Here is a 115,343-nt window from a genome sequence, read left to right as displayed (position 1 = left end):
ATGTAATCTTGCTGCTTCTCTGACTGTGATACAACGGGGCGTAAATGGATGAATCGGTCTAGGAGATGTGAAAGAACCCTTATACTTGTCTGTTCCGGCTCTTAAAGTATTGCAGACACCAGCAGGGTGCAGCTTATAAAAACGACTAATTTTTTCTCTCTCGCCTTGTTGAGTCTCCTGAAAACGTTGAATAGTTTCTGTTGAATGTTTTGTTCTTAAACTTGAAGAAAGTATTTGCAAATCATATTCACGTTTGTAAGAATAATCATCGTTTAGGCATCTGATCCCGCGAAGTATCCGAGCGTAGTTACTAGGCTTTCCGTATTCTGCTGTTACCCAATTTCTCGTTAGTAACTCAGGATATTTTTCTATTTCAGGTAAATCTCCAATTGCATCCCATACTGTAGGACTCAATGGAATGTCAGATATTTTTTTAGAATTTAAATTATTTGGTAATGCTTGTTTAGTAATCGGTTGAGGATATTTCGGTAACTCTAGATCCTCCCTTGCGCCTATGAGAAATAATCTCTCACGGGACTGTGGTACTCCGTAATGTGCAGCGTTGAGAATTTGATAACTTTCTTTTACCTTATAGCCGTAAGTTTTAAACTCGCTAATTAAGGTTTGGAGGATTTGTTTATGTTCGCCAACTGTGATCCCCCGCACATTTTCCATCACAAAAAATTTCGGTTTTAGCTCCAAAACCAGTCGATGAAAGTGAAACACCAAAGAGTTTCGTGGATCATCAATAGCCCGTTTACCAATTAGGGAAAATCCTTGACATGGTGAGCCACAAATTACCACATCAATTTCGCGATCGCCAATTTCAGACCGATTCCTAATTTCTTTCCCGGTTGTCTGTTCAACACTTTTACATAAAACTGAGCAAAAAGGGAAGTTGAACTCATGTGTTGCACAATGGATCGGGTCGATTTCCACGCACGCCAGCACATCAAAGCCAGCTTGCTCAAAGCCAAGAGTCATACCGCCCGCGCCAGCGAACAAATCAACTGCGATCGCTCTTTGTTTTTTCATCTCATAAGCCATGACGCCTCTAAAGGGATTAGGGACTGGGGATTGGGTATTGGGTATTGGGGATTAGAGATTGGGAATTGGGTATTGAGTATTGAGTATCGCGTATTAAATATACAAAATTTTCCCAGTCCCTAATCCCTAGTCCCCAGTCCCTGATAGCATTTGCAAAATTTCTTGAGCAGCGCGATCGCACACCCCAACTTCTCCTAAGCTTTGCCGCATTTCTTCATAATCTAGCAAAGTTTGCTGTCTGCGACGGGGATTGAGTAGCAGTTCCATCGCTGCTTGGATAATATTCTCTGGTGTGGCTTGCTCTTGTAAAAATTCTGGCACAATCGGCTTCATCACTACTAAATTGGGTGGTGATGCAAAGGTTATGGAACCTTTGAGAATGTTACGAGCTATCCAAGCAGTCAGGGAACTGAGGCGGTAAACTACAACTTGCGGCACATTTAACAGAGCCAGTTCCAAGTTGACAGTACCAGATTTACTAATAGCTAAATCAGCCGCCGCAAAAACTTCCTTTTGTCGACCCAATACAACTGTAGCCTGCAAACCATAACGCTCAACAGCCTCTTCAATTGGCTGTCTATAGACTTCCAGAGATAGGGGAATCCAAAAATGAACTTCAGGTAATTTAGCTTGAATAGTTTGGGCGGCTTGAAAAATAATTGGTAAAAGATATTTTAGTTCTTGGTGGCGAGAGGCGGGGAGGAGTGCGATCGCAATCTGTTCTGGTGCAATCCCCAATGTTGCACGAGCTGCTTGGCGACTGGGAGCGTCTTGCATTCCGTCAACCAATGGATGCCCTACCCAAATAACTTTTGCCCCTTGTTCGCGAAAGTAACTGGCTTCTTGTGGGAAGATTGCCAACAGCTTGTCTGTAAAACCAACAATCCTGTTAGTCCTACGGAAATTGACTGACCAAGCCCACTCTTGGGGAGCGATGTAATATACCACAGGCACATCTGGCAGATGCTGTTTCATGTAAGTCCCAATTTTTATATTCGGACTCATGTAATCGATCAGCACCACCAAGTCAGGTGGATTTTGCTTTAGGGAAGCGATCGCCTTACGTTGCACTTGGAGAGTCGGTAAAATATAAGGCAGCCCTTCTTGAATACCCATTGAGCCAATACTACTGGTATTTCCCAATAGAGTTGCCCCAGCCTCTACCATTTTTTCGCCGCCCAATGCCACAATCTCTAATTCCAACCCAATCGCCACAGCTTGACGCTTCAGCGCTGTAATTAGCAGCGACCCTTGTAAATCGCCAGATACTTCGCCAGTGCTGATAAATATCCGCATTTGATAATTGGTAATTAGTGAAAACTTAAAAGTGAGGTAGTGAATAGTTAGGAGTTAGGAGTTAAAAATTTAATTCATCAACTCATAACTCCTAACTTATAATTCACGATTCATCACTCACGCCTTTTTTCCCCTTACCGGGAATCAAGCCACGCCTTCCTGGCATCTGAGAAAGTAGCAGGAAGCGGCGCAGATGCTGCAATTCTTCGCTATCCCCTAACAGTTCCAGTTGTTCCAAGGCATCCTTAAAGGACAAATCAGAACGGTAGAGAATACGGAAGGCTTTTTTCAGCATTTGCAAATCTGCTGAGTCCATACCAGAGCGTTTAAGTCCGACAAGGTTGAGGGTTCGTACCCGCGCCGGATTTCCCTCAACTAGCATATATGGGGCCACATCCCGGTCAATACGTGCCATGCCTCCTACCATTGCCTGTCTACCAATATGTACAAATTGATGGACACCTAAAACCCCACTCAGCCTAGCGCGTGACTCTATATGGACATGACCTGCCAACGCCACAGAGTTAGCAATCACTACCTGGTCTTCAATCACGCAGTTATGAGCCACATGGACATAAGCCATCAGCAGGTTCCCATCACCTATTACCGTCGCTTCACCGGCACCAGTAGCACGGTTAATAGTAACGTACTCACGAATTAAGTTGTTATCACCAATTTTGACCCAGGTTGGTTCTCCCACAAACTTGAGATCCTGAGGTTCCATGCCGATGGCTGCACCTGTAAAAATCTGATTTTGCGCCCCAATTTCACAAGGCCCCTCTAGCACAGCATGAGCGCCGATTATTGTTTCAGGGCCCACTTTGACATGCGCTCCAATCACAGCATAGGCACCGACTTGCACTGTATGGTGGAGTTCCGATTTAGGATGAATTACAGCAGTTGGATGAATTAGCGTTTTCAAGGGTGAATCTCCAGAACTGTCTTGATAAGCCAGCGCCAGACGGGGTTTCTCAGGCAGCGTAGTTACTCTGGTTAAGAGAGTTGTACCTACTGCCGTCCCATCAAGGTGACTGGTAGAGCGTGAAGTATTTCAGTGAACGAAAGTGTCGGGCAAAGCAAGTTAAGTGTGTTTGTGAGTGCGTCTCGTAGAGAGGGCGTCGAAAATCAATAAATTATTCAGATGCTGTTGTGGATTTTTTTTAACTGTTATCCTTTTTCAGGATTCAGTAAGGGCACTTCACGGCTATGCCTATACCACGAAAGCAAACTTTTAGTTAACTAGAGAAAACATTAATTCCCCTTCACAAGCAAGTTGACCGTCAACTTCGGCACGACCTTGCATCTTACCGAAACGACGTTGTTTTACCCATAACAGTTCCAACGTCATTACTAGTTGATCCCCCGGTACGACCTGGCGGCGAAAGCGGACTTTATCGATACCAGCGAAGACGAACAGTCCGTCTTCTTCCGGAGACATTTGAGTCAGGACAATGCCCCCGACTTGCGCCATTGCTTCGACAATTAGCACCCCTGGCATCAGTGGACGTCCAGGGAAATGTCCTTGAAAATGGGGTTCATTGATAGTGACATTTTTAACCCCAACAGCTTTTTTACCTGGAACGTAGTCAATTATTTTATCTATAAGTAAAAATGGGTAGCGGTGGGGTAGCAATTTCTGAATTTCTTCAGATGTGAAACTTGTTTTAATCTCAGAACTGATTGTAGTCTCATTTTTAGCCTGTGGTTCGGTAGATGTGGTTGTATCGATGGTATTCACTTCAGTGAGGATTGACATTGACCGTGTAGTTGATTTTTCATCTGAAAGTTGAGTAGGCAGGCGTATATCCAAAGCTTAATAATCCTAGATTTTTGGCTTTAGTTCTACTCCAAAATCTAAAATCGTTCGACTGAGCTTTCGCGCAGCGTCTCGTAGAGAAGCCGAAGTCCTAAATCTAAAATTCTTTGAGCCAGTTGAATGTGTAAATTATGACTAGCTTTATACGCTAAGAAATGAGCACTAGGAAAAGTTCCTAGTAAACTTAAATCTCCTACTAAATCCAAGATTTTATGACGGACTGGCTCATTTGCAAATCTTAATGGTGGATTTAGCCAGCCTTCTGATCCACAAACAAGTGCATTATCCAAACTGCCACCTTTAATTAACCCTGTTTTTTGTAAGTGTTCAATTTGATGCAGTAACCCAAAAGTACGGGCAGGAGCAATTTCCGCAGCAAAGCTAGCAGAAGCTTTTCCTAGTTCAGCACTTAGTGACCAACTATGCCATTGATTACCAATGGCGGGCAGGTCAAAATCAATACCGTAACTAAAGCGGGTTTCTGGTGCTGGGAGGGCACATACAAAGGCATCCCCTTGATAGACCCATATTGGTTCTGTAATAGCCTTGGGAACTTGGTTGTTAACAGGTTGTGATACTAAGCCAACTTGGGCAATGTTGGCTGTCCACACACTTGCTGAACCATCCAAAAGTGGAACTTCTGGGCCATCAATTTCAATCCGGGCATTATCCACACCCATACCAGAAAGTGCTGCCAACAAATGCTCTACCGTGCGAACAGATACCTCACCCTTGCCCAACTGAGTTGAGAGAACAGTGTGACTAACTGCCGCAACTTGGGCTGGAATGATCGGCAAATCTGGTAAATCCACCCGCACAAAGTAGCGTCCACTTCCTGCCTCAGCTGGTAGTATCCGCACCTGGGTACTCACACCGCTATGCAGTCCCACCCCTGTTTGGATGATTTGGGCGGCTAGAGTGTGCTGTTGCATAGTCGAAAAGTCAATATATTTCTTTTAGTATTGTTCATCGTCTGTTTTGGTAAAATCCCTGATATTTCCCTAAAAATGTCATTAATCCCTTTATCGGAACAGTATTGAGGTAAATGTGAAAATTAGCAAGCTAATCCAAAAAAGTTATGAGTTAAGAGTGAGGAGTGAGGAATTAAAACTTATAACTCCTGGGCGCAAGACCTCGCGCCCCTTCTAACTCCTAACTGGTTAAAACCTTTCGCCAATACCGAAATTAATCCGGCTATCACCGTCATCGTTGATACCATAGTCAATCCGAATTGGCCCCAGTGGAGACTGGACGCGAACGCCAAGACCATAGCCGAAACCACTACCATTTTTGTTCAACACTTCAGCTGCCCTAGTATTAGTTCCCAGGTCACTGCCGACATCAAAAAATACTGCGCCGCTGACTACTGAAAAAACTGGGAACCGATACTCAACTGATGCTTGCACATAAGAGCGTCCACTAGCTAATGCTCCTTCTTCATAACCCCGGACGGAGTTGCTACCGCCAAGGGTAAAAGCTTCGTAGGGAGGCAAGTCACCGAAGATGGTTCCTGCTTGCAGGTTAAATGCTAAGGTTTGTGCCCCTTTGCTAAGGCTAATCAGCTTGATGGGTAAATATTGGCTGTAGCTACCCCGGAATCTGGTGAGGAAAATGCTGCCTAGTCCGATAGGAACCGACTGATCAACCCCGAAGCGGAGATAAGAACCGCTAGTGGGTTGCAGCGGGTTATTACGGAGATCGCGCTGTGCCCCCAGTTGCAGCAGTAATAAATCGTCTTGACCGCTGCTAGATAAAGTCAGTGGAATTTCATCACTGGTGCGGATGCCGTTATCATCATTAAATACCGCTCCTGTTTTTCTGAGATTGCCATCAGCATCACGGGCAGAAACTCGTTGATACTGTAAACCCGCTGAAGCAGTCCAGACGGAAGTTTTGTAAGGATTGGCAGACAGGGGACGGGTAAAAGTAACACCACCACCTATACGGAGAATGCGGGGGCGATCCTGAGAACCTGTATTAGTGGGATTATCTGGGTCAAACGTCCTAATATCTTCATCTTTGCCATCAAAAATCAATGAAATGGAACTTCGGCGAAAAATATTTGTTGTGTAAGAAGTCCGGTAGGGATCTCCCGCGATCCAGGGGTCTGTGAACCGTAGGTCAAACAGCAGTTCCCGTTCTCCCACCTGTACTTCTGCCCCCAGCTTTTGGTTTCTACCGTTCAGATTTTGCTGTTGATAGCTTACTGTTCCAAAAAGTCCGCTAGCAGAACTAATCCCTGCCCCAGCTGCAATAGAACCGCTGCTGCGTTCAGCTACATTCACTACTACATCCACCTTGCTGGGGTCACTACCAGGGTCAAGGGACACATTCACATCTTCAAACAGCCCTACTCCATACACGCGCTGTAGGTCTTTTTGCACTGTGTTGCGATTGAATACTTGTCCTGGCTTCAACTCCAATTCTCGTGTAATGATGTAATCCTGTGTGCGTCCCCGAATCGGTTGTCCTTTCTCGTCTGTCTCCTGACCATCTTTATTACGGAACCGGACTCTAATATTTTCTACTACCCCTTCTGCTATTTGCAACGTAACAACTCCGTTTTCAGAGACTTGGGGCGCTCCAATTACGTTGGCTAGCACGTAACCTTGGTCTTGATATCGCTTGTTTAACTGCTTAATGCCTTCTTGCAAGTCACGCAAGTTGAGGATTTTGCCATACTGCTCCCGAAATACTTCATCCACAGTATTAGCTGGTAGTACAGAAGCAACACCAGTGCCAGGATTAGCTTGCACTTCTACTTTGCTCAGAACGGGGTTAGGCTGCACAACAAAGCTCACCCGCACTCCCAAGGGGGTATCTTCTGGCGTTGCCTGGACGTTAGAGAAGAAGCCAGTACCAAAGATGGCGTTAATATCTTCTTGTAGTTGGCTGCGGGTTGTCGTTCGTCCTGGTTGGGTACGAATTACTTTGTAAACTTGGTCTTCTAGTTCTGGTGATAGTTGCCCAGCCTGTGATCTAATTAATACTTCTGATACCAGTACGCGGGGGTCATTGGCTTCTGGGGCTGTGTTGGGTTGAGTATTTCCCGGAGTTGCCGGCGGGTTAATATTCTGCGGACTGGGAATAGCACCTGGGGATGTGTTGGGTTGAGTATTTCCTGGAGTTGTTGGCGGGTTAATATTCTGCGGACTGGGAATAGCACCTGGGGCTGTGTTGGGTTGAGTATTTCCTGGAGTTGTCGGGGGGTTAATAATCTGCGGACTGGGAGTAGCGCCTGGGCGTGGGGCAGGTGTTCTTTGTTGACTAGCTGGGGGGGGAATGTCTGGAGTTGTGGGTAATAAAGGTTCCGTTGTCGGTGGATTGACATTTTCTGGGACTGGAGTGGTTTCAGGAGTTGGGGAAGGCGTTGGTTGTTGAATTTCTGGCGGTGGAATGTCTGGAGCGGGAGATGGCTGTTGAGTAGGGCTAGGATTGATGATTTGAGCGGTTTGTGCAGTTTTTGGCGTTGTGGAGGTTGGTATTATTACCTTTGATGTCGCGATCGCTGCTGGATTGGCAGGGTAAATTGCGACAATGCGGGATTGGAGACCCTCCCCCTCTATAACTCCTGTGGGATTAGGTCGAAATACTAGACTTTTACTAGAGTCACCCTGACCAGTATCCTTTTCTGGCTGCTGATTTTTTTCTAGTGTCAAAACTTCTCTTGTTTGTTTTGAACTGTTGGCGGTTTCTGCATTTGCACTCAATGAACCGCCCAAAGGGACTGCAATTGCTACTGCTGCCAGCAATATGGGAGATAAACGCATTTTACTTATTGATTCCTCTTCACGACCACACACACACCATCACAAGGCAATAATGCCCTCATGCCAAAGGTAAAACTCAAAACATAATTTTTTTCTTTTGCTTTTTTACTTTACAAGGCAAAAGGCAAAAGTCAAATTTCAGGAGGCAGGAGTAACCCACGTTTAAAAGCGTGGGATTGATCTTGGACGCTTTGGATCTCGCACCACCTGAGGTGAGAGACAATTCTTCTTTTTAAACTGGCTAATGACCCATGACTAAAGTTTTCATTCATAATTCTTTCCTTTTGTCTCCTGCTTTCTCTTATAATTTCTTCTTACCTTTTGGTTTTTACCTGTTTAACTTGTAGTTTCTACAGCTTTTAGCACTCTTTGTAAAACCTCTTGGTAGGCATCCTCTACATTTCCTAAGTCTCGGCGAAAGCGGTCTTTGTCCATTACTCGGCGGTTTGAGTCATTTTCTGCGGTATCCCACAAACGGCAGGTGTCGGGGCTAATTTCATCGGCCAAGAGCAACTGCTGTTGTGAGTCCAAACCAAACTCTAGTTTGAAGTCTACTAGAGTAATGCCGCACCGCTGCCAAAAGTTATTGAGAAATTTGTTGATGTGCAATGCTAGATGTGTTATTGCGTCTACTTGTTCCGCAGTAGCTAGTTCTAGCAGATACAGGCGATCGCGTGTCAATAAAGGATCTCCTAATTGGTCGTTTTTGTAATAAAACTCTACCAAAGGCTGTTTCAAAATTGCACCCACTGGTAACCCTGTTTGCTGACACAGACTCCCAGCAGCAATATTTCTGATAACTACTTCTAAGGGTAAAATCTTTACTGCTCTCACTAGCATCTGATTCGGGGCAGGGCTGTTGATAAAGTGAGTCTTTATACCATTTGCCTCCAACTGTTTAAAAAGCTGGCTGGAAATGCTACAATTAATTTTTCCTTTTCCTTGGATACTGCCACGCTTTTGGGCATTAAACGCCGTGGCGTCATCCTTAAAATCAGCCAACAAGACTTCGGGATCGTCCGTTGTATAAAGAATTTTTGCTTTGCCTTCGTATAACTTGGAATTAACAGACATGGTGGCAGGTAAAGTTCTAGGCGATGGACGATTTTTGTCGTTTCGGGCTTCACCATTTTATCTTTAGTTATTGACTATTAGTCATTGGCGATTATTGAGTGCCGACTACTGAGTGGTAAATCTCACTTCTTCACTCATAACTCGGAACTCAGAACTGTTTTGCCCAATGCCTCATTGGCCAGTTGCCAAACATTCAGAACTGAATCTCTAACTTTTAACAGACGACAATTAGCTTTATTATATAGTAGGTTTATCTAAGTGCTTTACTCAATAAATTAGTAATCATTTTTACAAAAAAATCTAGTAAGCACGTACATCTTTTAATACTTTGTAAGCCAGGGTTTCAACTGAAGTTAATTACAATCTGAACTTTATAAATTAAGATGAGATAAATTGATAACTCGGAGGGAAGTAAAATATACTCTTTAATCGTTTTAACAGGGAATTTTTTGTAATATTTAAGGTAAAAGTATTTCAAGCTTTATCTTCTAGCCTCAAAATCTGAATCAGCCAATTTCTGCATCACCAATTTGAAAAGGAGTTGGATGATTTGATTTCCCGCAGTCTGATAAAAGAAAGATTAGGGTAGCTAGTGATTCAGCTTTAGACATTTAAATAAAAAGGGAGTTAAATAATTTGGAGAAAAAAATAGTGAACAAAGATGATTTTCTCTACCCTCGTGGTCGCTACTACGGTCAGGTAAAGCCAGAAAACTTGGTTTTTAATGCGAATCTCCAGGAATTTGCCCAACGAGTAAGCTACATTTGCAACTTAGAAACAGGTGGAAAACTGCCTCCAGGTGCAGCTTACGAACAAATAAAGGATCTATGGAAACAGTTGAAACGCTCAAAAAAAGAGCTAAGAATTGGTGAAGACCCCTTTCAGGATGACCAGGGAGAGGTTCAAGATTGAAGGGGAGAGGCGGGGACGCTGGGACTGATAACTCATAACTCCTAAGTCTCTCACTCAAAACTACTTAGTAAGCATTGTCCAAATACCATCCCAGGACTATGACAAAATTTTTGTAATTAATGATACAGATGTTGTTAGTGTATATCAACAGATCAGTCTTTAGGTTGGATGCATTTGGTGGATTCAAAACAGGCGATCGCTTGTGAGAAGTGCGTGGTAAATAAGCAGTGCGTCCGGATATGATAGTTAAACAGAAACTCTTGAGTGTTGGCATCTAGAGGGGTGCTGCGATCGCCAATTAACTTGTAGATATTCACCGCCTAGTGTTTTCCTTTGACGCGAATTTTATCTAACTGGCGCACCCAAATGCGATCGCTGCAAAGTTTGTAAGTAAATTAACTTAAAGGAATATCACAATCATATTGCTTAGTTACCGCTTCCAAGGCTTCTCCACTCCCCTATGTCAGCTGTTCTGAAAATATCACCTTTTGGTAGTAATCTTGTAGCTGCCTGGTGGCAGATGGCCAACCCCAACTTTCTGCTTCCTGGCGAGCATTTTGACGGATGATGTCTCGTTGTTGTTTTTGTTCTAAGAGGCGAATAGTAGCAGCGATCGCTCCTTGAACATCTGCTGTTGGCTCGAAAAGATATCCATTTACCCCATCTGTCACAATATCAGGAATTCCCCCCGAACGGGCTGCTACCACCGGACAGCCAGCAGCCATCGCTTCTAGTAGTACTAACCCTAGTGTTTCTGTCCGGGAGGGAAAAATAAAGGCATCAGCGCTAGCAAAGGCAGAACCCAACTCTTGCCCCATGAGATACCCAACAAAATAAGTGTTTGTGCCAGCAAAGTGTTTTTGCAATGCTTGACGGTGGGGACCATCCCCAACTAATGCCAACCGCGCTTGGGGAATTGCCTCTAAAATAGGTTTGATGCGCTCAATTTCTTTTTCAGCGGAAAGCCGCCCAACATAAAGTAGCAATGGACTTTCTGGATGGTTTTGTGATAGACGCGATCGCATCTCTACACTAGCCAAATCAGGATGAAATAATTCTGTATCCACCCCACGCTGCCATAAATCTACCCGTTCAATACCGTGTGCTGTCAGTTCCTCCATCATTGCTGTTGAGGTACACAGATTCAAAGCTGCTTGATTATGAGCACCTTTGAGTAGTTCCCAAAGAAAACCTTCCAGCATCCCCAAGCCGTAATGCTGGAGATATTGGGGTAAATGCGTATGATAAGACGCCACTAAGGGGATTTTGAGGATTTTACTATAAAATATCCCAGATAAACCCAAAACTGCTGGATTCACGACATGAATAACATCTGGCTTAAACTCTTCTAAGACGTAACCAATGGCTGGGCGGGGTAATGCCATTTTCAATTCTGGATACAATGGCAGAGGAAAGCCAGTAACGCCGTAAACTTTAGCGCCTTTGTATTCAGTGATGCCTCCATCAGGGGCAATCACCAAAACTTGATTACCACTACGCTGTAAATGGTCAACGGTATGGCGCAGGCGCGTCACAATGCCGTCAACCTTGGGCAAGAAGGTTTCGGTGAATAGGGCAATTCTCATATAAAACTATTCAGTCCAGGCAGATAATCTCAGCTTTGCTTGCGTTTCGGTATCAAACACAGAATAGACCCTCTCCTGTGGTGTAATCAACTCTGTACAGTCAGATTTAATGTTTTGCCTCTGTTTTTGTACAAAGTCCGAGATATCCTCAATGTTGACAATCCAATCTTTGGCGTAAGCAGCTAGTACTTCACCACGTAACCCTAACTGAATAGCGCGTCGTTCTAATTTTGCCCCAGATGGATGATGGTCTGGGTCCCATTGTAGGCGAACTTGCGATCGCTTCAATGCTCTTTGCCATGCACTTTTATTGGGATAAAGTTCTGGAACGTAGCTAGAATGAACAGCCGTCGCTAAAATTTCTTCAATTGCCGAACGCTTAATCCAAATAGCTAACACTACCTCTTGCCCATTTTGTGTACCCCATCCGGAACGATACATCATCCAGAGGAAGTTAGGTTTTATCCAACTCATGCGCTCAAAACTGAACTTACCACCAAAATAACCATAGGTGGCGGCGAAGTCACCAATAGCTGGACGATAAGCTTGATAAACAACAATTGAATGGTCGTCATATTGTGCTAAGATATGACGACCATTTTTCGGCCAATTACTGACTTGAGTTAAATAAGGTTCTGTTATCAACCGCACGCAGAGTTTACCCTAATTTCTGTGCCAAGAGACTTTAGGTAGAATTTGTTTGTGATCAACTCGTTTCTGATACTTGATGGCAAAGTTTAACAGAGAATCGAGTAGAGAATCAGAAAGCAAGTGAGGCTCTAAACCTAAATCGAGCAATTTAGTGTTTTTAGCGTTGAAGTAATGTTCCTCTTTCTCGACTCTAGGATTATCTAAGTGATTGATTTCTACATTCAATCCCATAGCGTTACCAGCTTTTTTCACCATCAATGCCAAGTCGCTGACGCTGAATTGTTCAGTAAATTGGTTGAATACGCGGAATTCACCAGGTTGTGCAGGGTTAGCGATCGCTAATTCTACACATCGGACTGTATCCCGAATATCCAAAAATCCGCGAGTTTGCCCGCCTTTACCGTAAACCGTTAAGGGGTGTCCAATAGCTGCTTGAATGCAGAAGCGGTTCAGTGCAGTACCAAACACGCCATCGTAATCAAGCCGATTAATCAACAGTTCGTCCATCCCCGTTTCTTCGGTTAAGACGCCGTAAACTACACCCTGATTTAAATCTGTTGCCCGCAATCCCCAAATCCGGCAAGCAAAGTGGATGTTATGACTGTCATGGACTTTGCTTAAATGGTACATTGAACCAGGCTGCTTGGGATAAGGTAAGGTATCCTTGCGTCCATTGTGTTCAATAGTGATGTACCCTTCTTCTATGTCGATGTTGGGTGTACCATATTCACCCATCGTCCCCAGCTTCACTAAATGACAGTCTGGGAAATCTTCCCGCATGGCGTACAACAAGTTCAACGTACCAACTACGTTATTGACCTGGGTGAGAACTGCATGTTCGCGGTCAATCATCGAAAATGGAGCCGAACGCTGTTCTCCAAAATGTACTAAGGCGTTTGGCTGAAATTGATGTAATGCTTTGTTGAGAAATTCGTAGTTAGTAATATCGCCGATGAACAGGTCGATAGATTTGCCAGTCAAATCTTGCCAGTGCTGGAGGCGTTGCTGAATTAGTGCGATCGGAGTGAGAGTTTCGACACCCAGTTCATTATCCCAATGCCGCCGCACTAAACTATCTAAAATTCCAACTTCATAACCTCGATTGGAAAGGTAAAGAGCAGTTGCCCAACCGCAATATCCATCACCACCAATAACCAGGACTTTCATCTTCACCAGTTTTTACTTGCTGATAGCTAAATCTACCAGGTTTCTGTCCCCTCTCAATCATCATTCTGGCAAAGATGTCAATTTAGGTAGCAGGGGGAGAGGGGAATTCTCCTAACTCCTGTACAGACGCGATTAATCGCGTCTCTCCTAAGTCCTAACTCAAAACTTGGAAATCCGATATTGCTGGGCAATGTAATAAAACAAACGATAGTAATCTTGAAATTCTTGGCTCTTGCATCGTCCCTGCCAGTAGTATTTTACTTGACTCTGAGTTAGTGTCAGTGTCATCGAACCTACTCCCTTGTCAACTTCTACAACCAGCACCCCAGATATTCCTTGGGCAGTCTGAAAGTTGGGATTTATCTTTTTCACAGAATTTTGGTCTGTAACAATCGAATTTGGTAGCTGCTGACTTGCCCACCCCCGAATTTCCACTGTTTTGTTCTGGGGTGAAATAAATACAATTCCATCATCATTTTCTGGGGCTGCTAATGAAGTCCAGTTACTTGGATATGGAAATTCAAAGCCATAACGGGAGTTGCTATAAGTTTTCCATGTGATAGTTCCGGCGTTAAAATCGTTTGCAGTGCAACCCCAGAGGATTATGAACAGGGCAATGGCTTTGCTAACGCTGGAGGCAAACCGATAAATTCTTCGCCCCAAACTACAGGTTTTATTAGCAGTAGTCATTTATATTACGCATTTTGCCAAAATTATTGATTTTAGAGAAATACCACGGGCAAGTTAGAGCCACCATACTATACTGTTGCTTGATTAAATCTAGTTAACCCCAGATAACTGTTTCGTAAATAACTCAGTTTGGTAACGATGTCATTAGTACACTGTGGCGTCAGTTTGCCTACCTTTAACAAGGGGATTTTGCCCCTTGTTAAGCTGCAAGTCTTCTTAATTGAGATGGTAGATGGATTTACACGCCCGCTGTACTAGTTAAAACAGCATCTAAATCCTAAATGTAAACAAATGTAACAAAAATGCCGTTAAAACGCTTTGCCATCTTGACAACCAATAAAAGAACCGATAACTTGATATACATACCCGGGTAAGACCGTTAAAGAGTTATATGCAAACGCAAACTAAGCAAAAGGTCACTTTGTATTTATCGCCAGAGTTGCACAGAAAGTTGAAGATTCGTTCAGCAGTCGATTCAGAACCAATGTCAGAACTTGCGGAACGTGCCCTCGTTTTTTACCTGTCTAATTCAGAATTGGTTGATGAGGTAGAAGATTCTTCTTATGGGCGGACTCATAGAGTTTATTCATGCCCAACTTGTGATACCTCACTAGTCTTACGCGATGGGGAACTGGTAACTTTGGGCAATCAACCAGGAGTAGTTGGTCAAGAACATCTTTCTATTGATGAGATGGATAAAGATGAAACCCATCCCAAGAGTGAGGAAGAGTTAGTTCCTTGCTAGATAAATAGAAATTATGAATTATTTATTCATGATTCGGTTGTCTTTACCAGAAGCAATGTCTCTACTGTCTCTATAAGGTCTCAAGTAGGTCGATGTATGAAAGAAGAGCTCAATATCCTAATTCAAGCTCAATACCCTTTAATCTACCTTGTGACCTCCGAGGAAGAGCGGGCCGAGCAAGCAGTTTCCACAATCGCCCAGTTGTTAAAGCCCCAGCGCCGGGTATTTGTTTGGACAGTAACACACGGGATTGTAGAGTATGGTCAACCCCGGAATGTCACCCAACATAATACCGTGTCTCCAGAGGCCGCGATTGAATGGATAATCCGGCAGAAAGAAGCAAGTATATTTATTCTTAAAGATTTACATCCCTTTATTGATGCGCCTGCAACAAACAGATCGTTACGTGATGCGATCGCTAGCTTTAAAGGTACGCAAAAGAACATCATTTTGATGTCGCCGATGCAACAAGTACCTATAGAGTTAGAAAAAGAAGTTGTTGTTATCGACTTTACACTGCCAGATATGGCAGAGTTAAATAAAGTACTGACTCAGCATGTAGACCAAAATCGTGGTCGGCGGCTGACAACAGAGGCTAGAGAAAAGCTTCTCAGAGCAGCTTTAGGTCTAACTAAAGATGAAGCTGAGAAAGTCTACCGGAAGGCGCAGGTAACTACAGGGCGTTTGACGGAAGATGAAGTAGATATAGTTTTATCTGAGAAAAAGCAACTAATTCGGCGCAATGGAATCTTAGAATATATTGAAGAAGATGAAACCATTGATGCAGTAGGTGGCTTAGAAGAGTTAAAAAGATGGCTCAAGCAACGCTCTAACGCTTTTACAGAAAGAGCGAGAGAGTATGGTTTGCCTCAACCAAAGGGGATGTTAATTCTCGGAGTTCCCGGTTGTGGTAAGTCATTAATTGCCAAAACTACTTCCCGGCTGTGGGGTTTACCACTGTTGCGGTTGGATATGGGGCGAGTCTATGACGGCTCAATGGTAGGACGAAGTGAAGCAAACCTGCGGAACGCCCTGAAAACAGCAGAATCTATTTCCCCAGCGATTTTATTTATCGATGAATTGGATAAATCCTTTGCTGGTAGTGGAGGTTCCTCCGATTCTGATGGGGGGACTTCAAGTAGAATCTTCGGTTCTTTCCTCACATGGATGCAAGATAAGAAATCACCAGTGTTCGTGATGGCAACTGCCAACAGAGTAGAACGCTTACCTGGCGAGTTCTTGAGGAAAGGACGCTTTGATGAAATTTTCTTTGTCGATCTGCCAACACCGGAAGAACGGCAGCAGATTTTCAATATTCATCTGACCAAGCGCCGTGAAGACATCTCTCGATTTGATCTTGAGCAACTAGCTAAGATGTCTGATGGCTTTTCTGGGGCAGAAGTTGAGCAAGCGATCGTTGCGGCAATGTATGAAGCTTTTGCCCAAGATCGGGAGTTCACCCAATTAGATATTATTGCTGCACTGAAGGCAACATTGCCGCTGTCTCGAACGATGCAAGAACAAGTAACGGCTCTGAGAGATTGGGCCAGACAGCGCGCCCGCCCCGCAGCATCCTCCGTAGCTGAATATCAGCGAATGGAGTTTTAAAAGCTTTCCTCTGCCATCCCAGGGGGAAAGGCTAGCTCCCAATGCTAGCAGTTATAAAAAAAGCCGCATCCTGTTAAGCGCGGCTTCGCCCAAAACAAACCGTTGTCGTTTTTCTCAATCTTCTCATTGGAGGAAACCCCAAATGTCTCACTTTAGCACCCTGCGTACCAAAATCACCGATGCCGAAATCCTCAAGGCTTCCTTGCGCGACCTCGGTATCAGCGTAAAGACTGAAGCTGATGTCCGTGGTTATAACGGTCAGCGTGTCCGTTCTGACATCGTTGCTATGTTGGATGGCGAATATGACCTCGGCTGGTCTCGCAACAGCGATGGTTCCTTTGACCTAATCGCTGACCTGTGGGGAGTTGCTAAGAAGCACAACCAAACCGAGTTGATCAACTCCATCAACCAAAAGTATGCCGTTAACAAAACTTTGGCTGAAGTAAAACAACGCGGTCTGCAAAACGCCAATGTGAAATTGGTATTGCAATAACAATTTCTCTGCGCGTTCCCAAAGCTGCACGGGTTAACCATATAAATAGCGGTTAGCCCGCTTTTTTATCGGGACTGAGATGTATTTCTCAGTCCCGATTTTTGATGACTTTAGTCAATACTAATTTAAAATAAGTAAGCCTTATTAACTTTAGCTTTTAAATTTGATGCCTGAATTTCGCAATGATTTTCAATCAAGAGCTATTACAGAAAGAGCAGGCACATTTACTGACAATATGAAATTACCTATTCATAGATGGTTTAGGTATTCTGCTGGATTTTCAGCAACTTGGGTTGAGGGAGTAATCGCAGAACTGGAACCTAAAATTGTCCTCGATCCATTTGCAGGATCGGGTACTGTTTGTATTGCTGCTGATAAACTTGGTGTCAACTCCTACGGCATTGAAGCGCACCCTTTTGTTTATCGCCTTGCACAAGGGAAGCTCTCATGGGAGATACATGCTCATGAGTTTTTGGAAGCAATCACTGAGATTAAAAATCTTGCTACTAGTCTTCAGCCAAAGTTTCCAGACAAAATGCCAGTGTTACTAAGCAAATGCTACACCGAGGAGGTATTAATACATCTCTTCAAAATTAGGCAAGCCTATTTAGAGCTAGCTCCAACCCTATCTGAAGAGTTACAGTCTCTCACCTTTCTAGCAATCTCTGCTACTTTACGATTGTCAAGCTATGTAGGGACGGCGCAGTGGCAATATATTCTTCCAAACAAACGAAAAGTCAAGATTTCTAAACCACTTAATGCACTAGATACCCAAGTCGCTTTGATGCTAGAAGATATGCGTTGTATGCAGTGTATTAGAACAGCAAGCCAAGCTACCCTGCTTAAAGAAGATGCAAGGATTTTAGAAGGTATTCCCGATAAGTCAATAGATTTAGTAATAACCTCTCCACCATATGCAAACAACTATGACTATGCTGATGCCACGCGTCTGGAAATGACCTTTTGGGGTGAGGTTAACTCTTGGGGGGATTTACATGATACAGTTCGCAAGTTTCTGATTCGTTCAAGTTCGCAACATGTCTCAAAGGATCGATTGAAATTAGATGCTTTGATAGCTGATCCAATCCTTGAGCCAATTCGAGATGAGCTAATCACTGTTTGTAAACAGCTAGAAAAAGTCCGAGAGACTAAAGCTGGCAACAAGGCTTATCACACAATGATCGCCGCATACTTTATTGATATGGGATCTGTATTCCATGCCCTTCGTCGAGTTACAACATCTGATTGCAAGATTTGCTTTGTAGTTGGAGATTCGGCTCCATATGGGGTGTATGTTCCAGTTGAGCAGTGGTTTGGAAAATTAGCAGATGAGGCAGGGTTTTGCTTATGGTCTTTTGAGAAAATTAGACAACGTAACGTCAAATGGAAAAATAGAAAACATAATATTCCTTTACATGAAGGAAGGCTTTGGATAGAAAGTTAAATTATGGCACTGTCACCATCACACAAGTTTGGTCAGCAACTAGGCAAACTTCTTGAAGATATCGTACTTTACGATATTCTTAAACCTCGACTACAGCAATTTGCCCAAGTCAAAAATTACTATCTTGACTGGCAGCGATCGCGTCCAGCTAGAAGTGGTAAAAAGGTTACTTGGGAGGATAAGTATGGAAATAAGCATGATCTAGATTTTGTAATTGAAGTCGATGGCACGGATAATAAGCTTGGCAGACCTGTTGCATTTATTGAATCTGCGTGGCGTAGATATACAAAGCACTCAAAGAATAAAGCTCAGGAAATCCAAGGGGCGATATTACCAATTATTGAGCTTCATCATCTATCTGCACCCTTTTATGGGGTAGTATTAGCTGGAGATTTTACAAAGCCAGCCCTAGAACAACTAAAAAATAATGGCTTTGCAGTTATTTATATCCCCTATAAGGGTGTAGTATCAGCATTTAAAGTAATTGATTTTGATGTTGCTTTTGATGAAGATACTGCTGACGAAAGCTATACTACAGCATTTAAACAACTTGATAACCTTACTAGTTCAGATAAAGAAAAACTGCGACAGGCTTTGATGCGAGTTTCTCAAGAAGAAGTAGATAGGTTTATGGAAACGCTTAGAAATTGTCTTGAGCGTTACATTAGTAATATAGTTTTAATTCCGCTTTTCGGAAAGAGATACGAATTTGATAGTATTGATGATGCAATTAGTGGGCTAGATACACTTAATATTGATAGTCCAGTTGGAGAATTTGAAAAATTTGAAGTTATCGTTGATTATAATAATAGCGATACAATTCGAGCTACTTTTCAAAACAAGAATTTGTTGACAGACTTTTTAATAAAGTTGGAACATTAAGTGAAGGTTAGGGAGAGATTCTTAAGCAGTGTCTTAAATTAGATTATTCAGTTTTTGTTACCTTGAAACACATAATTACTAATTGCAAGTGAGAATAGAAACGAGTATTTACAAGAGCTATGAGTACTCAAATCATCATTACCCTGCCAGAAGATATTTACCAACGTGCAGAACGCTTTGCCCGGTTGGCAAATCGTGATGTTGCCAGCATTTTAGTAGATACCATTCAACTTTCAATTCCGCCTGTTAGTGGCGAGATTACCGACCTTGAGCCTGTCTCTGTCCTTTCTGATGAAGAAGTCCTGGTGCTGACCGAACTGCAAATGGAACCAGAACAGAATGCCCGGTTAAGCGAACTGCTTGTAGGCGTAGCCCGTCGTAGACATCGCCAGCAATCAGGTACTCTTAGTGAAGGCGATCGCTCAGAGTTACAAATCCTGATGCAGGTCTATCAAGAAGGACTTTTAAGAAAAGCCACTGCATTGAGCGAAGCTGTCAAACGTGGGTTGATTGAACCTTTAAGCTAGTGAGCCAGATTCCTGAACAAGTCCGGGCGCAGATACGGATACAGTCGAAGTAGCTTTGTCGTACTCCGCAGGAGTTGCAAGCTAGCAAGAGCGTCTGGTAGAGTTGTGCGGTCTACGCCAACGCATTTGTTATTTCGGCGAACTCATTTGTTATTTCGGCGAACGCATTTGTTATTTCGGCGAACGCATTTGTTATTTCGGCGAACGCATTTGTTATTTCGGCGAACTCATTTGTTATCTTGGCATCTCCATAACGCACCCTACGAAACAACTAGAAGAGTTGAAACATAGTGCTGTTCATGCTTATGTGTACACCGTAGCCTCTTAGGAGAGAGGAATGGAAGTGAGGTCAATGTATTGCATACAAACGAAAAGGCTAAAACATTAAACAATCCGGTTGACAATTGTCCACACTTCCCCATCTGAGCGGACATAGGGAACAGAGATTGTCTTAAACCCAGTGATGAAGGGTTTGTAATAAATTCGCCAATACATTGGACTCAGTTCATTGGCACAAGCCTTCAGCAAACGGACTTCTGTCGCCAGTTCCCCAGCTAGTTGATTAATGCGTTGAGCATGAACCTGTGCCACTTCTTTAGCTTCCTCTAGCTGCTGCTCTTGGATAAGTTGTTTTGATTCACCTTGCGATCGCACTAACTTACCTTGTTTTTGTTTTATCTGGACTTCCAAAGCTGCGATCGCCGCATCTATGCCTTGGAGTTCAACTGATAATTGGGCATTTTCCCTGGCTTGACGACGGTACGCTTCAACCATTGCCTGGGGTGAATCATTCTCGGCAGAGATTACATTATTAATAGTGAGTGCAGCACGTTCTTCTAGGAGAATCTGAATTTGAGAGTTAAGCGCCGCCATTTCAGCCTGAATTTGCTCCATAAATCGAGTTTTAAGTGCTGAGTAAAATAGTCATCTAATTTCTTAAAAGCTTTTTGCCCCTTGGGTATCGAGAGAAAGCGATCGCACCTCGGCTGTAATTCCTTCTTGTTGCCAAGCAGCTAACATCGCCGCCTCCACAGCCTCTGAGTGTAACTTATCCGTCAAAGCTAACAGTGTCGGCCCCGCACCACTAATCACCATACCATAAGCACCAGCACTAACAGCTGCGATGTTGAGAGCATCATAACCAGGAATCAAAGCTTTGCGATAGGGTTGATGCAACTTATCTTGCAAACCTGTCTTTAACCATTGTCCGTTACCAGTTTCCAAGCCGCGCAACAATAACCCCAAATGTGCCATATTGAAAATCGTATCAGCGCGACTTACCTCAGTTGGGAGAACGCCCCGCGCCTCTGAAGTGGAAAGTTCAAAATCAGGCATAGCCACAACTGGTACAACATCTTTATGCCAGGGAACATCACAAATTTCCCAACCTGCGCCACTGGTAGCAGCGAGACGACATCTTCCCAATAAAGCTGGAACTACATTATCAGGATGTCCTTCCATTGCGATCGCTAACTCCATCACCTGCGACTGACTCATCGGCGCACCCTCAAGTTGATTAGCAGCAACCAACCCACCAACAATTGCTGTCGCCGAACTACCCAAACCCCTCGCCAGTGGGACACCCAACTTAATCTCTATTTTCACAATCGGCGGTGTCTGTTCTATATGCTGATAGAACTTGACAAACGCTTGGTAGAGGAGATTACTCTCATCAGTTTGGACTCGTTCAGCTTCTGTACCAGTGACATGAATAGTTAGCCCACCTTCTTCTAAGCGAGTGAACTTGAACTCGTTGTACAGCTTTAAAGCTGCCCCGATGCAATCAAAACCAGGCCCCAAATTAGCAGTTGTGGCGGGAACGGTAACAGTGATGGCAGAAACAACAGACATTGGTAAAACTCACTAATCATCAACTAGCATCCCATGTATTGGTAGCACTTTGGGGCGAGTTTTTAATGTTCTTTAATCCAGCACTATCGCTAGCTGAAAAATTGTGTTTTTCGCCCCCATTTTCGAGAGAATTTTAAGCACTATTATTTATTGACAAATTGTTTATGACCTTAACTGTTATCGATGCTTTGAGACTGTGAATGCGTAAAACTTATTATTAGATTTAAACCCGCCTGGGATGCGGCTGTAGCCAGAACCCCAGTACACTGTACCATCAACCACTGCTGCACCTGCAACTACTGATCCCCCACTGTTAAAATTCCACAGAATCTTACCAGTCTTTGCATCTAATGCATACATATTATTCTTATCGGCTCCTGATGCCATCGAGCCAGCATATACCACTCCATTCGCTACTGTCATTGGAGCCATATCTCTTTCACCTGCTGGATCTGCTGTCTGCCAGATAATTTTGCCAGTGGCTGCATCAAGCGCACTCCATGACCCACCCTTAATAGTCTCACCTGAGGGCTTTAATGTGTACTCCTGAAATCCGTAGTTTGAAATCGCTACATAGATTTGTTGACCATCCGTAGCCGAACCCCACATTATTCCACCAACAGGACCACCAGGACCAACAATTCGGCTCCAGACGACTTTTCCAGTATCCCGGTCAAGCGCCCAAAAGACACCACTCTTCTGACCAGCACCAAGTAAATCGCGCGATTTTCCAACATCTTTAACAGTGAAAAGCATCGGTGCCTGACCGAAATCATAATCTGGTCCTTTGGGGTCAGGGCAATTGGAGATACCACCATAGTAGCAGGCAACAGTCCAGGTATCGTATCCCTGTAGTTTATTTGCCCACTTAATCTTGCCAGTATCGAGATCAAGTGCCACGATCGCGTCAATATAATTATTGGGATCGAGGCATTGCGACTCATCAGGAGCTTTCTGTGAAGAGAGTTTTGTAATGCAATTTCTTACGGTTCGAGGCACATTGTAGTTATTGCCTGTTGCAATATATACCGAATTTCGCTTTGGATCGATTGCTGGTGTGCTACCCCATACTGCTCCACCTGAGTAGCCATCCGATTGACCATAATTTTCTGGTACAGTGTAAGTTTTCCACAGAAGCTTTCCAGTATTCAAATCTACTGCCGTCATGCTTCCACGGAATGTACAGCATGGGTAGTTTGGCTGGCTTGCTGCTGTTTCTTCAGAAGAGGCAACTCCAACATACACACGATTGCCATAAATGCTCGGTGATTGGGTAATAATAGCAGAAGGATGCTTGTCAAGTTTTGTTTTCCAGATTAGCTTCCCAGTATCTTTGTTAATTGCTATCAGGAAAGCACCTTCCTGGCTACCAATAATCACTTTATTGCCCTTAACTGCTGGACTTGTGCGTGAGACAGCTTTTGGGATACTTGGATCATTAATATAGCTGGCAATGCTATTTGCCCAAATCTGTGTACCCGTCTGTGCATCAATCTTAAAAAAATTACCGCCCCAGTCTGGCATATATACAGTTTTATCTACAACTGCTGGTGTTGCAGAGAGTTCACCACCTGCACTAAAAACCCATTTGGGAGACAAGTGTGTTACGTTCTTTGGATTGAGGTATTTCTCACCTGCTTGAGAGCGAGTATTGTTTAAGTTTTGACCACCCAATCTCCACTGATTATCCGATATACACGGACTTTCTTTAGCACTACTGCTAATTGTTGGCATGACAAAGACTAATGCTACTGTAACAATTCCAAGCGCTTGTTTACAGGATGAATAAGTTTTAATCACAGTCACTAATATCCTCCACTACTAAAAAGAATTTGCTATTACTTGACCGCACTTTTAATTAAAAATCTCAGCTTACTGAAGGGTTTCACAAAGTAAGTAATTGGGCTTTAAACTAACGTCTCTCGTGAGCTTTAATCCGCTTTTTACGAATTTGATGACTATAGGGTGAAATGGTAATAATGTGATCGCTACTATTGTTCCGATAAACGACAAAACATCAATATTTTATGTAAATAGGGTATATCAATGACGCACAATAGGCAATACTCCTGAAGAAAGCGAAGGTATTATTAATCAAAAGCAGGCGCTTACTTGCAATCACGATGAAAAACTTATGCGACTGTTTCATTAGTTTTTCAAAAGTTACCTATGAATTTTATTCAGTAATAATTTCCCGAAATCTAGCAAAATAGCTTATTTAAATGGTTTTTTTGAGTGCTTTATTTTGCTTAGTCAACACAGCTGTATATTTATCACTATTTCCAGTCCAAGTAAACTTCTTTACCCAATCTTTAAGATGTAAACTTATATAAATCTAATACCTTTTCAAATGCTTATAAGCGAAATTTTATCCTTTGCACAAATGTATTTCGTTCGCTTATTTAAAAGTCTATATTTTATGAAATTTTGTTTTGTTCTTAACAAAAACGGAATTTCTTCTTGTAACAGAAATAATTTTGTGATATATGATTGTGCTGAAAACTACATAAGTTAATTTTATATGTAAGCTGAAGACATTTATTATCAAGCAATAATCAAGTTTATACAAGCTTTATATAATGCTGTTACCTGTGATAAATCTGACTTTGTCCGTTAAGTCTCAAAAAGCTTGCTCACAAAGGATTGAAGAGAAAGGTCAGTATATACGGTAAAGTAATTGAAATCGGGTGCTAGAGGTAACAAAGAACATTGGACTGGTGGGAGAAAAATTTTGAAATAATGAGCGCAAAGTTTTTCTCCCAAACAACCCAAGCTGTTAACAGTTAGCTGGGCTATAGAAGCGTAGACAATACCCTTTTCCACAAGTCTATTAGTCAAAAAGGTTACTTCAAAGTTCCTAAAACGGGCGCTACCTCTACCTCGGAAATTTGCGGAACTAAGAATCTATGAGCATAAATCTGGGGATTGCTTTGCGAGACTATGGCATAAGACTGGCGAAGATTAGCATTGACTGCGACAGTCTTCACGTCGTACATCTGCATCGCCATCTTGGGATAGAAACCAATACCAATAATCATCAGCAGAAAACAGGCAGCGATAAACACTTCACGCGGTCTAGCATCGTCGTAGACTGCTTCCTCTGGTACGAGACAGTCCGTACCAAAACAAACTGTTCCGTCATCCTCTTGATTTTCCAAGCCTGCATTATTAATGTCGCAGATCAGTGCTGCACTCTGACCATAAAATACCTCTCGCAGCATGGAAAGTAGATAGATAGGTGTGAGGATGACTCCAACTGCTGCTAGAAAAACCGTTACGGTGCAGAAAGTCGAACTGTAAACGTCACTGCTTGTTATACCAACAAATACCGAGAGTTCGCCAGCAAAGCCGCTCATACCGGGAAGTGCCAGAGATGCCATGGCGGAGATTGTAAACAGGGCAAAGACTTTGGGCATGGCTTGACCAATACCGCCCATATCTTTCATTACCATTGTATGGCTGCGATCGTAAGTAACACCTGCTAAGAAGAACAGTACTGATGCAATCAAACCATGTGAAATCATTTGCAACATCGCGCCGTTGATTCCCAAATCAGTGAAAGACGCAATCCCAAGCAATACAAATCCCATGTGGGAAATCGACGAATAAGCTAAACGCCGCTTCATATTCGTCTGAGCAAAGGAGTTCAATGCACCATAGATAATGTTGACAACACCGAGAATGGCTAGAATCGGTGCAAAGTAAATGTGTGCATCGGGAAGCAACTCAAGATTCAGGCGAATTAGTCCATATCCACCCATCTTCAGCAATACACCAGCCAAAATCATCGATACAGGAGAGGATGCTTCGCCGTGGGCATCAGGCAACCAAGTATGCATCGGAAAAACAGCAAGCTTGACACCAAATGCAATCAGTAACCCTGCATAAAGTAGCAGTTGTAAACCAAGAGGATATTCTTTCCTGGCGAGGGCGGTTATGTCAAATGTCATGTTACCGCCGCCATATAGCCCCATTGCCAGGGCTGCCACTAAAATAAATATAGAAGCCGCTGCGGTGTACAACAAAAATTTCGTAGCCGCATAACGACGCCTTTGCCCACCCCAAATACAGACTAGTAGGTAGACGGGAATCAGCTCTACTTCCCACATAATGAAAAATAGCAGCAAGTCTTTGGCAACGAACACCCCTACCTGTGCAGAATACAGCACCAGCATCAGAAAATAGAAGAGGCGAGGTCTGTGATTAACTTGCCAGGCCGAAAAAATTGAGAGTGTAGTGACAAATCCTGCCAGAAGCACAAGGGGAACTGAAAGTCCATCGACTGATACCGCCCAGTTCAAACCTAACTGAGGCATCCAGGCATAATTCTCCACAAGTTGAAAACTAGCACTACTGGCATCGTAATGCTTCCAAAATGCATAGCACATTAATGCAAAATCTGCAATCCCTACACCCAGTGCATACCACCGCACGCGCTTACCATCTTTATCAGGTAACACAGGGATGAGCAGGGAAGCAACAAGTGGCAGTAAGACAATTGCAGTAAGCCAGGGAAATTGATCCGCTATCATGTATGTATATAAAAATACTTATTTAGTCAATTATGTCATTCTACAAAACTTTGTAACAATTTCTTCATAAATATTTGTCCCAGTTAACTGCTTTGACCGAAAAACAATTGACTGGAGACTATGAAAGAAATATTTTTATTTGTTAAGTGTTGTTGTATACGCAGTTGATGATGGTTGCTTACTCACTCACGGTACTAATCCAGCCCGCAAAGCCCGGACAGCAGCCTGTGTACGGTCAGCAACACAGAGTTTATTTAGAATACCTCGAACATGAGTTTTTACAGTACCGACCGTTAGATAAAGCCTTTTAGCAATTTCTGCATTGTCACAGCCAGCGACAATCAACTCTAAAACATCCATCTCTCTATGAGTTAAAGGATAGGTGACTATACTTTTTTCAACATCTGGGTCAATACCTTCAATCAAAACTCTTTTTCCAGCTGCGCCTCTGTTGCCATCGGGGAAATCTTGACGTATTTGTTGTAGTACAAGGTCTGCGATCGCAGGATCGATCCATGAGCTACCTGCATAGGTTGTTCGTACAGCCTCTACTAGTTTCTCAGTTTCGATATCCTTCATGCAATAAGAATCTGCACCTGCTGCAAATGCTGCTAAAACTGCCTGTTCGCTATTCTGCATCGTTAAAATTAGCAGCTTTGTTGTATAATCTTCATTCTCAGCTTGATATTGCCTAAATGTGCGTGTTAGCTCAATTCCATCCATGTCAGGCAAGCCAATATCAATAGTAGCAACATCGGGCTTGAGAGTTTTCAGAAGCTTGATGCCCTCTGCTGCATTGGCTGCTTCACCAACAATGTTTAACTCTGGATCGGTTTGCAAAGCAGCCCGTAAGCCGATTCTCGTAAGGTTGTGATCTTCAATCACGAGGATCTTGATTTCACTCATAGTTGCTTAATTTTACTGTTATCTATCTAAAGTACAGATTAAAATAATCTCGTTCTTCTATTCGGGATTTTATACAAAAAGCAATGCGTTTGGTGTTATTCCCCTAAGTTCATCTACCATTAGACATAAATAACCTTATCTCGGAAGTTTTTCTAAAGCAAGAGTTTCGATATGGCAATATAATTTGAGCAAAAAATATTTTTATACATTTACTTGAGGATAAATGTTTTATGGTAAACAACTCCCTGAAAATCCCCTAGTTAACAAGCAAGAGTGGGTGACTACTAAATAGTTGCCCTTGCAGTGGCTAGGATGACGCACATAAAAGGGACTAAACTACCTCACCCTAGCATCCAGGCAGAGATATTGGTTGGATAATCGGACAGATAAGATACTTGTAAAAAAGTAATATTCTTTAATAAATACATTTTTTATTAAAGGGGCAGTGTAATTACGTATAATTCTCAGATATTTAATTTGGGAAACTTTAAAGGAAAATGTCAATCCTTAATAATCTCACCGCTGGTAAAGTAAGCTATTACTAGATTTGCTAGGGATAGCCAAGCACTTCTTTTTTTATTTAGCCATGTCTTTAACTAAAACTGTTAAAAAAGATAAAATTCTCGTTGTCGATGATGTTTTTGACAATTTACTGGTATTAGAAGCAGTCCTAGAAGATAAGGACTATGAGATTCACTTGGTAGAAGATAGCAAAATTGCTCTGACTATGGTTGAGGAGTCACCACCAGACATAATTCTGTTAGATGTGATGATGCCGGAGGTAGATGGCTATGAATTTACTCGACGTATCCGACAGAATCCGGCGTTGCCATTTATCCCAATTCTGCTGCTCACGGCTCACTATGAGTCTAGCGTTGTTGAAGGACTTGATGCTGGTGCAGATGACTTTATTCGTAAACCATTCGATCCTGATGAATTACATGCACGAGTGCGATCGCTCCTGCGCCTCAAACATAGTATCGACGAACGAGATCAGATGGCTAACCTGCGGACAGATTTTGTCTCGCGTTTTACTCACGATTTACGCATACCACTGGTAGCCTCCAACCGCGTATTAAAATTATTGCTGTCAGGCAGGTTTTGCGAAGTTTCGCCACAATTGCAAGAAATAATTGATACCATGATTGGCAGCAATCAAGACCTGCTGGAAATGGTAAATACCTTGTTAGAAGTTTATCGTCATGAGGCGGGCTGTAAAACCTTAAAAATTTCTCCCTGCAATATTCAGGAATTAGTTAGTGAAGTTACCCAAGAATTAACTCCCTTAGCCGAAGAAAAAGGATTAGTTGTAAATATTGATAGAGGTGATGCAAGCACCATCATGGGCGATCGCGTAGAACTGCGGCGAGTTTTGACAAATATCATCGGCAATGCCATCAAATTTACAGACAAAGGTTCTGTAGATATTCATAGCCATTTTACTCCAGCAGATGTGACTATTGATATCCAAGATACGGGGCCGGGAATTTCTAAACAAGACCAGGCAATATTATTTGAGCGATTTCGCCAAGGTAAACACCAGCGTTCTGGTAGTGGTTTGGGACTATATCTATCTCGCTGTATTATTGAAGCACATCAAGGCACAATCGATGTGACATCTGAACCAGGGCAGGGTAGTACATTCACTATCCGTCTACCTGTAGCTGGTGAAAACTAAGACACCAGCGATGTCTACGACGGGCTACGCCTACGCAATCTGTGTCAGCTAGTGAGGCGAGTTAGCGATCGCCTACAGTGGGCGGGTACGCCATCGCAACGAGAACACCGCAAGCATTGCGCCTGAAAAAGGTAGCCATTGCAACTAGTCAATTTCAGTTTCAGTAATCATAGTCTTCACCCATCCAATCTGGCTCAATCTCGCCAAAATCAACTGCATCAAGTTTTTTAATCTCAATTTCAACGTCATCCACTTCAACCTCTGCCCCAATTTTGTCCAAACTGCCTACAAATGAAACTAAAATATCTACGTCTAAATTAGTTTGAAGATTTGCACTACCACTTCCAAATGGAACTTCATCCTTATCTATAGAATCGTAAATATAAAACGAAAAGTTACATTCAATGTTGACATCAACGCATAATTTCGATTCAGCCACTAAGCTATCATCATCAAAATTAACTGGTCTAAATATTAAATTCGGAGACTCGAATAAGTTAAATTCAAATCCGTTCAAAGTTACTTCTGTTGAATCCTGTTCATACATATATGAGGAACTCACTTCTGGATAAATTTCAAGATCGCTCATTTGATATTCCAGAGCATTAGAGATAGCTTCTTTTACATTCTCTAGTTCACCTTTTTCATACTTTTCTGATAGATATTTGCAAATATCATCAGCATCTTGAAGCTGAAATAACCCTAAAGCTCCTGCAAAATCATCAATAGCAATCAGCCTGTCAGAGCCTTTAGAAAAACTTTTCCAATCGTTATCAGATGTGACAACAATAATCTTTGTTTGATTTTTATTTGCCCATGTCTCCAATGACATCAGAGCAATGGCATCAGGGAACTCATTTTTCTTTTTTCCTGTTTCCGAGAACGGAGGTCTTGCTTTGAAATATTTTTGTATTAAGTCGCCGACCATCACATAGTTTTGGGCTTCAACTATCTCTAGTGATGTCAACTTCGCAAATTGATTAAATCGCTCAAATACGATTTCCTGGGCTTCGCGCCCACCAAAAACTATTTTTTTTATCTCTTCAATATCCTGATCCTCAACCCGCCAATGATCTCTAGCTTGTTTCAAAGACTTTTCAATTTCCTTTTGTGCATCTCTCGCTTTTCCCATGAGATGCGATAACGTCTCTTCTTTTACTACCTCGGAGAGAATCAGCCTTGTTGAGCTATCTTGAAATTGTTCCAATTGCTTAAGTAATCCTGATTCCAACCTCAAGCCTTGAGCATCAAAAATTGACGTGTCTAAGGTAATAGCCCCAAACTCTCCTGCTCTAACAAAATTTTTAAGTTCATCTAGCTCCATATCTATAACTTATAAGTAATTCATGGAAAACATACCCTTGAACGTCAAGGAAGCTCTTTAGCTTATCTCTTTTACCAATCACCGTGCTGCATAACTATTTATTATACGTAAATTTTCCGTATAATCTTTTTCTGGATAAAGATATATTAAGCATTACAGGCAATTCCTGTCAGAATATACAAAAATTTTCTTGATACAAACTTATTTAGATACTACACAGAATTTTTCCGTATAATCATCCTTCACGGGAGGGTTATATAGAATTTTTCCGTATATCCCTTGGTGTTGTACAGAATTTTCCTCATAACATCCTCAAGGATGTGAAAACGACAATGATTTATACCCATGTTCTTAATCGAGATTGAAAGATTACAGGACTTTGAACGCAGTGGTACGCCAGCGAAGTTTAATATGGAGCAAGTAGTGGAATTATTTGCTCTTGCTAATGTCAACTTCATTATATTTTCTAATTGGTTTTCTTCTGCTTTTGGTAATAGGAATTGCGACTTATTTCCTGACTGCCCGCAAGTATCAATCCTCAGCCACAGTTGCCGATTCCTACGATCAATGGACTGCTGACGGCATCTTAGAGTTTTATTGGGGGGAACACATTCACCTCGGTCATTACGGTTCGCCGCCACGACAGAAGGATTTTTTGGCTGCTAAATCTGACTTTGTACATGAAATGGTTAAATGGGGTGGAATAGAAAAATTACCTCCTGGTACTACCGTTTTAGATGTTGGCTGTGGTATTGGGGGCAGCAGCCGGATTTTAGCGCGAGATTATGGGTTTGCTGTCACAGGGATTACGATTAGCCCTATTCAGGTGAAGCGTGCCCAGGAGTTAACGCCCCAAGAGGTAAACGCCCAGTTTGCGGTCGATGATGCGATGGCATTATCGTTTCCAGATGCCAGTTTTGATGTGGTCTGGTCAATCGAAGCAGGTCCCCACATGCCAGATAAAACCGTTTTTGCTAGAGAATTAATGCGGGTGCTAAAGCCAGGTGGAGTTTTGGTTGTAGCTGACTGGAATCAGAGGGATGACCGCCAAAAGCCGCTAAATTTCTGGGAGAAACCAGTGATGCGACAACTTCTAGATCAGTGGTCTCATCCAGCTTTTTCTAGCATTGAGGGATTCTCTGAGCTTTTAGCAGAAACTTCCTTAGTCGAGGGAGAGGTAATTACGGCAGACTGGACGCAAGAAACGCTTCCTTCTTGGTTAGATTCGCTTTGGCAAGGGGTAGTTCGACCGAGCGGATTTTTGCGTTATGGACTGTCTGGTTTCGTCAAGTCTGTGCGCGAGGTGCCGACGTTTTTGCTGATGCGTTTGGCGTTTGGTGCAGGGCTGTGTCGATTTGGAATGTTCCGCGCTGTACGGGCGAACGGGAATACAGAATTGATGGATAGAAACCTTGCTAAGGGAACTCCTTCAAGCTTGGTTGGGTAGGGATGCCTGCGGCAGGTTGCGCCTACGCATGATGACCAATTTTGAGTTTCCTATTTATTGGTCTTTCCTGCGGCGGCTACTGCTGCGACTGATGACCGGGCTGTGGAGATATAGCCTCAAGTTGTGGCTATATCTGGCAAGGAAGTAAGCAATGACACGGTAGCGTTAAACATTTAGCTTCTGATTTTGTAAAAGAAAACAAGATGCAGAATTTGAGAAAAAGACTGAACTAGTGCTGAACGCGGCTAAACCAACATTATTGCCGCTGTTTATTGAATTCGGGCAGTCGTTTATTGAATTCGGGCAGTCGTTTATTGAATTCGGGCAGTCGTTTATTGAATTCGGGCAGTCGTTTATTGAATTCGGGCAATCGTTTATTGAATTCGGGCAGTCGTTTATTGAATTCGGGCAATCGTTTATTGAATTCGGGCAGTCGTTTATTGAATTCGGGCAATCGTTTATTGAATTCGGGCAACCACCAAGAATTCACGGAAAATAATTTATTGCTAATTTCTCGCCCTCTCTAAAACCGAGAGCATCCCAAATGTGCAAAATGCCCTTAGAGGATGTTTTAAAAGTCCATAATGATGTATAAAATACTTTTTACCCCTCCCTAACCCTCCCCGATATATTGGGGAGGGAACCGGATCTTTCTTGTTTCCCCCCTTCATAAGGGGGGACTAAGGGGGGTAACAACGCAATTAAAATCACAGTTAACCACTTTTCAAACAACCTCTTAGATGTCTACGTAGAATTAATTTTCACTCCTATGTCTATTTATAATTGCGATCGCTATTTTTTCAGTAATGCTGAGTCAAGTAGAAAGTACTCGCTACTTATTGGAGTGAAGAATCCAGAGTACCGAGTAATTGACCCGATTTTTTAACTCAGCACTCTTTATTCATTTATGACTCAACACGAGCGCACTTTTGTGTTAATATGCAAAAGAATCTCGGTTCTAGTGGAGAACAGCCATTAGAGGAAACGGGGAAAGTCTGGTGTAAATCCGGCGCTGTCCCGCAACTGTAATCAAGGCCTGCCTTGTAAGTCAGAATGCCCGCCGAAGTTAACTTGTAAATTTTGTACATCTGCGAGGCACAGATAAGTATTATGAAGATTTCTACAACTACCAGACTTTACATTCTCATAGCCACACATATCAAGACGCTACAGGTTACAGCTTTCTATGAGATGGTCGGTGGTTAATTGTGGGTATAAATTGCGTAGGCGTAGCCCGTCCTAGACATCGTTGGCACTAATTATCTTTGGCGTAACTATTCACGAAAAAGATGGATACGCTTATTTAGCTAATGTTCATGCCGCATAAATTCAATTACCTTCCACATCACCCGCAAATTAGTAGAGAGGGGAAATTCCACATCTCTACAGCATGATATCTGCGGTTGAAACTTCTTTCTTGCGATCGCTCCCTTAATTAACAAACAACATACTTTATATGCAAAAAATTCCCGTCACAGTTATTACAGGATTTCTAGGCGCAGGCAAAACGACGTTAATTCGCCATTTACTGCAAAACAATGAAGGACGACGCATTGCTGTTTTGGTGAATGAATTTGGAGAAATCGGCATTGATGGCGAACTATTGCGTGATTGCCAAGTTTGTGACGATGAAGAAGACCCCAACAGTAATATTGTTGAACTCACCAACGGTTGTCTGTGCTGTACGGTGCAAGAAGAATTCCTCCCAGCAATGCAAGAATTACTGAAGCGACGCGCCAGCCTAGACTGTATGTTGATTGAAACCTCTGGACTAGCATTACCAAAACCATTGGTACAAGCATTTCGTTGGCCGGAGATTCGCACAGGCGCTACAGTTGACAGCGTAATTACTGTGGTGGACTGTGAAGCGTTGGCAACTAATCAATATGTAGGGGATTTAGCAGCTCTCTTAGCACAGCGACAAGCCGACTCTAGCATAGAACACGAAACACCGATTGAGGAACTATTTGAAGATCAGCTGGCTTGTGCTGATCTAGTATTGCTGACTAAGAGCGATCGCGTTGATTCCCAAACGCAAGTTAGAGTGCAGGATTGGCTAAAGCAGAACTTATCTCCTGGTGTAAAAGTTATTCCTTGCCAGGACGGTAAAATCAGTAGCAATTTGTTACTCGGTTTCAACGCTGCGGTAGAAGATAACTTAGATAGTCGTCCCAGTCACCACGACAACGAAGCCGAACACGAACATGATGAAGGGATTAATGCAGTGCAACTACTGCTAGACCAAGCATTTGAGCCTGCTGTCTTGGTTAAACGCTTGCAAACATTGGTACAACAGCAAGAAATTTATCGAATTAAGGGATTCGTAGCAGTTCCGAATAAAGCCATGCGTCTGGTATTACAGGGTGTTGGTAATCGATTTGACTACTTTTATGACCGGACTTGGCAACCCCAGGAACCCCGTCAAACGCGATTAGTGTTGATTGGACGGGAGCTTGAGCAGGTTCGCATTGAGTCAATTGTCTTGGGGGAGGAAATGAATGCGACCTTCTAATAGTGTTTGGCAAGGAAATTTTGGTTACTGGCAAAACAGCTTTATCCATAACAATATACTGGTAATCGGTTACACAGGATGGAAGGGATTTCAGTTATTTGGGCGGGGAGTGGTTATTTGTGATGTGAATACTCAAGTTACTCACCCGACAATTACAAGTTTTGATACAGTTCCCTTCACCCTCCAATTTCTGCCTTCTGATCTGATTATGTTTTACTTGCGATCGTTTCAAGATTGCGGAGCTATATCGCAATCAATCTGCTCATCCATGATTTCATCAATTTTCCCAGCGATCGCAACATACAATCCCCATCAAGATATTCTTCTGGTGCTAAAGGCTGAACCTCAGATTGAGGTTAATTTCTTACATCAACTAAAAATTACTCCACCCGATTGCTACGAACAAGTTTGCAACCGTTGGTCAGAATTTCAACCAAGCTTAATGCCCTAAAACTTACTTTATTTGCCAATGCTCAAACCTACTCGCTACCAAAATGTGGCGATCGCACTTCCACCGACTTTTCTATTAATACAAAAATAGTTACTTACGACGATAGTATTAGTCAAGGGGCGCTATTTGCTAGATATGAAATTAACTTTACGCCTGGTTTCACTGCCAACTTAGGTTTACGCCAAGATTTTAGCGTTTATTTAGGTTTCCTTGTTTTAAATCTGTTGCTTTATTGAAAGTGAATTAGTATTAAGAATTTGCTGAACTTGCCAGAGCGATCGCTATCAATCCTTGCTTCACCTGTAACTCTATCAACCCGTACAAGCGATATACTTCAGGACTTACGCAAAAATTGCTAAAAAGCTTAATTTATCGAACCGCCAAGACGCCAAGAGCGCCAAGAATTCGTAGAGTGTGCGTGAGTCCTATACTTCTTAAAAATTTGTTGCTTTTGCAGATAGCACGCTTCAAAATATGCTCCAATGCAGAGGTCGGTTCTGATGGGGAGCAGCCATTAGACGCAAGGGGGAAAGTCCGGTGTAAATCCGACGCTGTCCCGCAACTGTGAAGAGGCTTTAGTCTTTGAGTCAGGATGCCCGCCGATGGTTAACTTACTGTTCACACCATCTGCGAGGTACGGATGATGGCTATAGTTGCGCGGCTTTTTCGTAATAGAAAGCTGGTTTTTCGTATTGCTGTAAGCGCGAGTCAATTCTTATTAATTGTCACTTTTATCATTGCTTGTCATAGTACAGCAATCAACACATCTACAAATAATATCAATAATTGTATTCAAAAATACGAGCAAAATACTGATTACTTCCCAACTAAAATCAAAATTACTCATGCCACAGGCTTGGCAGTAGAATATCACAAACATTACAAAATAGTCACCATCAAAAATCCTTGGCAAAATGTTAAGACAGGTTTTCAATATGTTCTAGTTCAATGTGGAACTCCGACGCCACAAGGATTTAATCAAACACAGGTAATTACAGTACCAGTAAATTCTATAGTCTCTCTTTCTACTACTCATTTACCGCACTTAGCAAAGTTAGGAGTAGTTGATAAATTGATTGGCGTTAGTAATAGTAAGCAAGTAAATACTCCTGATGTGGTAGAAAGAATCAAAGCTGGGAAAGTATCACAAATAGGTAAGAATGACAATGTGGATATAGAGAAATTATTAGAATTAAATCCTGACTTGGTAACAACTTATGGTACTGGAAATTCCCAAACTGATAGCTATGCCAAACTCACAGAGGCAGGTTTGAAAGTGGCGATAAATGCCGAATATATGGAAGACACACCATTGGGAAGAAGTGAATGGTTGAAATTTACGGCTTTATTTTTTAATAAAGAAGAACAAGCAGAAAAAATATTCAATGAAATTGCTTATAAATATAAACAAATAGCTCAAAAAGCTAAATCTGCAAAGAATCGCCCGACTGTATTTGTTGGATTTAACTTTAAAGGAACTTGGTATATGCCTGGAGGCAAAAGTTACGTAGCAAAATATCTGGCTGACGCAGGAGCAAACTACCTGTGGAGTAATGATAAATCATCTGGTAGTTTACCTTTATCTTTTGAAGTCGTTTTGGAACGTGCAGCCAATGCTGACTACTGGTTGAATTTTAGCCAATCTTGGAATAATTTAAAAGATTTAGTTGCTGAAGATAATCGTTATGCTGATTTTAAGGCTGTGAAACAGGGAAATCTTTATAATAATAATGCCCGTGTCAATGAAAATGGGGGTAATGATTACTGGGAAGATGGTATTAGTAACCCAGATGTTGTTTTATCTGACTTACTTAAGATACTGCATTCAGATATATTACCTAATCATCAACTATTTTATTATCGTAAACTTATTTAATAATGTTAATTAAAAAAACTAAATTTACAATTACCTTATTAAGCCAAAAAGCTCTGACTCTAAAAAGTATTCTGTTCTCAAGTTTGCTAATAGGTTTAATATTTGCCTTTTTATTAGACTTAGCTTTAGGCTCAGTTGATATTCCTATTAATGAAGTAGTCAAAGTTTTGCTAGGACAAAAAATAGAAAAAGCGACATGGGCTAATATTATTCTCAAATTTCGTTTACCTAAAGCTTTAACTGCAACTTTATCCGGTGCAGCTTTAGGTGTGAGTGGCTTGCAAATGCAAACTTTATTTAGAAATCCCTTAGCAGGGCCTTTTGTATTAGGTATTAGTTCTGGTGCAAGTTTAGGTGTAGCGTTAGTTCTGCTGACAGCAAGTGCTACGACACCAACATTATTAGCAGATTTGGGAATAATTAGTGATTTTGGTTTAGTCATAGCTGCAAGTCTCGGTGCAGCATCAGTTTTAGGAATGATGTTAGTTGTTTCTCGCCGAGTGCAAGACACAATGACGCTACTGATTTTAGGTTTATTGTTTGGCTATGCTACGAGTGCAATTGTCAGTATACTGCTCCAATTTAGTTCAAAAGAACGTATTCAAAGTTATATTATGTGGACTTTTGGTAGTTTTGCTGGGGTGACTTGGAGACAGTTAGTTGTTTTAATTCCAGTTATACTTTTAAGTTTATTTTTAGCAGTATTGCAATCAAAATCTTTAAATGCACTTTTACTTGGTGAATCTTATGCACGTAGTCTAGGTTTAACGGTGCAAAAAACCAGATTTTCTATTATTACTAGTGCATCTATATTAGCAGGTGGAATTACCGCTTTTTGTGGCCCTATAGCATTTTTAGGTGTGGCAATTCCCCATCTGTGTCGTAGTCTGTTCAATACTTCCGATCATCGAATATTAATCCCTAGTGTAATAATCATGGGTGCAATATTAGCGCTAATTGCAGATTTGTTTTCCCAACTTTGGGTAAGTCAGATAGTTTTACCTTTAAATGCTGTCACCGCTTTAATTGGAACTCCTGTTGTCACTTGGGTAATTCTGCGGCGTAATTCCCAAAAATCTTTTCCCTCATGAATGATGCGATTTTAACAACTGACAACTTGACTATTGGTTACAAGACATCCCGAAAAACTGTTCGGTGTGTTGCATCGGATATCTCTGTATCTCTCTTAGCTGGAGAACTAGTTTGCTTACTTGGCCCCAACGGTGCAGGTAAATCTACATTACTGCGATCGCTTGCCGGAATGCAACCACCAATTGCAGGCGAAGTGCGACTCTTGGGAGATAATGTCTACAAATTAGCACCACAAGACTTAGCTAAACGTCTGAGTTTGGTACTGACTGAGAAAGTTGATGTGGGAATGCTATCAGCCTACACCTTGGTGAGTTTGGGGCGATATCCTTACACTGACTGGTGGGGAAATTTGACACCCCAAGATGAAGCTATAGTCAATTGGGCAATTAAATCTGTAGGAGCAGTACACTTAGCACAACGCCAAGTTAGCGAATTAAGTGATGGTGAACGTCAAAAAATTATGATTGCGCGTGCTTTGGCTCAATCACCTATTGTTATGTTACTTGATGAGCCAACAGCATTTCTCGATTTACCGCGACGGGTAGAAATTATGCAATTGTTGCGCCAGTTAGTACGGGAAACTAATCAAGCAATTCTCCTTTCTACCCATGATTTAGATTTAGCTTTGCGGATTGCAGATAAAGTTTGGCTATTATCAACTAATGGTCTTTTACACGTTGGGGCACCGGAAGATTTGGTATTGAATGGTGCATTTGCTGATACTTTCCATAGTGAAGGTGTAGAGTTTGATGTTGCTTCTGGTGAATTTCATCTCCATACATCCTACAAAGGAGAAATTAATTTAATAGGTGAGGGGATTGCGTCTGTGTGGACTATTCGTGCTTTAAAACGTGCAGGCTTCCAAGTTAATCAAAATAACAATAGCTTACCAATCTCAGTAAAAGTGATAACAAAATCTAAACAAGTTTTGTGGAAAATCACAAACAACCAGAGTGTATACACTCATGATTCGTTGTATGAAATGATTAAATTTTTGGATTGTTTATAGAAATGCTGTCCCATAAACGTTATCAAAATTTGTACTAGTGGATGGCTATAAAAGGAAGTAGCAAGAGTAGTAAATGCACAAATAAGTTTATGTTATAATGGTAATCATTGCAGTTGATTAGTTATTGCTTGCTAAAAAAGCGTTGCAATGTTTATATATTACTTTTAGACAAGTTTTAATTCTGTTTCGGAGTCTGTTCTAAAATGTAACCCAAATCATACCGGACTTGATTACCTAGAATCACCAGACTTCCACTTTCTCACGCGGGAATCTCTGGGCAGTGTGCTTTTGGCTAAGGGTGATTATAGAGAGTTTAAAAAAGTATCCCCATAATGGGCATTCTCTATTTGGCTTGCAGGCACTAGGCAAACATGAGGCCGTTCAAGTTGTCAAAGCCGAATTGGAAACAGCTTGGAAAGGTGATGATAAGGAGACATAGCCAAAATGTCATAAAAAAATTAAAAACCATCGTTTGCGTAACCGCGGCCATAGGAGAAGTTCAACCCTTAGCCTCTCACGCCACTTGCTCCCCAACTTTTGGACGATGCTCCTTCAAGTTGGGAGAAGACCGCAGTTGCTTTCATAGCTGGTTATCCAAAGAAGTACAAGCCGACATAGCCTTTATTTGTTGCCTGACTTTGCCTTTCATATTAAAATTTGGAAGTAATGCTTTATGGTTAATGCAGTCAAACGTTCAATTCGGATATTAAAGATGCGCCCCTCCATGTCTGATTTCCTTTATCACCCTACAGAATTTATCTTCTTGCATTTCCAAACCTTTTTTGCAATGGGCTGTACTTAGGGTAGGTGGGGGGAGGCGATCGCGTAGGTGCGATCGCATCACTGATTAACTATCTACTGGATGCAGAGAGCTGGCTCCTATGTCATCCTAGATTTAGGAGAGTTAATTCGGTGATGTCTTTGATTTTAGTATTGAAGGGCTTTTTCCTTTTAGTATTTACAGACTTCTCAGAGAAATTAAAATCTCTACACAGTGATGATTTTGGAGAGAATCGATGTCAATTTATGTAGGTAACCTCTCTTATGACGTTACACAAGAGGATTTAAGTGGTATTTTTGCAGAATATGGTACTGTAAAGCGGGTTCAAGTACCTACTGACCGTGAAACTGGTCGTCCACGAGGCTTTGCTTTTGTGGAAATGGGAACTGAAGCCGAAGAAACAGCTGCCATTGAAGCTCTAGACGGTGCTGAGTGGATGGGTCGTGACCTGAAAGTGAATAAGGCTAAACCTAAAGAAGACAGAGGTGATAGAGGTTCCTTTGGTGGTAACCGAGGAGGATACGGCGGTGGCGGTGGCGGACGCTCCCGCTACTAACCTTGGAAAAAAATTTACCAAGAGTCTTAAGGTCAGACAAAGAGTCTGTCTTTTTTTTGTACTGCTACTGCCTGCATAGCTATTGATGAAGTCAACTTAGTAGGAGAAATAATGACCCAAGTAATTGTAGGTGACAATGAACACATCGAGTCAGCCTTACGACGATTTAAGCGAGAAGTTTCCAAGGCTGGAATTTTTCCAGACATGAGAAAACATCGTCATTTTGAAACGCCCTTAGAAAAACGCAAGCGCAAAGAAGTTGCCAAACACAGGCAAAGTAAGAGAAGTTTTCGTAATTAAGGACTGACATACATATAAACGAATCCCCTCATAAAATCTATGAGGGTTTTCTTTTTGCCTATTTTAAAATCAGGAAACCTAAAGAAACGCTAAAATCAAGTCAGCCTTTGTATTGTAGCGGTTGTGTCCCACATCACTCAGAGTGCGGTTCACTGCATAAATCCTGATTGTCAACGTCCTTATCCTCAGCCTTGGGGAAACAAATTTTGTAACAGCTGTGGCGCACCGCTAGAGTTGTTAGACCGCTATGTTCCACTTCAGCCTTTAGGGTCGGGAGGATTTGCTCAAATTTACACGGTTTGGGATGAAAAAACTCAAACCGAAAAAGTGCTAAAAGTGTTGGTAGAAGATTCACCAAAGGCACTGGAATTATTTACCCAAGAGGCGGCAGTTTTATCTAGCTTGCAGCATCCAGGCGTCCCCAAAGTTGATGCCGATGGGTATTTTCACGTAAAATTGTTTAATCCCAAACCACACCAACTGCCTTGTTTGGTAATGGAAAAAATCAATGGGCGGACTTTAGAGGAGATATTAAAAAAGTTTCCCCAAGGGTGTCCAGAGGATTTGGTTTTAAACTGGTTCGCCCAAGCTGTACAGATTTTACAGGAATTACATAAACGTCAGATTATTCACCGCGATATCAAACCTTCTAATTTAATGTTGGATTCGCCATCTGTAACCCCGCTTCAAGAGCAAATAGAGGGCGATCGCGTGGTACTAATTGATTTTGGAGGAGCAAAACAGTTTAGCGCCTCTAAGCTACGTTCTCACTCTAGTTCCACCCGATTATTTTCTTCTGGCTACAGTCCACCAGAACAAGTGACTGGAGGTATTGTCGGGCCAAGTGCTGATTTTTATGCCCTCGGTCGAACGGTGATTGAACTATTAACAGGCAAATATCCGTTAGAGTTGGAAGATCAGCAAACAGGGAAATTGCGCTGGCGAACTGCGGTAAATGTCAACCCGCAACTAGCTTCTTTGCTTGATGAAATGGTGCAGGAGGATGTGCGATCGCGTCCAGCAAATGCAGCTATGATTCAAAGACGGTTGGCGAAGATTTCTCGACCATTACCGCCGTCAGGGTTATTTTTCCAACTACGGGATAACGTTAAGCAAGCCTCAACGCAAGCTTCCCAGAGATTTAGATTACTAACACAAGCTATTAAACAAGCTTTAGCTAACTTTAGCCAAGCTGTAACTAAAACCGTTATTTTTATTGCTCAGGCAATCATCAAAACTTTCCAAGCTTGTTTAGCGACGATTTGGGCGATGATCCTGACTAGTATCGGCGCTTGTTTTGGTGCGATCGCTGGTTTTATTTTGGCATATCGCACCAGCTTAGGTCGTCAGGTTGTGGAATTGATTTTGAGTCAGCTAAACCAATTAGTGCCAAATACTCAACCAGTCTTCGGGGCAGATATTTTGGTGTTCATCGCAGCAGGCTGGGGAACCGCATGGGGACTAACAGTATCTGGGTGTTTTGGTCAACGGCGGCGCTTTTTAGTGGCGTCGCTGATGGGCATGATTAGCTATGGCTTTGGCTGGTTGATTTTGCAATTAATCACACCAAAAGACAGCGGCGAGGGCTTAGTGGCAGTAATTTTAGTGGCAGTTTGCCTACTCACCTTGAGTTTAGGTCTTCGCAGCCATCACATAGTGTACGCTGTGTTCGCTGCCTTTGGCAGTGCGATCGCCTATGCAGTTTTGATTCTTTTGAAGTTAGCACCATCGATCTTCCAATTTTCTAGTCAACCAGCCTGGTCAGAGTTATACTTACCTCTGACTTTTTTTGGTTCTGTGGGCTTCTTGATCAGCTTCTGGTTAGGAGTGAGTTACTACCTAATTGTGCCTGGATTGCGCCTTTTAGGATGGCGGTGAAGAAGGCAGGGGCACAAGGGCAGGGGAGGATGAGGGAGATGAGGGAAATGAGGGAGAAATAATCAATACCCAATGCCCAATGCCCAATGCCCCATGCCCAATACCTAAAAACAAGATCCCCCTAGTCGCGTTTTTCATCGAGCTAGGGGGATCACATAAGTGGTAGTCTATAAAAGGTTCGGTATACTTGCTTACGATTCGATTCTATAATTTCTATTTCAGTTTGAGTAGTCTTACCATTAGAATTTATATTATTTTCACAGCTTCTTAATCAATGCTTCACCTCATGCCCAATACCTAAAAACAAGATCCCCCTAGTCGCATTTTTCATCGAGCTAGGGGGATCACATAAGTGGTAGTCTATAAAAGGTTCGGTATAGTTGCTTACGATTCGATTCTATAATCTATATTTCAGTTTGAGTAGTCTTACCATCAGAATTTATACTATTTTCACAGGTTCTTAATCAATGCTTCATCCCTGTTGTTCTTTTGGGAAGCATATTATTAAGTATGACAGTATGCAATGTGCGTAAATTGTCATTTTTGTAAATATCTGTAAAATATGAAACTTAAAATTGTTGCTACCGTCGTCCTGTTAGCTTGTTTTGGGTTTGCAGAGCAGGCCCTTGCCTTAAATCAGCTAGACTTGGATCAGTTGAAGGCAACAAGTGCCTGTCCCCGGTGTAATTTGAGTGGTGCTGACCTAACTCGACTGAATCTAACTGGAGCAAATTTGCGAGGGGCTGACTTGAGCAGCGCTACATTATCTCAAGTTAATCTCACGAATGCCGATCTCACCGGCGCAAATTTAGAAGGTGCGATTCTGAATTCGGCGAATCTCAGTGGTGCTTCCTTAACAGGAGCAAATTTGAAATCAGCATCCCTGGAAAATGCTGATCTGTCTTATGCCGGTTTGATCAGCGCCAATTTGGAAGCAGCAAACTTAAAAGATACCAAATTGCAGTTTACTAATTTTCGAGGAGCTAACTTTCGACTAACAACTCTAGCTAATGGTGTTGTCACCTCCGACAAGCCCTATGGCTGGTCGTTAGAGCGTCAAAATCCCAGAGAATGTAACGAGTTCCAACCCGAAAATACTCGAGGCACAACCTGCTACTCAAAATAACTAGCAATGGGGGATTGGGGAGCCACTGTGTTGTCCGGGTTCCCTGGCTTGTCCCTTGCGCGTCTCCCTTAGGAGAAGCAAGTGGCGTCATTAGATTAGGATAGGACTTACGCACACTCTACGAATTCTCGGCGCTCTTGGCGTCTTGGCGGTTCGATAAATTAAGCTTTTTGGCAATTTTTGCGTAAGTCCTATAGGAGTTAGGAATAGGACTTATGCAGAAGAGATCCGCCAACCCCCTTAAAAAGTTGGCTCTTTGGTTCCCTGCTTTTTAAGCTACTGTGTACACACAAGTTATCTGATTCCCAAAAAGTCCTTCAAAAGCTCACCTTGTCCTGACTTTAATCTCTCCTTACTAAGGAGAGGGATAGGTTTTGCGTAGCAAAAGCAGGTTGAGGTTTGATTGCACTATTCGATAAACCATAAATTGCATCGAGAGAGACTTGTGTGTACACAGTAGTCTTTTTAAGGGGGATCAAAGTTTCAGGTTTTCACTGTTTAAGTCATGAGTAATTATTCCTCCCCCCTGCCGCTTTGCTTCATCCTTCACTTATGGTTGTATGGCAAAAAGCATTTTGTTTGTTAACATTTCTTTATCATGGGAAAAAAGCCTATAGATTAATTAAATCGATGCTTACCCGTATTAAAGACTTAGCAGCAGAATTAGCGCCTCGCTTGATTGAAATTCGCCGCCACATCCACTCTCACCCAGAACTCAGCGGTCAGGAGTACCAAACAGCAGCCTATGTGGCTGGTGTTTTGTCTTCCAGTGGTCTGCATGTACAAGAGGGAGTTGGCAAAACGGGCGTCATTGGAGAACTGCAAGGCACTAGCCAAAATGACCGTTTATTGGCAATTCGTACCGATATGGACGCCTTGCCAATTCAAGAGGGCACCAATTTGGAATACGCCTCTGGCGCAGAGGGTATTATGCACGCTTGTGGTCATGATGTCCACACCACAGTCGGATTAGGAACAGCGATGGTGCTGTCTCAAGTTGCAGAGGAGTTGGGTGGTAAAGTGCGATTTTTATTTCAGCCAGCCGAGGAAATTGCTCAAGGGGCAAACTGGATGATGAAAGATGGCGCTATGGAAAACGTCTCGGCTGTATTAGGGGTTCATGTTTTCCCTTCTATACCCGCAGGATCTATTGGTGTGCGTTACGGAGCATTGACAGCCGCCTCTGATAATTTAGAGATTCTAATTATGGGAGAATCTGGGCACGGGGCGCGTCCCCATGAGGCAATTGATGCAATTTGGATTGCTTGCCAAGTGATTACTGCACTTCAACAAGCTATCAGCCGGACACAAAATGCCTTGCGTCCTGTAGTATTGAGCATAGGGAAGATTAATGGTGGCAAAGCGCCGAATGTAATTGCAGATAAAGTGCAATTATTAGGAACCGTGCGATCGCTCCATCCCGGAACTCGTGCCGAGCTCCCGAACTGGATTGAAAACATTGTATCTAATATCTGCCATACTTACGGGGCAAAGTATGAAGTCAATTATCACCAGGGTGTACCCAGCGTCCAAAATGATTACATCCTGACGCAATTGTTGCAATCAGCCGCCGAAGAAGCTTGGAGTAGCGATCGCGTCCAAGTTTTACTCGAACCCTCCCTTGGATCTGAAGATTTTTCTATGTATTTGGATCACGCCCCCGGTTCGATGTTTCGCTTGGGTGTAGGCTACAAAGAAAGAATCATTAACCACCCATTACACCATCCCCAATTTGAAGTCGATGAATCTGCTATTATTACCGGGGTTGTGACTATGGCCTATGCGGCTTATAAATACTGTCAGCAAAATCTTTAAACAAAAACTCCCAGCGCTGATCTGCTGGGAGTTTTTGTTTAACTAACTTTTTTTAACGGATATAGAAAGCTCGAAAGCATCCTACACATTCGCTTCATTAACAACACCTAGCTTTTGTTGAATTCTGGTCTTAGCAGCTTTGAATTCAGTAGCCAGTTGTTCACTTTGCTCAGTGCTCAAGTTGTTGCGAATGGCAGCAAACATTGTGCTTTCTTCTTGACGAATATGATCGCCAACAGCTTCCATAAGCTGTCTAACTTGATCTTTGAATTCAGATGAAGAAGGGCTGATAGCTTTAATTTGATCTAATACCCGCTTCATCTGGGCTTGTTCGTCATACAATTCTTGAGTGTTGTTTTCACCGTAGAAAGGACGTACTTTTGGATATACTACTTCCTCTTCAGCTTCAGAATGGGCAGTTAAATCCTTGTAAATTTGACCAAAGTATTCTTGGATCTTCTGTGGATTGTCGCTTTGCAGGAGTTCGGTAAATAGGGTATTTACCTTGCCATGATCGAGGCGGATAACATCTTGGATATTTATATCCTTTTTGTCGCTGCTTTGGGTAACAGCACTACCTACCACACCACTGACTGCGGCCAAAGCGTCTTGAACACGGGCCCAAATTCCTTGATCTGCATCTTGTCCAGTGAGTTCGCGGACACCGAGAATTTCTAAAATACCTTTGAGTTGCTCTTGGTGAGCGCGGTTCTCAAAATTAACGGTATTTAAAGGTGCGATCGCTAGCAAAACGTCAGCACCAACTTTTTGAGCAGCCTTGTGAATTATCAAGCCAGTGGTTACTAGTTGATGTTTCAGCAATTCATGTTGAGATACTTTGTCATACAGGCTTAACTCAGAACTTTTGAACAATTCTCTCGATTTTTCAATAAATTCTCTCACAATATTTCTTGGTTCAGCCTGAATGCCATACTGACCAATTATGGTTTCCAGAACGCCAAGATTTTTTTGATCATCATTGATAAAATTTCGGATGCGATCAGCAATTTCGGCATCAAGTCCTTCTTTCAAAAAGAGTTGCTCTTTTTCGATGACCAATTGTTGGAGTGCTTTCAGGTCTGCCAATTTCAGAGCAATAGCATTGCGTTTCGTATCATCTAAAGTAGCTACCATCAGTGTTCTCCTCGGCAGTGTTCATAATTCTTAACTGATATAACTTTGACATAGAGGTTAGGGATATTCCATCTTTCTTTTGAGCGATCGCTCTCACAACTATAGGTAGAAAAACAAGATTTTTAGTTACAAATTATGTGATTATACTTTCAGATAGATAATATTTAAATCTGTATTCTATCTCCAGGCGGATAACATTTTAATGTTAGTTTTATAAAATAATATATTTTAAATGGATAAGTATAATTAAGCATAAAATAAACCTATAGTTGCTAATAAGTGATTCATCTCTCAAAACAACAATTATCAGGACTAAAGTTTTTACTACAAACTTTAATTGATTTATACTTAGCTACTTAAATCTAAAAACTCAAATATTAATAATCTAAGATTTCTTTAAGAACGCTCTTTAAATCCACCTCAGTAGGGCGTTTTTCAAATTGTTCATGGCTATAAATCCACACAAGCTTGATTACACAATCAGTTGTATTGACTAAATACATTAATCTAATTTGTCCCGAAGCACCTTTGGATACCTTCAACTCTAGCTTGTGAAATGACCATCCTTCAGCTAATTCAATCTTTCTAGGTAAAGGTTCGTTACGAGAATTGATGGGATATTGATCCTCAATTAAATCTTCTAAAACTTCTGCAATATACTCGACAAAATCTGATCTGTAAGCTTTTGCAAGTTTTTTGAAAGAACGTCTGAAATTATCGGATTTTTCAATCGAGAAGGGAGTTGAGCCAGTCACGCACTTCTCCTTTACGAATACGAGTTGATGATTCCGAAGTACAAGCGTCCTTTAAAATTTCCTGCATTACAAATTGATAGGCAGGATGGTCACGCTCTATTTGGTCTAGTTTCTGATGTCCTAATGCTTTCAAGTCTTCAAGAAGAATTGGCTTAGTTGAGCTAGCTTCAGGTAGCAAACCTTTACGCGCCTTTTTCCAAGGAAACTCCAAGTGGGTCATACCACTAAGTTGATAAGCATGGTAGCCACCAAAATATTCCCATACTTCTTCTAGAAGTTGTCTGTTATCCTCAGGCATCTGTAACAGTAATTCTTGACTAGGAATAGGTAATTGTTTAGCTTCAAATTCACTGTAAAACCTGTAAGCCGGAGGACAAACAGGGCCATAGCGCCATGCTTGTATTTCTTCTTCAAATAATGGCTCATCATACATCGCCAAATGTAAGCTTTGCGCGTAATACAGAAGCTTTTGAACCTTCATATTGGTCATTTCTGCTTCTATACTGTCTTCGTAAGCTCTGACGATGAAGTAGCGAGCCACATTTAGACAATCAATCATAATCAGACTCGCAAATTAAGACTGGTTAACTATCTTAGCTATTTTTAACGGTCACTTACACTTACTATTTTAGTTGAAATCTCTAAAATAGTACATTTTTACTATTAAAAATTAATCTCCTAGTTCACTACCTCAACCTTTACGGTTAATTCTCCTGCTGTTTCGTCTACTTGTCTTCACCCTTTATTTCTAATTTGGTCGAGACAGCACAAAAAGGGTATGAAATTTAATCATTCGGAGGTTGGGTAGAACGTAGACAGCCAAAGGGTAGCTTCCCGTTCGCGTAGCGTCTCCGACAGGAGAAGGGTAGTGAAACCCAACATCAAGTTTCAATATTTCCAAAGCCCTTTTACGGTGACGTGTACTCAGGCGATCGCAATGCAGCCTTGACAAACCTCACCGCAATTGTGACGATTACGCTAGAATTGTTAAAGGTTCTTTACAGAGTTTTGCTAATGATACCTAATTCTGTTACAAAAGCCTAGCATTCAAATGTAAATCTCAAAACCCCCTCTAGAGTTCACCAAAAGTTTCTATGACGCTCCCAATTCGCAACGTCGCCATTATCGCCCACGTTGACCACGGTAAAACCACCCTGGTTGACGCACTCCTCAAACAATCCGGCATTTTCCGCGAAGGCGAAGACGTTCCGGATTGCGTTATGGACTCCAACGCCCTAGAACGGGAACGGGGTATTACTATCCTGTCCAAAAATACGGCGGTTCGCTACAAAGAAACACTAATTAATATTGTTGATACTCCTGGACACGCTGACTTTGGTGGCGAAGTCGAACGAGTACTCGGCATGGTTGACGGATGTCTTCTGATTGTCGATGCCAACGAAGGCCCCATGCCCCAAACACGCTTTGTCCTGAAAAAAGCTTTAGAAAAAGGGTTGCGCCCCATTGTTGTGATCAACAAAATCGACCGTGGTCAAGCTGACCCTCACATTGCTGTCGATAAAGTATTGGATCTGTTCTTGGAATTAGGGGCAGATGAAGACCAGTGTGATTTTACCTATCTGTTTGCCTCTGGTATGGCAGGTTTTGCTAAAGAAAGCTTGGAAGCAGAATCGGTAGATATGCAACCTCTTTTTAACGCAATTCTGCAACACGTTCCCTCACCAGTGGGCGACAGCAATAAGCCTCTGCAATTGCAAGTCACAACCCTAGATTATTCTGAATATCTGGGACGGATTGTTATTGGCAGAATTCACAACGGTACTATCCGCTCAGGACAACAAGCAGCTTTGGTAACAGAAGATGGCACCATTGTCAAGGGTAGAATTGCCAAGTTGATGGGCTTTGAAGGGTTGAAGCGCGTAGACCTGGAAGAAGCAACCGCAGGTTATATTGTCGCGGTGGCTGGTTTCGCTGATGCTTATATTGGGGAAACGATTACTGACCCCAATGAACCGCAAGCTTTACCACTAATCAAAGTGGATGAACCAACCTTGCAAATGACCTTCTGTGTGAATGATTCGCCCTTTGCTGGTCAAGAAGGCAAGTTGGTGACATCAAGACAAGTGCGCGATCGCCTATTCCGCGAACTTGAAACCAACGTGGCTTTGCGTGTTGAAGAAACCGATTCTCCCGATAAATTCCTCGTTTCCGGTCGTGGAGAACTCCACCTGGGTATCTTAATTGAAACCATGCGCCGGGAAGGCTTCGAGTTTCAGGTATCTCAGCCACAGGTTATTTACCGCGAAGTCAACGGCCAACCTTGCGAACCTTTTGAACTCTTGGTGTTAGACATTCCTATTGATGCTGTGGGTAGCTGTATTGAACGCCTGGGACAACGCAAAGGCGAAATGCAAGATATGCAACCAGGTAGTGGCGATCGCACCCAACTAGAGTTTGTCATTCCCGCCCGTGGATTGATTGGTTTCCGGGGTGAATTCATGCGGATGACTCGTGGCGAAGGCATCATGAACCATAGCTTCTTAGACTACCGTCAACTCAGTGGCGACATTGAAGCCCGTAACAAAGGCGTTTTAATCTCATTTGAAGAGGGTGTTTCTACCTTCTACGCCATGAGAAACGCTGAAGATAGAGGAGCATTCTTTATTACTCCTGGTACAAGGGTTTACAGAGGCATGATTGTGGGAGAACACAATCGTCCCCAAGATTTGGAACTGAATATCTGTAAGACCAAGCAGTTAACCAATCACCGCGCTGCTGGTAGCGATGAACTGGTTCAGTTGCAAGCACCGATAGACATGAGCTTAGAACGTGCTTTGGAATATATTGGCTCCGATGAATTGGTGGAAGTTACGCCCCAATCAATTCGTCTACGGAAGATGTCAAAGAAGTTGGCGAAACGCTAAGTCAAGTAATAACTTAATTAATTGAGAAAGCCCGCGGATGCGGGCTTTTTGATTTGTTAGTTACACCTACCTAATTAGGTTCGGATTCGGCTTACTATGAAAGATTAAGTGTTCAGATGTATCTTTGTAATATAATTTAACACCAGATTTTTGTGTAAATGGCGAAGGATGAACAATAATGGTCAGTTATAATAGTGCATTGAACATGGCACAAATCTCTCTAGATGTTAAAGTTGCAGAGCAACAAGTCGGTGAAGAAGAATTGCAACCTTTAACACAAGGATTTCAACTGCAATACACACATCCTCAGGGACAGCTTTATCAAGGTAATTCAATTGATTGGCTTGCATCGCTTGATAGTGAAAGCGTTGATTTAGTTTTTGCTGACCCACCTTATAACATTAAGAAAGCTGACTGGGACAACTTTGAGAACCAAGAGAAATATATTGAGTGGTCAATTCAATGGATTAGTGAAGCTTCACGTATACTAAAGTTAAGTGGCTCTTTTTATATTTGTGGTTTTTCCGAAATCTTGGCTGATTTAAAGCATCCAGCATCAAAATATTTCAAAAATTGTCGTTGGTTAATTTGGCACTATAAAAACAAGGCTAACTTAGGTAGTGATTGGGGACGTTCTCATGAAAGCATCATTCATTTTCGTAAATCTGATGCCGTTAAACTAAGTATTGACGATGTACGAATTCCTTATAGCGCGCATACATTAAAATATCCATCTCACCCGCAAGCAGAGACAAGCGCCTACGGAAAGGGAGCAATCAAGAAACATAATAATTGGACACCTAACCCAAAAGGTGCGAAGCCCAAAGACGTAATAGAGATTCCTACTACTTGTAACGGGATGGGTGAGACAACACCCCATCCAACTCAAAAGCCAGAAGAATTATTGAGAAAATTTGTTCTTGCATCATCTAAAGAAGGAGATTTGGTCATTGACCCATTTTCAGGTTCAGGAACAACTCTTGTGGTTGCAGAGCAGCTTAACCGCCGCTGGATGGGATGCGATTTAAATATTGAGTACAACTGTTGGGCAACTAGACGATTAGAAAATGTCCGTCGCATGACAAAGGAAGAATGGATAGCCTTTGATCGTAAAAATGCAGAACGAAGAGAGTCTATCCGATGAGTCTAGAGGATTTGGTAAATCACGTAGTAGACAAAGAACGTTTTCAGACTATTCAAAGCTATATTACCTTTTGTAGAAATTATCTACAATTTATAACGACGGGTTTACAAGCCAGAATTGTTTCACAAAATGAAAATCATTACCAGTTTTATCAATATCGGGATGATGGTTATTACAACATAACTCGCCCGATAAATACTCAGTTAATGTATAAGGCAGAAACATTTGATATTGCTTCTAATCAATTTTTACAAGCTCTTGAACAGTTGCGAGAGAGACAGTTACCTGATGACTCATTGAGGCAGGTTGTCATCTCTACCATCTATACAGTTCAGCAAGCTATTGGGGCAGTTCTCGACGCATTACCTTCTGGAAAGTCTAACCAAGCTCGTAAAGTGAATGGGGATCTTTTCGAGCGTCTAATTCGACTTTTGATTGCATCTCTAAACGTAGATTGCGTTTCTGGAACAGTACAAGTTCCGGTTAGAGACGAGAGCGGAGCAATATTATTTCATACTAGCTATCAGCATGACTTGTTGATTAGTCAAGACGACGATCTCAAGATAATTGGTTCGGTTAAAACTTCGAGTAAAGACCGTATTGATAAAATTTTTGTAGATAAGTTCTTATACAACAAGCTAACCAGCACTGCTTTGCCTCACATTGCAATTTTCTTAAACGATGTGCAGAGAAAAAAAGCAAAGCAGCAAAATCGTTATGGCATTAATGCAACGTTTTTGCCAGGACACTTCAAAGCTTACACCATCAAACTAAATCCACTCGATGGTGTATATTACTGCGATATTCGTCCGAATATGATTACGGATGGATTGCTTTCACAACACATCCAGACCATTGACAATTTATTTTATCGTGATATTTGGCAGTTACTCAGTAGTGATGGGCAGTCTTTGGAAGAAGTTGAAATTGAGGAAGGTGAGAACGAGGAAACCGAATAATAGTAAAGTTTATTGCGATCTAAAAATTAGATATCGATGAAAGCGCAGTTGAAAGGTTATAGGTTTGAACAACTTTTAGTTGTTGCACATACTGATAGAGAGGAAAAGATACGAATTATTAGCGCCAGAAAAGCTACTCGCCAAGAGAAGAGGTTTTATGAAGAAGGAAGTTGAAAACGAAATGGAAGATGAATTACGTCCTGAGTACGACTTCGCTCAAATGAAAGGGGGGGTTAGAGGTAAATATGTTGAGCGATATCGGACAAAAACCAACTTAGTGCTTTTAGATCCCGATGTTGCCCAAGCTTTTCCCAACGATGAAGCGGTGAATGACGCATTGAGGTTGTTAATTCAGGTCGCTCAACGTCAGCAGACCAACACAACAACATAATCGAGATCATTTCGGCTCGTAAAGCCAAACGCAAGGAAAGTGAATATTGTGAAAGCTGACCTGTTGAAAAACCACTTGTTCCAACGGCTGACCTGCTTTTACTTGTAACCAACCGAATTATGAAAAATATTGAGTTGACGCAAGGAAAAATTACAGTTTCAGAAAGCACGACTCTAGAAGAGTTCTTAAAACTTCCATACATTGAGGAGTCACCAGCTTGGGAATATATTAACAAAGAGGCAATTCAGAAACCAATGGGAGGGGCTAAACACAGTTTATTGCAAAAACGTTTAGTTGCAGTGATTGATGCGTTGGGTAGTAACTACGAAGCTTTTCCTGAATTGCGCTGTACCTGCGGTAATCGTTCAGTAGTTCCTGATGTGGTTGTTATTTCTACCAATCAACTACCACTGGATGAAAGTGGTGAGATTATTAGCAGTGGTATTAATTTTGCACCTGCTTGGGTAATAGAAATTCTCTCCCCGGCTCAAAGTCAAACTAAAGTAACTGGCAATATTTTACACTGTTTGAGAAATGGCAGTCAGCTAGGATGGTTGATTGATCCAAGTGAACACTGTATTTTAGTTTATCAGCCTAATTCTTTGCCACATTTGTTAGCAGGAAAAGATATATTACCAGTGTTAGAAGATTTAAATTTGACACTCTCTGTTGATGAAGTTTTTGCTTGGTTACAGCGGAAAAATTGACACTAATCACAATTCCAGAGTTTGCTAATCGTGTTGTCATGCCTTGCACTTATGACAAAACTCGTGAGGAAGCCATTGATAATGGCGAAGAAGTGATTAAAATGTACCTGGAAGCTTGGGAAGCAGAAGGCGAATCCATCCCTGAACTCAGCACGCTTCAAATTGCTTGACGCTTCATAAATATTACTATTATGGCTTTTTTGGCGAACCTTTGAGACACTGTGAATCTCGGGTGGTATTGGGTTAAAAAAGAAACATGAAAATCATCAAACCCATCACCAATTGGTTAGAAACCCGCGCTTGTGCCCCTGCATACGGCGGTTGGGTACTAGCAGCAACGGCTATTTGTTTTTTTGGAGCTGGTATCAATACGATGGCTGGTTGGCTGTACGCCATTAGCGGCATCAGTTTTGCCCTTTTGGGTGTAGCAGCCATCTTACCGCCGCGATCGCTCACAGGTTTATCCATCACCCGTCGTCCCATCCAACCTGTGTCAGCAGGCGATGATCTGACGGTGGAATTAGAAATCCGCAATCAGACGCAGCAGCCTGTAAGCTTATTGCAAGTCGAAGATATACTACCCTTCGTCTTAGGGAAACCAGTACAAAAAGCAATAGAAACAATTCCTAGCCAAGGCAGTTACCGTTGGGTATACTACCACCCTACCCAGCGTCGGGGCGTCTATCGTTGGCACACAGTCGAACTGGGTTCTGGTGCGCCTTTGGGATTGTTTTGGTGTCGCCGTCAACGTGATTGTGCTGCCACAGCGATCGTCTATCCCACAGTGTTACCCTTGGCTACCTGCCCCTTAGTGGATGAAATGGGGCAAGAAGAGAGCAAAAGGGGCGATCCTCGTGGTAGACCCTTGCAGACAGCGACAACAGGGCTGGTGCGATCGCTCCGTCCTTATCGCCTCGGAGATCCTACTCGTCTAATTCATTGGCGAACTAGCGCCCGCTATGGCGAATTAAGGGTGCGGGAGTTAGAAATGGTTACAGGTGGACAAGAGATAGTTATTGCCCTTGACAGCACTAGCAATTGGGAAGAAGAAAACTTTGAACAAGCAGTAATTGCCGCAGCATCACTGTATTTTTATGCACAGCAACAGCAATTAGAGGTGCAACTGTGGACAGCATCAACAAGTTTAATCAAAGGTGAGCGTTTTGTTTTAGAAACCTTAGCAGCAACCACAGCCTTAGAAGATGCCAGTTCAGTAGTTCCTAAAAGCTATCCCTTGATTTGGCTGACTCAAAACTCCCTGAGTCTTTCTACTCTTCCTCAAGGCAGTCGCTGGGTAATGTGGCCAAATATTTCCTCACCACCAGCACAAGAGGTAATCAATTGGGAACACCCTGGTATAGTTTTGCAAAGCGATGTCTCCGACGGGCTACGCCTACATTCTCTGCAACTCCAACTACAAAAAACATTACATTCATAAATCAATTCAAATTTTATAATTCCAAAAGACTGCTGACAAGTTAAGCTTCTGCGATTTCCTAGATTTTCTCTGATCCCAGCCCACCGGACATATCAGCCTTTGAGCAAAGCTAAAACAATTTGAGCAGGTAAGGTTGGGGAAAAACACCCAGTAATCCCCACATGAGGCTGAGGTACAATGCAAAGAAATATTTAAATTATGAGTCGCCGATCCACATGATCTCATCAGAAGCTAACACAAAATCCAGCGATAAAAGCCTAGAGGCAATGCGGCATTTTTCCGAACAATACGCCAAGCGGACTGGAACATACTTTTGTTCTGAACCTTCTGTTACCGCAGTTGTGATCGAGGGACTAGCCAAACATAAAGATGAACTGGGTGCGCCTTTATGTCCTTGTCGCCATTACGAAGATAAAGAGGCTGAGGTTCACGGCACATATTGGAACTGTCCCTGTGTACCAATGAGAGAACGCAAAGAGTGTCACTGCATGTTGTTCCTTACCCCTGACAACGAGTTTGCTGGAGAAAAACAAGAAATCTCTCTCGAAACAATTAAAGAAGTACGAGATAGCATGGGATGAGCCAAACCATCCCCCAAGAGTTTTGGCAAGGCGTAGAACAGTTCAATTCTGGTGAGTTCTACGCCTGTCATGACACTTTAGAAGCTTTGTGGATTGAAGCTGGCGAACCGGAAAGAACCTTTTATCAAGGCATTCTCCAAATTGCTGTAGCGCTGTATCATTTGGAGAATCGAAACTGGCGAGGTGCAGTTATTCTACTGGGAGAAGGTAGCAATCGCCTGCGGCGTTACCCATCTAGTTACAGCGGCGTTGATGTAGATGAGCTATTGAGTCAGAGCGCAGTATTGTTGACGACATTACAACAAATAGGTCCAGATAAGATTACAGCTGGTGATCTGGGTGAAAATCAAGTCTTATCTTTGCCTATAATTCTGCTAACTACTGATTAGACATCTGTTGAAATTAATTATGCGTTGCTCGAAATCCTTGGTAGGCACAATTCATGTAGACGCAAAGCGGCTTCCCGTAGGGTATTGTGCCTACGTCATTTTCACTCAAAGACCAATTACCTGAAACCTTGAGGTTGGGGGTAGCGTCACTATTTCAGCCAGTAGTTATCGTAAATCACTCCAGATTGGATATTTCATATCTGGATAAAGTACTTGGATAATTAGAATGCAAGCTGAAATCCTGAATCCCCAATTGCTATGATGCCCTGCTATCAATTGCCCATATCCCAGATGCGTCGCTTTGGATTAGCTTTAATGCTGCCAGTTACACTCTTGGGCGTCGCCTTCCCTAACCAATTGCAAACTGCTACTGCACAAACACCGAGAGAAAATCGCCCCCTCACTATCCGTGCTGATGTACAAGAATATGACGCCAAAAATCAAGTAATCACTGCTCGCGGTAACGTGCAAATGTCGTATCCGGCTCGCCAAATTCAAGCAACATCTGCCCAAGCACAGTATTTTAGTAAGGAACGCCGAATTGATTTCAGTGGCAATGTCTATATTTTGCAACAGGGCGGTAACAGTATCCGGGCGGAGAAGGTAACCTATTTAATTGATCAAGGGCGATTTGTTGCCTTACCCCAATCCAATCGTCAGGTAGAGTCCATCTACATGATCCAGGAATCAGATAATGATGGACAAACTGCAAAACCTGCTCCACAGACACCAGCATTCAAGCGTTCTAATTAGCATTTACTATCAAGAAAGGGCGCGAACAATGAAAATTGTTTTAGAGAATATTCATAAATCTTATGGCAAGCGAGTAATTGTCAATCGTGTCAATCTTTCTGTTGCTCAAGGCGAAATCGTTGGTTTACTAGGCCCCAATGGGGCTGGTAAAACCACCACCTTTTACATTGCCACAGGTTTAGAAAAACCCAATCAAGGAAAAGTTTGGCTAGGTAATGTGGACGTTACGGGAATGCCAATGCACAAAAGGGCGCGACTGGGTATTGGCTATCTAGCACAAGAACCAAGTGTTTTCCGCCAACTTTCGGTACAGGATAATATTCTGTTAGTGCTAGAGCAAACTAATGTGCCACGATGGGAGTGGACAAGACGACTCACAACTTTACTGCGAGAGTTTCGGTTGGAAAAATTAGCTAATAGCAAAGGAATTCAACTTTCTGGTGGTGAGCGACGGCGGACAGAATTAGCAAGGTCTTTAGCTGCTGGACAAGAAGGTCCAAAATTTTTGCTTTTGGATGAACCATTTGCTGGAGTTGATCCTATAGCAGTCTCAGAAATTCAGCAAATCGTCGCCCGACTGCGCGATCGCGGTATGGGAATCTTAATTACAGATCATAATGTCCGCGAAACCCTGGCGATCACCGATCGCGCCTACATCATGCGCGAGGGACAAATTCTCGCTTTTGGCGCTACTGACGAACTCTACGGCAATTCCCTTGTGCGGCAATATTATTTAGGGGATAATTTTCAAGTCTAAATTAACAATTATTTAGTTAATAATTTCAAAGGCTATTTTGATTTTTTATTCTGAGGTTGCTCCTGAACCTGGGAATTTTGCCCCAAGTCTGACCAAGCTTGATTTTGTGCAGTTTTCTAAAGAATTGGTATAAGCATGAATTTATTAGTTAACTTTAGCTATTTAAAATGAAATTTTGATCTTAAATACAGTAGATATACTTTACTTCACTAGAACTGCCAATATTTAAATATTTAATTTTGCTTATGATATCAAAGAAGTTCACGTCCTTCTACAAACTCTATTCGCTACTGCCTTTTACGATCATGGATCGCTATCTGGCCAGCGAATTGTTAGCGCCGTTTTTCTTTGGTGTCGGAGCTTTTTCATCACTTGGTGTCACTATTGATGCTGTATTTGATCTCATCAGAAAAATCGTAGAATCTGGGCTACCTATAGACATTGCAATTCAAGTTTTTTTGTTAAAATTTCCCAATTTTATCGTTTTAGCCTTCCCCATGTCTACGTTGCTGGCAACTTTGATGACCTACAGTCGTCTTTCTAGCGAGAGCGAACTAATTGCCCTGCGTGGTTGTGGGGTCAGCGTCTATCGCATAGTGCTAACTGCTGTGATGTTAAGTCTTGTGGTTACAGGAATGACATTTGTGTTTAACGAACAAATTGCACCAGCAGCAAATTACCAAGCGGCAATGACTCTGGATAAAGCCCTGAAATCAGACAAGCCAATTTTGAAACAGCAAAATATTTTCTATCCTGAATACCAGGATGCTGTCCAGCCAGATGGCTCTAAGAATCGGATATTGACACGCTTGTTTTACGCCGACCAGTTTGATGGTAAGCGGATGAAAGGTTTGACGATTATAGACCGCTCAACAAAAGGTCTGAATCAAATTGTGGTATCAGAATCTGCCCAGTGGAATGCTTCTCAAAATGTCTGGGATTTTTACAACGGCACGATCTATTTTGTTGCTGCCGATCGCTCCTATCGCAACATCGTTAGATTTGAGCACCAACAACTGCAACTACCGCGCACACCATTAAGTCTGGCAGAAAAAAGCCGCGATTACGGTGAGATGAATATTTCTGAAGCCCTAGATCAACTACAAGTGGAACTTCTCGGTGGCGATCGCCAAAAAATTCGTAAACTCGAAGTGCGGATTCAACAAAAAATCTCTTTGCCCTTTGTATGTGTAGTTTTTGGCTTGGTAGGTGCAGCTATGGGAAGCATACCCCAGCGAACTGGAAGAGGCACCAGCTTTGGGATTAGTGTTGTAGTTATATTTTCGTACTACTTAATTTTCTTTATTGGTGGTGCGATCGCGCAAGCAGGTGTCCTCTCTCCCTTTATGGGGGCTTGGTTGCCGAACTTTCTTTTTTTGGGAATAGGTTTATTTTTATTGATGCGAGTTGCCAAACGGTAAAGGAAGCGGGGAACAGGGGAGCCTCTTCCTGCCCCTTTGCCCCCTTCCCCTTCATCCCCACACCTCAATTACGGATGATAACTTCGACACTCGGGTGCATCTGGGTTTTCCTTGCAGTATTCTTCAAAAGAAACTTTGGCTGATACCATACCCTCAGATTTCTGATGAGCTGCTTCTGCTTGAAGTTCTTCTACCTCATCCCAAGCAGCTGCACAAGCTTTAGAATAAGCACCTTGTCCGGTGCAAATAGACCGAGCCTGCTCAATAGCTTTTTGAATTCTCTCCTCCAGCAGTAGGGCTTTTGGAGCTTCTACAAAGTCGCTTTTGGTCAAAATGTCGGTAATCGAGATGATACCCAACAGCTTGCTTTGAATCACAGGTGCTCGATGAATACCAGTATTAGCAAATAACCGCGCTACATATTCCACACCCAAATCAGGATTGACCACAATGCAGGGCTTGCTCATAATTTCGTAAACCCGCACTTGCTTTGGGTCTTTACCGTAGGCTGTTACCTTATAGACAATATCCGTTTCTGTGACAATGCCATAAGCATCATTGTCATAGCGACGATCCACAACCAGCGCCCGCAATCCTTTTTCCTTCATTACCCCTACCGCTTCAGCAACAGTCGCCGAACCGCGAATGGTAACTACATCTTTGGTCATAATATCTTCAGCTTTCATCATTGCTGTAGTCTCCTGGTTAATAGTACGGTGCAGCACAGTGCCCTCAGAGGCGTATCGAAGCATTGCAGCGCACAGTTTGCTAACTAGAAAGTAAAAAAGTTGAACTTTTGTCCCGCTACAACAATAAATTAGACTAGTTGTCAACTCCTGATGTTATCCAATGTGACCGATAGCCAAAAACTGAGCATGAATTACCATAACTTTCTAGAAAATCTGCCAAAGGACTCCAGCCGCTAAAAAGTAATTTTTGACTACTACATGTCTATTGGTAATGACTAATAACTGATGGAGAAGTTAGGATGAAATCACTATTCAAACTTAAGTTGAGATATTTTCTGTTGAGTCAAGCAAAAGCATTAAACAGCAACGCTTTCAACTTTCGTCAAGTTTTTCCGATTTCGAGTAAATTTCAATTACCAATCCCATGCCACATCGTCATTATCCTCCCGCCTACTTACGCTATCTCAAAGCCAGGTTATGGTATCTAGGGCGACCTGGTTTTTGGGGAACTGCAATTTTTTTATCTATAGTAGGGCTAGTAACCTGGGAATACTGGTCAAATCCAGATATTTTCGTTTATAAGCAAAAAAACCAAGTCGCTTCACAACAGCCTGCTGATTCCTCACTGTCAGCAGAAGACAGAGCTATTGCCGCAGATATTGATAACTTGCCAGTTTTGTTTAATGATTTTGACCAAGCAACTGCCTCATTGACGCCAAATATTCCTAATGAAAACACTGAGGAAAAAAAGAGCAAAAGCTTATTAGAAGATGTAATTAAAAAACAAAAGTCTGGTAGTGATACCAAATTAAATCCTGGTTTAGGTGTTAATGGCGACACCTCCCCAGCTGTGAAAAATCCCTTTGTTGTCCAAACAGAAAATTTATTACGGACTGGGACGGTTGATAGTAATAACCAGTTTCTAGGTCTGAAGACCTTAAATACAGCGTCTGAACCAACAGAGGGGGAACAAACATCCTCTAGCCTGGATATTGGATTCACTAATCAAACCAAAAAAAATCAAAATCCTGTCTCCCTCAGCCCTCTGCAAGCAGCACTCAACCAATCAACAAACCAGAAATCGTCTAGCTTCAATGGGATCACTGCAACTCAGACAAATCCCTTGGGTCGAGTCTCTGACTCAGGAACAACGTTAATGCCACCAATCAACAGCTTACCCAGTCAGAATTCTCTGCCAAGTAGTGGGTTAACTCCTGGGAACGGCTACACGTCAACGGGTACGAACTTACCACAAAATCCCTACGGGAATTTAAATAACGGTCAGGTATTGCCTAGTAGTGGGTTAAATACTGGTACAGGTTATCCGTCAACGGGTACGAACTTACCGCAAAATCCCTATAATAATTTAAATAGTGGTCAGGTAGTGCCTAATGTATCACCAGTGACGCCCCCAGTCACCTCTGCCACACCAAGCAATATTTCACCTTACTCTAGGCAGATTCCGAGTCAAGGCGTTGTCACCCCAACAAACCCTGTGGGATATGGGAATTATGGCTTGCAGCAGCCAACGCAACTACCACAGTCTAATTATGGGAGTTATGGCTTGCAGCAGCCGACGCAACTACCACAGTCTAATTATGTGTTGCAGCAACCAACACAGTCTAATTCCTTATATCTTCGCCAGATTCGAGATAAGTATAGAAGTCCTGGTCAAAACTGATTTTAAACACGTCGCTTAACTGAATTTTATTCAGTTAAGGAGATTGTGGGCTATCTGGAATAACTGGAATTTCTGGTGTTTCGGGTTGTCGCTGTTGTCGTTGCAAATATTTACTCAGTACATAAGCTATATCCCCACGGGTAACAGGTTTTAATGGGGAAATATTTCCTTGAGCATCTGTGTTAAGAAATCCCTCACTAGCCACTGTTGCGATCGCTTTTCTAGCCCAAGCTGGGATAGACTTTTCATCTGGATGTGAAGCCAGAATCTCATTAACAGCGTCATCAGGAAATTGAAATACACCATAAGCTTGGGCGAAAATAGCAAGAGCTTCTGCCCTTGTCACCTTTTGATTAGGGAAAAATTCATTGCCCCGATAGCCTTTCATAATGTCAGTTTTTAAGACTGTCTGTATATCATTAAATGCCCAATGAGAAGCAGGAACATCTGGAATAGCTAAATTTTCTTTGCTAACAGCTTGTCTTTTATTTAGCCCAAATGCTTTTACCATAATTGACGCTAATTCGGCCCTACTCACTAACCTTTCTGGATAAAACTTGCCATCGGAAAAGTTTGTCATCCATTTGACAGCAGTTACCTGTTGAATGGAATCAGATGGGATTCCAGAAGTAGTTTCTGGCACTTGAGCTTGAGCAATTGCTGGTAAGTTTTGTAGTAGGCCCACTAAAGATAGAGTAATTGAAAGCTGACGCATTATAATAACCACTTTTAGCTGCTAAATGAATTTAAAAAACTACGTTATTGAGCTTAAGGCGAGATTTGGTATACCTAATAACCTGTAACTTAATTAGTGACGAATTTAAATTGGGCAATGTTGCTCCCGCTAGGTAGGGTGTAGCTATAAATTTTAAAAATTAGGACTGTGTCCAGAATCCCAGCACTTCCCATCATGCCAGACTCTACTAGTGTGTTCACATTCTGATTTATCCTCAATCCAAGGAATTGAAGTAGGGTAATACGAGGTAGATATGGGACTAAGTGAAGACAATGCAAAAGAAAATATAGTGTAGCTACAAGCCGATAGAATAATTAGAAATCCGATGAGAAACAAGACATTGGCTGGAGTCCAGAAAGGATATAAACCTTTTTCAAAGCGTAAACGCGCTTTAGAGCGACGTTCTGAACCTGCTAATAACACCAGATAAAACCTTAATCCGGGAATTGGCAGTGAAACTCTTATGTCTAAAGCATGACGGGTTCGACTACGAGAGACAAAACCCCTTTTTATAGCTTCTAATTGCTCTACCGTGAAGGTATTTGCTACTTCCGGGGTAATCTCAGCGAAAAGTTGCTCAAAAGTAGAAGCAGTGTACTGTGGCTTATTCATAATTTTCGTATATTAATATACACTATTATTACATTGGTTATCTCCTTTGTCCCGGACACTATAATGTTTGATTTTTTGGAAGTCCCTAATCAAGGAAGTAGAAATTAGCAAAAACTTGTTTTTTACCTTTCATCTTTTGACGTTATCTGCCCACTACTATGGACTATAGTCAGTTTTTCAGGAGTTTTGGGAATGACAACAACAGATCCCGTAAAGTTGATGAAGCAAGAAGTTGGCAAAGCCGCCGCCGCCCTGGTAAAATCTGGTTCCATCGTTGGGTTGGGTACGGGGTCAACTACAGCGTATACGATTCAGTTTTTGGGCGATCGCCTCAAGTCTGGTGAACTCAAAGATATCATTGGTATACCTACCTCGTTTCAGTCAGAAGTGCTGGCGAAGCAGTATGGTGTTCCTCTCGCCACCTTGGACGCTATCGACCACATCGACATTGCCATTGATGGTGCAGATGAAGTTGATCCGCAGAAGAATTTGATTAAAGGCGGTGGTGCAGCACATACCCGCGAAAAAGTCGTAGACTACCTGGCAGAACAGTTCATCGTCGTGGTAGATAGTGGTAAGTTAGTAGACCGCTTGGGTTCTAGTTTCGCTGTGCCTGTGGAAGTGATTCCAATGGCAATTACTCCTGTTACCAATGCCATCAAAAAACTCGGTGGTAAACCAGAACTCCGCATGGGTGTAAAAAAAGCTGGCCCAGTGATCACTGACCAAGGGAACTTTGTTTTAGATGTTAGATTTGACTCTATTGAAGATCCAGCCAGCCTAGAAAAGACATTGAATAACATTCCCGGCGTTTTGGAAAATGGTATCTTCGTTAACTGTGTCGATTTAGTTTTGATTGGTGAAGTCAAAGATGGTCAGCCATTAGTGCGGCAATTGTAAGAGTTCTTGATTTTGGATTTTAGAAACATCTAAAATCCAGAATCAAGCAATAGATATCTCCAGAAATTAATTATGCCTTATCCAAAACTCTTATAGAGACGTAGCAGTGCTATGGCTGTTTTTCACTACAGGCTAGAACTGAGTGCTAGACGATGACGTTAGTACCGACTACCAGATTTGTAGCCGTGAAATTATTCAAAGTCGCCAAGGTTCCATCGAAATAATTGTTAACTTTTGTAGCAGTACCCGATTGCACAAACTTTAGGTAGCCATCACTGATGGGATTGCTGCCAGTGTAGCCCTCACCCTTAAGCACGTTAGTAAGAATTAACTTATCCTCACTCTGATTAAAGTCAATAATCGTATTATCAGTGCTATCGGTTTGAAAGATAAACTGGTCATTACCACTACCGCCGTAAAGGATATCATTATACTCACTAGCACCAGAATAATCACCAACATCATCATTACCAACAAGGAGGATATCATTACCAGCGCCACCACTGAGGTTATTCTTACCTTTACCGCCAATTAAAATGTCATCACCAGCACTACCAACCAAGGTATCGTTACCCGTACCACCGCGTAGCAGGTCGTTGCCACTCAAGCCATTGATGTAGTCATCACCCTCCTGACCATTAATCACATCAGCTGAGTTGTCAAAGCCATTGACATTGTTATTTAGGTCATTGAGAAAGGTGACTGTGTTTTTGTTGAAGATGCTGGTTTGAGTGGAGTTGGCATCGAAGACATCAAAGCTGTCACGAATGCTATTTTGCCCATCAAACAGGATATTGCCCAGCGTTGATAGGTTGTCTAGGTTTTCCAGAGGAAAGTTTTGCAGGATAACTTTGTTATTAGCCACCCCATCAAAGGTGACTTCCAGATTGTTACCATTCTGGGTGAGTCGCAGATTTTTGGCAGTTAATCCAGTCCCTTGGAATTTTAAGGTATCCAATTCGCTAGCGATCGCTGCCGAGGGATTTGAGCCTTTACCTAACCCACCAAAATCGGTGATGGTATCTACACCGTCACCTAAGTTGTAAACAAATTTATCCTTGCCGCCACCATCAGTTAGGAAATCGTTGCCTTGATTCCCTGTGATCGTATCATTCCCGCCTTGACCGTTAATGATGTCACCATAGTTCTTGCCCACTAAATTATCAGCGCCATTGGTTCCATTCAGCCCGTTAAACTCTAATGCACCAATATCAACTGTACCTTTAGATATTCTGTCAAATCCAGTGCCACGTTGGTCGGTGGTGATCCCTGCTGGAATCAGAGCATTTTTGCCTGCGTTAATTGCGGGACTATCGGCAAGTAAAGCATTAGTAAAGATTCCACCACCGTTATTTTGCAGAGGGGTGAGTTTGGGGTTAATGGGGTTAGTGCTGGTGCCAACGAGAGTACTGGTGGTAAAGCCTGTGCTACCAGTGCGATCGCCAATTAGATTGTTGCCAGCGTCAGTGAAGCTGCCGAAAACGTCAGGGGTGAAGATAAAGGATTCAGAATTTAAGTTGGGTGCTATATCAAAATTGCCTGCAATGACAGTGTTCCCAACAATAACAGTCCCATCAGAGTTATTGAAAACGCCCCCACCGTCGCCTATATCCGCCCTAAAGCCTTGTGATGTGTTATCTGTAATGGTGTCGTTGGCAAGGCTGAGAGTGCCGCTATTATAAATGCCACCGCCGTCGTAGTATGCACTATTGGTAGAGACAGTGCTTCCCGTCAGGCTAAAAGTACCTGAGTTAGAGATGCCACCGCCGTCTGAGGCACTATTATTAGAGATAGTGCTGCGAGTGATATCAACGCTGCCTAAGTTATAAATGCCACCACCAAAGGATGGAGGGTCAGAATTGTCAACTCCCCGATTAAGACCCCTAGCAAACGCACTATTATTAGAGACAGTGCTTCCTGTTATACTGAGCTTGCCTATGTTAAATATACCGCCACCATAGGCAGGGATAAAATCTAGGTCTACATTATTATTAGAGACAGTACTTCCTGTCAGGCTGAGGTTGCCTTTGTTAAAGATGCCTCCGCCTAACAACGACCCACTATTGCCAGAGACAGTGCTTCCCGTCAGGCTGAGAGTGCCTCTGTTAAATATACCACCTACCACCCCGTTATTGTCTGAGACAGTGCTTCTTGTCAGGTTAAGGCTGGCATTACTATTGACCAAAATACTGCCCAAGAGGTCATTAGCATTGGCAATCTTCAAGCCATCAATGCTTGCATCTGTGCCTGCACCCGATATCTCCAACACGCCTGAGACATTATTCCCGCTAATGGTGAGGTTAGATGCCCCAGTCCCCAAAATAGTTAGATCATTGGTAATCGTCAATTTCCCAGAGGTGAGGGTGATGATATCCGGGGTGGCATCGGTGAACACACCCGCAAAGGTAATCGTATCTGCCCCAAGAGTAGCATTAGCATTGAGGATAGCCTGCCGCAACGATCCTGCTCCGGAATCGTTAGTATTAGTCACTACTGTGTCAGTATTAACAGGTGGCTTAGTTGTGGGGGGCTGGACTTCATAAGCACCAATATCAATAACACCGTTGAATATTCGGTTAAATCCAGTACCGCGTTGGTCAGTGGTAATTCCAGTCGTCACTAAAGAATTCTTGCCAGCATTAATAGCGGGACTACCCGCAAGTAAGGCATGAGTTAAGGTTGCACCACCGTTATTTTGCAGCAGTCCGAGTTTAGGATTAATGGGGTTAGTACTTGTGCCGACGAGGGTGCTAGTGGTAAAGGCAGTGCTACCAGTATTATTGCCAATCAGGTTATTGCCGGAGTCAATCAGTTCACCACGCACGTCGGGGTTTATATCACCAGAGGTGGAGTTGTCGAAATTGCCTGCGATGATGGTGTTACTAACTTTGACGTTGCTATTACTAATATACTCAGCACTATTAAAAATACCTCCACCATTACCAGTACCATTACCATCTGAGTCAGCTGTGTTGTGATTAATTGTGGTGCTGATTATGGTGAGTTCGTTGTTTCCCACGTAAGCATTGCCATTGTATATGGCACCGCCATCTTCTAACGCTGTATTGCCAGAGATGGTGCTATTAGTTAAAGTAGCTGAACCGGAAAAATAACTATTATCATCTCCGTTAAAAATGCCACCACCGAATTTTGCACTATTACCAGAGACAGTGCTATTGGTCAGCCTGAGAGTACCGCCTTGATTATAGATGCCACCACCGGAGTCTGCGGTATTCCCAGAGACACTGCTATTGGTTAGGCTGAGAATACCGATACTACTACTAAAATTGTCATTAAAAATGCCGCCTCCCGCAGTATTGCCATTATAAATCTTGCTTCCCCCGGTATTGCTATAAACACTGCTGTTAGTTAGGCTGAGAGCACCACCATTATAGATACCGCCCTGTGTATTGCTAAAGACGCTGGTGTTAGTTAGACGGAAGATACCATTGTTAGAAATACCACTTTCTGCTGTATTACCAGATACACTGGTGTTAGCTAGGCTAAGGATGGAATTTTTATTAACCTTAATACTGCCGCTAGCGATCGCCAAGCCATCAATGATGGCATCTGTCGCTAATCCCGATATCTCGAATATTGTAGAGGCATTCTTGCTACTCACAGTCAGCTTCGATGCCCCAGTCCCCAAGATAGTCACATCATCGGTAATCGTCAGTTGTCCAGAGGTGAGGGTAATCACATCTGGGGTAGTATCACTGAATACACCCCCAAAAGTAATCGTATCATCCCCAGGAGTGGCATTGGCTAATTTAATTGCCTCTCTGAGGGTAGTAATACCGTTGTTCGCATTCCCATCATCCGTGTCTCCGGTATTATTCACTGTGAACGTTGCCAGTACTCCTGCGTAAGCTTCTCGCGTCGTTTCTGCAAACGCAAGATTTACTTCCATATCAGCAGTACGAATTTCTAACTCCCAGTTCCCACCCAATGCTGCATTGCCAATCAGCTTCCCGGAAGCGGCAATATTCGCTCCTGTGAGTTGGTGCAGTTTTTCGACAAATTCTGCCCCCGCATCACCAAAAGCCACTTTGCAACCATAGATGAGTAAGTTCCAGCGGTTATCGCTTTTGGCAGAGGCTGAAAATATTTTCTGCCATTGTTGCAGTTGCTGGCTGTATTCCTCGAGGGTATCAAGTCCTAAATGCGTGTTCCCCAATTGTAAACAACCTGGGGCACCGTGGCACACAAGATGAATATCAGTCAAATTCTCGCCAGTGTAACTACCCAAAATTTCCGTAATTTGCTCAACACCGTTCTGTGTCGAGTCAAGCAGGAACACTTGGGTATTATCAAGCACGCCATTGACTAAACCGCTATAGTCTTCAACGGCCATGTCGATAAAAACTATACTATGGGTATTGGAGGTGGAAGTTGCGGAATTTACTTGCAAGTCTGAGGTATGTAACGTAGCCATTTTATTACTTTGAGCTTAGGTGATGAGGGAAACTCAAACCGACTTCAGCCTTGTAATTACAGGGTTTTCACACAACTACCGAGAACTCAAAAAACTATACTACTAATTATTTTCCCTTTCGTTGCTATTATCTAGCAAGTTGCCACTTTTGTAAAGCAATCAAACTATGTAATTTTACTAAGCCCAACTCATATTTAGCGTGGGCATCAAAAATCAGGTTTTATACTGGTTCAACCTGAAAACCTCAATTTTCCAACCATAAACCCGGTTTATCAAGTTTTATTGGGAATTGTACCAGATATGCAATTGATGAATTTGGATTTGAATATATAGCTTTTCTAAAAATGAATTTTATAAATTGACAAATTTATTACACAATATTGAATATATACATTTGAATAATCAAACCAAAAAAACTATTGTGACATTTTCGCAGATATTAACTTTTTAAGAGTCTTAGTCATGCAAAATACTAAAGAAGTATAAATAATAGCATGGAAAAAAGTGTTATTAATGCCAGTCTTTCTACTCAGAACCTAACCTTTCGTCCAGGTGATACTCCTGTCTCATTTGAGGTAACTGTCAATAATGACAGCGATCGCTTTGTCAATTTTCAGATAGAAGTTACCGCAGCAGGAGAAACCCGGAACACAGGATATCTCTGGTATCGACTCGAACCAGAGGTGGCAGCAGCGAAGCCACCAGGCAGTAGTACAATATTCCAAGTCTTCATATTCAATACACCCATTCCGGGATTTGTCGGTACTGTCAACCTGATGGTGAAGATTTTTTCACCGCAATTAGCACAGCAGTCCAGACTTGTACTGAGGCTGAAAATCGAGCGAGACAACAGACCAACACATTTAAGTGTGGAATTGCCTGTGCGGGAGTTCCAAGTTTATCCCCGAAATTCTCTAGATATACCAGTACGGGTGCGGAACTTGGGGCAACAACCTACCGATGTGGTACTACGTTTTACAGGCGTTGATCCTTCTTGGCTAACAGGCAGTGCAGAACGCCGATTATTCTTAGAAGCAGGTGGTTTAGCAGAAGCGACATTCCAATGCCTTCCTCCTTCTGTAGTGCAAGCGCCCAGTCAAAATTACCCTTTTACTATTGAAGCTGTTAGCAATAATGGTTATCCAACTAGTGCTGAAGGTAATGTTGAAGTCTTGCCTGTGGGTTTTATAGACTTTAGTATTACACAAAAACACCTGAAAATTCCTAGTAAATCGGCATGGTTGCCTGACTGGAAGTCGGATACAGCTTCCTTTGAATTACTATTTAAAAACGCTAGCAACCTCAACCAGGAAATTAATGTCCAAGTGCAGGGTAGAGACTGGCGAAAATGTAGTTTCAAAAAGCTTCCCGAAATTGCCAATCTCCATCTAGGAGAGACAAGTAAAGTCATCCTTGATGTTAAAACAAAACGCCCTTGGGTAGGAATCGGCAAAACTTTGTTGCTGGAGGCTAAATCTGAGTTATCCGACCAACGTTTAGGGAGTACAGACCCGGCCACGCAGACATTAGAAGTGGAGACTCTGCCAATTATACCTTTATGGCTACAGCTGGCTGCGATCGCATTATTAGCCGCACTCCTAGCATGGATACTGCAACCAAGAGATGTAATGCATACACGTTCTGTGAATTCAGTGCGTTTTAGTGGCATTGGTTTATCTGTGGTCAGTGGCTCAGATGATTGCACCTTAAGACTTTGGAGAATCGGTGCTGATAGGTTAGACCCCGACGACAGAGTAACATATGCTGGGGGGCCTGTTGCTTGTGATAAAGCGCAACAACCCAAAGGTTTAATGGCGATTACTGACGACGCTGTAGAAGTCTTACGCTTCATGCCGTTACAAAATGATCGTGTTGCTGTTGGTTTAGATAATGGTGTAATTGAATTAAGAGATGTCCCCTCAGGTGCAAAGATCAGTGAACTTCAAGACCTTAAAGATCCAAAGGCAAAAGGCGATCGCGTCTTTGACCTAGCTTTCACTTCAAACTCACTTAACTTATTCAGTGGTTATGGCAGCGGTAAAGTTAGATTATGGTCAAGATCAGCGTCTAACACCGATTTTCTGCCAGAACCGCGAGAAGTTATCGACGTACAAAGTACATTGAAACTATCAGGTTTCCAAGTCCGGGCATTAAATCTCAGCCCAGATGCAAAAACTCTAGTAATTGCCGGAAACTTTAAGCGTTTCATCTTGTGGCAATGGAATCGAACTCAATCTGATAAACAATTCCCAGGTTTATCAGTCCAAAATCTAGAAAAACTAGATCCATTAGTTGGGCGTGAAGACTATATTTGGGGATTGGCTTTTGTTCCTAACTCAGCAGAAAAAATCTTAGCAACCTCCGATTCTGCGGGATTCATTACGATTTGGAATTTAAATCAGTGCCAAACTATCAAAAATCAAAATCCGCAGGAAAAAGTTAATGAACTCAATTGTTCGCCACTAGACCGCTGGTCAGCATCAAAAACATCTGTGCGTAGTTTGGCATTTAGTGATGATGGTAGTCTGTTAGTAAGTGGTGGCGATGATGGACAAGTAGTGGTCTGGTACTTAACCCCCGAACATAAGCTCGACAAAACAAAGGCAGCAAAAGGTAAACCAATTTACCAAAGCTCTAAAAAAATCAATAGTATCGACTTGAAAAGTAATCAAGGAACCATGATTGTGAGTGGTAGTGAAGATTTTCAGGTCAAACTACACCGCATCAAATAAGGGAGTCGATGACATGCAAGCTAAATTCAATCCACTGGAAGTTATTATCAACCCACCTGGAATTCAATTTGGGATGCCAGGAGATACCATTCAACTGTATGTTGTTGTAATCAATCAGGGAGACCAGAGTGCCGTTATTGATTTATATTTTGTTTTTGATGAAGTATTTCAAAATTTAACCGGTTGGTCTAGTTCTCCTAGAGAAAGTTTAGCATTAGCTCCCCAACAGAATAGTGACGAAATAACATTTGAATTTCAAATCCCCGCAAATGCTCTCCCAGGAACCTATGACTATACACTAGTTGTAGATTCTCCTCTACATTATCCACAAGATACTCCCATAACCTTCCCAAACCAAATTAAAGTTTTACTAAAAGAACAGACCGCAATTCGGGTGAATGACCCGACATTTTCCATTAGCCCTAACACCAACCCCAACAAGCCACTAATTTTCAATCCTAGTCAGCCTCTGCAAGTGGAGGTGATAGTTGACAATCGCTCTTATCTCGTAGACAGGTTCCGCTTGAGTTGCCCAGATTTAGATAATGACTGGTTCACACTCAATTATCCTGCAACTGGACTTGAGGGGCCAGGGTTGGTGTCTGATGTGAGTGCATTAGAACTCAACCCTGGTACTCAGGGTCAAATATTGTTGAAATTTCATCCACCTGGAGATACCCTTGCGGGAAGCTATTCTCCAACAATCCGCTTGTATTCGGAAAGCTCTCCAGACTTAGTACTGCTAGATTTGGTATACATCCAAATTCCGACAAATTATCACCTAGATATAGAACTTAATACCATCTTGGGACAAGTTAGCCGTAGTCTTGGCAAGTACGAATTATCACTAGCAAACCAGGGCAATATTGTTCGCGAACTAATATTAATTTTAAAAAGTCGAGACGAAGAAGAACTATATACTTACAAATTTGATCCGACTGAAGTAAGATTATTACCCAATAGAACTACTACCGCCAATTTGACGGTTAAACCCAGACCTTGGTGGCGAAGGCCGTGGTTTGGCACAGGGCTAGTGGTCAACTTTCAACTAGATATCAAAGATGAACAAAATTTACCCTTACCTAACACATTGCCTCAAGGAAGTTTGGTATGGAAACCTCGTCCTTTGTGGCAATTTTTTCTACTACTTTTGGCAATTTTGGGTTTAATAGGAGGGATAGGATTTATCATTTGGCGAATTTTAAATCCTGATCCTTTGAGATTAGAAAATTTTAGTGCCAATAACCCTCAAATTACTGAAGAGGAAGATGAGGTAGCTTTAAAGTGGGACATTCACAATTATCAACAGTTGCAAAAGTTGGTTCTGACGACTAAAGGTTCACAACCTATTCAGCCTATTACCTATGACTTTAGCAATGGTATTCCTGAAACACTAGGCAAAGGAAGTGCTAATGAAATACCTCCTTGTCAGGTGCAAGAAAAACAACAGCTAATTTGTAGCAACGTTAAAACTGGAGTGAAAACAAAAGGAAATTACACTTTTGATTTACAAGCCTTTTATCGTAATGGTATACAATTATTCTCTCCAAAAAACCAAGTAGTAAGCCAAACAACACAAGTAGAAATAGCTGAAAAACAAATTGCTGAGGTAGTTGGTTTCCAAGCAGACAAACCACTATATACAAAAGGTCAAAATATTCTTTTCAGTTGGACAATTGCCCGTCCATTATTGTTAGCACAAATTCAAATTGCTGGCAGTGCAGATGATGGTACATCCTATGGTCAACAAATTGCTTATAAATTTAATCAAGGCAAGATTGCCGACCCTAAAGTTCAAAAACTATGTATACAACAAAATCAACAACTGCGATGTACAAATATTCCTCTACCAGCAAATAAAGCTGGGAACTTTGCGTTTCAAATCAAAGCTTTTTCTAACAATGGAAGTCAAAAAAATAGTTTAAAAAATACTGATTCAAAAATTGAAATATTACCAAAACCATTTAAGATTATCTCTTTTACAATCAACGGTAGTGAGCAACCAAATCTGGTTCTTAAAGAAGGAGAATTTACTACTCTAAGTTGGAGAGTAGAAGGAGAAAATATTCAGGTTAAACTTCTGCCGTACGGCAATGACGTTAAACCAGTTGACTCAATAAAGCTTCCAGTCAATCAAGCCTTCCCGCCTCAAATCGCACTGCAAGTTAATGACATATCTGGCAAGCAACAACCCCAGCAAAAAGGATTTGCAATCACAGTCATCAAAAAAGTGGTGCCCACTCCTACGCCTATACCTAGCATTAACCCAATTCCATCTACTTTGCCACGCAACAATAGCCCGTTTAAGACTCCCTTCCCTCAGAGGTAACTTTTTGGGCGATGTGAAAAGCAGAGATATATGAAAGTTGAAGACTGCCTCCAAAATCATCTTCTATGCGATGCCTCAATCCCGAAAATAAAGACTCTTTGTTGTGTGGATCTAATTTTATATATGGCGAGTAAGTATTCAAAAGTGTTAAATATTCATCGACAGTGTAGGTTACTTCTGATATAACTTGTCCGGATCTCAAGTCTTTGAATTGCCCCGAATCAATGACCATATTTCCTAATTGTTTCAAGATATAATTTTGTGTTTCTTGGTCTTCATATCGGTCAAGAGATGGAGTATGTAGTTGATAGACTTGCGATAAACTTTGATACACTTCGTAGCTGGGTTGAAGTTCCTTGTTCCATAATAAAATCAGGTAGCCATTTTCTTGTAGGGCGTTTGCAACTTTTGGATATCCAACTTCTGGTGATATCCAATGAAAAGAAGTTGCTGCTAAGACGGCATCAAATTCAAATGGCTTGAGTTTCCACTCTTCAAAGGATGTGTTCTGAATCTCTACATTGGAATACGGTTGACAATTATGTTGAGCTAACTGGAAAAAATCTGGGTTTGGTTCTAAGCAAATCATTGAGCAACCCAATTGAGCGATCGCTACTGTTGCAGTTCCAGGACCACATCCTACTTCCAGAATTTTTGAGTCTGTGGAGAGTTGAGCAACTCTCACAACTTGCTGAATCAAATCCTGAGGATAGCGGGGTCTTACCTTGTTGTAAGCTTCTGCTGCTGGAGAATACCAGTTTTTGCGCTGTTCCAGGTCTGTATTGGAGTAGCTGATTATTGTTTTTTTTAGGTCTTTCATAATCTATTCAATTTTGATCGTGCAAAGAGCGTACTAGCTCAATTCTTATTTTTCTGAAAAGCTCGGCGTCTGCGCCCATTTTCCAACAGGGGTTTTCGCAACGGTACTACCTCAGCTTCACTACTTTCGCGTGCTACCCGAATCAGCAACCCAGTAGCTATTAAGCTGGCAATCATGGAATTACCACCATAACTAAACATGGGCAAAGGTAAGCCAGTAGTTGGTAAAGAACCTGTAGCAACACCGATGTGGAGCAATGACTGTCCTACCATCAAAATCGTCACGCCGATCGCTACCAATCGATGCACTATATTTTTAGCCTTCAGCGCGACAATTAATCCGAGAGTGGCGAATGTAGCTAAAAGTACCAACAACACCATACTGCCCACAAAGCCAAACTCTTCGGCAAACACCGCAAAAATAAAATCGGTATCCTGAATTGGTAAATAAAACAGCTTTTGTTGGGAAAGCCCAAATCCGGCTCCCCAAGTTTTACCAGAACCTACGGCTAGTAGACTTTGCACCAACTGGTAGCCATCTCCTGTAGCATCCGCCCACGGATTCAGGAATGACATCACCCGCTTACGCTGGTACTCTTTAATACTAATACTGAGAATTGCCAACATCACTCCACCAATTGCTGTTCCTCCCAGGTACTTATAAGGTAACCCAGCAGCTAGAGCAATTAACCAAATAGTCATGCCGCAAAGTGCTGTTGTACTTAAGTTAGGCTGGGCAAGAATTCCTAAAAGTACCAGACCGAAAATACCCAACCAAGCCAAACGAACCCGCCAACTGATTCGTTCCCACTGACCAAAAAGCCGCGCACTTTGCAGCACCAAAAAGGGTTTAATTAATTCTGAAGGTTGAATCGGAATTGGCCCGATCGCAATCCAACGCGCTGCGTCAAAAGCCTTCCTTCCCAATCCTGGGATCAGTGTGACGAAAATTAACGCCAAAAACAGCAACAAAAACCAATGGCATAGTCCCAAAATTTTCTGCAACGGGAAATTAACAATAATATTGAATCCGATTAAAGAAACTAACACCCAAAGCAGTTGACGCTTAAAGTAGTACAGCCCGTCATGATGACGGGCGTCAGCTACAGGATAGGATGCTGAAAATAGCATGATCAAGCCGACGAACAGCCAAATCAACGTTAACCAGCGCAACAACCGCGCTTCTAATGCCCAGTTCGAGACTGAACTATCAAAAATTGGAATCAGGCGGCGTAGATTCACGATCAGTACGGGTAAAAAGTTAGGATTTAGCAATAAAACTCATAAATCATAACTTATAACTCATAAGTAGGCTTTAGAACCATAAATTTTAGAGTTGTTAACTTCAATACATCGCTCGATCAATTAGCAACTGTTAATCTAATTCCTAGTCGCCTTGACTGCGGTGGTTCTAGCGATCGCTAATTGATACAAAGGATATTTTTCTCAGAGCAGTACCAAATTTGACAATACAATACTTTTTTTTTGCTTTCCTTGATTTGACTTTTGACAAACCGAAAAATTTTTAAGTTATCACGCATCCAGAAAGTTTCTCATAAAAAGCCTAGATAAAGTTTCAGTAATATTACGGTAGTGGCTTAACTTTGCTAGGGCTATGGTTAATTGAGCTTATTTTAAAAGCTTGCGTAAATATGACGAATAACAGCAAAGCCTTCACAAACACAATTGTGCGTAAATCTACTCGTCCAGCATTAGTAGGTGAGTTTCACATTCATATAGATGCTCAGACGCTTTCAACTCCTTTTGAAAAATTTCTGATTGAGACTCAGAACTTTTGGAATTCCGACTTCTCAGGTCATCCCGAAGGACTGGCTCATCGTCCTCCAAAAAAACACTTGACAATAAAAACTAAATATGGATCAGAAGTAAAAAAAAAGTTTGCTAGTATTCTCCGCTACTTAGAGGATAATTCTGAAGCTATAGAAGGGTACATTGAGGCGGAATATATTCCCGTTGACGTAGAAATTGAGGAAAAATCTTTCAATCCAGAAATCGAAATTCCTTTTAAGCTTAAGTTGGCATCTTTAGCACCTGGAACATTTCGTCAAGATGAGCTGCACATTACTTTATCGCGGGAGCAGTCAGACACAAGATTAATTAATTCCTTGCGAGATATGGGATTCTACTCAGTCTATATGGAAAAATTATTTGGGGAAGTAGAAATCTTTACTGCCCAAGGAACACGCAAAATAATTCGTCAGCTTTTGCCAGAGGTTATTACATATCTAAGAGCAGTGGGGGGTGCCGTACAGTGCAGCGTTAAAGAAGAAAGAATTATTCGTTGGTGGATGAGTTCACCAGAACTTCTACTGCCTTCTGTTATCAACACTGTTGAGAGTTAATTAGCTCTGTTTCATTACTGTAGTGGTAGTAAGTAATATTTAGAGTAGCTTTTATAAAATGCCAGCTAATCTAAAACCTTTGCTGCAATAAACTTTTAGACTCTTCCCAAGGGCTTGATAGAACACCTAACCGTAGTACCGCTACGTAGAATTCAAAATTAATAAAGCTTACCAAATAAAGTTTTCACTCATTTTAAATGGTAGGTTTATTTGTGCCCTGCTGTACGGGTTAGAGTAAAAGAATGAAGGCTACTTCCTTTGATTTATATAACTGTAGCAGAATTCTTTACTCTAAAAGCTAGAATCTTGTGAAGAGTCAACCCAATCTCATCTGTCGATTTATCCCATTACAAACTCGTTCAAACAGGATATCAGACATCCTGCGTCGTTTGAGTTTGAGAAATAAAATTATTGGCGGCTATGCTGTAGCTCTGAGCATTGCTGTAGGAGGAACGATCGCTGGATTGACCCTTGGCAATTATTACCAGCAACAAGCGAGTACTAGTCAAGACAGTGCTAATCAACAAGGTGATCTGTTGGGTGACTTGCAAGTAGCCATGCTTCGGACTCTACCTACTAGAGAGTTTGTACCTTTACTCAAAAAGCCGAAAGAGTTTGAGCAACACAAGTCGGAATTGTCTGAGCGAGCAGAAAAAATTAAGCAGCTGATCAACGAACTCCAGCGATCACCACAAACTACAGCTACAAAAAACTTGGATCGTTTGTTGTCCAAAGATTATCAGGCTGCGGAAAAATTCTACCAACAGCTTGAAGTCGTGCTCAACCAGATAAAGCCGCAGATGTTACAACCACAATCAAGTAGTGCAGCTAAGAAACTAATTACAGACTTTACAGGTGGCCCCGAATTTGGTGCAATTGTTAGCTCTGCTTACGATCTCACAACTTTTATTAAAAGCGCTGGAGAGCAAGAGAAAAAAGCAAAGGACGCCTTGATACAAGCAGAGAACTTACGAAACCAGATTATTGCTATCGGTATGGTACTCTCAGTCTTGTTCGCTGCTGTCTTAGGCTTCTCTACCAGTCGAGCGATCGCCCGCCCGATAGAAGCTGTGACTCAGGTTGCTCAACTTGTTAGTTCTTCATCAGATTTTACTTTGCGAGTTCCGGTCACCACATCAGATGAAATCGGTCTATTGTCAATATCCTTCAACAACCTTATCCAAACGATCGCAACTTACATTCAAAAACTTTCACAAAAGAATCAGAAACTAGAGCAAGCAGAAGAGGCGTTACGAATAGTTCATGATCAGCTAGAAACTCGTGTCAGAGAACGAACAGCAGAACTAGCGAAAATAAATCAGGAATTGCTAATTGAAGTTACAGAGCGTAAGCGAGCAGAATCACAACTGCTACATTTGGCATTTCACGATGCATTAACGGGGTTGCCAAACCGCGCTTTCTTTATGAATAGCCTCAAAAATGCGATCGATTATTCAAAACGGCATTCAGATTATTTATTTGCCGTACTGTTTCTAGACTTAGATCGCTTCAAATTTATCAACGACAGCTTGGGACACACATTTGGTGACCAAGTACTGCTGACTATTGCTCAAAGGCTAAAGGAATGCTTGCGCTCTATAGATGTAGCTGCAAGGGTGGGAGGAGACGAGTTCACAATCCTGTTGGGAGGAATTCAGGATGTTAACCACGTAGTACGCATGACTGAACAGATACAAGAAAAACTGGCAATTCCCGTAGTTTTAGATGGGCAAGAAGTGTTTACCACAGTCAGTATTGGTATTGCCTTGAGCATCACAGATTATAACCAACCAGAAGACCTTCTGCGTAACGCTGACATTGCAATGTACCGAGCTAAGGCACAAGACAAGGTGCGCTACCAGATGTTTAATACTGATATGCATATTCAGGCAATGGCACACTTGCAGTTGGAGACGGCTCTGCGACGAGCTATTGAACGTCAGGAGTTTCGGATTCATTATCAACCAATTGTGTCACTCACTACTGGGAGGATAACTGGTTTTGAAGCACTGGTGCGGTGGCAGCATCCAGTACGGGGTATTATTTTTCCAGAAGATTTCCTGCCAACTGCTCAAGAAACTGGGCTGAGTATTTTAATTGATGAGTGGGTGATGCGTGAAGCATGCCGCCAGACACAGCAGTGGCAAGACCGATTCCCTCCAAAATCAGGGAATTCGGGTGAGCAAGCCTTGACCATTAGCGTCAATCTTTGTAGTTCTTGGTTCAGTCAACAAAAGCCACTGCTGCACATCAATCAAGTCTTACAGGAGACTAGTTTAGATATACAGAGTTTGAAATTGGAGATCACAGAAAGTGTAATTATGGAAAACGGCGAGAATGTCACTACCACGTTAAATCTACTAAGAAATTTAGGAATTAAGTTGGCAATTGATGACTTTGGTACAGGCTATTCTTCATTAGGTCGCCTTCACCACTTTCCGATTCATGAGTTAAAGATTGACCGCTCCTTCGTTAGTGGAAGGAGTGTTGGTGAAGGAAATTTAGATATTGTTGAGACAATTGTCACCCTGTCTAAAAAAATAGGTGTAACTGTCACAGCAGAAGGCTTGGAAACGGCAGAACAATTAGCACTCCTGAGAGCAATGAAATGTGAATATGGTCAGGGAAATTTTTTCTCCAAGCCCTTGGACAGTTCAACAGCAGAAGCTTTAATCGTGGCTAATCGTCAGTGGTGATTATGGCAATTTTTTACCATAACTCAATGACTTAATCCGATTAACTGCTTGGCTTTTAGGAGATATGATGATACAAGGATTGTTAGCAGAATCACCAGTGAGCGATCGCATTTTCTAACTTTCAAAAATCTAAGCAACAAAAAAGAGGTCTTTTTCGACCTCTTACCAATTTCCTAAAATAACCTTCTATTTATAGAATTACGACAAGCCAGTATTGGCACCTTGCTTACCAGTTGCAAGTTCCACCTTGATTATTTTGCCACCTGCTTTTTGGATGCGTTGCTGTTCGCGGAACCAGTTCTCATAGGGAACTAGCTTAGTGAAGTAAGTATTTTGTAGTTCGCGTTGGGTACGAATTCGGGTTTGGCTGGGAACTAGAGCAGTAATTTTAAACAAACGAGACATGTTTTGAAAATCTCCTGTATACTTTGTGAAAACTTTTTTTATCTCAAAATCTTGAGTGCAAATCTTTTAATAATCAAAGGCTGGAAATCAAACATCAATACTAGACCAGCAACACTCATCACTGATAATTTACCAAGATAAGCAATATAACGTTCTAGCACTCACAGTTGATTTCCAGACCTTAATAGAGCCGCACCTAAATTCTTAAGCGCAAACTAGTTCTTAGCTTAACCCAGAAGAGATATAGTCTAAGTAAACACCCATTTCCTTACCAGCATCAGAACCAACCAAGCTAGCGGTTACTTCCTTGATTGCTTGGATAGCTTGCACGGTAGCACCAACGGGAACTCCTAAAGAGTTGTAGGTTTCCTTCAAGCCATTTAATACACGCTCATCCAAAATGGAAGGATCGCCAGCTAACATTGCGTAGGTGGCATAGCGGAGGTAGTAATCCAAATCACGGATGCAAGCAGCATAGCGGCGGGTAGTGTACATGTTGCCGCCGGGACGGGTGATGTCAGAGTATAGCAAAGATTTTGCTACAGCTTCTTTGACGATCGCAGCAGCGTTGGCGCTGATGGTGCTAGCAGCACGTACCCGCAGTTCGCCAGTAGCGAAGTAGCCTTTTAGCTTTTGTAAAGCAGAAGCGTCTAGGTATTTACCTTGAACGTCTGCGGAGTTAATTACAGCAGTAATTGCGTCTTGAGCCATGTTGTTAATTCCTTATTTCCAACCGTATTGCAATACTTCTGTTTCGGTAGGGAAACAGCATCACCTTATAGCAGGGCGCCAACTAAGTAGTCGAAGTAGGTACCAGCTTCAGCAGCGTCATCACCAGACAGCAATGTAGCAGAGACATTCTTCAGCCCACGGATACCTTCAGCAACACCATCAATCGGAGTTCCCAATGACTTATACAGTTCACGGGCGCCGATAACACCAATTTCTTCAATCGGGGTAACATCACCAGCAACGATACCGTAGGTAACGAGGCGGAGGTAGTAATCTAGGTCACGTAGGCAAGTAGCAGTCAATTCTTGACCGTAAGCGTTTCCACCAGGAGACACAACGTCAGGACGCTTTTGGAACAGTTGATCGCCAGCTTGCTTAACCAGTCGTTCGCGATTTTCTGTCAAAACTTGAGCAATCCGCACACGGCGCTCACCACTTGCAACAAAGGATTTGATCCGATCCAATTCGCCAGGGCTGAGATAGCGGGCTTCTGCATCAGCATTCACGATAGCTTTCGTGACGATACTCATTAATGGATTCCTCCAATACGAATGAAACTAGGATTTGATTAAACTGCTACGACTTTAATTTGGTTCACTGAGTTTATTTTCTAGTTCTTTTAGATACAACAGTTTAATAACTGCTATAGCTAATGAATTAGGAGTTTTCTTGAGTCAACACAAGTACACAAGCTTTTAAACTCAGTTACCTTCCGCAAAACATTTTCCGGCATTCTGTTGAGCATTTATGACTGCTCTTAACACTTTGTAATATTGCTTTTCAGAATTCCCTATTTTAGCTGTAATTTGAGAGCAATATTACGAAAGGTTACGAAGGGATATTGGGTATTGGGCATTGAGAAGAAAATTAACTCCTCAGTCACCAATCCCCAATCCCTATTTCCTATTCAGCCGCCTGTACACTGCCGAGGTAGTTACCTGCTGGCAGAGATGGGAAGCGGTTGTAAGGCACAACATCTTCACCGAAGTAGCGGCTATATTCTGGGCTTTCGACTATTGCTTCTACAGCAGCCGACAAACCACTATCAGCTAGCAGCTTGTTATACTGGCTAATTTCTTCCTGAGTTGTGGGTGTACGCCCCAACAGGTGACGGAAGAGGAACTCAATTACCTTGGCATGAGGATAAGGTATGTGGAAGCGCTGGCGATAAATTTGGGAACTGGCTAGTTCACGCACAAACTCCCGGACGGAAATTTCACCATTCTGGAGTTTGCCCTCTAGATCAGTACGGCGGAAATTATCAGGCACTTCACCGCTAACATCCAACACTTGACAGTAAATGGCGTTGATTGCCTGTTGTCTTTCGGTTTGGTTAGTGCTCTGTGCCAGACGGTAAATGCGTGCATGTTTACGCACACCTAGCTCCACGGATTGTCCGTTACCATCGTTGTAGGAACGACCTAGTTCAGCAAATGAGGGCTGACTCTGGTTTATACCATTTGTTTGCGCTGATATATCTGCGATCGCCTGTGCCAAAAGCGGTGTATCGCTCGCTCCAACGCGGGCTTGCGCTGGTTTAAAGCTAGGCACAACTACGTCATCGTTTTGCTTAGTAAGCTGGTTGTACAGCTTCTCTGTATTCGGGAAGTTTGCCGCAGGTAAGGTTGGGAAGCGACGGTAAGGTACCGTATCTTCACCAAACACCTGGTTATATTCCACACTATCTACCAAAGCACCGATAAAAGCACGAATACCTTGAGTAGCCAAAATCTGGTTATACTTGCGGATTTCTGCTTGGTCTAATGGCGCACGTCCCAGGAAGTGTTTGGTTCCCAACTCAATCACTTTGGTGTTGGGGTAGGGTGTGTAGAACTCTTTCAGGTAGAGGTTAGAGTAACCCAAACCTTCAATAAATTCCTTCACGCTGATTTCGCCGTTCCCCAGCTTGCTTTCCCATTTTGTAAATTCGTTTTTGGCGATGTAAGGTGCAATATCCCGCTCAAAAATTTGACGATAGGCAGCGCTGATCAAAGTTTTTACCGCAACTTTATCACTGGTATTGGCCACCAGCTTGAAGATTTTGGTTTGTTCGCGTTGCTTGCTGACACCTTGGTTAATGCGGAACTGAATGTCTGGCTCTGATCGATTTTCTGTGACTGTACCCAGTGTCACAAAGCTCGGCGTTACTTCCTTCTGAACTTTCGCCGCAACATCTTCACGAATACTACCAACGCGCAATTGTCGCCCTGATACACCACCAGGAGTCAGATACCGTTCGTAAGGAATTGTATCTTCACCAAATGCTTCGCTGTATTCTACGCTGTTAATAATGGCATCAACTACCGCGTAAAAGCCTTGTTTAGCGGCGATGTCAAAGTACTTGTTGATTTCTTGACGACCATAAGTCGGACGACCCAACAAGCGGCGGTGAATATACTCGATCGCTTTACAAACATATAGCGATGACCAGTACAGATTACGGAATACATCCGACTTAGCCAGAGCACGGATAAACTCCCGCACGGATATGTCGCCGTTTTCCAGCTTGATTTCCAATACCTTCGGGCGCTGACCTTCGTAAAGATCGCGACCGAAAACTTGCAAGTAAGCAGCTTTAATCACTGCTTGCGTCGAGCTTTCAGAGAATCTGACACTAGAACCTTTGGCAGCTTTTCTACTAATAGTACCAGGCAGTTGATCTAATTTGAACACCTTGGGACCAAGGGTTCCAGGAGCTTCGCCCCGCACTTTGGGATTACTATTTTGGTTATTAATCCCTGCTCCTTGGTGAATTAGGATACGCTTGGTATCCTTGCCAAAGGGAGCCGGACTGGTGCTGGGGTTGCGAGTTTCTTTCGGGAAAATCGCCCCAAACTGAATTTCCAAGGGGTCATTCCCAGAACCGTAAGGATGTTGATCTGGTAGCGGTTGTTCGTAAGCAGCAAATGTGGTAATGAACTGAGGTATTTTGCGGAAAGGCGCACTGTAGTTAAACAGGTCTTGCTGCAGGCCCCAGTTGCGACATTCTTGTGCTTCTTGACCCAGACCCCGGAGATAGGGTACTGTTTCTTCGCCAAAATAGTCGCCGTATTCAGCAGAATCTACTAAGGCATCTACCAAGGCTGGCAGACCACCATTAGAAATAATGGAGAAGTATTTTTGTACTTCTTCGCGGCTACTTGGGCCCCGTCCCAGAATGTGACGGAAAGCTAGTTCGATGACTCGGCTGTTAATAAAAGGCTGGTAAAACTGTTTTTGGTAAAGGGGAGATTTAGCTAGACGACGGACAAACCCCTTCATGGAGATGTCGCCATTTTTTACCTTGGATTCTAGGTCAGATATGGACAAGCTATAAGCACGGGTAATATCGCGCTCAAAGATTTGCCGATATGCAGCCTTAATTACCTCATTTTTTTCGCTACTTGATAACCCAGTCTTCATCACAAACTTGGGACGCCGTTCTGCCGCATTAAAGTAAATTTGCGGTAGTTCCAACCCTTGCTGGTCGCTAGAGGGGCGTTGGCGCAGTTTATTTGAAGGTGTGGCTGCTTTGAATTCTGTTAGCAAAACATCCATGTACTGAGACACAATCTCTGTAGCCTCAGCATCATTGCGGAAAAAGGAAAGTGACCCGGCTTTGATTTCCTGCAAAGCTACTAGCGTTGCTTCACCAGAGCAGGCATTTTCAATTATTTCTCGCAAACCTCGTGTGTTCACCGCTATGATGTTGGGGTCTCCAGCAACGATCGCATAAGTAGCGTAGCGCAAGAACCAGGATAAATCCCGCAAGCTCTTGGCCATGTTGCTCGGACCATAACGGGCAATGTTAATTGGTCTGAAACCTGGAGGTGTTGGGCCACTGGGGGATGAGTTAAAGATTGATCGTAAATTTTCTAGGAACCCACCACGACTTTCAACGTAGGTTACAGTTCCCAGTTGCATCCCTTGTTGAACATTAGCACCAGCACTAACAGGTACTATTTCCACTTCTCTGGGCTTTTCTAAAAAAGCCATTGGCGAACCACCGACAAAAATCCGGTTGGCAGCTCGAGATACGATAATCTCGGCATTTTCCGTGAGCCTCTGGGAAATTTCTAGACGCTTTGCACCAGATGCAAAATAGCTTGCCAGTTCATTTAATTCACCACTTCCCAAAAAGCGGTCTTGCTGCTCGGCTTGGGTAATTGTCGCTACAGCTAGGGTTTGATATAGTTGCGGACGCGCAACTGAGCTTCCACCACTCGCCTTAACACTCATCGGATTTGTAAAACTCCCATCATAATCGTTTATGTGTTAAGTCTGGGTCGCTTTGAGGCTTGACACATTGCTGTGTCTATGCTAGATGAGCTTGAGAGTACTGCCTGCAAAACTGCCAGTAAATTAACCCAGTTAGCTTTTAGATTAGAACGTTTTGCGTTCTCAAGGCTGGTTTATTAAGAAGTGTGTAGAACCTCTATCTTGAATGTATCCAATCTCAACAATGGAAACTCTTGTTTGCCTGAGATAAAATCTAAGTTTTGTAACTCAAGTACTAGGGTAAGCACGGTCTACCGATGCCGAAAACTTCGATTTTGATAGTTTGTGGCAGTGTCCACCCGACAATTATCGCAATTTGGGCAAAATCTCAGTTGAAATAAAATTCCCTTCAGTAACATTAGTGGACAGTAGTGATTAGTCGATGTTAAGTTATTTTTGCTACTAGTGACTGAATATTAAGAAATAATGCCACCCTGGAAATAATTCTCAAATTGTCGTGGTTTAAGCATTAGCTATCAGCATTCTTTAACCGGAAAATACTATGCACAAAAGTTCTAAATTTAACTATTTATTCAATGCTACTCTGTCTGCGATCGCAGTTATTTTAGCTATCACTCCTGCAAATGCGCTCCCAGAACAAAATATTAGCACCGTTGTTAAATGGGCAAAAACTCGATCACAACTACCAACTTTGAGATACAACAGCGAAGCCCACGGTTATGAGGGTACAAAGGGAAATTTATACTTTTATGCTGATGTTACAAAGCAAAATGGGAGAGTGACCAAAGAAGGAATAACCGTTAGTGGTGACGATCGCCTCAAATTCACCACAAAAAATGTCAAAGCGGTGAAACTCTTACAAAATATTTATAATTACAACATCGCCAATGACTTCCAGAAGTCTGGGTATGTCACCAAAGTTGGTCGTGACCAGTTTTATCGTGGGCAAAAGTTTGCTTACATCACTGCTGAGGTGCAGGGTGGGTCATCATTTCAGATAATTCCCTTGAGAAATCTGCCAGAATTTATAAATAATGCCAAATATTGCCAAACTAATCAATGTGACCTTTGATTAAATGTGTTACCTGGAATTTACATAAGCATTATCAGTAAACAAAGGCACACAATCACTTACGTTGTAGGCGGCGGACAGTTCAACATCTGGCTCAAAACCTCTTTCAATCAACTCTTTACCCGAACTGCATTTTTTCAAGTATCCCAGTAAATCCTGCTGGAAAGCTTGAAATGTTGCCACAGCCACTTCGGCTTCTGGTGATAAACTACCATGAAAATAATTGAGAATTGCCCCAGCACCAATTAAATCTTCAAATGCAGGGCGGAGGCTATCATCTTCTTTCCACCTTTCACCGGCAGGAATCACAGCGATTTTATCACCATACTTTTGAGCAAACTGCGCTACAGCTTGGCAATTTCGCAAGCAACCAGCCAAAGTTGGTGTATTCCCTGTATGTAAAGTCAGAAAAGAACCATTAGGTGAGGGTAAAACTAGTCTAGTTCCAGCAGGAATCTGAGCTACCGATTTTGGCGAGAGAGAATATCCTGTTGTAGTCCAACGTTGTCTATGACTTGCTAACTCTGCTCGCACTGATTTGGCATAATCTATAACAGATTCATCTTTCATTGCGTAGGGAAAAATTATCGCGCCGTTGTTGGTGGCAATTTCCACGCAGGTAGAAAAAGAAAGAACGTCAACTATTACAATTACATCACTGATAGGAGCGAGTTGAGCAACTCCTTGGGGGCCCCATTCACAGCGTAAATCAAACTCTGATTGGTTGTAAATCATTGGAGCGATCGCTACAGTTCCAAAGACAATAGGGTAACGCACTAAATCCGGAAAAATATTGCTGTACTTTCCGCTAACGCACCATAAAAATACTTTGAGGAATAAATTCCTTACTACGCAATAATGTCAGCAGTTATAATTAAAATAACGATTAAATGGGAAAAATATGATGAATTTAACTATCCAAACTTATCCTAAAAATACAGCATCTAAGTTAAATTATGATGTCTTAATTGAAACCGAACCAGATGGCACAGTGAAAGCAACATTGTTAGGTTTACCAGACTATCAATGTTTTGGTGAGAATCAAGAAGAAGCTTTATATAATCTCATTAAGCTTTTTGAGGAACGAAACCCTAAAATATTTACTTTAGAAGGAATTTACCCTCCTAAAATCGAATCTCCTTTAATGGAAGCTGCGGAAATGTTCAACTCTGAGGGTAACGCTTGGGATGTACTAGAGGCATTAACAGGAACAGTTGAAGCACCAAGTGATTGGTCAATTCAACATAATCACTATTTGTATGGAATGCCCTAAAAATAACGATGACATAATAAAATGAATCAAGAAAGGTTGTTTTTAAATACAGTATTTATTCAGGCTATGCTCAACAAGAATGACCAATACCATCATCAATGTCTATTTGTTGATAACTAAAAACTTGAAATAAATATTATTAGCCTCCCAGTATTCTTTAGCTGAATTTAAAATATCCACTGCTATTTGGTACTGTGCCGGTTCAGCTTACGAATCAGAACAAAAAGCAAAGCAAAAAGCAACAGAAAAACACCTAATGGAAGCACAAACCACGCACTTCCCTTCATACTACCTACAATAACAAAAAAAACTCCGTCACCTAACCAGACTAACAAGAAAAATACCTCTATAGAAGTAAATAATGAAGTAGTGGTAGGTTTTATCGGTGGTTGGGTTATTACAGGTTGAGTATGAGGTGTAGAAGCTGCTGGTTGAGGAATGTTAAATTGAGTTGGCTTAGTTGACGATGAAGTAGCTGTATTGCTTGATGATGCAAGTTGCCAAATATTGATAGTTTTGTCATCACTCCCACTGGCAAGAATTTTGCCATCTGGACTGAAAGCTACAGAATTAACATAGGAGGAATGCCCCTTAAGGGTGTAGATTTCTCTTGCCGTGCTTACATCCCATAGTTTGATAGTCTTGTCATGACTCCCACTGGCAAGGGTTTTGCCATCTGGACTGAAAGCTACGGAATAAACATAGTTGAAATGCCCTTGGAGGGTATGGATTTGCGCTCCTGTTGTCACATCCCACAGTTTGATAGTCTTGTCATGACTTCCACTGGCAAGGGTTTTACCATCTGGGCTGAAGGCAACCGAACGAACCCAGTCAGAATGCGCCTGAAAAGTGCGGATTTGAACTCCTGTTGTGACATCCCACAATTTGATAGTTGTGTCATCACTCCCACTGGCAAGGGTTTTGCCATCTGGACTGAAAGCTACGGAATGAACATTAAAGGAATGCCCTTGGAGAGCGCGGATTTGCCCTCCTGTTGTCACATTCCACAGTTTGATACTCTTACTACTACTAGCAAGAGTTTTGCCATCTGGACTGAAAGCTACGGAATGAACATTAAAGGAATGCCCTTGGAGAGTGCGTATTTGCCCTTCTGTTGTCACATCCCACAGTTTGATAGTCTTGTCATCACTACCACTAGCAAGAGTTTTGCCATCTGGATTGAAAGATACGCAATTAACATAAGAGGAGTGCCCCTGAAGGGTGTAAATTTCTCTTGTGCCTAAATTCCACAATTTAATAGTCTTGTCATGACTCCCGCTAACAATGCTTCTATTATCTGGGCTGTATCCTACGGAATAAACATAATTGGAATGCCCTTGGAGGGTATGGATTTGCTCTCCTATTGCAACATTTTCTATAATTTTATCTGTGGCAAAAGCTTTAGGTAGTGAAGGTAGTGATGTTGATTCAGCAAAATCAGCTTGTTTTGGTCTAGCAAACCCAGGAAATATATCAACACCAAGTTTTGTAGAACGATCGCACCAATAACACTTACCATAAGTTCGGCTGTAGTAGTGGCTGTCTACCTTTCCACAGATAATTAACTCATTAACAGCAAGTCTGAGCGCCTTTACCCAATCCCCAGCAGTTGGGCGCAAGTTAGAATTTTTATAACCATCGTTAAAGCATCTGAGAAAACATCGCTGAACCTCTGGGTGAATAATCTCAAGAGGAATTGTCCTTTCTACAGGTTGAATCAAACTGTTTGGTGCATACAGCCATAAACCCTGACGGATAAGTTCATTAGTTTCTGGAGTTTCCCCCGCACCTATCCACTTTCCTGCAAAAGGACTTTCACCACCAAACAACAACTGATAGATAATCACTGCTAACCGGAAGCGATCGTGTATTTCCGTTTGATCAATGCTATCAAAATCTTTGCCAATCAGTTCCGGTGGTGTAAAGCCATCTGAACCAACTGAACAACGATAAACCTTATTATTTTTCGGATTCCGAACTTGAAAAGAGTCAGTATCAATAATTGAAGGTAAGGCGCGATCGTTTACAAGAATATTTTGCGGCTTGATGTCACCTAAAACATAGCCAGAAATGTGAATTGCTTCAATAATTGAGGCGATATTCAGTGCCGTTGTGTGGAGAAAACGCCAATCAACTTCAAGCTTCAAAGCCTTTCTTTGCTTAGGGTTGTATACATTAATAAGTTCTTTTCCTTCCTTAATTTCTGGTATCAAAAAGCCCACGCAATTAGCCTGAGTATCTTTCAGTACCGACTTAGGCCAAGCAAAAGAAATATGATTGAGATGAGAGTTTGGCTCTTTGGGACGGTGCGCTATCATCACCGCCAACTTTTGCACACGTTCAGGAGTTGGCGAGTGATAAATTTTTGCTAAGTAACCATTGTGATTAGTTCGCAAAACCTTACCTTCACCACTATTAGCTATTGGTTCACCCAGCAGAGTAATCGATTTTCCCGTACTGGCACAGGTGAGAACTGTCATCGAATTTTACTCTCTATCAAACAAGCACAAAAGTAAGGTTTTATCATCGTCAGTGCGAGAATTTAGCCGTTCAGAGTTAAGAAATTCTATCAGATATTTATCCTCCTTTGGATTAACACTTTCATGCAAGTATTCCTCCAAAGGTTTAAAGAAAGGTAAGAAAGGTTTCCAGTCGCTCAAGCGAATTGCTACTTTTTCCAGTCCATCAGTGGAAGCACAAATAAACTCTTGTTTTTTGGGAATGACCTTTACCCGCATGTCTTTTAGTGCATTTGTTGAGGTAATAAAAGTTGTTTCATTAGCAAACTCACCTTTATCTGGCTGAAACAACAGTTCATATTCTGACTCTTGGGAACGCCTTACAATAAATCCATCCCCAATTTGCATTGCTGCAACCCAGTCAGGAGTTGCCACGAAAACCAACAATGTACAAGCTAAATCATTGACAGAATAATCTCTTTTGGCTGCTTGCTTGCCTAACTCAACAATTACCTTTTTTACAGTTTTAGTAAATAATTTATCGGCTTCCGTTTGCGAAAATTCTTGAGAAATATTTTGCCAACAGCGTTTGCGCTTCTGAAGATATTCACTAATTCTTCCCAGATATTTGATTACCGTTTCTACCGCCAACTTAGAACCAACATCAGAATATTTAGCACTACCAGCACCATCAGCAACAGCGCCTACAATCACATCATCAAAGATGCAATATTTTCCATAATCTTGACAAACTATCCCCTGTTTTTGATGACTCGTTCCAATCGCAGAACGTGCAACAGCTTTCCACTTCACAAAATTTCCTCTAACTAGTAATTTGACCCCATCCCATAGCTGGTAAAGCTACAGCTTGCCCCACTTTGCCACTAGAAACCCGTTTCATCGAAGCAGAAAGCCAGACAAACATCTCACGAAAATCTAAGCCATTTAGCGTAACTGGTGGACGTTCAGGTGGAGAAATTTGTTTGAGGATATTCATATCAGCACCCTTTACACCAACCGCAAAAAATGAAAGTCGGCTTTGTGCTTCTGCTTCTCTCAATCTTTGCGCGGCTGATTGCCAGGAGTCAGTTGGCGCGCCGTCTGTAATCAAAAACACCCAAGGGCGATAATAAAGAATACCGTTGTCTTTATAAGTCTGTTTCCGGCTCTCTAGAAAATCCAAGGCATACTCAATCGCCGCACCCATTGGGGTAACACCATCTACTTCCAATGTAGGCGGTGTAAATTGGTCAATCGTCACAAAGTCTTGTATTAGTTTAACTATAGGGCCAAATGTAATCATGGCCACTTCTACACTCAGCGATGCTTGGGAATCTTTTAGTACATCTGCTTTGAAAGCAGCAAGTCCTCGATTTAACTCTTGGATAGGCTGACCTGACATAGAGCCAGAAGTATCGAGTAACAGAATTACAGGGCAACGATTTTCTGGATTTTCAACGAATTCAGGCATTCCTACAGCCATTGAATACTCCTGATTAAGTAAATTATTATACAAAAATACAATTAAATTTTATTAGCTAATAAATACTTAAACACTAGTGTTTTTACTGAAACAACTTTCCTGCTTAAAATATATGGGCTGATGGCGATCATAATTAACTGTATACCTGAAGGACATTGTTTTATGGAAGGAATAAATTACTCTCAAATTATTGAAGATATTCTAAATAACCATTCGGCAAATGACATAGCTAATGACACAGACCTTCATTTGTTGTTTGATGCAGAACGCCATCATTATCAAGTCTTAAATATTGGCTGAAAAGAACAACGGAGAATTTATGGAGTTATCATTCATGTTGATATAAAAAACAAAAAAAATTGGATATAAAGAGATAGTACAGAAATCGGTATTGCGAATGAATTAATTGCTCCTGGAGTACCTAAAGAAGATATTGTATTAGGATTTAATGCTACTTATAAACACGAATTTACTGACTTTGCTGTTGGATAAATAGCAGTAAATAAGCAATAGTAATCTTTGCTCTAATCAGCCACTATCCGCTAAACTCAGAAATGCTGCGTTATTCCTCATCATGTCCGATTCCCAAACTGTCAGTGCTGCTGTTGCCAAACTCTACAATACCTACCCTTTTCCGCCGGAAGCCCTATTGGATGAACCACCTCCAGGCTACAACTGGCGCTGGAATTGGCTAGCCGCTCATAACTTCTGCACGGGTCAAAAACCCCAAAAGCAAGATATTCGCATTTTAGATGCAGGTTGCGGTACAGGGGTGAGTACGGAGTACCTGGTTCACCTCAATCCCCAGGCTTCTGTTGTGGGAATTGACCTCAGTACAGGCGCTTTGGCTGTAGCAAAAGAACGTTGTCAGCGTTCAGGGGCTACCCGTGTTGAATTTCATCACCTCAGTTTGTTTGATGTGGAACAGTTACCGGGTGAGTTTGATTTAATTAACTGCGTTGGCGTTTTGCATCATACGCTTGATCCAATTCGCGGTATTCAAGCTTTGGCGAAAAAGTTAGCCCCAGGCGGCTTAATGCACATTTTTGTGTATGGGGAGTTGGGGCGCTGGGAAATTCAACTCATGCAAAAAGCGATCGCCCTTCTTCAAGGTGACAAAAAAGGCGACTATCGTGATGGTGTCCAAGTCGGGCGACAAATATTTTCTTCTTTACCAGAAACTAACCGAATTGTCAAATCCGAAAAGCAGCGTTGGTCATTAGAAAACCACAAGGATGAACACTTTGCCGATATGTACGTTCACCCCCAGGAAATTGACTATAACATTCAGACGCTATTTGAATTAATAGATGCTTCGGGATTGGAGTTTATTGGTTTCTCGAATCCGAGTTTCTGGGATTTAGAGAGACTTTTGGGCAAAGCACCAGAGTTAGTAGAACGAGCAAAAGAATTGAGCGATCGCCAGCTTTATCGTCTGATAGAATTATTAGATCCAGAAGTAACTCATTACGAGTTTTTCCTGGGTCGTCCTCCTTCAATTAAGTCGGAGTGGTCAGACGATAACGCCCTATTGGCAGCTATTCCCGAACTTAATCCTTGTATTGAAGGATTTCCCAGTCAATGTTTTTTTAATTACGATTACCAGATTGTTAATTTATCTGTAGCAGAGTTTGAATTTATGCAAAAATGTGATGCTAATTCTACAGTTGCAGAGATTTTGGCAGGTGTGCAACTGGAATTAGATCAGCTAAGAAAACTTCTTCAGCAGCAGCTGATTTTATTGACACCTGCTTAATCGCACTCCAATTCGATACTGGGTTAACATAAACAATTTATACTCATGGTGATGAGCGATCGCCCATCACCACTTTTGGCAAATTAATGTAGATTAGGAAAGTGCCCAACAAACGGGGTATTGTACATCCCAAAAGTTTGAGTTTTTTGGAATTCAGCAGTGGTGCAATGATTTAATGACAAGCCGCTACTCTACGATTTCTGATTTGCGGTAGGCTCATACACTCCTCAAGCACCAGTTGATTTTATTGATACCGACTTAATTCAAACACCAAGATGCTATGTAACGACATTGGAGAAGAATTATTCACTCAAAAAAGCTGAAATTGTCAGAAATTTTGAATTTTCAGGTAGCGATTATTGATTATTTAGCCCCACAGTCCCTCACCTCATCAGCCGCTCTCTCACTTTTGGGAGCGTGATTTTACTGACTGTCTAACGTTGCCAAGAAGTTAATTGTTTTTTCCTAAAGTATTGTTACCGGATCGTGATATGATTCATCTGACTGAATGTGCAGTCATAATGTTTAGCTGTACTGGTTTCAAGTCTCGTGAGCTTGTCAGACGAATCAATTGCGCCCACTCCGACAACGCAACAAGATGCTAAAACTGTTTCTGAAGATACAGAATCAGATAACTCCATGCAAGAGTTCTATCAACTCTTCCAGCGGTTGTTGGTAATCACGCTTGTCTTGACGGGGGTTATTTTTATCTCTGTGTGGATCTTTTATTCCTTGAACATTGCTCTTAATTATTTAATTGGGGCGTGTACAGGTGTGGTTTACTTAAAAATGCTGGCTAGAGACGTTGAGCAGCTTGGTAGTGAAAAAACCAGTTTGAGCAAAACTCGTTTTGCTCTATTTATGGGAGTGATCGTCGTGGCAACTCAATGGCGTGAGCTACAGATTCTGCCCATATTTTTGGGATTTTTAACTTACAAAGCCACGCTCCTGGTTTATATGGTGCAAATTGCGTTCATTCCTGATTCTTGAAAAGTCAGGCTCACAAAGATAGTAATCCCATCCTCGCTCGTTGGGGAAAATGCTTGAAGAATGCAAATGCTTAGTGTCTTAAACGCCTTTAGTTCTTTTCCCCTCGCCGCATTAGAAGTAGGTCATCATTTCTATTGGCAATTGGGCAATCTTAAAATTCATGGGCAAGTTTTTCTTACCTCATGGTTTGTGATTAGCATTTTAGTAGTGGCTTCTATTGCTGCTACTCGCAACGCACAAAGAATTCCCAAGGGCATCCAAAATTTGATGGAATACGCCCTAGAATTTATCCGGGATTTGGCAAAAAACCAACTTGGTGAGAAAGAGTACCGCCCTTGGGTGCCATTTATTGGCACATTGTTCTTGTTTATTTTCGTATCGAACTGGTCAGGTGCGCTAATTCCCTGGAAGCTGATCAAGCTACCTTCAGGCGAATTGGCAGCTCCTACCAATGACATCAATACGACTGTTGCATTGGCACTGCTAACCTCCTTAGCGTACTTTTACGCAGGTTTTAGCAAACGGGGTTTGGGCTACTTTAAGAAGTATATAGAGCCAACACCTATTCTATTGCCGATCGCAATTCTCGAAGATTTCACCAAGCCCCTCTCCCTAAGCTTCCGTCTATTTGGTAATATTTTGGCGGATGAACTGGTAGTTGCGGTATTGGTGCTGCTAGTTCCTCTATTTGTACCTCTGCCTGTAATGGCCTTAGGTTTATTTACCAGTGCTATTCAAGCCCTGGTTTTTGCCACCCTAGCCGGAGCATACATTCATGAGGCCATGGAGGGACATGGTGGGGAAGAACATGAGGAGCATTAAACTTCTCAGTTGATAGCACAGTTCCAAGAGCATTTTCGCTCAAAACATCGCAAAGCGCGATCTGAAGAACTCGGTGCAGCGTGAAAAACACGTCTCTAATCGTTAACGTAATGTCTGTTAGTTTTGTAATCAAAGCAAGGAAAATCAACATGGATCCATTAGTGCAGGCTGCTTCAGTTCTCGCTGCTGCTTTAGCGATTGGTTTAGCTGCAATTGGCCCTGGTATTGGTCAAGGAAATGCTGCTGGACAAGCAGTAGAAGGTATTGCCCGTCAACCTGAAGCAGAAGGAAAAATTCGCGGTACTCTGCTATTAACCTTGGCATTCATGGAATCCTTGACTATCTATGGTCTAGTGATTGCCCTGGTATTGCTGTTTGCTAATCCCTTCAGCTAATACCTTAAAGTTTTTGTGAGTGTGGAGTCGTGAGTGATCACGCCTCTACAATCGAAATATTTTGGGTATCTTAATAGTTCTAATGTTCAATTAACTACTGATTTTGGATTTTGGATTTTGGATTATCAAGAGTTTTCGGTACATGCCCCTGAGCTATGCCTGCTCTAAAATCTAAAAGACGCTTCTACGTCGCTAACCCTACGCTATCGTCAATCTAAAGTCCAAAATTACTTGACCCTTGTTGGCTATGGGTTTCTAAAATATGAAAGGTTGGATGATGTTGCTAGCCATGAAAACTGCTACTCCAGCCAAAGAGGAGAGAAATGTTTGATTTCGATGCTACCTTGCCCTTCATGGCATTGCAATTCCTGCTATTGGCAGCCTTGTTGAATGCAATTTTTTATAAGCCACTGACCAAGGTATTAGACGATCGCGATAATTATATCCGAACGAATACCCTTGAGGCGCGGGAGAGCTTGGCTAAAGCCGAGCGCTTGGCTACTGAATATGAGCAGCAACTCGCAGAAGCTCGCAAACAATCGCAAGCTACCCTAGAAGCAGCTCAACTTGAAGCTAAGAAAATTACTTCCGAGAAAATAGCTGAGGCCCAAAAGGAAGCTCAGTCTCAACGAGAACAAGCTGCTGTTGAAATAGAACAACAAAAGCAGGAAGCTTTTCGCACCTTAGAGCAACAAGTTGATGCTCTCAGCAGGCAGATTCTAGAAAAACTATTGGGGCCAACTCCAGTTAGATAAGCTAACAAGACTGGTTCTGTAAAAGCATACGCGCAACTGGTCCCTAGTCCAGAGCGCTTAATTAAGTGTCAAAAAAAGGCACTTTTTCCCCTTCGGAGGAAAGATACTTAATTTCCTTACGGGGAAAAGATACTGGAATTTCCCTACGGGAAAATACAACGTATTAGCAAGCAAGCAGCGCACTTGTAAATGGGTATCATGGGGACATTGTTATTACTTGCCGCAGAAGCGAACGCTGTTCACTCTGAATTGGCAGAAGGCGCAGCAGAAGGTGGTTTCGGTCTAAACCTAGACATTTTTGAAACCAATCTGATCAATCTAGCGATTCTAGTTGGCATATTATTCTACTTCGGACGTAAAGTTTTAAGCAATATCCTGAACGAGCGACAATCCAATATTGCCACCGCAATTCAGGAAGCAGAAGGGCGCTTAAAAGAGGCAAAGACTGCTCTTTCCCAAGCGCAAGAACAGTTGAAACAATCTCAGGCAGAGGCACAACGCATCCGCCAATCTGCCACAGAAAACGCCCAAAAGGCGAAAGAAGACTTGTTGGCGAAGGCAGTGCAAGACGTAGAACGCTTGAAACAAACAGCAGCAGCAGATTTAAACACTGAAACCGAGCGAGCGATCGCTCAACTGCGGCAACGGGTAGCTACTCTAGCATTGCAAAAAGTCGAATCGCAACTCAAAGGCGGGATTGCCGACGATGCTCAACAAGGTTTAATTGACCGCAGCATCGCACAACTCGGAGGCAATGTATGACAAGCAAAGTAGCAACAACTGAAGTAGCCCAGCCCTACGCACAGGCACTTTTGTCAATAGCGCAATCGAAAAATTTGACAGAAGAGTTCGGGGAAGATGCGCGGACTTTCCTGGGTTTGCTCAGGGCAGACAAACAGCTACAAAACTTTTTCAGCAACCCGTTTATTCAGTCTGAGAACAAAAAAGCTCTGATAAAACAAATATTCGGTGAAGGCGCTAACCCCTACTTACGCAATTTTTTGCTAATCTTAGTAGACAAACGCCGCATTGCATTCTTGGAATCGATTTTTGAACAGTATCTGGCGCTGTTGCGGCAGCTGAATAAAACCGTATTAGCGGAAGTAATTTCAGCCATTCCCCTCACAGAAGCTCAACAGCAGGCAATTACAGAAAAAGTGATTGCTATAACTAATGCTCGCCAGGTAGAAATAGAAACCAAGGTAGACAGTGAGTTAATTGGTGGTGTAATCATTAAAGTAGGTTCGCAGGTAATTGATGCCAGTATCCGGGGTCAGTTGCGCCGCCTTTCATTACGCTTAACTAATAGCTAGAAAGTTAGAAGTAGAGACGCGATTAATCGCGCCTCTACAGGGGTTAGGAGTTAGGAGTTAAGTAAACAGTAATTTATTTTGACTTTTAACTTTTAACCTTTGCTTTTTTAACTCATCACTCCTAACTATTGAATTTTTCCGTCTCGAAAGCAAAAAAGATAGACACATGAGCATATCAATTAGACCTGACGAAATTAGCAGCATAATCCAACAACAAATCGAGCAATACGATCAAGAGGTCAAAGTTGCTAACGTTGGTACTGTCCTACAAGTTGGTGACGGTATTGCCCGGATCTATGGTCTCGAAAAGGCTATGGCGGGGGAACTCTTAGAATTTGAAGACGGTACAATTGGCATCGCCCAGAACTTGGAAGAAGACAATGTGGGCGCGGTGCTTATGGGTGAAGGGATAGAAATTCAAGAAGGTAGCTCTGTAACTGCGACTGGTAGAATTGCCCAGGTGCCTGTAGGAGAAGCCTTGATTGGACGAGTTGTAGACGCCTTGGGTCGTCCCATTGATGGAAAGGGAGACATCAAATCCTCAGAAAGCCGTTTGATTGAATCTCCAGCACCTGGTATCATTGAGCGTCGGTCTGTACACGAACCCATGCAAACGGGGATTACAGCTATTGACTCAATGATTCCCATCGGTCGTGGTCAGCGCGAATTGATTATTGGTGACCGCCAAACTGGTAAAACTGCGATCGCAATCGACACCATCATCAACCAGAAAGAAGAAGATGTAGTTTGTGTCTACGTTGCGATCGGTCAAAAGGCTTCCACAGTCGCTAACGTGGTGCAGACATTGCAAGAAAAAGGCGCGATGGATTACACCGTTGTCGTCGCCGCTAGCGCCAGTGAACCAGCAACCCTACAATACCTAGCTCCTTACACAGGCGCAACTATTGCTGAGTACTTCATGTACAAGGGTAAAGCTACCCTTGTTATTTACGATGACCTCTCCAAGCAAGCCCAAGCTTATCGCCAAATGTCCCTGTTGCTACGTCGTCCACCCGGACGCGAAGCTTACCCTGGAGATGTATTCTACATCCACTCCCGCTTGTTAGAAAGAGCAGCAAAGCTGAGTGACGAATTAGGTAAAGGCAGTATGACCGCCCTACCAATCATCGAAACCCAAGCTGGTGACGTTTCAGCATACATCCCCACCAACGTAATTTCTATTACCGATGGTCAGATATTCCTGTCTTCTGACTTGTTTAACGCTGGTATCCGTCCGGCTGTAAACCCTGGTATTTCAGTATCCCGTGTGGGATCTGCGGCTCAAACCAAGGCAATGAAGAAAGTTGCCGGTAAAATTAAATTGGAATTAGCCCAATTTGACGATTTGCAAGCCTTCGCGCAATTTGCTTCTGACTTAGATAAAACCACTCAAGACCAGTTGGCACGGGGTCAACGGTTGCGCGAACTCCTCAAGCAGCCACAAAATTCGCCACTTTCAGTATATGAACAAGTGGCAATTTTGTATGCAGGTATTAATGGTTACTTGGATGACGTTCCTGTAGATAAAGTCACCACCTTTACCCAAGGTCTGCGGGAGTACTTAAAGACTGGTAAACCGCAGTATGTGCAAGGAGTACAAGGCTCTAAAGCACTAGGTGATGCAGAAGAAGTTGCCTTAAAGGAAGCACTCACCGAATACAAGAAGACCTTCAAAGCTACAGCGTAATTAAAGTTAGGAGTGAAGAGTTAAAAGTTAAAAGTTAATGAAACACTCCTAACTCCTAATTCCTAACTCCTAACTCAAGAATATGGCCAATCTAAAAGCAATACGCGATCGCATTCAGTCGGTCAAAAACACCAAAAAAATCACAGAAGCCATGCGCCTGGTAGCTGCGGCTAGAGTGCGTCGGGCGCAAGAACAAGTGCTAGCGACTCGCCCCTTTGCCGATCGCTTGGCACAAGTATTGTATGGTTTGCAAAGCCGTCTCCGATTTGAAGAAGCAAACCTGCCACTGCTGAAAAAACGGGAAGTTAAGTCAGTCGGGCTGTTGGTAATTTCAGGCGATCGCGGTCTATGCGGCGGCTACAATAATAACGTTATCCGTCGTGCAGAAAACCGCGCCAAAGAAATTAAGGCAGAAGGTTTAGACTATCAATTTGTGCTCGTCGGACGCAAAGCTACACAGTACTTTCAACGCCGCAATCAGCCCATTGATGCTACTTACAGCGGCTTAGAGCAAATACCCACTGCTGCGGAAGCCAATCAGATTGCCGATCAACTACTTTCCTTATTTCTATCGGAAAAAGTAGACCGCATCGAATTAATTTATACCAGATTCCTTTCCTTGGTTAGCTCCCGTCCCGTGGTGCAAACCCTACTTCCGTTGGATACTCAAGGCTTAGAAGCAGCCGATGACGAAATCTTCCGCTTGACAACCCGTGGCGGTAAATTTGAAGTAGAACGGGAGAAAGTGACTAACCAAGTCCGCGCGTTGGCTCCTGACATGATTTTCGAGCAAGATCCAGTGCAGATTCTCGATTCTCTGTTGCCCCTCTATCTAAGTAACCAGCTATTGCGAGCGCTGCAAGAATCGGCGGCTAGTGAACTAGCAGCGCGGATGACAGCCATGAGTAATGCCAGCGAGAATGCGGGTGAACTGATTAACACCCTCACCCTGTCTTACAACAAAGCTCGACAAGCTGCAATTACCCAGGAACTCCTTGAAGTTGTTGGTGGTGCTGAAGCACTAACTTAGGAAAATATTTATTGTCGCTCATGGCAAATAGCCAATTGCTAATGATTTTAAAATTAGCGATTGGCTATTTTGAGTAATCGGAGGCATATATCCTGACTTTGATAGTTACGAATTACAAATCACGTATTATAATTAAAGTATGAAGCGCATGGGTCCGTCACGGTTTCGACAGGTTGGCGAACGCTGCTCTGTGATTCAGGTCGAGAGTGAGTCTCCTCTCGGAAATCAAAGGCTCAAACAAAAAGTAAATGCGAATAACATCGTTAACTTTGCTCGTAAGCCTGCTCTAGTAGCAGCCTAAACACCTCTTATAGGTTCGAGCGTCTTTAGTTTGACTCCGTTAAGGACTGAAGACCAAACCCCAACGGATGCTCTAGCAAGCGTTCTCTGGTTGGCTTGCTGGCTAAGATTAAATCAGAGCATCCTACGTTCGGGATAATGAACGATTCCCGCCTTGAGGGTCAGAAAGGCTAAACCTGTGAATGAGCGGGGAGTCAATACCCAATTTGGACAGCAGTTCGACTCTGCTCGGATCCACTAATAATAAATAACAAGTCCACCAAACACTTTAATGTTTAGGTGGATTTTGTTTTATCAGTTATTTTTATTGAGATAATTATTCCAGGACTATTCCGTTCTAGACATCAACCACCCAGAACTAAAATCCGTTTTAACGGACTATAACCTCTTCTCAGTCGTCTTTAGACAAATACGCTTGGGTTAAAGCCAAAATACCTAAACCTGCGTAGGTTGGAGAGCCATTGCGCCCTTCTCCCAAGGGGAGACGCCAAGGGCAATGCGGTTTCCCGACTTCAAGCAAGTGGCCTTTGAAGAACAAAACCCAACATTTTTCATGGTTTATTGGGTTTCACTACCTGTCTGAAGCCGCCTCCTTTGTCTACGTTCAACCCAACCTACAAATATCCTTAACCTAAGCGTATGGGTCTAAAGACTACTTTCACTATTAGACTGGTGAATTCATTCTGAGGCGGGCTAAATGAAAATGAAATAGTCCTGCTAATTATTCTGTTCCTGGGGTTGTTTGCGTGCGCTTCCAAACCTCTTTCCCCTTTTTTTAAGTACTCGTCGTAATCGGTCTGCACTCAAGCTTACTTGACGCTCAGATGCCAGTTTTTTTGCCAGTTGTTTAGAGTTATAAGTCTGTGGCTCTTGAGCTAAACAATTTTCTAGATAAACCAAGTCTGATTCTGAATATCGGGGCTTTCCTCCTCGACCAGGAGCATCCCACAGACCTGCTAAACCCATCTTTTCCCAGCGATGAAGAGTTTGACGTACTGTTGAAGTCGCCCAGTTCAAGCCTTTAGCGATTTGCTCATTTTTTAAGCCGCGAGTATTTAGCAGTAAAACTTGAGCACGATCCTTCGTACGTTGAGGAACATCTTTGGCTTTTCTCAACTCTTCTAAAGTCAGCTTTTCTTCGTCAGTTAGAAAGATTTTTAATCGGCATCCCATAAACGATAACCTTTCACATAGTCAATTTTTGGCATTGTATATGTCTATTTACACCTCTATCTTTACTTCGCCATGTATTTAATGATACATTTATAAACTTAATGCTAAGTATTAAGTATACCGAAGTTTAGCCTTATAGCTGTTAGGGGTGAAGTAGTAGCTTGAGAACATTATTAAAGCTTGTAATTTATCATCGGTAATGAATTTTCGTAAAAACTTATGCAGAGAAAAAACGACGCCCTTAGCTTGTATGGGCATATAGATTAAATAGCCAGGCGCTGTAGCTTATGGCTAAGATGAAAATAATTTTTTGGCGTTGTCTTGATTACTGCCTAAGGTCGATAATAAAAAACTGTATCATTAAAATTATTATATTGTTCGTATTGTTACGGTCATTCATCGAAACTTTAAAAATGATTTTTACACTAGTTTATACTTGAATGAGCAGAAAAAGATATACAGGCTCAGTTCTTTTTATTCAGATTGTCTCAGAAACTTTGCCTTCATTATCTCTAAAAAGACATCTGTTTTTTCGACTTTACAGAAACTTTATATTTTACGTAACAATATTTTTGTCTGAACCAAAAATATATTCAATACCCATTGCGAAAAATAATCTTAACAGCTTACTTGATGCGTATTGAAAAGGTGTAAAAAATTTATCTTACCTTTCCTACTTTTCCTACCTTTCCTACCTTTCCGACTTTTCCAACTTTTCCAACTTGATTATAAGAGAGGCGTCAAAAAATTAACTTTTTTTATTTGACATCTAAATCTATTCTATTAAGACATCAATTTTGCGATCGCCTACTATTTTGCACCACAATTACAGAGTCTCTTTGTAATTATGGTATATCCTTAGCACTCATCCGTTATTCTCAAAAGAAAAGGTTAGCATAATAATCCTGGATGTGTGATATTTTTTTAAATTTGAATTTTTTAAGTTTTTCTGATCCAAGAATATGATGATTATGATATTTTTGAATTAGGAGAAATTTAGATAAGCTAGCAAAATTAAATACTCAGTGAATTAGCAGGAATAAATTAATATCTAGTAGATTTTTGGAGTAATATTTTTTGCAAAAAAACAGCAATAATTGATACAAGTCCAAGTTTAAAAAAACTGATATTTATTACAACTTAAACAAAAAATAATAGAGACAATGGGGGCAGAAGAAAAACCTGTTAATTTGCGCTCGGAGACGAATAATGGTAGCGATCGCACAGAATATTCAACATCGCCTAACTATACAAACTGTAGAAATTGCCCCTAATACAACGGCGATTCGCTCTCTTGATTGGGATCGCGATCGCTTCGATATCGAATTTGGACTGCAAAACGGTACAACCTACAATTCATATTTAATTAGGGGTGAACAAACAGTTTTGATTGATACTTCTCACCAGAAGTTTCGTGATCTGTATTTAGAGACTCTAAAAGGTCTTGTCAACCCCAAAACAATTGATTACATAATTGTCAGCCACACAGAGCCAGACCATAGCGGCTTAGTAGAAGATGTCCTCCAGTTAGCTCCTAGAGCTACCGTTTTAGCCTCAAAAGTTGCGCTTCAGTTTTTGGAAGGGTTAGTCCACGATCCTTTTAGTAAGCGGGTTGTGAAAACTGGCGATCGCGTAGATATCGGCAAAGGACACGAAATCGAATTCGTGAGTGCGCCTAACTTGCACTGGCCGGATACAATCTTTAGCTTTGACCGCAAAACCCAAACCCTTTACACCTGTGATGCTTTTGGGATGCACTTTTGTGACGATCGCACCTTCGATGAAGATTTAGAAGCGATCGAAGCTGATTTTAGATTTTACTACGACTGCTTGATGGGCCCTAACGCTCGTTCTTTGGTGAATGCCATGAAGCGGATGGGTGAACTAGGGAAGATTAATATTATCGCCAACGGTCACGGCCCATTACTATACCACCACCTAGATGTTTTAACCGGGTGCTACGAAAATTGGAGCCAAAAACAAGCTAAAGCAGAAACAACAGTTGGCATGTTTTTTGTCTCAGATTATGGGTATAGTGAGCGCCTTGGTCATGCAATTTCTGAGGGTATACTGAAAACTGGGGTTGGAGTAGAAGTACTGGATCTAAGTACTGCCCAGAGCCAAGAAATCCAGGAACTAGCCGGAAGAGCAGCTAGCATCATTATTGGTATGCCCCCGACTACAAGCGCCGCCGCTCAAGCTAGTATTAGTTCATTGCTAGCTGTCGCCAAGAACAAGCAAATGGTTGGACTGTTTGAATGTTACGGTGGGGATGATGAACCCATTGATACACTCCGCAGAAAATTTCTCGACTCTGGCATCAAAGAAGCCTTCCCAGCCATTCGGATTAGAGAGGTTCCTAGCGCATCAACATTCCAGTTGTGTGAAGAAGCGGGTAAAGACTTGGGACAATTGTTGGTGCGCGATCGCAATATCAAGCACATCAAGTCCCTCGACGTTGACATGGAAAAGGCGCTGGGTCGAATTAGTAGTGGACTATATATAGTCACCACGAAAAAAGAAAATGTGTCAAGTGCAATGCTGGCATCCTGGGTAACGCAAGCGAGTTTGCAACCCTTAGGATTCACAATTGCCATTGCTAAAGACCGCGCCATTGATTCCTTAATGCAAGTAGGCGATCGCTTCGTCCTCAACGTTTTGGAAGAAGGCAATTATCAAGAATTGAAAAAGCATTTTCTCAAGCGCTTGCATCCTGGTGCTGATCGCTTTGCTGGGGTGAAAACTCAAACCGCGAAAAACGGCTCCCCGATTCTAACTGATGCTCTGGCATACATGGAATGTGAAATACAGACCAGCATGGAATGCAGCGACCACTGGATTTTATACTGCACCGTCCAAGAAGGTCGTGTTTCCAAAAACGATGGACTGACAGCTGTTCGCCATCGCAAAGTAGGTAATTACTACTAAGGATTGGGCATGGGGTATGGGTCATTTCTCCTTATTCCCAATGCCCAATACGACTCTTGGAGAGCCTGCGCCCTAAGCGTAGCTATACCGCAGGCTTTACGACGCCGCTCAGTACAAGTGCCCAATTCCCCAACTTTACCCAACAGCTATGACCAATTCCAAGCCACGCGACGTACAAGTTCTACCAATTGCTACAAATACTAAGGCGATCAGAGCACGTAGTTGGTCACGTCTGCGGTTTGAAATTGAATACGCACTTGAAAGAGGTACTACTTCCAATTGCTATTTAATTGAAGCTGATAAAACCGCACTTATTGATCCGCCCCCAGAAAGCTTTACCGAAATTTATTTAGAGACATTGCGGCAGACTTTAGATTTGCAACGTTTGGATTATATAATCCTGGGTCATTTTAATCCTAACCGAGTTGCAACCCTGAAAGCAATTCTACAACTGGCACCACAGGTAACTTTTGTCTGTTCTCTTCCCGGTGCGAACAATTTGCGTGCTGCTTTCCTAGACCACGATTTGAAAGTCTTGGTGATGCGGGGGAAAGAAACTCTGGATTTGGGCAAGGGTCATGTTTTAAAATTCTTCCCCATTCCTAGTCCACGTTGGCCAGAAGGACTTTGTACTTACGACCAGCAAACCCAAATTCTCTACACAGATAAGTTATTTGCAACTCATCTTTGTGGTGATGAACTATTTGATGATAACTGGGAAGCGCTCAAAGAAGACCAGCGTTATTACTTTAACTGCCTGATGGCTCCCCAAGCTCCTAATGTGCAAGCAGCTTTGGAGAAAATATCAGATTTGCAGGTGAGAATGTATGCTGTGGGTCACGGACCTTTGGTACGCACCGGCTTAATCGAGCTTACCAAAGCTTATGGAGAGTGGAGCCGTGCTCACAACGATCGCGAGATTTCCGTTGCCCTACTTTATGCTTCAGCTTACGGGAATACGGCGACTTTAGCACAGGCGATCGCTCTGGGACTGACTAAAGGTGGAGTCGCAGTCAAATCGATTAACTGTGAATTTGCTACCCCTGATGAAGTTCGCATCAACTTAGCACAGTCAGACGGTTTTATTATCGGTTCTCCTACCATTGGTGGTCATGCGCCAACTCCTATTCATACTGCTTTAGGGATTGTGCTATCGAGTGGTGACAATAGCAAACTCGCTGGGGTCTTTGGTTCCTATGGCTGGAGTGGCGAAGCATTTGACTTAATTGAAGGTAAACTCCGGGATGCTGGATATCGCTTTGGCTTTGACACCCTGAAGGTCAAGTTTAAACCTGATGATGTCACTCTCAAGTTCTGTGAAGAATTAGGCACAGACTTTGCCCAAGCACTGAAAAAGGCTAAAAAGGTACGCGTACCACAACAAGCCGCTACTCCAATGGAACAGGCTGTCGGTCGGATCGTTGGTTCTGTTTGCGTGGTTACAGCGAAACTTGGAGAAGTGTCTACCGCAATGTTAGGCGCTTGGGTTTCTCAAGCTACCTTCAACCCACCTGGACTAACTGTTGCGATCGCCAAAGACCGAGCGATCGAATCTTTGATGTATCCAGGTGGTAAGTTTGCCTTAAATATTCTACCTGAAGGCAATCATCAAGACTACATGAAACATTTCCGTAAATCTTTCGCGCCTGGAGAAGATAGATTTTCCAACTTTAGTACAGCAGTTGCAGATAACGGTTGTACCATCCTTACTGATGCATCAGCATATTTGGAATGCTCAGTCAATCAACGTCTGGAATGTGGCGATCATTGGGTTGTGTATGCAACTGTGGATGAAGGTAAATTACTCAAGCCTGATGCTGTTACTGCCATCAATCATCGGAAAACAGGCACTCATTATTAGATAATGAGATAATTTAACTTAACGAAACCGCCTTAGCTTGAATATAGCCAAGGCGTTTTATGACAAAAATTCTCTTTTTTATTGTGGGATAGGCAAGATGCCCATCCCAGTTTTTTTGTAGATATGTAGAGTCCGCCCAAGTAAATTTTAGTTATAGCAACAGCCAAGGTGGTTAGGACATTAACAGATGATAAAACTTAGACACAAAAAGGCTTTTCACCCAGTCCCCAGTCCCCAGTCCCCAGTCCCCAGTCCCTTGCTATATCTACGAGGTTATCATCTTTAGACAGATGTTCGAGATTTTTAAGTTTTATATTATACACAACATACTTTGAGATTACAAAATTATCTATTGTTTTAAAAGGACTCCGACAATACTCTAATGAAGAACCACCAGCTAGAAAGTGTCTCAAGTGCGATCGCTTAGTGCAGCTGATCAAACGTACAGACTTTTTAGGCAGTTCCATCAGCAATGGAGGGGACATCAACGGTGGCGGCTTCGAGTCTACGCTCCTAGCAACGTTATCTATATAGGACTTACGCACACTCTACGAATTCTCGGCGCTCTTGGCGTCTTGGCGGTTCGATAAATTAAGCTTTTTGGCAATTTTTGCGTAAGTCCTACTATAGCATGAATTTCGTGAAATCGTATGACTCTTCATGGGATGTGGAATTAGAAAAATGGTACGTGCAATTTCAGTATTAAAGCGGAAATAACATAAATTCACTTGCTGAAATTCCGCAATTGCCACCAAGACAATTGTAGAAACGCAGTGTAGCCTTTAACTAGAAAAACAGTATTAAGGAGTTGCTAGACAAAATGCCAACTAGTAGTTTGCCAAACCAAAATTGCTGGGTTTGGACTGGGGAAAGGGGAAAGGTAAAAGGAAAAGGGGCTAAAAACCTTTTCCCTTTTCCTTTTACCCTTTAAAAAGCCAAGTTCCATTGGCAAACTACTAGTACCACTAAACTTTTATAATATTTCGTTGTTCTTATGACTCCAAAACACACCAAAATTAAATTTCCCCTTTGGCAGTATCTGAACCAGCCTTTATTTAGTCACGATTCTAAATTAGTATTGAATCCCCATCGCTTTGCATTCATCTGGCGTCTTCGACTTCTAGAACGCTGCTGGACTAAAGAATGTGATGCCAAAGGGCCTCAACAGCATTAGCTACCTGAAAAGCCGTAAACTAAGCCTCGTCTACAGAACGAGGCTTTTTGCCGTCAAGTAAAGCACTGACAGTCATATCTCCCATGACATTAATCGCGGTGCGGCAGCGATCCAGAAACCAGTCTACAGTAACTAGCAAAGCGATGTACTGGGTAGGTAAGCCTACAGAAGTGAACACTAGTGTCATCGTTACCAGTCCAGCATTGGGAATATTTGCCGCACCTACGGATGCAAAAATCGAGGTAAGGATGACAATTAACTGCTGTCCCAGACTCAGATGTTGTCCAATTAATTGGGAAATATATAACGCAGACATTGCTTCATAGAGGGCAGTGCCATCATTATTGAAATTTGCCCCGACTAATGCCCCCAAAGCAGCAGAAGATTCCCTTAAACCGACTTTTGTTTGCAAAACTTCAAAGGTTACGGGCATTGCCGCCGCAGAGGAAGAAGTTGAGAAAGCTGTCAAAAAAGCATCAGAACCGCCAGTTAGGAATTTTAACGGATGTACCCAAGAACCAAATTTGACTCTGGTGAGGTAGTAGCACGCCTGCAATACTAATGCTAACAGCACCGCCACGATGAATGCACCCAAAGATTTAAACGGTGTAAAGCCCTGCATAGCAATAGTTTTAGCTACAATCCCAAAGACTGCGAACGGCACTAAGGCAATTACCCAGTTGAGGATACGGACTACCGCTTCAAATAAAATCCCGATGACATCCTCAATTGGCTGGTATCCGTTCTTGCCTTGAGTGATTTGTTCAGATTTTAATCCTCGCAGGACGATGCCAAAACTCAGGGCAATCACAATCAGTTGAATAACGTTATTATCGACTAACGGCTTGAGAACAGCTTCCGGTACAGCATCTTTGATTATTCCCCAAGGATCAAGACTCTGAGGAGTTATTTCTGTACTTGTTGGGGTGGTTACATTGCCCCAAGTTCCTGGATGCAGCACATTCGCCACCAAAAGTCCCACTAAAATAGCTACGGTAGTGTTAGTTAAAAGTAGCACTGCCAGCCGCCGTCCGGCTGTACCGGGGATATTCGTAGTCATTAAGGTATGCAGCACCGCTACCAGAATCAGAGGGGTAGCTAGGGCGCGGAGAGCCTTTAACACTAATTCCGCCGGAATTGCTAAATTATTGATTAAAGTGGCATTGCTGGGATTGGGATTCCCCGCACCAAGGGCAATTCCGACGCTGACTGCTACTACTAGGGCGATGAGAATTTGCAATGTGAGAGGGATACGCTGCCACCAAGGGCTAGCTTTGGTTTCAGGCGAAGTAGTACTCTCTGTTTGACTCATTAGTTAGATGCTGATTAACTGCTGTAACTATTAAAACAACACTTATGATAGTGACAATTTCGGAAAAAGAACAGCTTGAATTTTGGTTAAAAACTGTTAATCTAAGATTCCGTTGCTTTGCAAAATCTAGCTCGAAAAGGTATACCACAAGGTAGACCCCTAGAGATATCTTGGCTTGTGGTTGGAGATGCTTATGTCCTTTGTCCCTTTACATATTCACAGTGACTACAGTCTGCTCGATGGGGCAAGTCAGCTACCAGAGTTGGTGGATCAAGCGATCGCACTAGGGATGAAAGCGATCGCTCTTACTGATCATGGCGTCATGTATGGGGCCATTGAACTGATCAAAATCTGCCGTAGTCAAAATATTAAGCCGATTATCGGCAATGAAATGTATATAATTAATGGCGATATTGAAAAACAAGAACGCCGTCCGAAATATCATCAAGTCGTTTTAGCTAAAAATACCAAAGGTTACAAAAATTTAGTCAAATTAACCACAATTTCTCACCTCAAAGGTGTTCAAGGCAAAGGAATTTTTTCTCGTCCTTGTATTAATAAAGATTTACTAAAAGAATATCATGAAGGGTTGATTGTCACCAGTGCTTGTTTGGGTGGAGAAATTCCCCAAGCAATTCTTAGTAATAGACCAGATGCAGCTAGAAAAGTTGCTCAGTGGTATAAAGATGTATTTGGTGATGATTATTATTTAGAAATTCAAGACCACGGCTCACAGGAAGACCGGATTGTTAATGTTGAAATAGTCAAAATTGCGCGCGAACTAGGGATTAAATTTGTTGCTACCAATGATTCTCATTTTATTTCTTGTTTTGACGTTGAAGCCCACGATGCTTTGCTATGTATTCAAACTGGCAAGCTAATTATTGAAGATAAGCGGATGCGTTATAGTGGCACAGAGTATCTCAAATCTGGTGAGGAGATGCAGCAGCTATTTCGTGACCATTTGCCAGATGATGTGATTGCAGAAGCGATCGCCACTACTGAAGAAGTTGCTGATAAAGTTGAGCCTTACTATATTATGGGTGAGCCTCAGATCCCTACACCCCCTATTCCCTCTGGTCATACTGCCGACACTTACGCCGAAGATGTTGCATGGAACGGACTTTTAGAACGGTTAAATCGGAAATCTCGCAATGAGGTCGATTCCGTTTATAAAGAAAGATTGGAATACGAACTGAAAATGATTCAGCAGATGGGTTTTTCCAAATACTTTTTAGTTGTATGGGACTACATCAAATTTGCTAGAGATAATAACATTCCTGTGGGGCCCGGTCGGGGTTCGGCGGCTGGTTCATTAGTTGCCTATGCGATGCGAATTACCAACATAGACCCTGTGCATCATGGGCTACTATTTGAGCGTTTTTTGAACCCAGAACGGAAATCCATGCCTGATATTGATACGGATTTCTGTATTGAACAAAGAGATAAAGTTATTGAATATGTAACTGATAAATATGGTGCAGATAAAGTTGCCCAAATTATTACCTTTAACCGCCTAACTTCTAAAGCAGTTTTGAAAGATGTCGCCAGAGTCTTGAATATTCCCTACGGGGAAGCTGACAAAATGGCGAAATTAATTCCTGTAGTGCGGGGAAAACCAACGAAACTCAAGGTGATGATTTCTAATGAAACCCCAGAACCACAGTTTAAAGAGAAATATGATAAAGAACCGCATGTTCGCCATTGGCTTGATATGGCGATGCGAATTGAAGGTACTAACAAAACTTTTGGTGTTCATGCAGCAGGTGTGGTAATTTCTGCCGATCCACTTGATGAAATTGTCCCGCTACAAAAGAATAATGATGGTTCCGTGATTACCCAGTATTTCATGGAAGACCTGGAATCAATGGGTTTGTTGAAAATGGATTTTCTGGGTTTACGGAACCTGACGCTGATTCAAAATACCCTTGATTTAATTCAAGAAACTAAAGGATATCGTGTTGATCCTGATGAAATCACCCACCAAGAGAGAAAAGCCCAAAAGATATTAGCTAAAGGTGAACATACCACTCTGCCAAAAGATGTACAAAAGACGTATGAACTATTAGAAGCAGGTGAGTTAGAAGGGATCTTTCAATTAGAATCTTCTGGAATGCGTCAGATTGTGCGAGATTTAAAACCTTCTAATATAGAAGACATTTCTTCGATTTTGGCACTTTACCGACCGGGGCCATTAGATGCGGGATTGATTCCTAAATTTATCAACCGCAAACACGGGCGAGAAAATATTGATTATCAACACACCATTCTAGAACCAATATTAGACGAAACTTATGGAATTATGGTCTATCAAGAGCAAATCATGAAAATTGCTCAGGATATGGCTGGATATTCCTTAGGACAAGCTGACTTGCTGCGTCGGGCGATGGGTAAAAAGAAAGTTTCTGAGATGCAAAAGCAGCGAGAAAAATTCGTGGATGGTGCAGCTAAAAATGGTGTTCCGAAAAAAGTTGCGGATGAATTATTTGAGCAAATGTTGAAGTTTGCTGAATATTGTTTAAACTATGACACGGAAATATTGACAGTAGAATATGGATTGATGCCGATTGGGGAAATTGTAGAAAAACGCATTGAATGTACTGTGTACAGTGTTGATAATAATGGAAATATTTACACGCAACCTGTAGCACAGTGGCACGATCGCGGACAACAAGAGGTGTTTGAATATTGCTTGGAAGATGGTTTAGTGATTCGGGCAACAAAAGACCATAAATTTATGACTATTGATGGTCAAATGTTACCAATTGATGAAATATTTGAACGGGAATTGGATTTGATGCGGGTAGGGGGTTTACCGCAATAAGAGCAAGGAGAGCAGGGGGAGAATAACAAATGACAAATGATAAATTAAGCTGGTTGATGACAAACAGCTTCTATACGATATCCGTTAGGATCAATCACAAAAGCGGCATAATAATTGGGGTGGTAATGAGAACGTAATCCAGGCTTGCCATCGTCCTTAGCTCCGAAAGCGATCGCTTGTTGATAAAAAGCATCCACCGCAGGGCGATTATCAGCCGCAAATGCCAGATGAAAGCCCTTGGATACTTCATTGGTAAACTCTCGACGATTCCCAATCCAAAACATCGGGTAAGTACCAGCACTATAAGCAGCGATGTCAGGTAAATTAAATAGGCGCTTGACGCCTAACGGCGCAAGCACAGCATCATAGAAGGCTAGACTGCGTTCTAAACTACTCACTCCAAAGGATAGATGGTCAAACATAAGCTCTAATTTTTACAAACACTACTCATACTTACAATATTTTTCACCAAAAGGGCATCTAAATAGTGATCGCTTTGAAAAATGATCGGAGCATCCCAATGCAAAAATTTACCAAAATCGTTACTTGTCAATTGCGAATGAAGGGTACTCCAACTCTATCAGACGCTCCGCGAACAAAGAAGCAAGCTACGCGGTAGCGTCTTGTAGAGTTGCCCAAATATTGCAATTCGCAACATCTTTACCAATTTGGGCGGATTAGATGCTTTGGTATTCACAGCAGGTGTGGGTGAACATTCTCTGGAAATTCGCCAAGCTGCTTGTGAAGCCTTTGGATTTTTGGGATTGAAAATAGACCTTGATAAAAATCAGCAACAGCCTGTTGATGAGGATATTGCTACACCCGATTCAGTAGTGCGGGTATTAGTTATTCATACTCAAGAAGATTAGGCGATCGCTCAACATTATTGGCAGTTGTTGAAAAAGTAAAAATCATCAAAAAGCCAACCCATTTTAGGAGTTGGCTAAACTAACTTTGTTTAAGAGTTTCCTCTTAAGAATCTGTAATTGCAACCTGCGCTACTAGAGCATCTAATTCCTGGTCAATAGCATCTAATTCTCTGCTAAGTACTTGTAACTCAATAATTGTTTCATCAACGTTAGCTTGTCCTTGTTGCTTTTCTTCCAGGATTGAATCTACCTGTTCTCGAAACTTTTGAATCTCTTGACCAAGACCCTGGTTTATTGAGTTTTGAATTTCAGCTAGCTTGGTTACTACAGCCTCGGCTATTTTATCACCTCGTTGTGGTGCTGAATCACGAATTGAAGCTGCAAATCGTTTAGCAGCTTCTTCTTTAATCTTGTTCTTTGTAGACTTTGCAGTCAAAAATCCTTGAATGAGTCCACCACCAGCCATAGCTCCAAATATCAACAAAGGATTTGCAGCAGCTAGAGTAATTGCTGCCACACTAAGGATTAGTTGAGGAATAATAGCCTTTGCCATCTCTTGATAGCCAAAAACAGCACCAACCCCGGCTAATCCAATATTTGCTCCTAACAAAAATCCTCCACTAGCGGCCAGTACTCTTTCGAGTACACTAACTTTTTTGATGTTAAGGTCTTCTATGGAAACTATGCTACCTACAACTTGAATTCTCAAGCTATCTAATTGATTTACAAATTCGTGGGCACGTTCATCTATCTCTTGGGTAAGGCGTTCTAGACGGCTACTAACTAAAGGTTGTAATATTTCATTTTGCCAGACTAATAATTCATTTTCCATCTTGCGGGAAAGATGAGCAGTCACCTCTTTGATTAATGTTTCAATTTGAGACTTAGTTAACACCATTGATGTTTTTATTTCCAAGGTTTTCACCCACTCGCTAACAACTTTGTCAGCCAGACGACGATGGAAACTAGAGCCTTCAGCACTAATAGTCTGTTTGATATCTTCCAAAAAATTAGAGATCCGTTGCACTATCTGCTCTCGCTGAATTTGCAGACGGTGTAGTGGCTCTTGAGTAGCTTCATATCGAGCTTCCAGGGTTTTAAAATCAGTTCTTAGCATCGCTTCCCGCTGAGGAATAACTACTCGCGCTTCATAAATTGCTCTCTGGAGTTGTGCCGCAGGTCTAAGAATTTTGATGTTACCTTTTTCGTTCGCCAAAAATTTTTCTAGTTCTCTTTCAACCAAAGCTAAACCTGAACTTTCAATTTGCCCAGTGTTACCTTTGAGTCTCCCTCCTAAAGCACCACGGGCATCAATAAAGAACACTCGTTCTGCACCACGTTTTGTTTTAGGAGCTAGTTTGTTGATTCCATGTTGCTTAATGCTATCTTTTTCTTCGTCTTCAATCATATTGAAGCGATTGCAAATAAAGAAAATGTCTTTATGTCCAGCAGGTCTTAAGGTATTGTCAATGATATCCATTTCCGACTTAGAAGCCAGTGCCTCGCAGGAAAGCACAAACAGTATTGCATCAACAGTAGACAAATATTCCATTGTTACTTTCTGGCGAGTATCATGCTCGTTAAGTCCAGGAGAATCAATAATTTCTACTCGATTACGACAAAGTTCCAGAGGCCAAAATAATTCAACTTTTTCGTAGGGGTTACTACTAATCTCACTTACGTCGTCTTTAATCACGACATACTCTTCAATTTGGTTAACAGGAACTTCTTGAGGCTGAAGCATAGGTCTATCTGCCAATTTTGCTGGATGTAATAAAGCCCGACGGCTATCTCCCCATTTCACTTCATTAATGATTGCAGTACAAGGTCTGGCATACGCAGGTAAAACTTTCTCACCTAGCAAAGCGTTGATAAAAGTACTCTTACCACGCTTAAACTCTCCCAAAACCAATACCTTAAAGCTATTTGACTGAACTAGAGTTTCTAGTTGCTGGAGTGAGTTTTCTGATTGAGTCATTTTAAGGAACTAATTAGCTTCAAGTGGCGTTTAATCAAAGCTGCTAGTATATTTTGTTTTTCTTGAAAGGCTTCATACTGTTGGTATATGACAGTTTTAACTACCATGATAATCTCCTTGCAGATTTATTTTATTGATCAACTTGAAAAAACTTTAATTTAGGGTAATAGCAACCGGAAAATTTCTTTTTTCAAGGCAGAAGCTTGAGGAATTATTTGTGACCACTGGTTTTCTGATTGCTCATTATTACTATTGAAGGCAATTTTAGAGGCAGCTTGCCAAGCAATTTTTTCCTCTTGTATTTCCTCACTCAATTGGTTGTATAGTTGTTGGAGACGATTTGCTAAACGTTTAAAGTACTCATCAATAGAACGGTCAATACTATGTTCTAACTCTTGATTAAGTAACTTTCTCTGCTCCTGCAATTTTCCCTTAATAACTTGCTCACTGACGACCCATACTGTTGTACTCACAGCTACTCCAATTGGTCCACCGAAAACGCAGCCACAGATTGTGGCAGCACTACCTCCAAGTCGTGTGAGAATTTGATATTTTTCGATTTCAGTCAGCGATACCTGTTGTAAATCTAAATCTATTTTAACTGCCTCTAAAGTGTCAATATCTTCTCGATTTATCCGATTCGATAACAGTTCCGATACTTCATGTTGCAGCCACTCAAAATCTAGAGCCAAACCTTTTAAAACATCGCTTTCTAATTGTCGGCTCAACCTGAAAAGCTCACGTCGTAACCGAAAAGGTAAATCTTGCTCCCACCAAGTTTTGGGGTCTTGCGTTCTTTTGAGTTCTAGTGAAAGATTTTCTAATAACTCTGTTTTGGCTTGGAGAACTTTTTGCTGTAGCGCCTTGGTACGCTGTAAGCGTTTTTGATCCAAATTCAGGCGAATTCGTTCCCAGTCAATTTGGGCGTTTTGTATTTCCTCATTTACTTTCATTAAGGCACTATCTTTCTCTGCTACATCCATTGCAGCAGTAGAGATTGCTAATTCCCCAACTTTGATTAGATGTGAAAGATAATCTGTTATTTGACCTGCAATTTTACGGCTACGCCATATTCGGCGATCGCCTTTTGCTACCATTAACTCAATCTGAGCCTTGACTGCTTCAAATACTTCAGTTTCTGAATTACTATCACTGACAGGATAGAGCGACAAAACAGGAATTGTTGAGGAAATTTTTGCTATTCGCTTACGAATACTATTAAATACCTCTAACCTTTCCTCTTCAGGAATAGTGTCAAGTTTGGAAACAGCAACCAGAATGTTGGGAATATGGCGACCCATTACTTCCTGTTCTAAAAAGGTTGCTTCTGTCATACTGAAAGGTAATGTAGCACTGACAACAAGGACAGATGCATCACAATGGCTTAACACGTCGAATGCAAGAGCAGCACGACGACCACTCAAGTCTCCTACTCCAGGTGTATCAATCAACTCAACATCAAGTGTTTGTAACCAGGGGTGAGTTAATGTTAAACGTACTTGGCCAATCACCTCTTGCTCACTACCATCTTGATCAATAGCTGTTAGGTCTCTCCAAGATAGTGCTTCTATTGGACGATTCTCCCATCCATTTTTGGAAGTTTGAACTTCCATACAGTTTTCTGAACCTGCGACAATTGAGGTCAAGGTTGCTGTAGTTGGGAGATCACCAACAGGCAGGATGTCTGCCTCTAATAAGCGGTTGAGTAAAGAACTTTTACCACGACTGAACTCACCTACAAACGCTAGACGGAAACCTGGCAATTCCCAGCGTGAATTTAACGCTCTTAACTCAGCAGTAATGTCTTCACAACCAGAGGGATTTGATAATACCAAACATTCATCAAGCCAAAGACGAATCCACTCAGTCAAGTCTTGAGAAGGTTTTAAAGGCAAAGGTGATGATATTTCTGTTTCGATAGTATTTGTATCTGCCACACTTTTAGAAACACTATTATCCGCATTTTCTCCTTTTAACCAATGATAGTTTACAGCCTCTACTACACCTGAAACGACAATCTGAATTGTCTCCACAACCGCAGTATTGATATCTTCTGAAGCACCATCGTTAAAAGATTCTTTCAATGAATTATCTAGAGAATTTAACTGGTTATCAAACATTGATGGCTGACTATAATTCTGAAATGAATCTGCACAATTTTCTAGGTCATCACTATTTAATTGTGTCCAATTCCTATTTGTTTCAGTCTCATCTTGAGATGATTCAGCTTCAAAATCAAACCAATCATCAAAATAATTTGAAAAAGGATTATCAATCATACAAAATTCCCTCACAACAAATATCAATAAACCACTTACCGAGATTGGGAAATTTTTCATGTGTTGAATTGGTAAGACGGTCGATTTGCTGTTCAATTTCATCCATA

General features: G+C 42.1%; 94 protein-coding genes, 1 other RNA gene, 5 pseudogenes and 2 riboswitches (1 of these 102 running past the window's edge). Of the genes and pseudogenes, 58 read left to right on the top strand and 42 right to left on the bottom strand.

The window, feature by feature from the left end:
* The 7 genes from V7K35_RS21350 to purC all read right to left on the bottom strand — a co-directional run.
* Positions 1-1,035: the 5' portion of a DNA cytosine methyltransferase gene (locus tag V7K35_RS21350; protein ID WP_335081363.1), read on the bottom strand. Its footprint begins 222 nt before the window's first position; the window shows 1,035 of its 1,257 coding nt (coding positions 1-1,035); it begins with the start codon at positions 1,033-1,035; the stop codon falls past the left edge of the window.
* Positions 1,036-1,173: 138 nt separating this feature from the next.
* Positions 1,174-2,343 carry a lipid-A-disaccharide synthase gene (lpxB, locus tag V7K35_RS21345; RefSeq protein ID WP_335081361.1) on the bottom strand — a complete coding sequence of 390 codons (1,170 nt, stop codon included), beginning with the start codon at positions 2,341-2,343 and terminating at the stop codon, positions 1,174-1,176.
* A 103-nt stretch (positions 2,344-2,446) separates the two neighbouring features.
* Positions 2,447-3,265, bottom strand: coding sequence for an acyl-ACP--UDP-N-acetylglucosamine O-acyltransferase (lpxA, locus tag V7K35_RS21340; protein ID WP_273762418.1), 819 nt, complete (start codon positions 3,263-3,265; stop codon positions 2,447-2,449).
* A gap of 309 nt (positions 3,266-3,574) precedes the next feature.
* Positions 3,575-4,099, bottom strand: a complete 525-nt coding sequence (fabZ, locus tag V7K35_RS21335) for a 3-hydroxyacyl-ACP dehydratase FabZ (protein ID WP_334793667.1) — start codon at positions 4,097-4,099, stop codon at positions 3,575-3,577.
* Positions 4,100-4,197: 98 nt separating this feature from the next.
* Complete coding sequence (lpxC, locus tag V7K35_RS21330; RefSeq protein ID WP_334793646.1) at positions 4,198-5,091, bottom strand: UDP-3-O-acyl-N-acetylglucosamine deacetylase; 894 nt, start codon at positions 5,089-5,091, stop codon at positions 4,198-4,200.
* Between the two features lie 228 nt (positions 5,092-5,319).
* Positions 5,320-7,929, bottom strand: coding sequence for a BamA/TamA family outer membrane protein (locus tag V7K35_RS21325; RefSeq protein WP_335081358.1), 2,610 nt, complete (start codon positions 7,927-7,929; stop codon positions 5,320-5,322).
* A gap of 336 nt (positions 7,930-8,265) precedes the next feature.
* Positions 8,266-9,003, bottom strand: coding sequence for a phosphoribosylaminoimidazolesuccinocarboxamide synthase (purC, locus tag V7K35_RS21320; protein WP_335081356.1), 738 nt, complete (start codon positions 9,001-9,003; stop codon positions 8,266-8,268).
* A gap of 636 nt (positions 9,004-9,639) precedes the next feature.
* Between purC and V7K35_RS21315 the strand changes: the two genes are divergently transcribed.
* Entirely contained in the window at positions 9,640-9,915 is a 276-nt protein-coding gene (locus V7K35_RS21315; protein WP_273762410.1) for a DUF7219 family protein, read from the top strand.
* 96 nt (positions 9,916-10,011) lie between these two features.
* Here V7K35_RS21315 and V7K35_RS29780 read toward each other — a convergent pair.
* The 5 genes and pseudogenes from V7K35_RS29780 to V7K35_RS21290 form a co-directional block, all read right to left on the bottom strand.
* A pseudogene (locus V7K35_RS29780) lies at positions 10,012-10,358 on the bottom strand (adenylate/guanylate cyclase domain-containing protein); the annotation flags it as partial.
* Positions 10,359-10,373: 15 nt separating this feature from the next.
* On the bottom strand, positions 10,374-11,501 hold the full coding sequence (locus tag V7K35_RS21305) for a glycosyltransferase family 4 protein (protein WP_335081352.1): 1,128 nt from the start codon (positions 11,499-11,501) through the stop codon (positions 10,374-10,376).
* 6 nt (positions 11,502-11,507) lie between these two features.
* Entirely contained in the window at positions 11,508-12,152 is a 645-nt protein-coding gene (locus V7K35_RS21300; protein WP_335081350.1) for a DUF4291 domain-containing protein, read from the bottom strand.
* A gap of 12 nt (positions 12,153-12,164) precedes the next feature.
* The gene (locus V7K35_RS21295; RefSeq protein ID WP_335081348.1) at positions 12,165-13,319 is read right to left on the bottom strand and encodes an NAD-dependent epimerase/dehydratase family protein; all 1,155 of its coding nucleotides are present in this window, start codon (positions 13,317-13,319) and stop codon (positions 12,165-12,167) included.
* A gap of 159 nt (positions 13,320-13,478) precedes the next feature.
* Positions 13,479-14,009, bottom strand: coding sequence for a hypothetical protein (locus tag V7K35_RS21290; protein WP_335081346.1), 531 nt, complete (start codon positions 14,007-14,009; stop codon positions 13,479-13,481).
* A 391-nt stretch (positions 14,010-14,400) separates the two neighbouring features.
* Here V7K35_RS21290 and V7K35_RS21285 point away from each other — a divergent pair, with 391 nt between their 5' ends.
* The 6 genes from V7K35_RS21285 (at position 14,401) to V7K35_RS21260 (ending at position 19,708) form a co-directional block, all read left to right on the top strand.
* The gene (locus V7K35_RS21285) at positions 14,401-14,754 is read left to right on the top strand and encodes a hypothetical protein (RefSeq protein WP_335081344.1); all 354 of its coding nucleotides are present in this window, start codon (positions 14,401-14,403) and stop codon (positions 14,752-14,754) included.
* A 96-nt stretch (positions 14,755-14,850) separates the two neighbouring features.
* Positions 14,851-16,362, top strand: a complete 1,512-nt coding sequence (ycf46, locus tag V7K35_RS21280) for a stress-responsive protein Ycf46 (protein ID WP_335081342.1) — start codon at positions 14,851-14,853, stop codon at positions 16,360-16,362.
* A 142-nt stretch (positions 16,363-16,504) separates the two neighbouring features.
* On the top strand, positions 16,505-16,855 hold the full coding sequence (locus V7K35_RS21275; protein WP_012407317.1) for a DUF1257 domain-containing protein: 351 nt from the start codon (positions 16,505-16,507) through the stop codon (positions 16,853-16,855).
* Between the two features lie 166 nt (positions 16,856-17,021).
* On the top strand, positions 17,022-18,299 hold the full coding sequence (locus tag V7K35_RS21270; RefSeq protein ID WP_335081341.1) for a DNA methyltransferase: 1,278 nt from the start codon (positions 17,022-17,024) through the stop codon (positions 18,297-18,299).
* Between the two features lie 3 nt (positions 18,300-18,302).
* Entirely contained in the window at positions 18,303-19,181 is an 879-nt protein-coding gene (locus V7K35_RS21265; protein WP_335081339.1) for a hypothetical protein, read from the top strand.
* 119 nt (positions 19,182-19,300) lie between these two features.
* Positions 19,301-19,708 (top strand): hypothetical protein, encoded by a 408-nt coding sequence (locus V7K35_RS21260; RefSeq protein ID WP_335081337.1) that lies wholly within the window; start codon positions 19,301-19,303, stop codon positions 19,706-19,708.
* Positions 19,709-19,820: 112 nt separating this feature from the next.
* Here the strand turns inward: V7K35_RS21260 and V7K35_RS21255 are convergent, their stop codons facing one another.
* From V7K35_RS21255 to V7K35_RS21230, 6 genes are all read right to left on the bottom strand, one after another.
* Entirely contained in the window at positions 19,821-19,967 is a 147-nt protein-coding gene (locus tag V7K35_RS21255; protein ID WP_335081336.1) for a hypothetical protein, read from the bottom strand.
* 125 nt (positions 19,968-20,092) lie between these two features.
* The gene (locus V7K35_RS21250) at positions 20,093-20,602 is read right to left on the bottom strand and encodes a hypothetical protein (protein ID WP_335081334.1); all 510 of its coding nucleotides are present in this window, start codon (positions 20,600-20,602) and stop codon (positions 20,093-20,095) included.
* Positions 20,603-20,644: 42 nt separating this feature from the next.
* A complete protein-coding gene (gene thrB, locus V7K35_RS21245; protein WP_335081332.1) occupies positions 20,645-21,559 on the bottom strand; it encodes a homoserine kinase in 915 nt (304 codons plus the stop codon).
* A 177-nt stretch (positions 21,560-21,736) separates the two neighbouring features.
* Positions 21,737-23,365 carry an outer membrane protein assembly factor BamB family protein gene (locus V7K35_RS21240; protein WP_335081330.1) on the bottom strand — a complete coding sequence of 543 codons (1,629 nt, stop codon included), beginning with the start codon at positions 23,363-23,365 and terminating at the stop codon, positions 21,737-21,739.
* Between the two features lie 1,037 nt (positions 23,366-24,402).
* Positions 24,403-26,091, bottom strand: a complete 1,689-nt coding sequence (locus tag V7K35_RS21235) for an NAD(P)H-quinone oxidoreductase subunit 4 (RefSeq protein ID WP_335081328.1) — start codon at positions 26,089-26,091, stop codon at positions 24,403-24,405.
* Positions 26,092-26,277: 186 nt separating this feature from the next.
* Positions 26,278-26,997, bottom strand: coding sequence for a response regulator transcription factor (locus V7K35_RS21230; protein ID WP_335081326.1), 720 nt, complete (start codon positions 26,995-26,997; stop codon positions 26,278-26,280).
* A 586-nt stretch (positions 26,998-27,583) separates the two neighbouring features.
* Between V7K35_RS21230 and V7K35_RS21225 the strand changes: the two genes are divergently transcribed.
* A complete protein-coding gene (locus V7K35_RS21225; protein WP_335081324.1) occupies positions 27,584-28,675 on the top strand; it encodes a hybrid sensor histidine kinase/response regulator in 1,092 nt (363 codons plus the stop codon).
* 160 nt (positions 28,676-28,835) lie between these two features.
* On the opposite strand, the gene V7K35_RS21220 is transcribed toward V7K35_RS21225, so the two are convergent.
* Positions 28,836-29,999: a PIN domain-containing protein gene (locus tag V7K35_RS21220; RefSeq protein WP_335081322.1), complete on the bottom strand. Its 1,164-nt coding sequence runs from the start codon at positions 29,997-29,999 to the stop codon at positions 28,836-28,838.
* A gap of 445 nt (positions 30,000-30,444) precedes the next feature.
* Between V7K35_RS21220 and V7K35_RS21215 the strand changes: the two genes are divergently transcribed.
* The 13 genes from V7K35_RS21215 (at position 30,445) to V7K35_RS21155 (ending at position 44,842) form a co-directional block, all read left to right on the top strand.
* Positions 30,445-31,446 carry a methyltransferase domain-containing protein gene (locus V7K35_RS21215; RefSeq protein ID WP_335081319.1) on the top strand — a complete coding sequence of 334 codons (1,002 nt, stop codon included), beginning with the start codon at positions 30,445-30,447 and terminating at the stop codon, positions 31,444-31,446.
* 232 nt (positions 31,447-31,678) lie between these two features.
* Positions 31,679-31,945, top strand: a complete 267-nt coding sequence (locus V7K35_RS21210) for a hypothetical protein (protein WP_335081317.1) — start codon at positions 31,679-31,681, stop codon at positions 31,943-31,945.
* Between the two features lie 437 nt (positions 31,946-32,382).
* Positions 32,383-32,525: riboswitch (cobalamin riboswitch) on the top strand.
* 377 nt (positions 32,526-32,902) lie between these two features.
* Entirely contained in the window at positions 32,903-33,958 is a 1,056-nt protein-coding gene (cobW, locus tag V7K35_RS21205) for a cobalamin biosynthesis protein CobW (RefSeq protein ID WP_335081315.1), read from the top strand.
* Complete coding sequence (locus V7K35_RS21200) at positions 33,945-34,409, top strand: hypothetical protein (RefSeq protein ID WP_335081313.1); 465 nt, start codon at positions 33,945-33,947, stop codon at positions 34,407-34,409. Before cobW ends, V7K35_RS21200 begins: the two co-directional genes overlap by 14 nt.
* Complete coding sequence (locus V7K35_RS21195) at positions 34,376-34,645, top strand: hypothetical protein (protein WP_335081311.1); 270 nt, start codon at positions 34,376-34,378, stop codon at positions 34,643-34,645. The genes V7K35_RS21200 and V7K35_RS21195 overlap by 34 nt, the downstream gene beginning before the upstream one ends.
* Before the next feature lie 239 nt (positions 34,646-34,884).
* Positions 34,885-35,027, top strand: a riboswitch (cobalamin riboswitch).
* 22 nt (positions 35,028-35,049) lie between these two features.
* Positions 35,050-36,285 (top strand): ABC transporter substrate-binding protein, encoded by a 1,236-nt coding sequence (locus V7K35_RS21190; protein ID WP_442939750.1) that lies wholly within the window; start codon positions 35,050-35,052, stop codon positions 36,283-36,285.
* A gap of 2 nt (positions 36,286-36,287) precedes the next feature.
* A complete protein-coding gene (locus V7K35_RS21185; RefSeq protein WP_335081309.1) occupies positions 36,288-37,376 on the top strand; it encodes an iron ABC transporter permease in 1,089 nt (362 codons plus the stop codon).
* The gene (locus tag V7K35_RS21180; RefSeq protein WP_335081307.1) at positions 37,373-38,386 is read left to right on the top strand and encodes an ABC transporter ATP-binding protein; all 1,014 of its coding nucleotides are present in this window, start codon (positions 37,373-37,375) and stop codon (positions 38,384-38,386) included. Before V7K35_RS21185 ends, V7K35_RS21180 begins: the two co-directional genes overlap by 4 nt.
* Positions 38,387-39,402: 1,016 nt before the next feature.
* Positions 39,403-39,723 (top strand): RNA recognition motif domain-containing protein, encoded by a 321-nt coding sequence (locus V7K35_RS21175; RefSeq protein ID WP_273762368.1) that lies wholly within the window; start codon positions 39,403-39,405, stop codon positions 39,721-39,723.
* Positions 39,724-39,834: 111 nt separating this feature from the next.
* Complete coding sequence (gene rpsU, locus V7K35_RS21170) at positions 39,835-40,023, top strand: 30S ribosomal protein S21 (protein WP_012407716.1); 189 nt, start codon at positions 39,835-39,837, stop codon at positions 40,021-40,023.
* A 123-nt stretch (positions 40,024-40,146) separates the two neighbouring features.
* Positions 40,147-41,901 (top strand): serine/threonine protein kinase, encoded by a 1,755-nt coding sequence (locus V7K35_RS21165; protein WP_335081305.1) that lies wholly within the window; start codon positions 40,147-40,149, stop codon positions 41,899-41,901.
* Between the two features lie 562 nt (positions 41,902-42,463).
* Complete coding sequence (locus tag V7K35_RS21160; protein WP_298909169.1) at positions 42,464-43,027, top strand: pentapeptide repeat-containing protein; 564 nt, start codon at positions 42,464-42,466, stop codon at positions 43,025-43,027.
* 630 nt (positions 43,028-43,657) lie between these two features.
* Positions 43,658-44,842: a M20 family metallopeptidase gene (locus V7K35_RS21155; protein ID WP_335081302.1), complete on the top strand. Its 1,185-nt coding sequence runs from the start codon at positions 43,658-43,660 to the stop codon at positions 44,840-44,842.
* A gap of 81 nt (positions 44,843-44,923) precedes the next feature.
* Here V7K35_RS21155 and V7K35_RS21150 read toward each other — a convergent pair whose 3' ends face one another.
* The 3 genes from V7K35_RS21150 to V7K35_RS21140 form a co-directional block, all read right to left on the bottom strand.
* Positions 44,924-45,976 carry a hemerythrin domain-containing protein gene (locus V7K35_RS21150; protein ID WP_335081299.1) on the bottom strand — a complete coding sequence of 351 codons (1,053 nt, stop codon included), beginning with the start codon at positions 45,974-45,976 and terminating at the stop codon, positions 44,924-44,926.
* 377 nt (positions 45,977-46,353) lie between these two features.
* Complete coding sequence (locus V7K35_RS21145) at positions 46,354-46,731, bottom strand: hypothetical protein (RefSeq protein ID WP_335081297.1); 378 nt, start codon at positions 46,729-46,731, stop codon at positions 46,354-46,356.
* Positions 46,703-47,290, bottom strand: coding sequence for a Panacea domain-containing protein (locus V7K35_RS21140; protein WP_335081295.1), 588 nt, complete (start codon positions 47,288-47,290; stop codon positions 46,703-46,705). Before V7K35_RS21140 ends, V7K35_RS21145 begins: the two co-directional genes overlap by 29 nt.
* 535 nt (positions 47,291-47,825) lie before the next feature.
* Here V7K35_RS21140 and typA point away from each other — a divergent pair.
* The 13 genes and pseudogenes from typA (at position 47,826) to V7K35_RS21075 (ending at position 58,156) form a co-directional block, all read left to right on the top strand.
* A complete protein-coding gene (gene typA, locus V7K35_RS21135; protein WP_335081293.1) occupies positions 47,826-49,616 on the top strand; it encodes a translational GTPase TypA in 1,791 nt (596 codons plus the stop codon).
* Between the two features lie 178 nt (positions 49,617-49,794).
* A complete protein-coding gene (locus V7K35_RS21130) occupies positions 49,795-50,760 on the top strand; it encodes a DNA-methyltransferase (protein WP_335081291.1) in 966 nt (321 codons plus the stop codon).
* Positions 50,757-51,719, top strand: a complete 963-nt coding sequence (locus V7K35_RS21125; protein WP_335081289.1) for a hypothetical protein — start codon at positions 50,757-50,759, stop codon at positions 51,717-51,719. Before V7K35_RS21130 ends, V7K35_RS21125 begins: the two co-directional genes overlap by 4 nt.
* Positions 51,720-51,779: 60 nt before the next feature.
* A pseudogene (locus V7K35_RS21120) lies at positions 51,780-51,893 on the top strand (BrnT family toxin); the annotation flags it as partial.
* Positions 51,877-52,110, top strand: coding sequence for a hypothetical protein (locus tag V7K35_RS21115; protein ID WP_335081284.1), 234 nt, complete (start codon positions 51,877-51,879; stop codon positions 52,108-52,110). The pseudogene V7K35_RS21120 and the gene V7K35_RS21115, both read left to right, overlap by 17 nt.
* Positions 52,111-52,229: 119 nt before the next feature.
* Positions 52,230-52,817 (top strand): Uma2 family endonuclease, encoded by a 588-nt coding sequence (locus tag V7K35_RS21110; protein WP_335081281.1) that lies wholly within the window; start codon positions 52,230-52,232, stop codon positions 52,815-52,817.
* A gap of 38 nt (positions 52,818-52,855) precedes the next feature.
* Entirely contained in the window at positions 52,856-52,987 is a 132-nt protein-coding gene (locus V7K35_RS21105) for a type II toxin-antitoxin system HicB family antitoxin (protein ID WP_442939752.1), read from the top strand.
* 86 nt (positions 52,988-53,073) lie between these two features.
* Positions 53,074-54,255: a DUF58 domain-containing protein gene (locus V7K35_RS21100; protein WP_335081279.1), complete on the top strand. Its 1,182-nt coding sequence runs from the start codon at positions 53,074-53,076 to the stop codon at positions 54,253-54,255.
* Between the two features lie 215 nt (positions 54,256-54,470).
* On the top strand, positions 54,471-54,836 hold the full coding sequence (locus V7K35_RS21095; RefSeq protein ID WP_273762344.1) for a ferredoxin thioredoxin reductase catalytic beta subunit: 366 nt from the start codon (positions 54,471-54,473) through the stop codon (positions 54,834-54,836).
* A complete protein-coding gene (locus V7K35_RS21090) occupies positions 54,833-55,225 on the top strand; it encodes a DUF309 domain-containing protein (protein ID WP_335081276.1) in 393 nt (130 codons plus the stop codon). Before V7K35_RS21095 ends, V7K35_RS21090 begins: the two co-directional genes overlap by 4 nt.
* A 258-nt stretch (positions 55,226-55,483) precedes the next feature.
* On the top strand, positions 55,484-55,978 hold the full coding sequence (locus V7K35_RS21085) for an LptA/OstA family protein (RefSeq protein WP_335081274.1): 495 nt from the start codon (positions 55,484-55,486) through the stop codon (positions 55,976-55,978).
* 28 nt (positions 55,979-56,006) lie between these two features.
* The gene (gene lptB, locus V7K35_RS21080; RefSeq protein ID WP_334792477.1) at positions 56,007-56,735 is read left to right on the top strand and encodes an LPS export ABC transporter ATP-binding protein; all 729 of its coding nucleotides are present in this window, start codon (positions 56,007-56,009) and stop codon (positions 56,733-56,735) included.
* Positions 56,736-57,040: 305 nt separating this feature from the next.
* Complete coding sequence (locus tag V7K35_RS21075; RefSeq protein ID WP_335081272.1) at positions 57,041-58,156, top strand: LptF/LptG family permease; 1,116 nt, start codon at positions 57,041-57,043, stop codon at positions 58,154-58,156.
* A 68-nt stretch (positions 58,157-58,224) separates the two neighbouring features.
* Here the strand turns inward: V7K35_RS21075 and V7K35_RS21070 are convergent, their stop codons facing one another.
* Positions 58,225-58,845, bottom strand: coding sequence for a CP12 domain-containing protein (locus V7K35_RS21070; RefSeq protein WP_334725560.1), 621 nt, complete (start codon positions 58,843-58,845; stop codon positions 58,225-58,227).
* Between the two features lie 424 nt (positions 58,846-59,269).
* On the opposite strand from V7K35_RS21070, the gene V7K35_RS21065 reads away from it, so the two are divergent.
* On the top strand, positions 59,270-60,526 hold the full coding sequence (locus V7K35_RS21065; RefSeq protein ID WP_335081270.1) for a hypothetical protein: 1,257 nt from the start codon (positions 59,270-59,272) through the stop codon (positions 60,524-60,526).
* A 34-nt stretch (positions 60,527-60,560) separates the two neighbouring features.
* On the opposite strand, the gene V7K35_RS21060 is transcribed toward V7K35_RS21065, so the two are convergent.
* Positions 60,561-61,241, bottom strand: a complete 681-nt coding sequence (locus V7K35_RS21060; RefSeq protein ID WP_334792475.1) for an S-layer homology domain-containing protein — start codon at positions 61,239-61,241, stop codon at positions 60,561-60,563.
* 153 nt (positions 61,242-61,394) lie between these two features.
* Complete coding sequence (locus tag V7K35_RS21055) at positions 61,395-61,874, bottom strand: hypothetical protein (protein WP_335081267.1); 480 nt, start codon at positions 61,872-61,874, stop codon at positions 61,395-61,397.
* 192 nt (positions 61,875-62,066) lie between these two features.
* Between V7K35_RS21055 and rpiA the strand changes: the two genes are divergently transcribed.
* Complete coding sequence (rpiA, locus tag V7K35_RS21050) at positions 62,067-62,774, top strand: ribose-5-phosphate isomerase RpiA (RefSeq protein WP_334792473.1); 708 nt, start codon at positions 62,067-62,069, stop codon at positions 62,772-62,774.
* Positions 62,775-62,919: 145 nt separating this feature from the next.
* On the opposite strand, the gene V7K35_RS21045 is transcribed toward rpiA, so the two are convergent.
* Entirely contained in the window at positions 62,920-67,209 is a 4,290-nt protein-coding gene (locus V7K35_RS21045) for a DUF4347 domain-containing protein (protein WP_335081265.1), read from the bottom strand.
* Between the two features lie 494 nt (positions 67,210-67,703).
* Here V7K35_RS21045 and V7K35_RS21040 point away from each other — a divergent pair, with 494 nt between their 5' ends.
* Positions 67,704-69,941, top strand: a complete 2,238-nt coding sequence (locus V7K35_RS21040) for a hypothetical protein (protein WP_335081263.1) — start codon at positions 67,704-67,706, stop codon at positions 69,939-69,941.
* A 13-nt stretch (positions 69,942-69,954) separates the two neighbouring features.
* Entirely contained in the window at positions 69,955-72,270 is a 2,316-nt protein-coding gene (locus tag V7K35_RS21035) for a COG1470 family protein (RefSeq protein ID WP_335081261.1), read from the top strand.
* Here the strand turns inward: V7K35_RS21035 and V7K35_RS21030 are convergent.
* Both V7K35_RS21030 and V7K35_RS21025 read right to left on the bottom strand, forming a co-directional pair.
* On the bottom strand, positions 72,245-73,090 hold the full coding sequence (locus V7K35_RS21030; RefSeq protein WP_335081259.1) for a class I SAM-dependent methyltransferase: 846 nt from the start codon (positions 73,088-73,090) through the stop codon (positions 72,245-72,247). The genes V7K35_RS21035 and V7K35_RS21030 overlap by 26 nt on opposite strands.
* A gap of 38 nt (positions 73,091-73,128) precedes the next feature.
* Positions 73,129-74,331 (bottom strand): FtsW/RodA/SpoVE family cell cycle protein, encoded by a 1,203-nt coding sequence (locus tag V7K35_RS21025; RefSeq protein WP_335081544.1) that lies wholly within the window; start codon positions 74,329-74,331, stop codon positions 73,129-73,131.
* 410 nt (positions 74,332-74,741) lie between these two features.
* Between V7K35_RS21025 and V7K35_RS21020 the strand changes: the two genes are divergently transcribed.
* Both V7K35_RS21020 and V7K35_RS21015 read left to right on the top strand, forming a co-directional pair.
* Complete coding sequence (locus V7K35_RS21020) at positions 74,742-75,452, top strand: hypothetical protein (protein WP_335081257.1); 711 nt, start codon at positions 74,742-74,744, stop codon at positions 75,450-75,452.
* Positions 75,453-75,760: 308 nt separating this feature from the next.
* Complete coding sequence (locus tag V7K35_RS21015; protein WP_335081255.1) at positions 75,761-78,148, top strand: EAL domain-containing protein; 2,388 nt, start codon at positions 75,761-75,763, stop codon at positions 78,146-78,148.
* Positions 78,149-78,346: 198 nt separating this feature from the next.
* Here V7K35_RS21015 and V7K35_RS21010 read toward each other — a convergent pair whose 3' ends face one another.
* From V7K35_RS21010 to V7K35_RS20995, 4 genes and pseudogenes are all read right to left on the bottom strand, one after another.
* Positions 78,347-78,553, bottom strand: a complete 207-nt coding sequence (locus V7K35_RS21010) for a phycobilisome linker polypeptide (RefSeq protein ID WP_012411143.1) — start codon at positions 78,551-78,553, stop codon at positions 78,347-78,349.
* A 222-nt stretch (positions 78,554-78,775) separates the two neighbouring features.
* Positions 78,776-79,264 carry an allophycocyanin subunit beta gene (apcB, locus tag V7K35_RS21005; protein ID WP_094349822.1) on the bottom strand — a complete coding sequence of 163 codons (489 nt, stop codon included), beginning with the start codon at positions 79,262-79,264 and terminating at the stop codon, positions 78,776-78,778.
* A gap of 65 nt (positions 79,265-79,329) precedes the next feature.
* Complete coding sequence (gene apcA / locus V7K35_RS21000; protein ID WP_335081252.1) at positions 79,330-79,815, bottom strand: allophycocyanin subunit alpha; 486 nt, start codon at positions 79,813-79,815, stop codon at positions 79,330-79,332.
* A gap of 379 nt (positions 79,816-80,194) precedes the next feature.
* Positions 80,195-83,503, bottom strand: a pseudogene (locus tag V7K35_RS20995) (phycobilisome rod-core linker polypeptide); the annotation flags it as partial.
* A gap of 541 nt (positions 83,504-84,044) precedes the next feature.
* On the opposite strand from V7K35_RS20995, the gene V7K35_RS20990 reads away from it, so the two are divergent.
* Positions 84,045-84,575 (top strand): hypothetical protein, encoded by a 531-nt coding sequence (locus tag V7K35_RS20990; protein WP_335081250.1) that lies wholly within the window; start codon positions 84,045-84,047, stop codon positions 84,573-84,575.
* 9 nt (positions 84,576-84,584) lie between these two features.
* Here the strand turns inward: V7K35_RS20990 and V7K35_RS20985 are convergent, their stop codons facing one another.
* Positions 84,585-85,352, bottom strand: coding sequence for a 2-phosphosulfolactate phosphatase (locus tag V7K35_RS20985; protein ID WP_335081248.1), 768 nt, complete (start codon positions 85,350-85,352; stop codon positions 84,585-84,587).
* A gap of 124 nt (positions 85,353-85,476) precedes the next feature.
* Between V7K35_RS20985 and V7K35_RS20980 the strand changes: the two genes are divergently transcribed.
* On the top strand, positions 85,477-85,848 hold the full coding sequence (locus V7K35_RS20980) for a hypothetical protein (protein ID WP_335081246.1): 372 nt from the start codon (positions 85,477-85,479) through the stop codon (positions 85,846-85,848).
* Between the two features lie 182 nt (positions 85,849-86,030).
* Here V7K35_RS20980 and V7K35_RS20975 read toward each other — a convergent pair whose 3' ends face one another.
* From V7K35_RS20975 to V7K35_RS20965, 3 genes are read right to left on the bottom strand one after another with little or no spacing between them, the layout of a single operon-like run.
* A complete protein-coding gene (locus V7K35_RS20975) occupies positions 86,031-88,328 on the bottom strand; it encodes a protein kinase domain-containing protein (protein ID WP_335081244.1) in 2,298 nt (765 codons plus the stop codon).
* 6 nt (positions 88,329-88,334) lie between these two features.
* Positions 88,335-89,120, bottom strand: a complete 786-nt coding sequence (locus V7K35_RS20970; RefSeq protein WP_335081242.1) for a PP2C family serine/threonine-protein phosphatase — start codon at positions 89,118-89,120, stop codon at positions 88,335-88,337.
* Between the two features lie 10 nt (positions 89,121-89,130).
* Positions 89,131-89,790: a vWA domain-containing protein gene (locus V7K35_RS20965; protein WP_335081240.1), complete on the bottom strand. Its 660-nt coding sequence runs from the start codon at positions 89,788-89,790 to the stop codon at positions 89,131-89,133.
* A 120-nt stretch (positions 89,791-89,910) separates the two neighbouring features.
* Between V7K35_RS20965 and V7K35_RS20960 the strand changes: the two are divergent.
* From V7K35_RS20960 to ssrA, 11 genes and pseudogenes are all read left to right on the top strand, one after another.
* Positions 89,911-90,282 (top strand): annotated as a pseudogene (locus tag V7K35_RS20960) (XisI protein).
* A gap of 82 nt (positions 90,283-90,364) precedes the next feature.
* On the top strand, positions 90,365-91,546 hold the full coding sequence (locus V7K35_RS20955) for a class I SAM-dependent methyltransferase (protein ID WP_335081238.1): 1,182 nt from the start codon (positions 90,365-90,367) through the stop codon (positions 91,544-91,546).
* A 549-nt stretch (positions 91,547-92,095) separates the two neighbouring features.
* A complete protein-coding gene (locus tag V7K35_RS20950) occupies positions 92,096-92,536 on the top strand; it encodes an ATP synthase subunit I (protein ID WP_334726274.1) in 441 nt (146 codons plus the stop codon).
* Positions 92,537-92,596: 60 nt separating this feature from the next.
* On the top strand, positions 92,597-93,358 hold the full coding sequence (atpB, locus tag V7K35_RS20945) for a F0F1 ATP synthase subunit A (protein ID WP_334726275.1): 762 nt from the start codon (positions 92,597-92,599) through the stop codon (positions 93,356-93,358).
* A gap of 149 nt (positions 93,359-93,507) precedes the next feature.
* Entirely contained in the window at positions 93,508-93,753 is a 246-nt protein-coding gene (gene atpE / locus V7K35_RS20940) for an ATP synthase F0 subunit C (RefSeq protein WP_251959337.1), read from the top strand.
* Positions 93,754-94,076: 323 nt separating this feature from the next.
* The gene (locus V7K35_RS20935) at positions 94,077-94,508 is read left to right on the top strand and encodes a F0F1 ATP synthase subunit B' (RefSeq protein WP_335081235.1); all 432 of its coding nucleotides are present in this window, start codon (positions 94,077-94,079) and stop codon (positions 94,506-94,508) included.
* Between the two features lie 189 nt (positions 94,509-94,697).
* Positions 94,698-95,270: a F0F1 ATP synthase subunit B gene (locus V7K35_RS20930; RefSeq protein ID WP_334726276.1), complete on the top strand. Its 573-nt coding sequence runs from the start codon at positions 94,698-94,700 to the stop codon at positions 95,268-95,270.
* Complete coding sequence (atpH, locus tag V7K35_RS20925) at positions 95,267-95,821, top strand: ATP synthase F1 subunit delta (protein ID WP_334792457.1); 555 nt, start codon at positions 95,267-95,269, stop codon at positions 95,819-95,821. The genes V7K35_RS20930 and atpH overlap by 4 nt, the downstream gene beginning before the upstream one ends.
* Positions 95,822-95,987: 166 nt before the next feature.
* Complete coding sequence (gene atpA / locus V7K35_RS20920) at positions 95,988-97,508, top strand: F0F1 ATP synthase subunit alpha (RefSeq protein WP_335081232.1); 1,521 nt, start codon at positions 95,988-95,990, stop codon at positions 97,506-97,508.
* Positions 97,509-97,590: 82 nt separating this feature from the next.
* Positions 97,591-98,538 carry a F0F1 ATP synthase subunit gamma gene (locus V7K35_RS20915; RefSeq protein WP_335081230.1) on the top strand — a complete coding sequence of 316 codons (948 nt, stop codon included), beginning with the start codon at positions 97,591-97,593 and terminating at the stop codon, positions 98,536-98,538.
* Between the two features lie 150 nt (positions 98,539-98,688).
* Positions 98,689-99,078, top strand: a transfer-messenger RNA (tmRNA) gene (gene ssrA / locus V7K35_RS20910).
* A 477-nt stretch (positions 99,079-99,555) separates the two neighbouring features.
* On the opposite strand, the gene V7K35_RS20905 is transcribed toward ssrA, so the two are convergent.
* Positions 99,556-100,011: a helix-turn-helix domain-containing protein gene (locus V7K35_RS20905; RefSeq protein ID WP_335081227.1), complete on the bottom strand. Its 456-nt coding sequence runs from the start codon at positions 100,009-100,011 to the stop codon at positions 99,556-99,558.
* A gap of 1,209 nt (positions 100,012-101,220) precedes the next feature.
* Between V7K35_RS20905 and V7K35_RS20900 the strand changes: the two genes are divergently transcribed.
* Both V7K35_RS20900 and V7K35_RS20895 read left to right on the top strand, forming a co-directional pair.
* Positions 101,221-102,939: a diflavin flavoprotein gene (locus V7K35_RS20900; protein WP_335081225.1), complete on the top strand. Its 1,719-nt coding sequence runs from the start codon at positions 101,221-101,223 to the stop codon at positions 102,937-102,939.
* A 148-nt stretch (positions 102,940-103,087) separates the two neighbouring features.
* Positions 103,088-104,800 carry a diflavin flavoprotein gene (locus V7K35_RS20895; RefSeq protein ID WP_335081223.1) on the top strand — a complete coding sequence of 571 codons (1,713 nt, stop codon included), beginning with the start codon at positions 103,088-103,090 and terminating at the stop codon, positions 104,798-104,800.
* 197 nt (positions 104,801-104,997) lie between these two features.
* Here V7K35_RS20895 and V7K35_RS20890 read toward each other — a convergent pair whose 3' ends face one another.
* Positions 104,998-105,345 carry a hypothetical protein gene (locus V7K35_RS20890; protein ID WP_335081220.1) on the bottom strand — a complete coding sequence of 116 codons (348 nt, stop codon included), beginning with the start codon at positions 105,343-105,345 and terminating at the stop codon, positions 104,998-105,000.
* 449 nt (positions 105,346-105,794) lie between these two features.
* Here V7K35_RS20890 and V7K35_RS20885 point away from each other — a divergent pair, with 449 nt between their 5' ends.
* Positions 105,795-105,974 (top strand): hypothetical protein, encoded by a 180-nt coding sequence (locus V7K35_RS20885; protein WP_334792451.1) that lies wholly within the window; start codon positions 105,795-105,797, stop codon positions 105,972-105,974.
* Positions 105,975-105,993: 19 nt separating this feature from the next.
* On the opposite strand, the gene V7K35_RS20880 is transcribed toward V7K35_RS20885, so the two are convergent.
* Positions 105,994-107,286 carry a dicarboxylate/amino acid:cation symporter gene (locus V7K35_RS20880; RefSeq protein ID WP_335081218.1) on the bottom strand — a complete coding sequence of 431 codons (1,293 nt, stop codon included), beginning with the start codon at positions 107,284-107,286 and terminating at the stop codon, positions 105,994-105,996.
* Between the two features lie 193 nt (positions 107,287-107,479).
* On the opposite strand from V7K35_RS20880, the gene V7K35_RS20875 reads away from it, so the two are divergent.
* On the top strand, positions 107,480-110,110 hold the full coding sequence (locus V7K35_RS20875; protein WP_335081215.1) for a DNA polymerase III subunit alpha: 2,631 nt from the start codon (positions 107,480-107,482) through the stop codon (positions 110,108-110,110).
* 44 nt (positions 110,111-110,154) lie between these two features.
* Here the strand turns inward: V7K35_RS20875 and V7K35_RS20870 are convergent, their stop codons facing one another.
* Complete coding sequence (locus V7K35_RS20870; protein ID WP_335081213.1) at positions 110,155-110,532, bottom strand: VOC family protein; 378 nt, start codon at positions 110,530-110,532, stop codon at positions 110,155-110,157.
* Positions 110,533-110,775: 243 nt separating this feature from the next.
* Between V7K35_RS20870 and V7K35_RS20865 the strand changes: the two are divergent.
* A pseudogene (locus V7K35_RS20865) lies at positions 110,776-110,979 on the top strand (acetate kinase); the annotation flags it as partial.
* A gap of 103 nt (positions 110,980-111,082) precedes the next feature.
* Here V7K35_RS20865 and V7K35_RS20860 read toward each other — a convergent pair.
* A complete protein-coding gene (locus tag V7K35_RS20860; protein WP_335081210.1) occupies positions 111,083-112,957 on the bottom strand; it encodes a dynamin family protein in 1,875 nt (624 codons plus the stop codon).
* A gap of 158 nt (positions 112,958-113,115) precedes the next feature.
* Positions 113,116-115,236: a dynamin family protein gene (locus tag V7K35_RS20855; RefSeq protein ID WP_335081208.1), complete on the bottom strand. Its 2,121-nt coding sequence runs from the start codon at positions 115,234-115,236 to the stop codon at positions 113,116-113,118.
* Between the last annotated feature and the right edge of the window lie 107 nt (positions 115,237-115,343).

This window comes from Nostoc sp., from assembly GCF_036917275.1.
Classification (GTDB): domain Bacteria; phylum Cyanobacteriota; class Cyanobacteriia; order Cyanobacteriales; family Nostocaceae; genus Nostoc.
This window is presented reverse-complemented; position numbering and strand designations above follow the sequence as displayed.

What these genes read in the sequence shown, in the direction of transcription:
- V7K35_RS21110 (WP_335081281.1), top strand. Translation starts at nt 52,230, where the DNA reads ATGAAAAATATTGAGTTGACGCAAGGAAAAATTACAGTTTCAGAAAGC.
- V7K35_RS21200 (WP_335081313.1), top strand. Translation starts at nt 33,945, where the DNA reads ATGCGACCTTCTAATAGTGTTTGGCAAGGAAATTTTGGTTACTGGCAA.
- V7K35_RS20855 (WP_335081208.1), bottom strand. Translation starts at nt 115,236, where the DNA reads ATGATTGATAATCCTTTTTCAAATTATTTTGATGATTGGTTTGATTTT.
- V7K35_RS21265 (WP_335081339.1), top strand. Translation starts at nt 18,303, where the DNA reads ATGGCACTGTCACCATCACACAAGTTTGGTCAGCAACTAGGCAAACTT.
- V7K35_RS20905 (WP_335081227.1), bottom strand. Translation starts at nt 100,011, where the DNA reads ATGGGATGCCGATTAAAAATCTTTCTAACTGACGAAGAAAAGCTGACT.
- V7K35_RS21130 (WP_335081291.1), top strand. Translation starts at nt 49,795, where the DNA reads ATGGTCAGTTATAATAGTGCATTGAACATGGCACAAATCTCTCTAGAT.
- V7K35_RS21040 (WP_335081263.1), top strand. Translation starts at nt 67,704, where the DNA reads ATGGAAAAAAGTGTTATTAATGCCAGTCTTTCTACTCAGAACCTAACC.
- ycf46 (WP_335081342.1), top strand. Translation starts at nt 14,851, where the DNA reads ATGAAAGAAGAGCTCAATATCCTAATTCAAGCTCAATACCCTTTAATC.
- atpE (WP_251959337.1), top strand. Translation starts at nt 93,508, where the DNA reads ATGGATCCATTAGTGCAGGCTGCTTCAGTTCTCGCTGCTGCTTTAGCG.
- V7K35_RS21065 (WP_335081270.1), top strand. Translation starts at nt 59,270, where the DNA reads ATGCCACATCGTCATTATCCTCCCGCCTACTTACGCTATCTCAAAGCC.
- V7K35_RS21060 (WP_334792475.1), bottom strand. Translation starts at nt 61,241, where the DNA reads ATGCGTCAGCTTTCAATTACTCTATCTTTAGTGGGCCTACTACAAAAC.
- V7K35_RS20965 (WP_335081240.1), bottom strand. Translation starts at nt 89,790, where the DNA reads ATGGCTGTAGGAATGCCTGAATTCGTTGAAAATCCAGAAAATCGTTGC.
- purC (WP_335081356.1), bottom strand. Translation starts at nt 9,003, where the DNA reads ATGTCTGTTAATTCCAAGTTATACGAAGGCAAAGCAAAAATTCTTTAT.
- lpxC (WP_334793646.1), bottom strand. Translation starts at nt 5,091, where the DNA reads ATGCAACAGCACACTCTAGCCGCCCAAATCATCCAAACAGGGGTGGGA.
- V7K35_RS21230 (WP_335081326.1), bottom strand. Translation starts at nt 26,997, where the DNA reads ATGAGTGAAATCAAGATCCTCGTGATTGAAGATCACAACCTTACGAGA.
- V7K35_RS21190 (WP_442939750.1), top strand. Translation starts at nt 35,050, where the DNA reads ATGATGGCTATAGTTGCGCGGCTTTTTCGTAATAGAAAGCTGGTTTTT.
- V7K35_RS20860 (WP_335081210.1), bottom strand. Translation starts at nt 112,957, where the DNA reads ATGACTCAATCAGAAAACTCACTCCAGCAACTAGAAACTCTAGTTCAG.
- V7K35_RS21100 (WP_335081279.1), top strand. Translation starts at nt 53,074, where the DNA reads ATGAAAATCATCAAACCCATCACCAATTGGTTAGAAACCCGCGCTTGT.
- V7K35_RS21035 (WP_335081261.1), top strand. Translation starts at nt 69,955, where the DNA reads ATGCAAGCTAAATTCAATCCACTGGAAGTTATTATCAACCCACCTGGA.
- cobW (WP_335081315.1), top strand. Translation starts at nt 32,903, where the DNA reads ATGCAAAAAATTCCCGTCACAGTTATTACAGGATTTCTAGGCGCAGGC.
- V7K35_RS21260 (WP_335081337.1), top strand. Translation starts at nt 19,301, where the DNA reads ATGAGTACTCAAATCATCATTACCCTGCCAGAAGATATTTACCAACGT.
- V7K35_RS21055 (WP_335081267.1), bottom strand. Translation starts at nt 61,874, where the DNA reads ATGAATAAGCCACAGTACACTGCTTCTACTTTTGAGCAACTTTTCGCT.
- V7K35_RS20895 (WP_335081223.1), top strand. Translation starts at nt 103,088, where the DNA reads ATGACCAATTCCAAGCCACGCGACGTACAAGTTCTACCAATTGCTACA.
- V7K35_RS21150 (WP_335081299.1), bottom strand. Translation starts at nt 45,976, where the DNA reads ATGGTAGCTACTTTAGATGATACGAAACGCAATGCTATTGCTCTGAAA.
- V7K35_RS20880 (WP_335081218.1), bottom strand. Translation starts at nt 107,286, where the DNA reads ATGAGTCAAACAGAGAGTACTACTTCGCCTGAAACCAAAGCTAGCCCT.
- V7K35_RS21045 (WP_335081265.1), bottom strand. Translation starts at nt 67,209, where the DNA reads ATGGCTACGTTACATACCTCAGACTTGCAAGTAAATTCCGCAACTTCC.
- V7K35_RS21220 (WP_335081322.1), bottom strand. Translation starts at nt 29,999, where the DNA reads ATGGAGCTAGATGAACTTAAAAATTTTGTTAGAGCAGGAGAGTTTGGG.
- V7K35_RS21275 (WP_012407317.1), top strand. Translation starts at nt 16,505, where the DNA reads ATGTCTCACTTTAGCACCCTGCGTACCAAAATCACCGATGCCGAAATC.
- V7K35_RS20955 (WP_335081238.1), top strand. Translation starts at nt 90,365, where the DNA reads ATGTCCGATTCCCAAACTGTCAGTGCTGCTGTTGCCAAACTCTACAAT.
- thrB (WP_335081332.1), bottom strand. Translation starts at nt 21,559, where the DNA reads ATGTCTGTTGTTTCTGCCATCACTGTTACCGTTCCCGCCACAACTGCT.
- V7K35_RS21140 (WP_335081295.1), bottom strand. Translation starts at nt 47,290, where the DNA reads ATGATTGATTGTCTAAATGTGGCTCGCTACTTCATCGTCAGAGCTTAC.
- atpH (WP_334792457.1), top strand. Translation starts at nt 95,267, where the DNA reads ATGACAAGCAAAGTAGCAACAACTGAAGTAGCCCAGCCCTACGCACAG.
- V7K35_RS21085 (WP_335081274.1), top strand. Translation starts at nt 55,484, where the DNA reads ATGATGCCCTGCTATCAATTGCCCATATCCCAGATGCGTCGCTTTGGA.
- V7K35_RS21090 (WP_335081276.1), top strand. Translation starts at nt 54,833, where the DNA reads ATGAGCCAAACCATCCCCCAAGAGTTTTGGCAAGGCGTAGAACAGTTC.
- V7K35_RS20935 (WP_335081235.1), top strand. Translation starts at nt 94,077, where the DNA reads ATGTTTGATTTCGATGCTACCTTGCCCTTCATGGCATTGCAATTCCTG.
- V7K35_RS20915 (WP_335081230.1), top strand. Translation starts at nt 97,591, where the DNA reads ATGGCCAATCTAAAAGCAATACGCGATCGCATTCAGTCGGTCAAAAAC.
- apcA (WP_335081252.1), bottom strand. Translation starts at nt 79,815, where the DNA reads ATGAGTATCGTCACGAAAGCTATCGTGAATGCTGATGCAGAAGCCCGC.
- rpiA (WP_334792473.1), top strand. Translation starts at nt 62,067, where the DNA reads ATGACAACAACAGATCCCGTAAAGTTGATGAAGCAAGAAGTTGGCAAA.
- V7K35_RS21105 (WP_442939752.1), top strand. Translation starts at nt 52,856, where the DNA reads ATGCCTTGCACTTATGACAAAACTCGTGAGGAAGCCATTGATAATGGC.
- V7K35_RS20990 (WP_335081250.1), top strand. Translation starts at nt 84,045, where the DNA reads ATGCACAAAAGTTCTAAATTTAACTATTTATTCAATGCTACTCTGTCT.
- V7K35_RS21185 (WP_335081309.1), top strand. Translation starts at nt 36,288, where the DNA reads ATGTTAATTAAAAAAACTAAATTTACAATTACCTTATTAAGCCAAAAA.
- V7K35_RS21160 (WP_298909169.1), top strand. Translation starts at nt 42,464, where the DNA reads ATGAAACTTAAAATTGTTGCTACCGTCGTCCTGTTAGCTTGTTTTGGG.
- V7K35_RS21270 (WP_335081341.1), top strand. Translation starts at nt 17,022, where the DNA reads ATGCCTGAATTTCGCAATGATTTTCAATCAAGAGCTATTACAGAAAGA.
- V7K35_RS21290 (WP_335081346.1), bottom strand. Translation starts at nt 14,009, where the DNA reads ATGACTACTGCTAATAAAACCTGTAGTTTGGGGCGAAGAATTTATCGG.
- V7K35_RS21010 (WP_012411143.1), bottom strand. Translation starts at nt 78,553, where the DNA reads ATGTCTCGTTTGTTTAAAATTACTGCTCTAGTTCCCAGCCAAACCCGA.
- V7K35_RS21180 (WP_335081307.1), top strand. Translation starts at nt 37,373, where the DNA reads ATGAATGATGCGATTTTAACAACTGACAACTTGACTATTGGTTACAAG.
- rpsU (WP_012407716.1), top strand. Translation starts at nt 39,835, where the DNA reads ATGACCCAAGTAATTGTAGGTGACAATGAACACATCGAGTCAGCCTTA.
- V7K35_RS21325 (WP_335081358.1), bottom strand. Translation starts at nt 7,929, where the DNA reads ATGCGTTTATCTCCCATATTGCTGGCAGCAGTAGCAATTGCAGTCCCT.
- V7K35_RS21235 (WP_335081328.1), bottom strand. Translation starts at nt 26,091, where the DNA reads ATGATAGCGGATCAATTTCCCTGGCTTACTGCAATTGTCTTACTGCCA.
- apcB (WP_094349822.1), bottom strand. Translation starts at nt 79,264, where the DNA reads ATGGCTCAAGACGCAATTACTGCTGTAATTAACTCCGCAGACGTTCAA.
- typA (WP_335081293.1), top strand. Translation starts at nt 47,826, where the DNA reads ATGACGCTCCCAATTCGCAACGTCGCCATTATCGCCCACGTTGACCAC.
- V7K35_RS21115 (WP_335081284.1), top strand. Translation starts at nt 51,877, where the DNA reads ATGAAGAAGGAAGTTGAAAACGAAATGGAAGATGAATTACGTCCTGAG.
- V7K35_RS21075 (WP_335081272.1), top strand. Translation starts at nt 57,041, where the DNA reads ATGGATCGCTATCTGGCCAGCGAATTGTTAGCGCCGTTTTTCTTTGGT.
- V7K35_RS21070 (WP_334725560.1), bottom strand. Translation starts at nt 58,845, where the DNA reads ATGATGAAAGCTGAAGATATTATGACCAAAGATGTAGTTACCATTCGC.
- V7K35_RS21155 (WP_335081302.1), top strand. Translation starts at nt 43,658, where the DNA reads ATGCTTACCCGTATTAAAGACTTAGCAGCAGAATTAGCGCCTCGCTTG.
- V7K35_RS21295 (WP_335081348.1), bottom strand. Translation starts at nt 13,319, where the DNA reads ATGAAAGTCCTGGTTATTGGTGGTGATGGATATTGCGGTTGGGCAACT.
- lptB (WP_334792477.1), top strand. Translation starts at nt 56,007, where the DNA reads ATGAAAATTGTTTTAGAGAATATTCATAAATCTTATGGCAAGCGAGTA.
- V7K35_RS21020 (WP_335081257.1), top strand. Translation starts at nt 74,742, where the DNA reads ATGACGAATAACAGCAAAGCCTTCACAAACACAATTGTGCGTAAATCT.
- V7K35_RS20900 (WP_335081225.1), top strand. Translation starts at nt 101,221, where the DNA reads ATGGTAGCGATCGCACAGAATATTCAACATCGCCTAACTATACAAACT.
- atpA (WP_335081232.1), top strand. Translation starts at nt 95,988, where the DNA reads ATGAGCATATCAATTAGACCTGACGAAATTAGCAGCATAATCCAACAA.
- V7K35_RS20870 (WP_335081213.1), bottom strand. Translation starts at nt 110,532, where the DNA reads ATGTTTGACCATCTATCCTTTGGAGTGAGTAGTTTAGAACGCAGTCTA.
- V7K35_RS21250 (WP_335081334.1), bottom strand. Translation starts at nt 20,602, where the DNA reads ATGGAGCAAATTCAGGCTGAAATGGCGGCGCTTAACTCTCAAATTCAG.
- V7K35_RS20875 (WP_335081215.1), top strand. Translation starts at nt 107,480, where the DNA reads ATGTCCTTTGTCCCTTTACATATTCACAGTGACTACAGTCTGCTCGAT.
- V7K35_RS21285 (WP_335081344.1), top strand. Translation starts at nt 14,401, where the DNA reads ATGCAAACGCAAACTAAGCAAAAGGTCACTTTGTATTTATCGCCAGAG.
- V7K35_RS21175 (WP_273762368.1), top strand. Translation starts at nt 39,403, where the DNA reads ATGTCAATTTATGTAGGTAACCTCTCTTATGACGTTACACAAGAGGAT.
- V7K35_RS20930 (WP_334726276.1), top strand. Translation starts at nt 94,698, where the DNA reads ATGGGTATCATGGGGACATTGTTATTACTTGCCGCAGAAGCGAACGCT.
- V7K35_RS21125 (WP_335081289.1), top strand. Translation starts at nt 50,757, where the DNA reads ATGAGTCTAGAGGATTTGGTAAATCACGTAGTAGACAAAGAACGTTTT.
- V7K35_RS21030 (WP_335081259.1), bottom strand. Translation starts at nt 73,090, where the DNA reads ATGAAAGACCTAAAAAAAACAATAATCAGCTACTCCAATACAGACCTG.
- lpxB (WP_335081361.1), bottom strand. Translation starts at nt 2,343, where the DNA reads ATGCGGATATTTATCAGCACTGGCGAAGTATCTGGCGATTTACAAGGG.
- fabZ (WP_334793667.1), bottom strand. Translation starts at nt 4,099, where the DNA reads ATGTCAATCCTCACTGAAGTGAATACCATCGATACAACCACATCTACC.
- V7K35_RS21225 (WP_335081324.1), top strand. Translation starts at nt 27,584, where the DNA reads ATGTCTTTAACTAAAACTGTTAAAAAAGATAAAATTCTCGTTGTCGAT.
- atpB (WP_334726275.1), top strand. Translation starts at nt 92,597, where the DNA reads ATGCAAATGCTTAGTGTCTTAAACGCCTTTAGTTCTTTTCCCCTCGCC.
- V7K35_RS21095 (WP_273762344.1), top strand. Translation starts at nt 54,471, where the DNA reads ATGATCTCATCAGAAGCTAACACAAAATCCAGCGATAAAAGCCTAGAG.
- V7K35_RS21305 (WP_335081352.1), bottom strand. Translation starts at nt 11,501, where the DNA reads ATGAGAATTGCCCTATTCACCGAAACCTTCTTGCCCAAGGTTGACGGC.
- V7K35_RS20885 (WP_334792451.1), top strand. Translation starts at nt 105,795, where the DNA reads ATGACTCCAAAACACACCAAAATTAAATTTCCCCTTTGGCAGTATCTG.
- V7K35_RS20975 (WP_335081244.1), bottom strand. Translation starts at nt 88,328, where the DNA reads ATGACAGTTCTCACCTGTGCCAGTACGGGAAAATCGATTACTCTGCTG.
- V7K35_RS20980 (WP_335081246.1), top strand. Translation starts at nt 85,477, where the DNA reads ATGATGAATTTAACTATCCAAACTTATCCTAAAAATACAGCATCTAAG.
- V7K35_RS21215 (WP_335081319.1), top strand. Translation starts at nt 30,445, where the DNA reads ATGTCAACTTCATTATATTTTCTAATTGGTTTTCTTCTGCTTTTGGTA.